Origin of the sequence: Streptomyces sp. NPDC005576, from assembly GCF_042871745.1 — a bacterium.
In the GTDB taxonomy this organism is placed as follows: domain Bacteria; phylum Actinomycetota; class Actinomycetes; order Streptomycetales; family Streptomycetaceae; genus Streptomyces.
In genome coordinates this window covers 169,444-283,943 of the sequence record NZ_JBIAJC010000001.1, presented here as the reverse complement: position 1 = coordinate 283,943, position 114,500 = coordinate 169,444, and the positions used below count along the sequence as shown (strand labels likewise).

Genomic DNA, 114,500 nt, shown 5'->3' with positions numbered 1-114,500 from the left:
CTACGACGGCGTGCCGAAGGTGACGTACTGCCACCCCGAGGTCGCCTCCGTCGGCATCTCCGAGGCGAAGGCCAAGGAGATCTACGGTGCGGACAAGGTCGTCGCCCTCAAGTACAACCTGGCGGGCAACGGCAAGAGCAAGATCCTGAAGACCGCGGGCGAGATCAAGCTCGTCCAGGTCAAGGACGGTGCCGTGGTCGGCGTCCACATGGTCGGCGACCGCATGGGCGAGCAGGTCGGCGAAGCACAGCTGATCTACAACTGGGAGGCGCTGCCGGCCGAGGTCGCGCAGCTCATCCACGCCCACCCGACCCAGAACGAGGCCATGGGCGAGGCCCACCTCGCACTGGCCGGCAAGCCGCTCCACTCCCACGACTGATCCAGTCCCGGGCGACGACCGACCACTTCCGCAATTCGTAAGGAGCAACCGAAACCATGTCGGTTTCCGTAACCCTTCCGGCGCTCGGCGAGAGCGTCACCGAGGGCACTGTCACCCGCTGGCTGAAGGCCGAGGGCGAGCGCGTCGAGGCTGACGAGCCGTTGCTGGAGGTCTCGACCGACAAGGTCGACACCGAGATCCCGGCCCCCGTCTCCGGCATCCTGGCCTCCATCAAGGTCGCCGAGGACGAGTCCGTCGAGGTCGGCGCCGAGCTGGCCATCATCGACGACGGCTCCGGCGCCCCCGCGCCCGCCGCCGCCCCGGCGGAGGCCGCGGCTCCGGCCGCCGAGCCCGCCACCGAGGCCCCCACCGCCCCGTCGACCGAGACCGAGGCTCCCGCCCCGGCCCCGACCGCCGAGGACACCGCCGGCGCCTCCTCCGCCGAGGGCACCGACGTCACCCTTCCGGCGCTCGGCGAGAGCGTCACCGAGGGCACCGTCACCCGCTGGCTGAAGGAGGTCGGCGAGGAGGTCACGGAGGACGAGCCCCTGCTCGAGGTCTCCACGGACAAGGTCGACACCGAGATCCCGGCCCCGGTCTCCGGCGTGCTGCTGGAGATCGTCGTCGCCGAGGACGAGACCGCCGAGGTCGGCGCGAAGCTCGCCGTCATCGGTGCCAAGGGTGCCGCCCCGGCCGCCGCCCCGGCGCCCGCCGCCGCTGCTCCGGCTCCGGCTCCGGCAGCTGCCCCGGCTCCGGCTCCGGCTGCTCCCGCCCCGGCTCCGGCCGCCGCCCCGGCCCCCGCGCCCGCCGCTCCGGCTCCGGCAGCTGCCCCGGCTCCGGTGGCGCCCGCCGCTCCGGCTCCGGCCGCCGCTCCGGCCGCTGCCCCGGCCCCGGCTCCGGTCGCCGCTCCGGCTCCGGTCACCCCCGCCGCGACCTCCGGTGACGACGGCGCGTACGTCACGCCGCTGGTCCGCAAGCTGGCTTCGGAGAACAGCGTCGACCTGGGCGCGGTGAAGGGCACCGGCGTCGGTGGCCGTATCCGCAAGCAGGACGTCATCGCCGCCGCGGAGGCCGCCAAGGCCGCCGCCGCTCCGGCCCCCGCCGCCGCCGCTCCGGCCGCCGCCAAGGCGCCGAAGCTGGAGGCGTCGCCGCTGCGCGGTCAGACCGTCAAGATGACCCGCATGCGCAAGGTCATCGGCGAGAACATGATGAAGGCGCTGCACTCGCAGGCCCAGCTGACCTCGGTCGTCGAGGTCGACATCACCAAGCTGATGAAGCTGCGCAACCAGGCGAAGGACGCGTTCGCCGCCCGTGAGGGCGTCAAGCTCTCCCCGATGCCGTTCTTCGTGAAGGCGGCGGCCCAGGCGCTGAAGGCCCACCCGGTCATCAACGCCCGGATCAACGAGGGCGAAGGCACCATCACGTACTTCGACTCGGAGAACATCGGCATCGCCGTCGACGCCGAGAAGGGTCTGATGACCCCGGTCATCAAGGGCGCGGGCGACCTGAACATCGCCGGCATCTCGAAGAAGACCGCCGAGCTGGCCGGCAAGGCCCGCGGTGGCGGCCTCACTCCGGACGACATGTCGGGTGCCACCTTCACCATCAGCAACACCGGTTCGCGCGGTGCGCTCTTCGACACCGTCATCGTGCCGCCGAACCAGGCCGCCATCCTGGGCATCGGTGCCACGGTGAAGCGTCCGGCCGTCATCGAGACCGCCGAGGGAACCGTCATCGGCATCCGTGACATGACGTACCTCTCGCTCTCCTACGACCACCGTCTGGTGGACGGCGCGGACGCCGCCCGTTACCTGACCGCGGTCAAGGCGATCCTGGAGGCCGGTGAGTTCGAGGTCGAGCTCGGCCTCTGAACGATCCTGCTGTAACGAGCCTCACCAGCGGCGCCCCCGTCCGGACCACCTCCCGGACGGGGGCGCCGCCGTATTGTCTAGTCACCACGGCGCTCGGCGGCCGTGGCCGGTCGCAGTCGGCACCGGTTCGCCCGAAGGAGCACCTCATGACCCCGCCCGTCGTCCACTCGCTGCGCGAACAGATCCGCGAGCACATCGTGGACGGGATCGTCAGCGGGCGCTGGAAGCCGGGCGAGCGGATCGTGGAGCGGCGGATCGCCACGGAGCTGGAGGTCAGCCAGACGCCGGTGCGCGAGGCGCTGCGCGAACTGGAGACGCTGCGGCTGATCGAGTCGGCGCCGAACAAGGGCGTCCGGGTCCGCAATCTCACCGCCGCGGACCTGGAGGAGAGCTACCCCGTGCGCGCGGGTCTGGAGCAGATCGCGGCGGAGCTGGCGGCCCCCGCCCTCGGCGGCGACTGCTCGGCCCTCCAGCCGCACGTGACGGCCCTCTACGAGGCCGACCGGACCGCCGACGGGGAGGCGCAGGTGCGGCACACCGTCGGCTTCCACCGGGAGCTGGTGCGGGCGGCCGGCAACGCCGTGCTGCTGCACACCTGGGAAGGGCTGGGCATCGAGGTGTTCACGGCCCTGTCGATCCGGTGGCTGGGCACGGTGCAGAAGTCCTACGCGGAGGAGCACGAGGCGCTCATCGACGCGTTCACCCGACAGGATCCGCAGATCGGCCCGCTGGTCAAGGCGCACGTGCTGGGCTGCGCGCCGCGCGCCTGAGGACCGCTCGCGCGGAGTTCGGGTACCGCTCGCCCCGGTGCGCGGCGGACGACCCGGACTTGGTCTTTCGCATGCATACATGACCGCTAGGTTTCACATCTGTCACTTTCATCGCTCTTTCGAGCGCACAGTGACCCTTTTTCCCCGATTTGTTCCGTCACTCCGTGCCCCATTTGGCGGCACCCCATGCCATTTTCTTCATATCGAGAAGTTTTTCCCTTCAACCCTTTGATCGATCATCGATCAGGGATTTACAGTTCTCCGCGGGCCCACCGGCCCGTCGCCCTGTCCTGCCAGCCAGGGATTTCTCCACCCCCTCCCACTCCGGAAGGCGGCGATCATGACCGACCCCGTAGGAAAGCGTCCGAGCGAACTCGACCAGTTCCCGGACCGCGACCCCGAAGAGACCGCCGAATGGGCGGCCTCTCTGGACGCCGTGACCAAGGCCGCGGGGCCGCATCGCGCCGCGTACCTGATGAGGCGTTCGCTCGAACACGCCGAAGGCGCCGGTCTCGCGCTGCCCAAGCTGCTGGAGACCGACTACGTCAACTCCATCCCGACCGCCGCCGAGCCCGAGTTCGACGGCGACCTGGAGATGGAATCCCGCATCACCGCGTGGAACCGCTGGAACGCGGCGGCCATGGTGACCCGCGGGGCGAAGCACGGCGTCGGCGGCCACATCGCCACGTTCGCCTCGGCGGCCTGGCTCTACGAGACGGGCTTCAACCACTTCTTCCGCGGCAAGGAGGGGGACGGCTCCGGTGACCAGCTCTACATCCAGGGTCACGCCTCCCCCGGCATCTACGCCCGCGCCTTCCTCGACGGCCGGCTGAGCGAGCAGCAGCTCGACCACTTCCGTCAGGAGGCCGGCGGCGAGGGCCTGCCGTCCTACCCGCACCCGCGGCGACTGCCCTGGCTGTGGGAGTTCCCCACCGTGTCGATGGGCCTCGGCCCGCTGTCGGCCATCTACCAGGCGCGTTTCAACCGCTACCTGGCCAACCGCAACATCAAGGACACGTCGAACAGCCACGTCTGGGCCTTCCTGGGCGACGGCGAGATGGACGAGCCCGAGTCGACGGCCGCCCTGGCGCTCGCCGCCCGTGAGGGTCTCGACAACCTGACCTTCGTCATCAACTGCAACCTGCAGCGCCTCGACGGCCCGGTCCGCGCGAACTTCCGCGTGGTCCAGGAGCTGGAAGGCGCCTTCCGCGGGGCCGGCTGGAACGTCGTCAAGACGCTCTGGGGCAACGCGTGGGACGAGCTGTTCCAGCTCGACACCACCGGTGCGCTCGTCCGCCGCCTCCGCGAGGTCCCGGACGCGCAGTTCCAGACGTACGCCACCCGTGACGTCGCGTACATCCGCGAGCACTTCTTCGGCGCCGAGCCCGCCCTCGTCGAACTGGCGAAGCTGCTCACCGACGCGAAGATCGCCGAATGTTTCTACACTTCGCGCGGCGGCCACGAGGCCCGCAAGGTCTACGCGGCGTACAAGGCGGCCCTGGAGCACAAGGGCGGCCCGACCGTGATCCTCGCCCAGACGGTGAAGGGCTTCACGCTCGGCAAGGGCTTCGAGTCCAAGAACGCCAACCACCAGATGAAGAAGCTGTCCCTGGACGAGTTCAAGGACATGCGCGAGCTGCTCGGCCTCCCGATCCCGGACAGCGCCTTCGAGAGCGGTGTGGTGCCCTACGGTCACCCCGGCGCCGACTCCCCCGAGGTCCGCTACCTCCAGGAGCGCCGCGCGGCCCTCGGCGGCCCCGCCCCCGCCCGCCGGGTGCATGCCGCGGCCCTGCCGCAGCCCGGCGAGCGCGCGTTCGCCGCGCTGAAGAAGGGTTCCGGCAAGCAGGAAATGGCCACCACCATGGCCTTCGTCCGGCTCGCCAAGGACCTGATGCGGGAGAAGGAGACCGGCAAGCGCTGGGTCCCGATCGTCCCCGACGAGGCCCGTACCTTCGGTATGGAGTCGCTTTTCCCGTCGGCCGGCATCTACTCGCCGCTGGGCCAGACGTACGAGCCGGTCGACCGCGACCAGCTGATGTACTACAAGGAAGCCAAGGACGGCCAGATCCTCAACGAGGGGATCACCGAGGCCGGCTCGATGGCGGACTTCATCGCCGCGTCCACGTCGTACGCGACGCACGGCGAGACGATGATCCCGTTCTACATCTTCTACTCGATGTTCGGCTGGCAGCGGACCGGCGACCAGATGTGGCAGCTCGCCGACCAGCTCGGCAAGGGCTTCATCGTCGGCGCCACCGCGGGCCGCACGACCCTGACGGGTGAGGGCCTCCAGCACGCGGACGGCCACTCGCACCTGATCGCGGCCACGAACCCGGCGTCGCTCAACTACGACCCGGCCTTCGCGTACGAGATCGCGGTGATCGTCAAGGAGGGTCTGCGCCGGATGTACGGCGAGCCCGTCGTCGGCGAGGACTCCAACGTCTTCTACTACCTGACGGTCTACAACGAGCCGAAGCCCCAGCCCGCGATGCCGGAAGGCGTCGAGGAGGGCATCATCAAGGGCCTCTACCGCTTCAAGGAGGGCACGCCGGCCGGCGCCGACACGCCGCGCCTGCAGCTGCTGGCCTCCGGTACCGCCATCCACTGGGCCCTGGAGGCCCAGGAGCTGCTGGCCGCCGACTGGGGCGTCACCGCCGACGTCTGGTCCGCCACCTCGTGGGGCGAGCTGCGCCGCGACGCGCTGGACGCCGACGCCGCGCTGCTGCGGGGCGAGGAGCGGGTCCCGTACGTGACGCAGGCGCTGGCCGGTGCCCCCGGCCCGGTGCTCGCGGTCAGCGACTGGATGCGGCAGGTGCCCGACCAGATCAGCCAGTGGGTGGAGCAGGACTGGTCCTCGCTCGGTACGGACGGCTTCGGCCTCTCCGACACCCGTGACGCGGCCCGCCGCCACTTCGGTGTCGACGCGCAGTCGGTCGTCGTCGCGGCCCTGGCCCAGCTCGTCAAGCGTGGCGAGATCCCGGCCTCCGCGGTCAAGGAGGCCCGGGAGCGTTACGGACTCTGATCCGTGACCCTCGCGCCCGGTCCCTGACACCCGGCCCCGAACGCCGTGGCCCCTCCGGAACACCGGAGGGGCCACGGCGTTCTCCGTGTGATCCGTGCGGGGCTCCCTCGGCGAGAATGGGCACATGCGCGCCGCCCGACTGATCACCATGGTGCTGCTCCTCCAGTCCCGGCCCGGGATGACCGCCGCCGAGCTGGCGGCGGAGCTGGAGGTGTCGGAGCGGACCGTCGTCCGGGACGCGGCCGCGCTCGGCGAGGCGGGCGTACCGGTGTACGCGGAGCGTGGCCGGACCGGCGGGTACCACCTCGTCGACGGCTACCGCACCCGCCTCACCGGTCTCGCCCGGGGCGAGGCCGAGGCGCTCTTCCTCTCCGGACTGCCCACCGCGCTGCGGGACCTGGGTCTCGGGGACGCCGCGTCCGCCGCCCGGCTCAAGGTGGCCGCGGCCCTGACGCCGTCGCTGCGGGACACCCCGGACACCGTGGCCCGGCGCTTCCACCTGGACGCCCCGGGCTGGTTCCAGGACCCGGTGGCCCCGGCGCTGCTGCCCGTCGTGGCGGCGGCCGTCCGCGACGACCGCACGGTCCGGGCCCGCTACCGCCGGGGCGACGCCGAGGCGGACCGGTCGCTGCTGCCGTACGGGCTCGTGCTGAAGGCGGGCGTCTGGTACCTCTGCGCGCGGGTCGCGGACCCCGCAGCCCCCGCGGAGCCCACCGGGGGCGCGCCGGACGGCTTCCGGGTGTACCGGGTCGACCGGTTCGTCCGGGTCGAGCCGGACGGCGGGCGGTTCGAGCGGGACACGGGGTTCGACCTGGCCGGGTTCTGGGCCGAGCGGTCCGCGCGGTTCGCCCGCTCCCCTGCTCCGTACCGAGGTGACCGTACGGGTCTCCGGGGCGGGCGCGCGGCGGCTGCCGCATCTGGTGGACCGGGGTGCCGCCGAGGAGGCGCTGACCGCCGCCGGACCGCCGGACGGCGACGGATGGCGCACGGTCACCCTGCCGGTGGAGTCGCCCGAGGTGGCGTACGAGCAGCTGCTGGCGCTGGGCGCGGAGGCGGAGGTGCTGGCGCCGGCCGCACTGCGTGCCCGTTTCCGGGACGCCGCGGCGCGGATGCACGGCCGCTACCGGTAGGTGCCCGGCGGATCAGGGCCGGGCAGGGCGCGGCGGCCGGACCGGGCCGGTGGGCGGACCCGGGGCGCCCAACAGACGGAAGCCCGGCGGCTCCGCGTGCGTCGGGCACCGCCGGGGCCGATGCTGTACCCGTGATGGACGAGACGGAGTTCTGGGAGCTCATCGACAGCACTCGCGAGGCCGCCGACGGCGACCCCGAGGACCACGCCGAGCTGCTCGTGGAGCGGCTGGTGGGGCTCGATCCCGAGTCCGTGCTCGACTTCGCCCGGCACTTCGAGGCCCGCTACCACCGCGCGTACCGGTGGGACCTGTGGGGCGCCGCCGCCCTGCTGCTCGGCGGCGCGAGCGAAGACGCCTTCGACTACTTCCGGTGCTGGTTGATCGGCCAGGGCCGGGAGGTGTTCGAGGGCGCGCTGCAGGACCCCGACGAGCTCGCCGAACTCCTGGACGACTTCGACGAGGAGGTCGACGGGGACGGCGAGGAACTGGGCTACGCCGCCGACGAGGCGTACGAACAGCTCACCGGGGTCGTCTCGCCGGACCTGGGACTGCCCCCGCAGGCCCGCGAACCGGCCGGTGTGCCCTTCTCTTTCGAGAACGACGAGGTGCTCGCGGCCCGCTTGCCCGCGTTGTGGGAGCGGTTCGGCGGAGGCTGAGGTGCACGGGGCGGGGGCCTCAGAGTGCGCGCCCCATCAGCACGTCGTCGACGTACCCGCCGTTCAGGAAGAACTCCCCGGGCAGCACGCCCTCCACGGCGAAGCCCTCGGCGGCGTAGAGCGCGCGGGCCGGTGTGTTGTGGCCGAGGACGCGCAGGGTGATCCGGTTGGCTCCCTGGCGCCGCGCCTCGGTGCACGCGGCCCGCAGCAGCGCCCGCGCGATGCCGAGGCCACGCGCCGGGGCGGCGACGGCGAGGCCCTGGATCTGGCGGACGTGCTGGTTGCACGCGAGCGGGGTGGGCGCGACCAGGCGGATGTACCCGGCGAGGCGCGGCGCCCCCGCGATGTCCTCTCCCGTGTGCACGCCGTCCGGCACATCGGCCCGCACATCGGCCCGCATTCCGGTCCGCGCGCCGTCCGGCACCGTCTCGGCGACGAGGAAGTCGCGGGGCACGTGGCGCTCGTCGAAGAACGGCGGGTAGGGCGGCTGCGGGCGGGGCTGCACGGCGTGCAGGGTGGACCAGGTCTCCCGGTCGAGAGCAGCGAGCGCGGTCCCGTCGGAGGGGAGCGCCGGGCGTATCGAGTGGAGGCGGAGCTCGGACATGGGCGCCACTGTGCCATGCCGGTCACCGGGGTGATCCATGGGGCAGGATGGGCCCATGGATCACTCCCGTATCGCCGTCACCGGATCGACCGGACTCATCGGAGCGGAGCTGGTGCGCTCGCTGCGGGCGGACGGGCACGAGGTGTGCCGGCTGGTGCGCCGGCCCGCCAAGGCGGGTGACGAGGTCGAATGGGATCCGCACCGGGGATATGTCGACGTATCCGGGCTGGTCGGCTGTGACGCGGTCGTGCACATGGCGGGTGCCGGGGTCGGCGACCACCGGTGGACCGAGGCGTACAAGAAGGAGATCCGGGACAGCCGGGTGCTGGGCACCTCCGCGATCGCGGAGGCCCTCGCCTCCCTGGACAGCCCGCCGAAGGTCCTGGTCTCGGGTTCCGCGATCGGCTACTACGGCGACACCGGTGACCGGCCGGTCGACGAGGGTGCCCCGCCCGGCGAGGGGTTCCTGCCCTCGGTGTGCGAGGAGTGGGAGGCCGCTGCGGCACCCGCCGAGGAGGCCGGCATCCGGACCGTCCACGCGCGCACCGGGCTGGTCGTCGCCTCGGGCGGTGGCGCCTGGGGCAAGCTCTTCCCGCTCTTCAAGGCCGGGCTGGGCGGCCGGCTCGGCAACGGCCGCCAGTACTGGAGCTTCATCGCGCTCCACGACCACGTCGCCGCTCTGCGCCATCTGCTCGACACGGACACCCTCTCCGGGCCGGTGAACCTCACCGCGCCCGATCCGGTCACCAACGCCGAGGTGACGGCGGCGATGGGGCGGGTGCTGCACCGGCCCACCCTGTTCACGGCTCCGGCCCCGGCGCTCCGCCTCGCGCTGGGCGACTTCGCCGAGGACGTGCTGGGCAGCCAGCGGGTGATCCCGCGCAAGCTGCTCGACTCGGGCTTCGCCTTCGCCTTCCCCGACATCGACAGCGCGGTCCGCGCGGCCCTGGGCTGAGCGGCCCTCCGTCCTCCCGGCGGTGTGGTCGGACGCGGCCCGAGGGGGCGTGTGCGACCCCGTGCACCGGTGTCCGCTTACGGGCCACTGTCCAGGTATCGGCCATCCTCCTAGCCTCTTTGGCGAACTCGGGCATTCCGGGAGGCAGTCGGGGGCATGAGCCTCCCACCGCTCGCACGACTCGGGGAGGGCATGTGCTTAAGCCGGCACACCACGCGGACGTGGTCATCATCGGAGCCGGCACCGCCGGCCTGTCAGCCGCCCACCTTCTCGTACGGGCGGGGGTGAGCGTCAGCGTCCTGGAGGCAACACCGCGCATCGGCGGCAGGCTGGCCACGGACGAGGTGGACGGGTTCCGGCTCGACCGTCTCGGCCCGCTCCTCAGCAGCGTGCCGGAGGAACTCGGGGACATACCGGGGCTGGCGAGCCTCATGCTCCGGGAGTTCGATCCGGCCGTCGTGGTCCACAACGCCGGGCGTCACTATCGCGCCGGTGGCATACGAAGCACCAGGGGCGCGTTCAGGCCGGTACGCGCCCGGTCGGGCGCCCCCGTCGGCGTCGACCGCGCCGCCGCCTCCGGCCGGGGCGGGGCGGTGGGCGAGGCCCTGGACCGGGCCCGGCTCGGCGCTTCGCTGGCGCGGCTCGCCTCCACCTCCACGGCCCGCATCATGGCCAAGCCCGACCGGGCGGCGGAGGCGGCGCTCGCGGCGCGCGGACTGCCGGTCCGTACCGTCGACGGCTTCCTGCGCCCACTGCTCGCCGCCCTCCTCAGCGATCCGGAGCTGCGGGTGTCGAGCCGGGTCGCGGAGCTGGTCCTGCGCGACTGGGCGCGGGGTCGACTCCGGGTGCCGGAGGGGGGGTCGGCGGCGCTGCCGGAGCTGCTGGCGTCCACCCTGCCGCCGGACACCGTGCGGACGAACGTCCAGGTGATGGCCGCCGACACCACCTCCGTGCGCACCAAGGAGCACGGCGAACTGAGCTGCCGGGCGCTGCTGGTGGCGACCGGCGCGGGGGCCGCCGCCGAGCTGCTGCCCGGGTTGCGGGTGCCCGGCTTCCATCCGGTGACGGTGCTTCACCACACCGCTCCCTCCGCTCCCCGGACGGGCGCCTCGCTGGTGCTGGAGGCGGGCGGGGCGGGGCCGGTCGCGTACTCGGCGGTGATGAGCGAGATCGATCCCACCCGCGCGCCGCAGGGCCGCGCGCTCATCACCTCCGCGGTGCTCGGCACCCCGCCGCCCGGACTGGACCGGGCGGTACGCGGCCATCTGGCGGCGCTCTACGGGACGCCCACGGACGACTGGGAGCTGCTGGCCACCCACCACACCTCCGAGGCGGTCCCGGTGATGACCCCGCCGCACGATCCGAGCCGCCCGGTGCGGGTGCTCGCCGGGCTGTACGTGTGCGGCGACCACCGGGACACCAGCACCTTGCGGGGCGCCCTGCACTCGGGGCGGCGCGCGGCGGAGGCGATCCTGGCCGACCTCGGGACGGGCCCGGGGTACGTGCCGGAGCCGGGGGCGACGCTCTCGGGGGCCGCCTGACGGGGGGGCGGCCCGAGAGCGCGCGCGTTCCCGGTCCCTGCGGGGGCTGCGGCGGGCGCGGGTCGCGGCCGTCAGCCGAGGGCCGCGACCTGCTCGCGGTACCCGCGCACCGCCGCCGCGTCGCGGTAGGGCTCCAGCTTGCGCTCGAACTCGCGTACGTACTCCGTCGCCCGGACCGACCGCATCTCCCGGGCCTGCTGGGCCGCCTCGGCGCCCAGCAGGCAGGCCTGGTCGAGCTCGCCGAGACCGAGCCGGGCCGAGGCGAGGACGACCCGGCAGAAGAGCCTGCTCCGGGCGTACACGGGCGCCCGCTGCTGCAGCGAGCGCTCGGCGTGCAGGGCGGCGGCCCGGTACTGCTGGAGGTCCCGGTGGCAGTGTGCCATCTCGTCGGCGAGCTGGGCCTCGTCGAAGGGGCGGGCCCAGTGCGGCGCCTCGTCGCCGGGGCGCGCGGCCTCCAGGGCGCGCTCCGCGCGCGCCAAGGAGACGGCGCACGCCCGCGCGTCCCCGAGCACGCCGTGCCCGCGGGCCTCGACCGCGTGCAGCAGCGCCTGGACGGCCGGGGGCGCGGCGGCACCCACCCCCTGCTGGGCCACCCGGGCGAGCTGGACCGCCTCGCGGCCGTGGCCGAGGTAGACCGCCTGCCGGCTCATCGTGATCAGCACGTAGCTGCCGTAGGCGCGGTCCCCGGCGGCCTGGGCGAGGCGCAGGGCCTGGACGAAGTACCGCTGGGCCAGCCCGTGCGCGGCGATGTCGTACGACGTCCACCCGGCCAGCCGGGTCAGGTCGGCCGCCGCCGCGAAGAGCCGGCGGCCGGTCGTCTCGGTGTAGCTGCCCCGGAGCATGGGCTCCGTCTCGTGTTCCAGGTAGCGGACCAGGGCCTGACGGGCGTGACCGCCGCCGTAGGCGTGGTCGAGCGAGCGGAAGAGTTCGCCGACCGAGCGGAGCGCCGCCACGTCGCCGTTGCCGACGCGCTGGCCGGGACCGCGCTCGGTCTGCCGCTGGCGGGGCACCGCGGGGCGCGGCGTTCCTGGTGGGACCGCGCCCGCGTTCTTGGCCGCGGGGCCGCCCGGCGCGTGGCCGGGGGCGGGCACGGGGGCGGCGGCTCGGCCGGGGGCGGGGGTGGGTTCGGGTGTGGGCGCGGAGCGCTGGCCACCGATCCACGCGCCCGGGGCTCCGGGGCCCGTCGTGCCGGGACCCGTCGTGCCGGGACCCGGGGCGGGTGCCGGGAGGTCGCCCCGGGAGACGGATTCGTCGGCCTGGCCGATCAGCCAGTCCCGGCTCGGCACCACGAGCCCGGCCGGGGTGAAGGCGATCTTGCGCAGGTCCGCCTGGTTGCCCGAGTCCTTGCGCCAGAGTCCGCTGACGATGTCGACGGCCTCGGCCGGGGTCGCCGCGAACTCCAGGCCCGCGTAGACGGGCGCGCACGCATCGAGCCCGAGGTCCTGGGCGGTGAGCCGGCGTCCGAGGCGCCGGGTGAAGACCTCGGCGATCAGGGCGGGGGTCGTCCCGCGGGGTTGCTGGCCGCGCAGCCAGCGGGTCACCGAGGTCTTGTCGTACCGCAGGTCGAGGCCATGCTCCAGTCCCAGCTGGTCCACCCGTCGGGCCAGGCCCGCGTGGGAGAAGCCGGCCTCCGCGATGAGTGCGGCGAGTCTGCGGTTCGGGGGGTGCGGGGTGCGCTGCGGGGGTCGTTCCGACATCTGCGGTGCGGTCTCCTGCCTTGCCTGGGCCGGGCGTGGCAGCCCTTGGGGAACGGCGTGAATTTAGCTGCCTGGGAAGCGGCCCCGGCGGCGTTCGCTCCATGTTCATCCGATCGTGTGAGGAGTGGTGATCACGCTGACGGAAGGGCCTGCCGGACCACCCGGGCCCGGACGGTCGTACAGTGATTCGGGCACGATCAGTGCACGGGGACGACGGTCGGGAGGCACCCTCCGGGCTGCCGTCACCACGAGCAGGGAGGCATCTTTCGTGAGCGAGCTGCGTTTCGTCCGGCTGGGGTTCGGCGCGGAAGCCGTCGAGTACCAGGAGGCCTGGCAGCGGCAGCGCGAGCTGCACGCCGCCCGCTTCGAGGACACCGTCCCCGACACCTGCCTGCTGCTGGAGCACCGGTCCGTCTACACGGCGGGCCGGCGCACCACCGACAGCGAGCGTCCCCTGGACGGCACCCCGGTCATCGACGTGGACCGCGGCGGCAAGATCACCTGGCACGGTCCTGGCCAGCTCGTCGGCTACCCGATCCAGAAGCTGCCGCGCCCGGTCGACGTGGTCGCCCACGTGCGCCGGCTGGAGGAGGCGCTGATCCGCGCCGCCGCCGAGTTCGGTGTGGTGACCAGCCGGGTCAAGGGGCGCAGCGGGGTCTGGGTGCTGGGTGATCCGGTCGAGCAGCGGCCGTCGCTGGGCGGCCTGTCGCTGGACTTCGACCCCCGGCTGACGGACGAGGAGTTCGACCCGCGCCTCAACGGCCCCGAGTACGCCCCCTCGAACGCGGGACAGCGCCGCGAGGACCGCAAGCTGGCGGCCATCGGCATCCGCGTCGCCAAGGGCGTCACGATGCACGGTTTCGCGCTGAACGTGAACCCCGACAACACCTCCTTCGACCGGATCGTGCCGTGCGGCATCCGCGACGCGGGCGTCACCTCGCTCGCGTACGAGCTGGGGCGCGACCTCAAAATCGCTGAGGTGCTCCCGGTCGTGGAGAAGCACCTGCGCGACGTCCTGGAGAAGGCCGAGCTCGCGCCCCGCGAGGTGGCAGCCGCTCCGGCGACCGCCTGACCGCCGGCGGTCCCGGAGGTGCTGTACGGCCCCTCGCCGGGAACCTCGGCCCGGCATGTGCGGCCGAACGGGGAATAGCCCCCGTCCGCCCCAGGTTGGCCGGACGTAAGGCCGTGCGAATGACGGGCGTACCCTGGTGTTCGCCGAAGAATCCAATGCAGTGAAAGCAAAGGGGAGTGCCGGAGTGTCCGCTGTCGCACCCGACGGGCGCAAGATGCTGCGCCTGGAGGTCCGGAACAGCCAGACCCCCATCGAGCGCAAGCCCGAGTGGATCAAGACCCGGGCGAAGATGGGCCCCGAGTACAACCAGTTGCAGAAGCTCGTCAAGAGCGAGGGGCTGCACACGGTCTGCCAGGAGGCGGGCTGTCCCAACATCTTCGAATGCTGGGAGGACCGCGAGGCGACTTTCCTCATCGGCGGTGACCAGTGCACCCGGCGTTGTGACTTCTGCCAGATCGACACCGGCAAACCGCAGGCGCTGGACCTCGACGAGCCCCGCCGGGTCGGCGAGTCCGTCGTCACGATGGACCTGAACTACGCCACGATCACCGGCGTCGCGCGCGACGACCTGGAGGACGGCGGCGCCTGGCTGTACGCGGAGACCGTCCGCCAGATCCACGCGCTGACGGATGCACGCGAGGCCGGCCGCACCAAGGTCGAGCTGCTGATCCCCGACTTCAACGCCGAGCCCGCCCAACTGGCCGAGGTCTTCTCCTCGCGCCCCGAGGTGCTGGCGCACAACGTCGAGACGGTCCCCCGCATCTTCAAGCGCATCCGCCCGGGTTTCCGGTACGAGCGTTCCCTGGAGGTCATCACGCGGGCCCGCGAGGCCGGTCTGGTGACCAAGTCGAACCTGATCCTCGGCATGGGCGAGACCCGTGAAGAGGTCAGCGAGGCGCTCCAGGACCTGCACGACGCCGGCTGCGAGCTGATCACGATCACCCAGTACCTGCGCCCCTCCGTGCGTCACCACCCCGTCGAGCGCTGGGTGAAGCCGCAGGAGTTCGTGGAGCTGAAGGACGAGGCCGACGCGATCGGGTACTCCGGCGTGATGTCGGGGCCGCTGGTGCGCTCTTCGTACCGCGCCGGACGCCTCTTCCAGCAGGCGATGGAGGCCCGCGACGCGGCCGCCTCCAGGACGGCCACGCCCGCCGCGGCCGTGTGAATCCGAGCACAGGGTATTACCGGCGGTAAGAGCCCGCACGAGGCGGCCCGCACGCTCCCCGCAGGTGGGGGACGCGGATGGGCCGCTTCGGCGTGCGCACGGCCCGCATCAAGGTTTCATTGGTGTTTGACCGACCGGTCACGCCCTGGTAACACCAGAGGGTGACCCTGGTCCCGGAGCAGTGACCCAGGTCCCGCTCCGGAGCAGTGACCCCGGTTCCACGGGCCTCAGTGGCCGAACCCGCTGTCGCCCTTCGATTCCCGCACCCCCGTTCCGCGCCGCGCGCGGACCGCCCCGAGAGGGAACACCGCCATGCAGGCCGCGCCGGTACGTGCCCACGCCCTTCCGACCGTCACCCACGCCCTCCGCGCCGTCGAGTCGCTGCTGCTGAGCGGCGGCCAGCGGACCGCCCGCCGCAACGCCTGGACCGCGGTCCTGGAGGACCGCCGCCGCGCCAAGGACCGGGTCGAGGCCCAGTACGTACTGGAGGCCGTTGCGGAGCACCGTTCCTCGGCCACGTAAACTTCTTCACATGGCGAGGAAGGCAAACACTGAAGGCGCGGACAGCGCCGAGAACGCGGGGCGGCTCAAGCAGATCGCCCTGACCTACAAGATGACCCGGCGGTCGGACCCGAAGATCCCGCTCGTGCTCGCGGGACTGGGGATCGTCGTCTTCGGCGTGCTGCTCGCGATCGGCTTCGCGATCGGTCACCCGCTCTACCTGGGCATCCTGGGCTTCGTACTGGCCGTCCTCGCGATGCTGATCGTCTTCGGACGGCGCGCGGAGGCCGCGGCCTTCGGCCAGATGGAGGGCCAGCCCGGTGCCGCGGCAGCGGTGCTGGACCGTGTCGGACGCGGCTGGACCACCACTCCGGCGGTCGCGATGAACCGCAGCCAGGACGTCGTCCACCGCGCGGTCGGCAAGGCCGGCATCGTGCTGGTGGCCGAGGGCAACCCGAACCGGGTGAAGAGTCTGCTGGCCGCCGAGAAGAGGCGGATGGCGCGCATCGTCGTCGACGTCCCGGTGCACGACATCATCGTGGGCGACGGCGAGGGCCAGGTGCCGCTGAAGAAGGTGCGCACCAAGATGCTGAAGTACCCGCGCGTCCTCAGCGGCCCGCAGGTCACGGCGGCCAACGACCGGCTGCGGGCGATGGGCGACCTGATGAGCAATATGCCCTTGCCGAAGGGGCCCATGCCGAAGGGCATGCGCATGCCGCGCGGCGGAAAGACGCGCTGACCGGTACGTCGCAGCGCCCCCGCTCCACCTCTCTCGCCGCGCGGGCACGGCACACGGTCTCCCCCGGTTCCCGGTGGTTCCTCGTGGATCCCGTGCTCCGCGCCCCGACGTCATGCCTCACACGTCATGCGTCAGCTTCACCGCTCACCCACTCACACGCTCACACCAGAGGGGCGGCCCGGACCGGGAGGTCGGGGCCGCCCCTCGTCGCGTGTCCGGGTGGTACGGACGGGGCGCGGTGAGGAAAGCGGGAGGGGCGGCCCGGCGCGGCCCGGCGCGGCCCGGCGCGGTTCGGGGGTGGCCCCACGGAGGGCCCGGCGGGCGCGTACGGGGCGCGACGGGCCCGTACGGCCACTTCGGTCCACATGGTGAACGACCCGGGTCACGGTACGGATGCGGTTGTCCGAATGGCGGAACGCCCCCGAACCTTTGCGGAGGGCCGGAGTGACCCTCGCCACCCGCCCGCGGAGAAACGGCCGACGGACTGCCGGGCGCCCGGGTCCGGGGACCCTTCGGCAGGGTCAGAGACGGACCTGGACGGAGCGGGAGAGCCGGTCGTGCAGCCCGCGTCCGTCGCGGTCCCAGATGAGAGCCGGGATCACCACGACCAACAGCACGGTCCGCACGAGGACGCGCCCCAGACCGAGCCGCCCGCCACCCTCGGAGACGACGCGCAGACGCAGCAGGCGCTTGCCGGGAGTGAAGCCGAGGGTGCCCACGGTGAGGAAGCTCATGACCAGGAAGACGAGCAACGCCCAGTTACCGGCGGCCTGTTGGTCACCGCGAGCGATGAGCCCGTATGCGATCACCAGGCACAGCACCCAGTCGATGAAGATCGCGCCGAACCGGCGGCCGAGCGGGGCCACCGAGCCCGGGCCCTCCTCGGGGAGCCCGAGGCGCTTGCCCCGGTAGCCGAAGTCGACGCCCATGTCCTCGGCCGCCGCCTGGGGGCCGGACAGCCACGATCCGATTGCTTGCCTGTTGTCCACCCGACCACGGTACTGCGACCGGGTTTGCCCGTGGCCCGTCGGGGCACGGGATGAGGCGTTGGGGTGTCCCCCACCGCGCGCCCGGTTAACTTGGGCGAAACAAATGGGTCATGCTGGGGAAATCCCGTCTGCCTAAGGTCGCCCTCAACGTGCGCCACCGCACTGGCGACACACACGAGCTACAACCCCAGCCCCTCCGGGCCGGGAGTAGGAGGAGTTGGATGTTCCAGAACGCCGACGAAGTGCAGAAGTACGTCGCGGACAACGACGTGAAGTTCATCGACGTCCGTTTCTGCGACCTGCCCGGTGTGATGCAGCACTTCACCATTCCGGCAGCGAGCTTCGACCCGGCCGAGGAACTCGCCTTCGACGGTTCGTCGATCCGCGGCTTCCAGGCCATCCACGAGTCCGACATGGCGCTCCGCGCCGACCTGTCGACCGCCCGGGTGGACCCCTTCCGCCGCGACAAGACGGTCAACATCAACTTCTTCATCCACGACCCGATCACCGGCGAGCAGTACAGCCGTGACCCGCGGAACGTGGCCAAGAAGGCCGAGGCGTACCTCGCCTCCACCGGCTTCGCCGACACGGCGTACTTCGGCCCCGAGGCCGAGTTCTACGTCTTCGACAACGTCCGCTTCCAGACGTCGGCGAACGAGAGCTTCTACCACATCGACTCCGAGGCCGGCGCCTGGAACACCGGTGCGGTCGAGAACAACCGCGGGTACAAGGTCCGTTACAAGGGCGGCTACTTCCCGACCCCGCCGGTCGACCACTTCGCGGACCTGCGGGCCGAGATCTCCCTGGAGCTGGACAAGAACGGCCTCCAGGTCGAGCGCCAGCACCACGAGGTCGGCACCGCCGGCCAGGCCGAGATCAACTACAAGTTCAACACGCTGCTCGCCGCGGCCGACGACCTGATGCTCTTCAAGTACATCGTGAAGAACGTCGCCTGGCGCAACGGCAAGACCGCGACCTTCATGCCGAAGCCGATCTTCGGCGACAACGGCTCGGGCATGCACGTGCACCAGTCGCTGTGGCAGGGCGGCGTGCCGCTCTTCTACGACGAGCAGGGTTACGCCGGCCTGTCGGACATGGCCCGCTACTACATCGGCGGCATCCTCAAGCACGCCCCGTCGCTGCTGGCCTTCACCAACCCGACGGTGAACTCGTACCACCGCCTGGTCCCGGGCTTCGAGGCCCCGGTCAACATGGTGTACTCGCAGCGCAACCGCTCCGCCGCGATGCGCATCCCGATCACCGGCTCGAACCCGAAGGCCAAGCGCGTCGAGTTCCGCGCGCCGGACCCGTCCTCGAACCCGTACCTCGCGTTCGCGGCGCTGCTGATGGCCGGCCTCGACGGCGTGAAGAACAAGATCGAGCCGGCCGAGCCGATCGACAAGGACCTGTACGAGCTGGCTCCCGAGGAGCACGCCAACGTCCAGCAGGTCCCGACCTCGCTGCCGGCCGTCCTCGAGGCGCTGGAGCAGGACAACGAGTACCTCCAGGCCGGCGGTGTCTTCACCACCGACCTGATCGAGACGTGGATCGACTACAAGCGCACCCACGAGATCGCCCCGATCCAGCTGCGCCCGCACCCGCACGAGTTCGAGCTGTACTTCGATCTCTAGGACTGCCGCAGGTCAGAGGGTTTCTCCTCTCACCTGGGCCGTCTGTGGCCGTCGGTCGTATCCCTCCGGGGGTACGGCCGACGGCCTTTTTGCTCCCGTCACACCACGACGGGCACTGCTCCGTCGTCGCCGTCGTCCTCGGCGGCCGGGCCGAACACCGCGTCGATGGCCCCTTGCGCGCCCGGTCCAGGCTGTTGGGCATCAGGTGGGCGTAACAACGGCTAACACGATGAGTTGATCTGTCGGCGGCTGACCATTTAGCAGGAAACGGGAACCGAATCGACCTGCGCATTAATCGAACACTCACCAATAAGCTGGGCCTGGTCAATGGGCACGAGCACGGAGCAGGGGGGATCATGGGCAGCAGTGAGACAGGTAGATATCTGTACTGGTCAGAGCGCCGTGTCGCAGAGATCGCTGCGGACAACGGCATCCGTCTAGCCGACCGGTTGAGCTGGACCGTCAGGGCTGCTCCACAAGGTATCGGTGCTGAGCTAGCCAGCAAGGGCACGGAAAAGCTGTCACGTCGGGAGATAGCCCTAAGAATCGAGAAGGCCATCGGTGCCCAGGCTGTCTCCCTATTCGAGTCACCGCACCCTGCGCGTTTCGCAAAAGGGATAGGTCGAGTCGAAATTGCCAGGTTCATCGGTGGTCCTGCACGTGACAAGGGGGCCATGTTCCATGTCCGTACGACCAACAGCCGGGGTCAGCGGGTCGATCTGGTGCTCTTCGGCAGTATGGACAACTTTCCCGGACGGCTCTTGGGTCCGTCCGATGCTCCAGAAGACGGCTGGTACTCGTCCGCCTGGCACGCCATCGCAGAGCTTGTGGAGAGCTGCGGGACGAGAGCCACTTCCCCATGGGACGACCCTGAGGCGCTCTCAGTGGAAGTCTTGAACCTCGCCCTGCATCAGGGGAGCACGGGGGCGGAAGAAGAGCATCAAGGACGCCCCTGGACGCGCGGCTACACGCTTGGACATGCGGACGACAGTGAGTGGTTCGCCCAGATCTATACCGACGTTGCATTGACTGACGGGCGTTGGAACCTCCCGGGGGAGATGAGCGACGCGCAGCGCATCTTGGTGGGAGCTCCAGTCTGGTTGCGGACTGCATCGCAGGACTCGATCGTTCGCTACGCGGAGATGCGGCGTAGGGCCGCAACACCTCGGCGCCGACGTATCCCGTTCATGAGGTGACTAGTGCCGCGCGTCAAAAGAAGCGGGAGGTGATGGACCGGGCCGTCCCTGGGCCGTCAGGGGTGCCCACGGGGTCGCCGTCGTCCTCACGTCCCTGCCGACCACGCAGCGGGAAGGAGTATCGGCCGTGACCACCCACACCGGTGCCATCTTCAACAACGGAATCGTCGCGAGATTCGTCGATCTCCTGGCGTCCGCACGCGAACGCGGGGAGAGCGCGCCGTTCGCGGACGAGATCGCGCGCGTCAACCGGGTCCTGGACGGCGCGGCCACCACGAGATGGGCCATGCCGGACGCGAGCCTCGCCGCCCTCCTGGACCTCGTTTCCGAGGAGCTGACCGCCTCCCCGGGCAGGGACCTGCCGCCCGGCTTCCGCGAGCGGCTCGGCGCGGCCGCCGGGGAGCTGGCCCCCGCCGAATTCCTGACGCGGGCCGCCTCGTGGGTGCGTACCTCCCGACGCGCGGGGACCGTCCGTCCCGACGTGCTCCCGATGGCGTCCTGGGAAGCGGAGTTGGTCTTCGCCCACCCGCGGGACTTCTCCTACTGGGTCGAGTCGGACGAACACGAGAGCTTCGAGGAGGGGGTGCTCGCCGGAGTGACCAGTGAGCACCCGGACGGCTGCGCGCACGCGCTCCCTCCACTGATCGCCGAGTCGCACGCCGCTCTGCTGCTCGAAAAGGACCATCGGTCCTTCGCGGGCCTCCGGTCGGTGGTCTCCTGGGCCGACCCGTCGATCCTGCGGGAAGTCCTGCGACTCGCTTCCGCCCACCTTCTCGAAGCACATTGAGGCCCACCGTGTCCGGACTCGACCGTTCCGCCACCTATCCCGGCCGGGAGACCGCCCAGTGGGCCACCCAGGAGGTCATCACCGCCGGCGAACAGCTCATCCATCGCTGGCTCGCCCAGTCAACGCGCCGACGCCTGACCCTTGAGGCGTCGTGGCCGTCCCGGCCCGACCCGGTGGGCCGGGTCCTGATCCGGGCGATGATGCTCGCGGGCCACGACCCGGTCGATGTACGAGCCGCCCGTGTGATCCCCGAGCGGGACGCCGCGAGCCCGCACGGCTTCACCGTGCACGCCACATTTCCGGTCCATCTGTAGAGGCCACCGCCCATGCCCATGAATCCCCTCGAGCACGATCGCCGGTACGGCGAACTGGACCAGGTCATGCGCGCCTACACCGGGCAGCCCGCCGACGACACGGCCGACGTACCGGGCGCCGCCCTCACCGCTTACCTGCGGCACACCTGGCATACCCGGCCCTGGGCCCTGGGCACCGCCGAAGCGCAGGTGCGGGAGTACGCGCGCAACCCCCGGGAAGTCTGCGGCTGCGCCTCGGCGAGTTCTACCCGGTGCCCGACGTCGGCCTGCCCGCATCCGACCTCCGGGGCTGGCTGCTGATCATCGCCGACCACATCCGGCGGAGCGTGGAGGAGGGCAGGACGCCGCCCCCGTCGACGCCCGTCACCCGCTGGGAATGGCACGCCCGTTTCCCGGAAGCGGGGCAGTTCCTCGGCGGATGGTTCTCGCCGGACACGCCGGACGAGTTCGGCGGGCAGGAGGACCCCCACGGTGCGGCCGTCGCCGACTACGCCTCCACCACGGATCCACGGATCGTCGCGCGTCTGGCGGGCGAACTGAGGGAGTTGCTCGCCCTGGACCTCGAAGAGCCGGAGTACGCCGTCGCCGTGGCGGAACTCGGCATGGAGGTCGATCCACCGGCACCGTTTTCGCCGAGCGGGTGGCTGGCTTCGGTGGCCGATCGGCTGGGAACTCCCTGGCCGGCGTACGGGCCGGGCCCGGCCCACTCCTGAGGGCTGCCCCGCGGACCGGGTGCCGCCGCCCGGCAGACGCGGCAGCACGCGCCACCGACAGCCGGGCGGCGGCCCGGACGACCGCGCCCCGCGCCCCCGGAGAACCGGGCACGCGGGGCGCGGGCTTCGCGCGGAGCGGGAACCGTCCGGCCGGGGTCAGCGCCCGTAGCGGATCAGGGTGCGGACCATGCGGCAGGTGAGGTCGGACGGCGGGTGGATGCCGAGGCGCTCGGCGGCGCGGCGTATGCGGCGGTTGCTGGCGCTGGAGGGCTGGTAGACGCCGGAGTCGAGCAGGGCGATCGTCAGCCGCATGGCCTTCAGCCGGCGGTTGTGGGCGACGTACCACTCACGGGGGCGGCCCGCCGGGAGCCGCTTCCTGGGGTGGGGCGCGGCGAACGGCTGCATCGGTAGGAACGGGGCGTGGAGCGTCGGGTCGAGCGGCTTGGTCGTGACTGCGGCGACGGCCATCGGCAACCTCCTGGCGCGGTGGTGGAACCCTCACGAACTGCCTTCATTTTACCGCCTCCCACTGACAATCGCCCCTGGCCAGAGGGGATTTCGGCCGCCCGCCCCACCCTCCTCCGCCGTATCCTCGACCCCATGGAGATCTGGATCAATCCGCAGTGCTCGAAGTGCCAAAGCGCCGTTTCGCTGCTGGACGCCGAGGGGGCGTCGTACACCGTGCGCAGGTATCTGGATGACGTGCCGACGACGGAGGAGATCCGGGCGGTGCTGGACCGGCTCGGGCTGGAGCCGTGGGACATCACCCGGACCGGGGAGGCCGTCGCGAAGGAGCTGGGGATCGGGGGATGGCCCCGGGAGGCGGCGGAGCGCGACCGCTGGATCGCGGCGCTCTCCGCCGAACCGGCGCTGATCCAGCGGCCGATCATCACCGCCGAGGACGGCACCGCCGTGGTGGCGCGCACGGAGGACGCCGTACGGGACGCACTGGGGCGCCGCTGACGGCAGGGCGGGTCGAGGCCGCCAGGACGGACATCCCGCGTGGGGGCCCGGGGTGTCCCTGGGGCCCCACCCGCCCCCGGTAGTGGTCGTCAGTGCCTTTCCGGGCCGCCCCGGCCCGCGAGCATCCGGCGGCGGGGCCGCCAGGTCCCGTGCGCCAGCGCGAGGGCGAGGCCGCCGATCGCCGTCAGGCCGGCGGCAGCGCCGAGGTACGCGGAGCTGCCCGCACCGCTCGCGGCCAGTTCGGGGGCCGTGCCGCCCACGGCCGCGGAGCCGCTTCCGGCACCCCCGGTGCCGGTGCCAGTGCCGGTGGTGGTGGAGCCGCTGGTCGTACCGGACGTCGTGGACCCGGTGCTCGCGGAGGTGCCGCCGTCGGTGGCTCCGGTGGAGCCGTCATCGGACGGGTTGACCACGATCTTCGCGGTGTTGTTGCCCGGCTCGGGGTCGAACGGCAGGGTGCCCGACCGGTTCTCGCCCGCGACGAACCGGGCCCTGCCCGTGGCGTTCGGGACGACGTCGTCGACGCGCAGCGTGAACTCCCGCACCAGGGTGGTGTCCTCGTCGACGTAGTCGTACGGGGTGGTGCACCGGTACGTGTCGGCCGCCGTCTTCCCGGCCGGTTTCCCGTCCGGGCCGACCGGTGTGCAGAAGTCGGGCGCGTCGGTGACCGTGGTGCCCGGCGGCACGCCGACGTCGAAGACGCCGATGGGCGATCCCGCGTCGTTGTCGACCCAGGCCGGACCGTGGTTGGCGAAGGTCACCGCCGCTGTGACGGTGTCGCCCTTCCCGCCGGTGACCTCCGACCCGGTGAGGGAGAAGTCGGCGGTGTTCGCCGCGGTGATGTGGGTGAAGGGGAGCGCGTCGAGGTACTCGACCCCGGCGGGCGGGGTCTCCTGCGCGACGAGCCGCAGCTCCTCACCGGGGCCGTCGGGCGAACCGCCGGGGAAGGCCGGCGACTCCGCATCGATGGTCAGGGTGTACCAGTCGTACAGCGCGCGCGGCTGCAGCGTCAGGGCGACCGGTACCTCGGGGGCGTAGACGACTCCCGGCTCCAGGACCTGTTCGATGTCGCAGATCGCTTCCACCTGCGCCGGTCCCTCGTCCTGCGCGGGGATCTCGTCCTGTACGCAGTTGGAGTACTTCTCCGCGAACGCCGTGCCGGTCGATCCGCCGATGTAGAGCGTCGCGCGGTCGACCGGTCCGTCGCCGGCGTTCTTCACCAGGATCTGCAGCGGCACGGTGTCCCCCGGCCGCACGCCGGTGACGGGAGAGGGCTTGCCGAACTGCAGCAGCGGGGTGCCGTCCGTCCGTGCGGCCACCGGGCTCCCCCCGTCGCTCTCCCCGGCCATGACGACCGCGACGGCCGGCCCCGCCGACATCCAGGCCGCTGCCGCCACTCCGGCGATCAGCCCCATCGCTCGCGCTCGCGTCCTGCCCACGGATCCCATCGCCCCTCCGGAGGGATGCGCACGAGGCGCGTCCTCGCGGCCGCACGCACCCGGTTGATGTCTGAAAGACCCACCCGAGTCCCGAACGGTTGTACGCGATACGGGAACCGTCACGCTCCGCCGGACACCTCCTGGCTTTCCGGTCCGAGCTGCCCTTCTGCCTGGGCCAGCAGTTCGGTCAGGCGCGCCCCGAAACGTACGTCGCAAGGGTGCGGTTCTCCGGTGCGGACGGCTTCCGCCAGCGCGTCGACGGCTCCGGCGAAGGCATCCAGGGCGCCGCCCCAACGGGGCAGGGTCGCGACGCCGTGTTCGCCGCGGAGTTCGACGTCGGTGCCGACGGCACCGAGCGGGGCGGCGAGGCCCAGGGTCGCGGTGCTGGAGGCGCCGGAGGTGTGGCGGAGCACCAAGTGCACGGTGTCGGACGGGCCCCGGACGGCGGTCAGTTCCGTCACGTCGCCGAGGACCGGGAGGAGCACGGAGAGGACGTGCGGGCCCACGTCCCAGAGGCCGCCCTTGTCGCGGCGCCACGGGGAGGCGGCGTACTCGCTGGTGGCGCCGGGGGCCCAGAGCGCGCCGAGCCACTGGGCGCGCGCGGTGAACCACCCGTCCAGCGCGGCCTGTTCGGTGATCCACGCTGCTGTCTCGGGGGCGAAGCGCAGGGTACAGAAGACGACGGAGGCGACGCCGGACCGGGCGGCTGCCGCCGCGACCTCGTGGGCGCCCGCCGCGGTGGTGGCGACCGGCTTGTCCAGGAGGAGGTGGCAGCCGGCGGCGGCCGCCCGGGCCGCGATCGGGGCCTGCACGTCCGGCGGCAGTGCGACGGCGACGGCGTCACTGGCGGCGAGCAGCGCGTCGAGGCCGTCGTCGCCGGCGAAGGCCCGGGCTCCGTGGGCGCCGGCCAGGGCGGTCGCCGCTTCGGGGCGGCGGCCCCACACCCCGCTCAGTTCGGCGCCGGGGTGGGCGGCGAGGGCGGGGGCGTGGGTGTTGCGGGCCCACGGTCCGGTGCCGAGGAGGCCGATGCGCAGGGGGGTCGCGGAAGTCGTCATGGGTACCAGTGTGCGGGCCGGGGCCCGCCCGTCCCAGGAGCGCGGCCCCGTATACGACGTCGCAGGAAGGCGTCTCCCGGCCGTCGCTGCCGGGAGGACCGGAGCGCCGCCACGGGCTCGTACCCGTACGGCCGGGGCGCGGGCGGAGCGAGCGGCAGGCGGGTGTGACGCGCTTCACGCGCTGAAAACGTTGGTAACACGGGGTTCACATTTGGGCAACGGACGGGAAATCGCACCTTGCGAAGCTGCGCCCATAGACCTCGCAGCACCCGCAAAGGATGGCTTCCCGTGACGTTCAAGGCTGAGTACATCTGGATAGACGGCACCGAGCCGACCGCCAAGCTGCGTTCCAAGACGCGGATCCTGGCCGACGGTGCGGAGCTGCCCATCTGGGGCTTCGACGGGTCGAGCACCAACCAGGCCGAGGGCCACGCCTCCGACCGGGTCCTGAAGCCGGTCTTCACCTGTCCGGACCCGATCCGCGGCGGCGACGACGTCCTCGTCCTGTGCGAGGTCTTCAACATCGACATGACGCCGCACGAGACCAACACCCGTGCCGCGCTGCGTCCGGTGGCCGAGCGCTTCGCCGGCCAGGAGCCGATCTTCGGCATCGAGCAGGAGTACACCTTCTTCGCGGGCCACCGCCCGCTCGGCTTCCCCGAGGGTGGCTTCCCGGCCGCGCAGGGCGGCTACTACTGCGGTGTCGGCTCCGACGAGATCTTCGGCCGCGACATCGTCGAGAAGCATCTCGACAACTGCCTCAAGGCCGGTCTCGGCATCTCCGGCATCAACGCCGAGGTCATGCCCGGTCAGTGGGAGTTCCAGGTCGGCCCGCTGGCGCCGCTGGAGGTCTCCGACCAGCTGTGGATCGCCCGTTGGCTGCTCTACCGCACCGCCGAGGACTTCAACGTCTCCGCGACCCTCGACCCGAAGCCGGTCAAGGGCGACTGGAACGGCGCCGGCGCCCACACCAACTTCTCCACCAAGGCGATGCGCGAGGGTTACGACGCGATCATCACCGCGTGCGAGTCGCTGGGCGAGGGCTCGAAGCCGCTCGACCACGTCAAGAACTACGGTGCCGGCATCGACGAGCGTCTGACCGGTCTGCACGAGACCGCCCCGTGGAACGAGTACAGCTACGGCGTCTCCAACCGCGGCGCGTCGGTCCGCATCCCCTGGCAGGTCGAGCAGGACCAGAAGGGCTACATCGAGGACCGCCGCCCGAACGCCAACGTCGACCCCTACGTCGTCACGCGGCTGATCGTCGACACCTGCTGCACCGCGCTGGAGAAGGCCGACCAGGGCTGATCCCCCGCACCTGCCCGTACGACGAAGTGGACGCCCGCCGGTTGACGGTGGGCGTCCACTTCGTCGTACGGGGTCGGGGTCGAGCCGGGGTCGGTCCTGCTCACGCCGGGCAGGAACGCCGTCCGGGGGCGGGTAGCGGGGTGCGGAGGACACCACCCAAGGCAAAGGGTCCGTATCGACGGGTGGATGGAGGCTGCTGCCGTACCGCATTCTCTGCTTCAATGGGCCCATGGCCGGCTTCCAGTACACCTCATCGGGTCGCAGCGACCTTGAGCCGTTCTGGCCTTCCCGTCAGCATCACGACTTCGACCGGGTGTGTTGCCGCGCGAGGAACGCGCAGGCCCTCTAAAGCCGCTCACCCCGGTCTTCGGCCCGCGCTCACGACGTACGTCCCTCGACGAACTCCTCGCGCGAAAGAGCTGACCCTCATGGCGAACGCCCGTACCCTCTCCGCCTCCGCCGCCACCGCGGCATCGGCGGCCCCCGCTGCGGCCACCACCACCGCCCGCACCCTCACCCCCAACCGCCGGCTCCGTGCGGTCGACCGTGACGACGTCGTCCGGCTCACCGACATGGCCGACCTGCTGCCGCCGGGAGCCACCTGGCTGCCCGCGCCCCAGCACTCCCTGCCCACTCTTCCGGGACGGCCGCCGATGATCGGCTACCTCGTCCTCGTGCCCGCCGACCAACAGGCCGCTCTCGCGGGCGCGTTCACGGACGCCCTGCCCTTCTCCCCCGGACCGGTCCCGCAGGGCGTGCTCGCCCCGCAGGCCGTGGTGCGCGAGGCTTCCGCCGCTCCCGCGCCGGAGGGTCCGGTGCTCATCGACTCCACCCGGCGCATCGCGACCGTGGACGGCGTGGCGCTCGACCTCACCTACCTGGAGTTCGAACTCCTCGCCCACCTGGTCGCGCACCCCCACCGGGTGCACACCCGCGACCAGTTGGTGACGACCGTCTGGGGTTACGGTCACGTCGGCGACGGCCGCACCGTGGACGTGCACGTGGCCCGGCTGCGCCGCAAGCTCGGTGCCCAGCACCGCCATTCGATCCAGACCGTCCGGCGGGTGGGGTACAAGTACACGCCCTGACGGCACTGTTGGGCAGAAACGGGCCTCGGGCCCCGCGGTCACGTTCCGTGGGACCCGGGGCACCGCGCTCTCCGCTCCGGACCGGGCGCCGCCGCCACCCGGGGTGGTGCCAGGTACACCCCGGGCGGGGTGCGTACCGGCTGCCGCACACCCCGCTCCCCGGGCGAGACTTGCTCCCGTACGGGGCGGCTCGCCCCGTACGGCCGGCCGGGCGCACCACGCGGCGACCGGCCGACGGGCGTGGGACGGGGAGGACGAAGGCGATGAGCGGGACGATCAGCCGGTTCAGGGAAGCGACGACGGCGGCGAAACGCGGGTCGGTACTGGCGGTGGCGGGTCTGGGCGGGTCGCTCGCCCTCTTCGTCGCGACGGTCCTCTCGCTCGCGTTCGTCCTGCTCGGGGTCGGGTTCTTCACCACGCCGTACGTGCTGGAGCAGGTCCGCCGGCATGCGAACCGGCGCAGGGCTCTCGCGGCGAGCTGGTCGGACGTGCGGATTCCCGTCCCGTACCGTCCCCTGCCCAAGGATCCGCGCGCCGGTTTCGCGGGGCGGGTGGAGCTCACCCTCCTGATGCTGAAGGACCCGGCGACCTGGCGGGACATCCAGTGGCTGTTCACCGACATGACCGCGGGCTTCGTGCTGGCGATCGTCCCGGCGGTGCTGATGGTCTACTGGGTGGAGGGTGCCGTCCTGGCGGGGGGCCTGTGGCACGTCTACCGCGACCACAGGTACTGGTACGGCTTCGTGCCGGTGGACAGCCAGGCGACCGCGTTCGCCGCGCTCGCCCTCGGGGTCGCCGTCTTCCACCTCGGGCTGTGGGTGAGCAAGCCGTTGCTGCGGCTGAACTTCGCACTGGCGCGCGCCGTCCTCTCCCCCACGCCGGCGGAGCTGGCCCGGCGCATCGACCGGCTGACCGAGACGCGGCACGAGGCCGTGGACTCCGCCGCCTCCGAACTCCGGCGCATCGAGCGGGACCTACACGACGGGGCGCAGGCGCGTCTGGTCGCCATGGGGATGAGCCTCGGCACGATCGAGGCGCTGATCGAGAAGGACCCTGAGCAGGCGAAGCGGATGCTGGCGGCGGCCCGTACGTCCTCGGCCGAGGCCCTCACCGAGCTGCGCGACCTGGTCCGGGGCATCCATCCGCCGGTGCTCGCCGAGCGGGGCCTCGGGGACGCGGTGCGGGCCCTGGCCCTGCGGATGCCCTTCGAGTCCGAGGTGTCGGTGGATCTGCCGGGGCGGCCGGACGCGCCGGTGGAGTCGGCCGCGTACTTCGCGGTGAGCGAGGCGCTGACGAACGCGGCGAAGCACTCGGGCGCGGACCGCGTCTGGGTGGACGTGCACCACGCGGACGGGATGCTCCGGGTGTCGGTGACGGACAGCGGCCGTGGCGGGGCGGTGATCGGCGGCCGGGTGGCGGCCGGCGAGGGATCGGGGCTGAGCGGGATCGAACGGCGGCTCGGTACATTCGACGGCGTCCTGGCCGTCAGCAGTCCCGTGGGCGGTCCCACCCTGGTGACCCTGGAGATCCCTTGCGCGTTGTCGTAGCCGAAGACCTCTTCCTCCTCCGCGACGGGCTGGTCCGGCTGTTGGAGGCGTACGGCTTCGAGGTCGTGGCCGCCGTGGAGACCGGCCCCGAACTGACCCGGGCCTTCGCGGAGGCGGAGCCGGACGTCGCGGTCGTCGACGTCCGGCTGCCGCCGTCCCTCACCGACGAGGGACTCCAGTGCGCGCTGGCCGCCCGCCGGGCGCGCCCGGGACTGCCGGTGCTCGTCCTCTCCCAGCACGTGGAGCAGTTGTACGCAAGGGAGTTGCTCGCGGACGGTACCGGGGGCATCGGCTACCTGCTGAAGGACCGGGTCTTCGACGCCGACCAGTTCGTCGACGCGGTGCGCCGGGTCGCGGGCGGCGGCACGGCGATGGACCCGCAGGTGATCCAGCAGCTGCTGTCGCGGCGTTCCCGGGACGAGCCGATGGGCGGGCTGACCCCGCGCGAACGGGAGGTCATCGAGCTGATGGCGCAGGGCCGTTCGAACGCGGCCATCGCCGCGCAGCTGGTGATCACCGAGCGGGCCATCGCCAAGCACACCTCGAACATCTTCGGGAAGCTGGGGCTGGCCCCCTCGGACGACGACAACCGCCGCGTGCTCGCGGTGCTCGCCTATCTGGACCGGGGGGACAGAGGAGACACGGCCGACCGGCCGCAGCGGTGACCGGGCGGAGGAAGGTCGCGCACGCCTCTGTTCCTGGGCCGTACCCATCAGTACATTGACAGCATGTCCAACAAGCAGCCGATGGCGGTCACTTCGGGACACACCTCGCTCAAGCCCCGCAACGTCTCGTTCGACTGGGAGCACACCCCGCTGCACTGGGTGCCCGGCGACCCGTTCGCCGCCCATACGATCAACGTCCTCCATCTGCTGCTTCCGGCCGGGGAGCGTTGGTTCGTCCACGTGTACCGGCAGGTGCTGCCGTACATACGCGACGAGCGGCTCCGCGAGGACGTCATCGGGTTCATCGGCCAGGAGGCCGTGCACGCGCAGGCCCACGACGACGTCCTGCCGCACCTGAGGAAGCTGGGGCTCGATCCGACGCCGTACACCGCGCAGGTGGACTGGTTCTTCGAGAAGCTGCTCGGCGACCGGACCCTGCCGCCCGGGCGGGCGCGGGAGTGGTGGCTGATGGAGCGGGTGGCGACGATAGCCGCGATCGAGCACTACACGGCGTTCCTCGGTGACTGGATACTCAACGCCGACGCCCTGGACCGGCTGGGCGCCGACCCCACGATGCTGGACCTGCTGCGCTGGCACGGCGCCGAGGAGGTCGAGCACCGTTCGGTCGCCTTCGAAGTGTTCTGCCACGTGGACGGCGGCTACCGGCGCCGGGTGCGGACCTGGGCCACGGCCCTCTCCGCGCTGGTCTTCCTCTGGCAGCGCGGGGTCCGCTTCTTCGTGCGGAACGACCCCGGCCTCACCGACGGCCACGCGTCGTTCCGGGAGTTCCACGCTGGCGGCAGGCGAGGCACGCTGCCCGCGACCGGGGACCTCCTGCGGTCGGTCCCGGACTATCTGAGCCGCCGCTACCACCCCTCACGAACCGGCAGCACCGCGCAGGCCGTCGGCTATCTCGCCCGCTCGCCCGCGGCTCTCGCCGCCGAGGCCCGTACGACGGGAACCCTCTGACCCATGCCGCCGCCCATGCCCCTCCCCCGGCCCCGTCCGCGCACCGTGCTGCTGGTCGCAGGCGCCGGTGCCGCCCTGCTCGCCCGGCGCGCGCTGCGGGGGCGGGTCGCCGCGTCTCCGCTCTGGCCGATGCCCGCCCTGGAGGAGCCCACCTCCGGGCGGTCGGGGCGCGGTGCCACCACCACCCGCCGGCTGCTGGTCACCGAGCGGAGCTCGCCCGCCGAGGGGGTCGTCCAGCTCCGGCTGGAGGGTCCCGGCCTGCCCCCCTGGGAGCCGGGGGCCCACCTCGACCTGGTGCTGCCCTCCGGATCGGTCCGGCAGTACAGCCTCTGCGGCGATCCGGCGGATTCGGGGACGTACACGGTGGCGGTCCGGCTCGCCGAAGACGGCCGGGGCGGCTCCCGGGAGGCGCACGCCCAGCTGCACGAGGGCGAGGAGGTCGGCGTCCGGGGCCCCCGCAACCGCTTCCCGCTGGTCGAAGCGGACGGTTACCTCTTCGTCGCGGGCGGCATCGGCATCACCCCGGTCCTGCCCATGCTGCGGGCGGTCGCCGCGTCGGGGGCCCCGTGGCGGCTGCTGTACGGCGGGCGGTCGCGGGCCACCATGCCCTTCCTCGACGAGATCGAGAAGCTCGGCGCGGACGGGGACCGGGTGACGGTCGTCCCGCAGGACACCGCGGGGCACCCGGACGTGGCCGCGGCACTCGTGGCGCTCGCGCCCGGGACGGCCGTCTACGTGTGCGGCCCGGGCCCCCTGATCGACACGGTCGCCGCCGCCGTGCCGGAGGGGTGCACCCTGCATCTGGAGCGGTTCTCGTCCGGGGCTCCCGGCGGCGGCGCGGATTCCGGCGCCTTCGAGGTGGAACTGCGGCGCTCGGGACGGACGGTGTCCGTGGCGGCCGGCCAGTCGGTGCTGGCGGCCGTGCGGGAGGAGCTGCCCGATGTCTCGTACTCCTGTGAGCAGGGCTTCTGCGGCACCTGCCAACAACGTGTGGTGGAGGGCGATATCGACCACCGGGACGAGTTGCTGACGGACGCGGAGCGGGCCGACTCGATGCTGATCTGCGTGTCGCGGTGCCGTGGCGGGCGATTGGTCCTCGATCTGTAGGCGGGCCGCGGGGACGCCGTCCGCCGGGCCGCGGTCAAGGGCTGCCCCGCAATTCCTGGCGGGTGCGCGACGACAGCTACGGCACCTCGCCGCGTTGTCGGAACGTCCACATACATCCAGTATGCGGACGTCCCTCCGCCTTGCGATGCACCGCATCTGACGCCGCGCACTATCCACCACGAAGTGCGGGACAGCCCGTAGGCTGTCCGCATGACCACCGGGGTGCGGCGCAGAATGGGTGTCGACGAGCGCAGACAACAGTTGATCGGCGTCGCACTGGAGTTGTTCAGCAGCCGTCCCCCCGACGAGGTGTCGATCGACGAGATCGCCGCCGCGGCGGGCATCTCCCGCCCGCTGGTCTACCACTACTTCCCCGGCAAACAGAACTTGTACGAGGCCGCGTTGCGGCGGGCCGCCGACGAACTGGCGGAGCGCTTCAAGGAGCCGCACGAAGGCCCCCTGGGTACCCGCCTGTTGCGGGTGATGAGCCGGTTCTTCGACTTCGTGGAGGACCACGGACCCGGTTTCTCCGCGCTCATGCGGGGCGGCCCGGCGGCCGGTTCGTCCACCACCAACGCCATGATCGACGGGGTGCGCCAGGCCGCGTACGAGCAGATACTCAGCCACCTCGGGATCGAGGTCCCGTCCGCCCGGCTGGAGTTGGTGGTGCGCACCTGGGTGTCGCTCGCCGAGGCGACCGCGCTGCTCTGGCTGGACGGGAAGCGCGTCCCCCGCACCGAGCTGGAGCGCCAGCTGGTGCACGACTTCGCCGCGCTGGCCGCCGTGAGTGCCGCGTACGACGAGGAATTGGCCGGTATCGTGCTGCGCGCCCTCGAACAGGAGCCTCCGGACGGGCCGTTCGGCGAACTGCTCACCCGCCTCGCGATGCTGACCGCCGGGCCGTCCGCCGTCCCCCCGCAGCGGCAGCCGTGACCGGCGGCCGCGCGGAGTGGCGGGCCGGCGCGGTCACCTCTTGCGGTACGAGCGGTCCAGATCGCGGGTCTCCGCGGAGATCTGTACCTGGAGGCCGTCGACCGGCTTGAGGTGCTCCGCCAGCAGAGCCACCATGGACTGGCTGAGCAGTGCCCGGACCTCCGGGGTGCGACCGGCCTGCATCGCGACGACGATGTGGACGACCGCGCCGGAGGCGGAGCCGTCCCCCGTCACGGTCTCATCGACCCGTCGGAACCTCGTCTTGCAGTTCCCGACGGCCGTGCTGATCGTCCGGGCGACGAGCGGATGCAGCTCCCCGGCGAACCCGCGGCGGTCGAAGGCGTCGTCGAGCTCGGCGGAGTAGTCGACGGTGATCTGGGGCATCAGGCGCTCCGATGGGGCTGGGGCGGGCAGTGTCGGGGCCCAGCCTGACCGGGGGCACCGGGTCCGCACAAGCGGGCCGGTTGCACCCGTGCCTACTTTCCGAGGTCGGCGGGGCTCAGATCCGGGACTCGTCCCAGAGCGCCGCCGCGAGGCCCGCCTCGGCGCTGTCGGTCCGGCCGCTCTCGAACGCGCGCTGGTAGGCGAGGTCGCCGACGTCCTCTCGCGCCTGCCGCTCCCACGTCTCGCGCACCGGGGTGACGTCGGGGGTGCCGCGCTGCGGGTGTCCCACCATCCGCCAGTACACCTGCCCCGTGCCGTAGACCCGCGCGGCGCGGGCCCCTTGGCCCTGGGCGGCGATGGCGGAGGCGAGGATGTCGAGGCCGAGGGCGATGCCGAAGCTGTCGCGCAGCCGGTGCTTGCCCTGGAGCATGGTGCGGGCATGTGCGGCCGAGACGTCCGGCCGGCCCTGGAGCAGGGCGATCAGGGCGAGTTGGTAGTCGGCGTACGAACGGGTCCAGTGTTCGTCGTGTTCCTCGCAGGCGGCCCTGAGCACGGCGGCGGCCTCGGCCGCCTCGTCGAGCCGGCCCAGCCCGCTGAGGGCGAAGACCGTGATGAGCCGGCAGCGCAGGCGGTAGGCCGACTCGACGGGTCTCGCCCCGGTCAGGCGCAGCGCGCGTTCGGCCGCTCCGAGAGCGGTCCCCGGTTCGCCCTTCATGATGTGGGTGAGCCCGGCCAGGTAGGTCGAGTTGAGGATTCCCTCGTCGTCGCCGACGGTCTCCGCGTAGGCCGCGCATTCGGCGCCGAGCCGCTCGGCGGCGTCGAAGTCGCCCTGGAGCAGGGCGGCGACGCCCATCACCCAGAGCAGCCGGGTGCGGTCGGGGCCGTCGAGCGGGCCGCCCCGCAGGGCGCGCCGGGCGTAACTCCGGGCGGCGGTCAGGTGGCCGCAGCAGCTCCAGAAGAAGCCGACGCGTCCGGCCATCTCCTGCGCGGCGCGGATGTCGTGGACCAGCAGGTGGTCGAGGGCGGCGCAGAGGTCGAGGTGACTGTCGGAGACCTTGTGGTACCAGGCGACCTGGTCGCGGCCGGTCCATCCGGAGTGGGCCCGGCGGGCGAGGTCCAGGAAGCGGGCGGCGTGCCTGCGGGCGGCGCCGGCCACTTCCTCCTCACCGAGTTCGACGAGCCACATCCGGCCGTACTCGCGCAGGGTGTCGAGCATGTGGTGGCGTTCGCCGTCGCGTGTGACGACGGACTTGGCGACGAGGCCGCGCAGCGCCTCGGTCACCGCGTCGGGGCCGAGGGGCCCGCCGGTGCAGACCTCCCGGGCGGCCTCTTCGTCGAAGTCTCCGCGCAGCGGGGTGAGCCGGGCCCAGAGGAGGCGTTCCAGGGGGGTGCAGAGCTCGTGGCTCCAGCCGATGGTGGTGAGGAGGGCGCGGTGGCGGCGGGGGCGCTGGGAGTCGTCGCTGAGGACGTCCAGGCGGGAGCCGAGCCGGTCGGCGATCTGGCGGAGGGTGTGGCGGCGGGCGGCGGCGGCGGCCAGTTCCAGGGCGAGCGGGAGTCCTTCGAGGCGGTGGCAGATCTCGTCGGCGGCCTTGGTGTCGGCCGGGCGCCGGAAGGTGATGCCGGGGGCCGCGACGCGTACCCGGTCGCGGAAGAGGGTGAGTGCGTCGCTCTCGCCGTCGTGGGGCAGCGGTGGGACCTCGACGACGTTCTCGCCGCGGACGCCGAGGGGCTGTCTGCTGGTGGCGACCACGGTCAGGCCGGGGGCGATGGTGAGGAGTTCGCCGAGGAGGTGGGCGGTGGGGGCGCGCAGGTGTTCACAGGAGTCGAGGACGAGCAGCATGTTCTTGTCCGCGAGCCATTCACAGAGAGCGTCCACGGGCATCCGCAACGCGTGGTCGGCGAGACCGACCGCGTCGGAGACGGTGGGCAGCAGCAGCTCGTCACCGTAGAGGGGGGAGAGGTCGGCCCAGCGGACGCCGTCCTGGTAGCGGTGGCCGACGAGGTGGGTGGCGCGGCGCGCGAGGCGGGACTTGCCGACGCCGCCGGGGCCGACGAGCGTGGTCATACGGTGCGGGGTGAGCCGGTGGCCAACGAGGTAATACGGCGTCAGGGCGCTTTCGAGACGCAGGAGTTCGACTCCACGGCCGATGAAACTGGTCGTCTCCTCGGGCAGGTTTCCCACGATCTTCATCATCACCGTCCGGCGTGCTCGGGCCTGGTGCGCCGACCGGCCGGCCCCGGCACCTCTCCCGTGCGGGGAGGGCGCCGTGACCGGCCGGTTGTGGCGGAGTTGCGGTGCTCGGCGCCGGGCCGCTGCGGCTCCGTCGCCGACGCGTGCGGTCACACCGTAGCCCGTCGGCGTCAGCGACGTGAAAACACCGCGACGGTCCGTCCGGGGACGGTGAAGCTGCCGGATTCCGCTTCGTACCGCGACTGCTTGACGGTAAGGTCCGCGCCCGCCGCCTGCACCGGGTGCAGGGCGTACTTCAGGCCCTGGGCCGAGTCCACCTTCTGGGTGGTGGTGGACGGGGTGGCGTTGATGACGACGACCAGGTCACCCAGGGTCATGGTGATCACGCCGGGGGTCTCGTCCTTGCCCGAGAGCGGGAAGGCGAGGGTGGAGCGGACCTGGGCGGCGGTGGTGAGGGCGAACGCCTTCTCGGTGCTCCGGATCGTCAGCAGGTCCTGGTAGGCGGCCGACGCGCCGGTGATCTGCGCGCAGCCGGGGGTGAGACGGGGGTTGGTCAGCAGCGGTGTGGCGTAGGGCCACTTGTCCTTGTTGTCCGCGGCCGGCGGCAGGCCCCGGCCGAAGCCGTTGCCGTCCTGGCAGTTCCAGTGGATGGCGTTGTACCAGTCGCCGCTGTCGAAGGAGTTGCGGTCCAGGGACTTGGAGCGCAGCAGGTCGGTGCCCGCCTGGGAGAGCGAGGGCCCCTGGGAGAGGGTGGGGATGCCCATGGCGACGACCTGCATCCTGGCCCGGTCCGCGGCGGAGGTACCCGCGGGGAGCTTGAACGCGAGGGCGTCGTAGAGGCTTTCGTTGTCGTGGGCGTCGGAGTAGGCGAGGGCGTCGCCGGGGGCGGCGGCGTAGCCGGCGGGCTGGCCGTTGTAGTCGACGCCGGCGCCGGTGACCCGGGCGCCGGAGGTGTCGGTGAAGGTGTAGTCGGCGAGGCTGCCGGTGAGGCCGACCTTGATCAGGTCCTGGTAGTGCAGGAGGCGGGCCTTCTGCTCGGCCTCGGTGCCGTTGGCGGTGGAGGTGTTGGGGTCGGTGTAGAGGCCGGAGGCGAAGCCCTGGACACCGGGGTCGGTGTCGAAGGGGCCGCCGCCGCGCACCGCGTCGCGGGCGCGGTCGGAGAAGGTGGCGATTCCGGTGCCGGCCATGTTCTTCTGGGTGGCCTGGACGAAGCGGGCGTCGTCGGCGACCTCGCCGAAGTTCCATCCCTCGCCGTAGAGGATGATCTTCTTTCCGTCGACGCCGTCCTTGGCGGGCGTCAGGCCGTCGAGCGCCTTGCGGACCGCGAGGATGTTCGCCTTGGGGTGGTGGCCCATCAGGTCGAAGCGGAAGCCGTCGACCTTGTACTGCTTGGCCCAGGTGAGAAGCGAGTCCACGACGAGCTTGCCCATCATGGCGTTCTCGGGCGCGGTGTTGGCGCAGCAGCTGGAGGTGGCGACGGAGCCGTCGTCCATGAGCCGCTGGTAGTAGCCGGGCACGATCCGGTCGAGGACGGACTTGCCGTCCTGGCCGGAGGCGACGGTGTGGTTGTAGACGACGTCCATGACGGTGCGCAGCCCGGCGTCGTTGAGGCCCTGGACCATCCGCCGGAACTCGACGGTGCGCTTGGTTCCGTCGGGGTCGGAGGCGTAGGAGCCCTCCGGGACGGTGTAGTGCAGCGGGTCGTAGCCCCAGTTGAAGCCGTCCTTGGCGGCGGCGGCCGTGACGCAGGACTGCTGCTCCTCGGAGTCGGGGGCGTAGACCTCGAGGTCACAGGCGGGCTGCTGCCGGTCGGACTTCTTCTCGGGGATGGTGCCGACGTCGAAGGCGGGCAGCAGGTGCACGTAGGAGGTGCCGGAGTCGGCGAGTTCCTTGAGGTGCTTCATGCCGTCGGAGCCGGTGTCGGTGAAGGCGAGGTATTCGCCGGGGTGCTTCGAGGTGGGGTCCGCGATGGAGAAGTCGCGGATCTGGAGTTCCTGGATCTGCGCGCCGCCGATCGGGGCGGCGGCGGGCTTCTTCTGGGTGGACCAGCCGGCGGGCGCGAGCTTCGGGTCGGCGAGGTCGACGACGAGGCTGCGGGCGGAGTCGGTGGTCAGCGCGGTGGAGTAGGGGTCGGTGACCCTGTTGGTGACGATCTTCTGGACGGTGGGCGCCCAGACCTTCACGACGTACCGGTAGGGCTTGCCGCTCCAGGACTTCGCTCCCTTGACGGACCAGACACCGGTGGTGTCGTCGCGCCGCATGGGGACGGTCCGGCCGTCGAGTTCGAGCTGGACCGTACGGGCGGTGGGGGCCCAGACGGAGAGCGTCGGCGTGCCCTTGTCGAAGACGGGCCCGAGGGCGGCGCCGGTGGCCTTCGCCCCGTACAGCGTGTCGAGCACGCCGGCGGTCTGTACGCCGGTGGCGGCGAGGAGGGCGCCGTTGGCGGCGCGCTGGGTGGCGATCAGCTGGCCGCGCAGGGCTTCCCGGACCCGGTCGCGGTCGCGGACGTCGACCTGGAAGGCCGGGTACTCCTTGAGGTGCGGGAACTTCGCCTTCTGCGCGTCGGTCAGTGTGGTCGCGTTCAACCGCAGCCACTGGCCCTCGTCGGAGAGGGCGCCGTCGACGACGGAGATCCCGCCGTTCGGGGCGTGGACGAGCTGCTGGCTGGTGGCGGCGGTGGCCTTGACCTTCCAGACGACGGTGTCCGCGTCGATCCACTGCGCCTCGGCCTTGGTCAGGTCGGGGGCGGGGACTCCGGCGGCGGCCGGGAGGAGGTAGGTGGCGGTGCCGCCGAGCATCCAGACCTCGTGGCCCTTGCCGGCGAAGTCGAGGGACTGGTCGCTCGGGAGGTCCTTCTCGTCCCCCTTGTGGAGGATGTAGCTGAGCGAGGTGGCGCCGTCGGCGAGCGGGACCTCGAAGGTGACCCCGTAGGCGTCCTCCGTCACCGGCTGGAGCGGCTTGGCCCAGTCGGTCGGGTTCTTGGCGCCGGTCCAGGTGTGCAGGCCCCAGCCGTCGTACTTCCCGTCCTCGCGGTGGTAGTGCAGGACCGCCTTGGTGGTGTCGGTGGAGGGGCCGGCGCCGTCGGGGACTTCGGTGACCTGGCCGCCGTCGCCCTGGGCGACCCAGACCTGGCCGGTGGTGGCGAGGTCCACGGTGCGTTGCGGGCCGTCCGCGGTGCCGTCCTTCTCGATGGTGTACGGAACGGAGGAGGTGCCCTCGGCGAGCTTCAGCCAGGCGAACGCGCCGTACGCGTCACGGCCGGTGAACTCGGCCGTGGCGCCCCCGGACTTCAGCTGCCAGCCGTCGTAGTCGCCGTCCGCGCGCCGGTAGTGCACCACCGCGTAGTCACGCTCGACGGCCACCGGCTTCGCGGCGGGCGGCGCCTGACCGGCGGTGGTGGCGGCGAGCGCACTGGAGGTGCGGCCGGTCCGGTCCACGACGACGGCCTTGTACCGCAGGGGCGTACCGGCGGCGACCGACCCGTCCACGACCTGGGTGACCTTGTACGGGGCGTGGTCGGCGGTGCCGAGGGTGCGCCACTTCCCGCTGCCGGTCTGGGCGGCGAAGACCACGCGGTCGAGCTGGCCGCCGGTGACGCCGGCCGAGATCTCGACGGTGCCTCTCGCGCCGGCCGCCGGGACCTTCAGGGTGAGGGCCGGCGTGGTGGCGGGGGCTGCGAGGGTCCGGTCGGCGCGGAGCACGATGCTGGAGAGGGCGGGCACGGTGACCGTGGCCTTCCGGTCCGAGCCGCTGCGTACGGTGGCGGAACCGCCGTAGATGGTACGGAAGTTCATCCGGGCGGACTCGGTGGTGAGCTCGACGGTCCGGGCCTCGGTGCCGTTGTTGACGGCGACGAGGTACTCGTTGCTCCGCTCGGCGTCGATGCGGGAGTACGCGTAGACGGAACCCTCGGCGTAGCGCTCGGTCTGGACGCCGTCCCTGAGGGCCGGGTTGGCCTTGGTGAGCCTGGAGAGCGCGGCGATCGACGTGTAGAGCGGGTGCGTGGTGTCGTACGCGTCGGATGCGTGGGTGCGGTCGGTGCCGAGCTGGTCGTCGTCGAGGTAGTCGGCGATCTTCGTGGCGAAGAGCGGCTGGCGGGCGTCCTTGTCGCCGCCCGCGCCGGTGTAACCCTGTTCGTCACCGGAGTAGACGACGGGGTTGCCGCGGCCGAGGAACATCAGCTCGTTGGCGAGCCGGTCGCGCTGGACCAGTTCGGCGTCGGAGGCGTTCGGGTTGTCCTGCTTCAGGAAGGTCCCGATGCGGCCCATGTCGTGGTTGCCGAGGAAGGTGACCTGCTCGTAGGCGTTCGCCTTGTCGGTGGTGTACCGGTAGTCGTCGGCGTAGAGCGCGGCGAGTTTGGAGGCGGGGGCGCCCTGGGAGGCGTACTGGCGGGCCGCTTCCTGGAAGGGGAAGTCCAGCGTCGCGTCCAGCCGGCCCTGGGTCACGTACGGCGAGGTGATCGCGGTGTCGGCGGAGTAGACCTCGCCGAACATGAAGAAGTCGTCGCGACCGCGCTTGGCGGCGTACGCGTCGAGGGCGGTCGCCCACTGGGTCCAGAAGTCCAGGTCGACGTGTTTGACGGTGTCGATGCGGAAGCCGTCGATGTCGAAGTCGCGGACCCACTTCTCGTAGATCTTCTCCATGCCGGAGACGACCTCGGGGCGCTCGGTCCACAGGTCGTCGAGACCGGAGAAGTCGCCGTGGTCGGTGGACTCGCCGGCGTAGGTGGAGTCGCCCCGGTTGTGGTACATCGTCGGGTCGTTGAGCCAGGACGGCACCTTGCCGCCGGTCGTGACCGGGGTGTACGGGAAGGAGTCCGCGTCCACCTTCGGCACGCCGTCGCCGTCGTCGAAGGGGCGGCCCTCGGTGTCGAGGTAGGGGTAAGCGCCCTCGGGGCGGTAGCCGTACTCCTTCTCGGCGTAGTCGACCGTGTCGGCCGTGTGGTTGGTGATGACGTCGAAGAAGACCTTCATGCCCTTGCCGTGGGCCTTGTCGATCAGCTTCTCCAGATCGGCGTTGGTGCCGAAGTGGGGGTCGACCTGCGTGAAGTCGGTGATCCAGTAACCGTGGTAACCGGCCGAGGCGTTGGCCCCGGTGCCCTGCACGGGGCGGTTCTTGAAGATCGGCGCGAGCCAGATCGCGGTGGTGCCGAGGCCCTTGATGTAGTCGAGCCGGTTGGTCAGGCCCTTGAGGTCGCCGCCCTGGTAGAAGCCCTTGTCCGTGGGGTCGTACCCGGTCTCCGTCCGGGAGCCGGTCAGGCCGCCCCGGTCGTTGGAGGTGTCGCCGTTGGCGAACCGGTCGGGCATGACGAAGTAGAACTGCTCGCGGGTGAGGTCCTTGCGGGACGACTCCTTGGCGAGGGACGTGTCCGAGGGCGGGGACGGTGGTCTGGTCGCGGCGGACGCGGTCGCCGCAGGTACGACGGGCAGCAGCGCGGCGCACAGCGCGGCGACGGCTCCCCGTCGGAGAGTGGTTCGGGACACGGAGGGTTCTCCTCGGACTGTGGGTGGGGCGGTACGGCTGCCCGGCGGGGGCGGTACGGGAGAGGGGCGGGCCGGGAGGCGTGCGCTCCCCCGGCCCGCCCCTGGCGGGTCAGCTGCGCCAGACGTCGCTGGTCAGCGTGGTCTTTCCGGTGGCGGGCACGGTGGCGGTGCGGTTGGCACCGCTCTCCCAGGTGACGTTCCCGGCGGCGTCCTTGCGGAGGTACTTGTACTGGAAGGAGGTCCCGGCGGGCAGGGCCACGTCGAGCTTCCAGACGGGGTACGCGGCCGGGTCGAGCTTCAGGGCGCTGTTGGGGTCCCAGTTGCCGAGGGCCGGCTGGTTGCCGGTGACGTAGATGTTCTGGCCGAGCGTGGTGGTGGCGTTGACGCCGAAGGTGGCTCCGGAGACGGTGGTGCCCGTGCCGGGGTCCGTGCCGGTCCCGGTGCCCGTGCCGGTGCAGGTACGGGCGCCCACGTGCAGGGCGAGCGCGGTGTCGGCGGCGAGGGTGGCGGTGAACTGGCCGGAGGAGCTGACCGTCACGGCGTTGCCGGTCTGCACGTCGCAGTAGGCGCCGGCGGGCAGTCCGGTCTGGAACGTCCGGGTCAGCGAGGAGCTCTCGTGGTTGATCGCGACGTACGCCTTGGCGCCCCGGCCGAAGGCGATCTGGTCGGCGCCGTTGTCCCACCAGTTGGTGACGGCCTCACCACGGGCGGTGTTGCGGAAGGCGACCATCGAGGAGATCTGCGGCCACGCGTGCTGGCACTTCCAGCCGTCGGTGTAACAGGCGTTCACCTGACCGCCGTTGGGCGGGCCGGCGTCGTTGTTGCTGAACTCGTAGCCGGAGTGGACGTCCGGCGATCCGTACGGGTAGGCCAGCATGAAGACGTTGGCCAGCGTGTAGGAGGCGCCCGCCTTGTAGTTGAGGGTGTCGCCGCCGCGCTCGGTGTCGTGGTTGTCGACGAAGACCGCCGACTGCCCCGACGCCATGAAGCCCCAGCCCTCGCCGTAGTTCTTGAGGTTGGCGAGGTTCTCGTTGAGGAAGGTCTGCTTGAGGCCACGGGCGTAGCGGAACTCCTGGACGTCGCCGGTGCCGGTGTACTCGGAGGGCTGGACGGCCTCCCCGGCGCCGTAGATCGCCTCCTGCTTCCAGTACACCCCCGGGTTGCTCAGCCGAGACTTGATGTTGGCGAGGTCGGCGGCCGGCGTGTGCTTGGCCGCGTCGATCCGGAAGCCGTCGACGCCGAGGGAGAGCAGGTCGTTCAGGTACCCGGCGATCTTGCCGCGTACGTACTCCTCGCCGGTGTCCAGGTCGGCGAGGCCGACGAGTTCGCAGTTCTGGACGTTGGCGCGGTCGCCGTAGTTGCTGATCTGCGCCTGGCAGTCGTTCATGTCGTTGACCGAGTAGAGGCCCGGGTAGTCGTACTTGCTGTACGAGGACCCGCCGGTGCCGGTGCCCGACCCCGCCGACATGTGGTTGATGACGGTGTCGGCGACGACCTTCACCCCGGCGTTGTGGCAGGTGGCGACCATGTTCGCGAAGGCGGTGCGGTCACCGAGCCGTCCGGCGATCTTGTAGCTGACCGGCTGGTACGAGGTCCACCACTGGCTGCCCTGGATGTGCTCCATGGGCGGGGAGACCTGGACGAAGCCGTAGCCCGCCGGGCCGAGGGTGCTGGTGCACGCCTGGGCCACGGAGGCGAACTTCCACTCGAACAGGACGGCGGTGACGTCCTTGGTACCGGGGGCGGCGGCCTGGGCGGTACCGGCTCCGACGCCTGCGGGGACGACCAGCGCGGCGGCTCCGGCCGCGAGGGCGAGAGCGGCGGACAGCGGTCTGCGTGCCATGTCTTTCCTCCTGCTGTGGGGGAAACGCGGGTGACCGATCAGCCTCACGTGACAACGCGCCGTGCCCTGAAGCTCTTTGAATGTTCTTGCAGCAAGAGTGGAAACCCGGCTGCGGTGCAGACCGTACGAGCCCGCCAGGCCGGGGTCAATACTTTGGACATGACCCGCTCACATCCACGAAACGCCGCATTTTTCTGCCTGCAAGGACTTACGCAAGATATTGCGCGCCTGTTACGTTCTTGGTGACTCCGGTCCGGCCGGCCGGGGGGCCGCGCTCCGGCGCCGGACCCCACGCGCCCGGCCGGCCGGGCCGGTCCACGCCGATGAGAGGCACCGGGAGTCACACTCCCCGCCGGTCCAATCCTGGGCCGACTTCCGGCGCCTCTCCTCCGCGTGCGCGGCGCCTCTCCCCCGCGTGCCTGCCTCCGCGTGCACGGGCCCGTAACCCCGCCGGGTACGCGGGCGGCGCGCGACCCCCCTCCGGCCGCGCGCCGCCCGTTCCGTGCCCCCGTTCCGTGCCCCCGCTCGGCCCCGGTTCAGTTCCCCCGTGCCGTCCGGAGCGCCGCCGCGGTCGAGCCGCGTACCACCAGCTCCGGCTGGAAGACGTACTCCGTGCGCTGTACGGGACTTCCGGCGATCTCCTCCAGCAGCGCCCCCACCGCGGCGGCGGCCATCGCCTGCACCGGCTGGCGCACGGTGGTCAGCGGCGGGTCGGTGAAGGCGATCAGCTGCGAGTCGTCGAAGCCGACCACGGAGACGTCGCGCGGGACCTCCAGGCCCCTCCCCCTGGCCGCCCGCACCACGCCGAGCGCCATCAGGTCGCTGCCGCAGACGATGCCGGTGCAGCCCCGGTCGAGGAGCGAACCGGCCGCCACCTGACCTCCCTCCACACCGAACAGCGTGGAGCAGACGAGGAGTTCGGCCTCCTCGCGGGACATCCCCAGCGTGCGGACCGCCGCGTCGAGGAACCCGTCCCGCTTGCGGCGGGAGGGCACGTAACGCTGCGGCCCGATCGCCAGGCCGATCCGGCGGTGGCCCAGGGCGGCGAGGTGGTCGACGGCCATCCGTACCGCGGCGGCGTCGTCCGGCGAGACGAACGGAGCGCTGATGCGCTCGTTGTACCCGTTGATCAGGACGAACGGCACGCCGCGTTCCGCGAGTTCGGCGTACCTCGTCGGGTCGGCCGACAGGTCGGCGTGCAGCCCGGACAGGAACACGATGCCGCCGACGCCCCGCTCGACGAGCTGTTCGACCAACTCGTCCTCGGTGGCACCGCCCGGCAGCTGGGTGCAGAGCACGGGGGTGTAGCCGTGCCCCGCGAGGACCTGCTCGACCGACTGCGCGAACGCCGGGAAGATCGGGTTGACGAGTTCGGGCGTCACCAGCCCGATCAGCCCGGCGCTGCGCCGGCGCAGCCGCACGGGACGCTCGTAGCCGAGGATGTCCAGCGCCGCCAGCACCCGCTGCCGGGTGCTGTCGGCGACACCCGGTTTGCCGTTGAGCACCCGGCTGACGGTGGCCTCGCTGACCGCGGCCTGCCCGGCGATGTCGGAGAGCCGCAACGCCGAACCCGTCCGGGGTGCGGGGACGGTCACACCGTCCACCACACCGTGGTGTCGGCGGGAAGCCCGGCCGTACCGTCCTCGACCGTGACCGGGGCGCTGGAGACCAGCACCGTCCCGGGCGCGGGAACCCGGACCGGGGCGCCGGTCGTGTTGACGGTGCAGACGAAACCGGGGCGGGCGAGGACGAGGACGCCCTCGGGGCCGTCCAGCCACTCCACGTCGCTGCCGGCGCCGAGGCCCGGCAGCTCGCGGCGGGCCGCGATGGCGGTGCGGTACAGCTCCAGCGTGGAGCCCTCCACGCCGGTCTGCGCCTCGATGGACAGCTCGCCCCAGCCCTCGGGCTGCGGGAGCCAGCTGCCGCCGTCGCCGAAGCCGTAGCTGCTGCCCCCGCGGGTCCACGGGATGGGGACGCGGCAGCCGTCGCGGAAGCCGTCCTGGCCCTCGGCGCGGAAGAACGACGGGTCCTGGCGCGCCTCGTCGGGCAGGTCGGTGACGTCCGGCAGGCCGAGCTCCTCGCCCTGGTAGACGTAGGCGGAGCCGGGCAGCGCCAGCATCAGCAGGGTCGCGGCGCGGGCGCGGCGCAGCCCCATCGCGCGGTCGCCGGCGGTACGGATCTGGGTGCCCAGGCCCGGCTCGTTGGCGAAGCGGGTGGCGTGCCGGGTGACGTCGTGGTTGGAGAGCACCCAAGTGGTGGGGGCGCCGACCGGACGCATCGCGGCGAGCGAGGAGTCGATGACGGCACGCAGCGCGGCGGCGTCCCAGTCGGTCGACAGGTACTGGAAGTTGAACGCCTGGTGCATCTCGTCGGGGCGCACGTAGTTGGCGGTGCGCTCGACGGTCGGCGTCCACGCCTCGGCGACGGCGATGCGCTCGCCCGGGTACTCGTCGAGGATGGTGCGCCAGCTGCGGTAGATGGCGTGCACGCCGTCCTGGTCGAAGAACGGCATGACGTCGTTGCCGAGCAGCTTGAGCTGGTCGTGCGAGCCGAGGTCGGGCAGACCCTCCGCCTTGACCAGGCCGTGCGCGACGTCGACGCGGAAGCCGTCGACGCCCATGTCGAGCCAGAAGCGCAGGATCGACCGGAACTCGTCGGCGACGGCCGGGTGCTCCCAGTTGAAGTCGGGCTGCTCGGGCGCGAAGAGGTGGAGGTACCACTCGCCGGGAGTGCCGTCCGCGTCGGTGGTCCGGGTCCACGCCGGGCCACCGAAGATGGACTCCCAGTCGTTGGGCGGGAGTTCGCCGTTCTCGCCCTTGCCGGCGCGGAAGTGGTAGCGCTCGCGCAGGGCGGAACCGGGGCCCTCGGCCAGCGCGCGCTTGAACCACTCGTGCTGGTCGGAGGAGTGGTTGGGGACCAGGTCGACGATGATGCGCAGACCCAGGGCGTGGGCCTCACGGATGAGGGCGTCGGCGTCGAGGAGCGAGCCGAACATCGGGTCGATGGCCCGGTAGTCGGCGACGTCGTAACCGGCGTCGGCCTGCGGGGAAGCGTAGAAGGGGCTCAGCCAGACGGCGTCGACACCGAGGTCCCGGAGGTAGGGGAGCCGTGCGGTGACGCCCGCGAGATCGCCCATGCCGTCGCCGTTGCCGTCGGCGAAGCTCCGTGGATAGACCTGGTAGATCACCGCATCCTGCCACCAGCCGGTGCGGTTGTCCGGGGCGTCGTCGGACGTGCCGGTGGAGGGGGCAGCGAGGTGCTGGGTCATGTCGTCCCTGGGGTGTCTGGGTGGGGAGCGGCGCCGGAGTCCCGGTCGGGGGGGGCCGGCGCCGCCGTGACGAGTGCGGTGACGTGCGGGGGTGGGGGTGACGGCCGGGTGGTGTCCGGCGGACCGGGGCCGGGCCGCGACCCGGGCCCTCTCCGCCGTACAGCGCCCGGGTCAGCCCTTGACCGCTCCGGCCGACATCCCGGTGACCAGGTGCTTCTGCGCGAACAGGAAGACCAGGGCGGCCGGGATGGCGATGAGGACCGACGCGGCGGTCATGGGGCCCCACTGGGCTCCGTACTGGTTGACGAACTTCTGCAGTCCGCCGGCGAGCGTGAGGTTCTCGTCACCGACCATGAACGCGGAGGCGTACGCGACCTCGCCCCAGGCGGTGATGAAGGAGTAGAACGCGGTGACCGCGAGGCCCGGCTTGGCCAGCGGCAGGATGAGCCGCCAGAACGTGCCGAACGGGGTGAGGCCGTCGACCTGTCCGGACTCGTCGATCTCGCGCGGGATGGTGTCGAAGAAGCCCTTCATCATCCAGGCGCAGAACGGCACCGAGATGGTGAGGTAGGTGATGACCAGGCCGGCGGGCTGGTTGAGCAGTCCGAGGCTCGCCATGATGTTGTAGATCGGCACGATCAGGACGGCGACCGGGAACATCTGCGTGATGAGCAGGGTCCACATCAGTCCGCGCTTGCCGGGGAAGCGGAAGCGGCTGACGGCGTATCCGGTGGTGGCGGAGACGAAGACGCCGAGGACCGTGGAGAGCCCGGCGACGAGCACCGAGTTGCCGAACCAGGTCAGGAAGTCGGTGTCCTTGATCAGGTTGGTGTAGTTGACGAACGTCGTCTCCTTGAAGAAGTCCGACGTGGTCGCGTACTTGGCCGGCTTCAGCGAGGTCAGCAGGACCCAGAGCACCGGGAAGACCGCGATCACCGAGGTGACGATCAGCGTGACGTGCAGCGCCACGGAGGCGAGGGGCGAGCGCTGTCCGCGCGGGCGCGGCGGGCGCGCCGCCCGGCGGCCGTGGGTGGGGGTGAGGGTGGTGGTCACCAGACATCTCCCTGCTTGCGGAGCACTCGCCGGTAGACCAGGGCGAAGAGCATGAGGAGGACGAGGATCAGCACGCCCCACGTGGAGGACTGCGCGTAGTCGCGCGGGCTGATCTCGAAGGAGAACTTGTACGCCTGGGTGACGAGGATCTGGGTCGACTCACCGGGTCCGCCCCGCGTGAGCAGGAAGATCACGGGGAACATGTTGAAGGTCCAGATGGTGGAGAGCAGGACCACCGTCGTGGAGACCGGGGCGAGCCCGGGGACGGTGATGTGCCGGAAGCGCTGCCAGGCGGTGGCGCCGTCCATCTCGGCGGCCTCGTACTGCTCCGCGGGGATGGACTGCAGACCGCCGAGGAGGGCGACCATCATGAAGGGGACGCCGAGCCAGACGTTGACGGCGATCACGGAGAACTTCGCCCAGCTGGGGTCGTTCAGCCACGGGATGCCGTCGATGCCGATGCCGCCGAGCATCGCGTTGAGGATGCCGCGGTCCTCGTTGTAGAGGAAGCGCCAGGCGAAGACGGAGACGAAGCCCGGCACGGCCCACGGGAGGATCAGGGCCATGCGGTAGGCGGAGCGGCCGGCGATGCGCCGGTTCAGGATGTTGGCGAGCGCCATGCCGAGGCAGAACGTGATGCTCACGCAGGCGATCGTCCACACCAGGGTCCAGCCGAGCGTGGAGAGGAACTCGCCGCCGGTGAGCGCGTCCTTGTAGTTGTCCAGGCCGATGAACTTGTAGGTCGCGGGAATGTCGTTGACGCCGATGGAACGCGCCACGTTGCGCTCATTGGCATCGGTCAGCGACAGCCAGACGCCGCGGACCAGCGGGTAGCCGATGATCACGCCGATGACGAGCACCACCGGGGCCACCATGACCCAGGCGTACCAGTGCGTGGACAGGGAACGCCGGAGCTTGCCCGGTGTCGGGGTGCCAGTAGCGCGGCTCCGGCCGCGGGCGACGTCGTCGCCCGCGGCCTTTGCCACCGACTGGCTGGTGTGGACAGCCATCAGTCGGCCAACCTTCCTGTTACTTCCAGCCCTTGAGGAGCTTGCGGTACGCGTCGCCGCTGTCCTTCGCGGCCTTCTCCGGCGTGGTCTGGCCGGTGAGGACCTCGGTGTACTGGGTGACCAGCGGGGCGAAGAGGCTGCCGCCCTCGGGGATCCACGGGCGCTCGACGGAGGTCTCGACGACCGGCTTGAAGAAGTTCACGATCTCGCTGTCGACGGCTTCCTTGCGGGCGTACGCCGAGGTGCGGGTCGGGAGCAGGTTCAGCTCGCCGGCGGCCGTGGCCTGGGCGTCGACCGAGGTCATGTAGTCGACGAAGGCGTAGGAGGCGTCGAGGTTCTTCGAGCCCGCGTAGACGGCGAGGTTGTGGCCGCCCTGCGGGGCGCCCTGGGCGACGGAGCCCGCCGGGACATTGGTGATGCCGAGGTTGGAGGCGTCCTTGAACTGGTCGCCGGTCAGCGTGTCGGCCACGGCCCACGGGCCGTTGATCATCATGGCGACGTCACCGCTCTTGAACGACTGCATCATGTTCTCCCAGCCGTCCGTGGCGTCCGTCTTGGCGGCACCGGAGTCGACCAGGTCCTTGACGACCTTGAACGCCTTGACAGCCTCGGGGCTGTCGATCTTGACGGTCTTGGTGTCGGCGTCGACCAGGTCGCCACCCTCGCCGTACAGGAAGGAGAGGAAGTAGTACGCGTCGTCGCCACGGAGGTAGAGGCCGGTCTTGCCGGTCTTCTTCTTGATGGCGGCGGAGGCGGTCTTCAGCTCGGCGACCGTGGTCGGGACCTTGACCCCGGCCTTGGCGAACATGGCCTTGTTGTAGAAGATGCCCATGGAGTCGATGACCTGCGGCACGGCGTACGTCTTGCCGTTGTACTTGGTCGACGCGACGGCCTGCTTGAGGAAGTCGTCCTGGTCCTTGAGGGCCGGGGTTCCGTCGAGCGGGGCGAGGTAGCCGAGGTTCGCGAAGTCCGGGGTCCAGGCGACCTCGGAGCGGATCACGTCGGGGGCACCGGCGCCGGCCTGGGCCGCGTTCTTGAACTTGTTCTGCGCGTCACCGAAAGGCACGTTGACGTACTTGACGTCGACCTTGGGGTGCAGCTTCTCAAAGCCCTCGGCGATCTTCTTGAAGACCTTGTCCTCACTGCCGACGCTGGAGGTGTCCCACCAGGTGACCGTGCCGGAGAGCTCGCCCGAGCTCTTGCTGCCGCTGCTGGACTTGTCGTCGCTCCCGCACGCGGTCGCCGCGAGCGCCAGGCCCACGACCAGGGCGGTGGCCGTTATGCCACGTCGCATGTGAACTCCTTCAACTGCCGTACCGCTCCGTCGCGGCGCCGGGTCGACCAGGAACGTAACAAGGATGAAAGAAGTCCGAAAGACCTTGCGGAACTTTTCTGCAAGACTCGTCGATCGTTACATGTGCGTGTCCTCAAGGTTGCCGTCGTGATGCTTGACGCGGAGTGCATACCCCTGCTGTAGCAGGTCACACACGGGTTCCGGTTGATGTGACCATCCGACCGCAAGGGCCCCGGAAGGGGCCGCAAGGTCTTGCAAGAAGTTGCCGCGACCACCCCGACGCGACCCCGGGGCCGGTGACGGAAGGGGAGTGAACGGCTGGAACCCGGGCCCTGTGGGAAATCCGGGGGGCGCCCGGTACAGTCCCCTGTCATGACCGCACGGCTTGCCGATATCGCAACTCAGGCGGGGGTCAGCGAAGCGACGGTCAGCCGGGTCCTGAACGGCAAACCCGGTGTAGCGGCGGCCACCCGCGAATCCGTCCTCGCGGCACTCGACGTCCTCGGGTACGAGCGGCCCGTCCGGCTGCGCCGGCGCAGCGCCGGACTGGTCGGCCTGATCACGCCCGAACTGGAGAACCCGATCTTCCCCGCGCTGGCCCAGGTCATCGGCCAGGCGCTGACCCGCCAGGGGTACACCCCCGTGCTGGCGACCCAGACCCCCGGCGGCTCCACCGAGGACGAGCTGACCGAGATGCTGGTCGACCGGGGCGTCTCCGGCATCATCTTCGTCTCCGGGCTGCACGCCGACACCTCGGCGGACATGGGGCGGTACGAGCAGCTACGGGCCCAGGGCGTTCCGTACGTCCTCGTCAACGGCTTCTCCGCCAAGGTCCAGGCGCCGTTCATCTCGCCGGACGACCGGGCGGCGATGCGGCTGGCGGTGACGCACCTGGTATCGCTCGGCCACACCAGGATCGGTCTCGCGGTCGGCCCCAAGCGCTTCGTCCCGGTGCTCCGCAAGATCGAGGGCTTCCACGCGGCGATGGGCGAGCAGCTCGGTCTGGGCGAGGAGCAGGTGGAGGAGCTGATCCAGCACTCCCTGTACACCCTGGAGGGCGGCCAGGCGGCGGCCACGGCGCTGATGGAGCGCGGGTGCACCGCGGTGGTCTGCGCGAGCGACATGATGGCGCTGGGCGCGATCCGGGCGGCCCGCCGCCTCTCGCGGCAGGTGCCGCGCGATCTCTCGGTGGTCGGTTACGACGATTCACCGCTCATAGCGTTCACGGACCCGCCGCTGACCACCATCCGGCAGCCGGTGACCGCCATGGGCCAGGCCGCCGTGCGGACGTTGCTGGAGGAGATCGGCGGTACGCCCGCCCCGCACAGCGAGTTCGTCTTCATGCCCGAACTCGTCGTCCGCGGTTCGACCGCGGCGGGGCCCGGCCCCTCCGGCCCCTCCTAGGTGCACCTGGACCGGTCCCCCGATGGTCCCACCCTCCTCCCTGAGATGCAGGACGTGCGACCAGAACCCGACCGGAGGATGATCGGGCGGTGGGGGACGTATCTGGCAGACTCTGTGCCCATGGGTGATTCTCAGGTGAGTACACAGGAAGGCCCGTCGGTGGCCTGTCCGTCACCCACCAAGGACAAGACGGACAGCACGGGCGATCACGGCAGAAAAGGTCTGACGGCGCGGCTGCGCGGGGCGCGGTCACCGCGCCGGCCACGCCTGTGGTTCGAAGTCCTTCTGATCGGGGTCAGTTACTGGCTCTACTCGCTGGTGCGCAACGCCGTCCCGGAACAGCGGACGGCCGCACTGCGGAACGCCGACCGGGTGTGGTCCTTCGAGAACACTCTCGGTATGGGCTTCGAACACAGCGTCAACCACGCGGTGAACTCGGTGACATGGCTCATCGTGTCGATGAACTACTACTACGCGACACTGCACTTCATCGTCACCATCGGCGTGCTGGTGTGGCTGTTCCGCAGCCACCCGGGCCGCTACGCGGCGACCAGACTGGTCCTCTTCGCGACCACGGGTGTCGCCCTGCTCGGCTACTACCTGGTACCGCTGGCGCCACCCCGGCTCATGAACGGCGGCCACTTCACCGACACCGTGCTGGTGCACCACACCTGGGGCTCGATGGCCTCGGGCAACCTCAAGAACATGTCGAACCAGTACGCGGCGATGCCGTCGATGCACATCGGCTGGTCCCTCTGGTGCGGGCTGACGATCTTCGCGCTCGCCTCGGTGCCATGGGTCCGTGTGCTGGGGCTGCTCTACCCGCTCGCCACCCTCGTGGTGATCGTGGCGACGGCGAACCACTTCTGGCTGGACGCGGTGGGCGGTGTGGTCTGCCTGAGCTTCGGCTTCGCCGTCGCGTACGCCGTGTACCGTACGCTCCCCTACCGCCTGCCCCGGCGGGTCGAGCCACCGCGCGCGCCCTTGCGGGCCCGGCTCGTCGGGCTCGGCACGGCCCGGGGCAGGGTCGCGGCGGAGCCCGCACCGGTCGCGCCCGCGGCGGAGCCCGCAGTCTCCGCGACCGGCACGGCGGCGGCGGAGGCACAGGGAGCGCCGGGAGGGCGCTGACGGGCCGCGCCCCACCCCGGCTCACGCCCCGCTCTCGCGCCCCGTCCTCACGCCCCGTAGAACCGCTCGTCCACGATCGCGCGCGCCCGGCGCGTGATGCGCCGGTAGTCGTCGAGCATGGTCCCCGCGTGGCCCGGTTCGTAGCCGAGGTAGCGGCCGACCGCCGCGAGCTCGCGGGGGCTGGCCGGGAAGGTGTCCCCCGGGCGCCCGCGGACCAGCATCACGGCGTTGCGCACCCGGGTGGCCAGGACCCACGCCTCGTCCAGCACGCTCGCGTCATCGGCCGGGATGAGGCCTGCCTCGCAGGCCGCTGCCAGGGCCTGGCGGGTCCGGGTCGTACGCAGGCCGGGCTCGGCCGAGCCGTGTTGCATCTGCATCAGCTGCACCGTCCACTCGACGTCGCTGAGGCCGCCCCGGCCGAGCTTGGTGTGGAGGGTGGGGTCGGCGCCGCGCGGCAGGCGTTCCGACTCCATCCGGGCCTTGAGGCGGCGGATCTCGCGCACCGCGTCGTCACCGAGCCCTTCCGCCGGGTAGCGGAACGGGTCGATCATCTCGATGAAGGCGCGACCGAGGTCCTCGTCGCCCGCCACCGGTTCGGCGCGCAGCAGGGCCTGGCTCTCCCAGACGAGCGACCAGCGCCGGTAGTACGCCTCGTACGACTTGAGGGAGCGGACCATCGGGCCGCTCTTGCCCTCGGGCCGCAGGTCCGCGTCGATCAGCAGCGGCGGGTCGGCGGTGGGCAGCTGGAGGAGCCTGCGCATCTCGGCGATCACCGTGTTGGCGGCGCGGGCGGCCTCCTCGTCGCTCACCCCCTCGCGCGGGGCGTGCACGAAGAGCACGTCGGCATCGGAGCCGTAACCGAGTTCGTGCCCGCCGAAGCGGCCCATGCCGATGACGGCGAACCGGGTCGGCAGGGTGTCGCCCCACCGGGCGCGGACGGCGGCGCGCAGGGCGCCGCCCAGGGTGGCGGCGTTGAGGTCGGTGACGGCCGAACCGATCCGGTCGACGAGGGCGCCGTGGTCGGGCTCGGCGGGCCTCTCCTCGGTGCCGTAGGAGCCGATGAGGTCCGCCGCCGTCGTGCGGAAGAGCTCGCGCCGGCGTACGCCGCGTACGACGGCCACCGCGGACTCCGCGTCGGGCGCCCGGCCCACGGCGGCCAGCACCTCCTGGTCCAGGTGCTCCCGGCTGCGCGGCGCGAGACCTCCCGGGTCGCCGAGGATGGCGACCGCCTCCGGCGCCCGCATCAGCAGGTCAGGGGCGAGCCGCCCGGCGGACAGCACCCGGGCGAGGTTCTCGGCCGCCGCGCCCTCGTCGCGCAGCAGCCGCAGGTACCACGGGGTGCGGCCGAGCGCGTCGGAGACCTGGCGGAAGCCGAGGAGCCCGGCGTCCGGGTCGGCGGAGTCGGCGAACCAGCCGAGCAGCACCGGCAGCAGCGTCCGCTGGATCGCCGCCTTGCGGGAGACCCCCGACGACAGGGCCTCCAGGTGCCGGAGCGCGGCGGCCGGGTCGGCGTATCCGAGGGCTTCGAGCCGGATGCCCGCCGCTTTGGTGGAGAGCCTGCTCTCACCGGGCGCGAGCTGGGCGACGGCGTCCAGCAGCGGCCGGTAGAAGAGCTTCTCGTGCAGCCTGCGGACGACCGAGGCGTGCCGTTTCCACGCCCGGTTCAGCTCGGTCACCGGGTCGGTGCGCAGCCCGAGCGAGCGGCCGAGCCGCCGCAGATCGGCCTCGGCCTCGGGGACGAGGTGGGTGCGGCGCAGCCGGTAGAGCTGGATGCGGTGCTCCATGAGGCGCAGGAAGCGGTACGCCTCGTCGAGCTGGGCGGCGTCCGCGCGGCCCACGTAACCGCCCTCGGCGAGCGCCTGCAGAGCCTCCAGGGTGGTGCCACTGTGCAGGGAGGCGTCGCTGCGGCCGTGCACCAGCTGGAGCAGCTGGACGGCGAACTCGACGTCGCGCAGTCCGCCGGGGCCGAGCTTCAGCTCACGGTCGACCCGGTCGGCGGGGATGTTGTCGACGACCCTGCGGCGCATCTTCTGCACGTCCGGGACGAAGTTCTCCCGGTCGGCGGCGTGCCACACCAGCGGGGCGACGGCCTCCACGTACGCGGCACCCAGCTCCGGGTCGCCGGCCACCGGGCGGGCCTTGAGCAGCGCCTGGAACTCCCAGGTCTTGGCCCAGCGCTGGTAGTACGCGAGGTGGGAGGAGAGAGTGCGCACCAGCGGGCCGTTGCGGCCCTCGGGGCGGAGGTTGGCGTCGACCGGCCAGATGGTGCCCTCGACGGTGGTGTCGGAGCAGATCCGCATCATGTGGGAGGCCAGTCGGCCGGCCGCGCGCATGGCCGCGTTCTCGTTCTCGGCGTTCAGGGGTTCACCGACGAAGATGACGTCCACGTCGGAGACGTAGTTCAGCTCGTGGCCGCCGCACTTGCCCATCGCGATGACGGCGAGCCGGCAGAGCGCCGCGTCCTCGGGGGCGGCGGTACGCGCGATGGCGAGCGCGGCCCGCAGGGTGGCCGTCGCGAGGTCGGCCAGCTCGGCGGCGGTCTGGGCGAGGTCGGTGGTGCCGCAGACGTCCCTGGCCGCTATGGCCAGCAGGCACCGGCGGTAACCGACGCGCAGCGAGTCGGGGTCGGTGGCCCCGGCGAGGTGGCGTTCGAACTCCGGAACCCCGGGGTGCAGGTCGGCCGCCTCGTACGTGACCAGCTCCTTCCAGTCGTACGGGTGCCGGGCGAGGTGGTCGCCGAGGGCCTCGGAGGCGCCGAGGACGCCCAGCAGCCGGTCCCGGAGCGGTTTCGCGGTCACCAGGGTGTCGAGCAGCAGCCGTTGCTCGTCCGGCGTCTGCGCCTCCACGATCCGTACGAGGCCCCGCAGCGCCAGGTCCGGGTCGGCGGAGGCGCCGAGCGCCTCCCCGAGGACCGGGTCCGACCGCACGGCCGAGAGCGCGGGCAGCTGCAGCAGCCGCTCCGCGCCCGAGGGGTCCGTGAAGCCGTGGCGCAGCAGCCTGCTGAACGTGCTGCTCCTGCGTCCCGGACCCGGTACCGGCACTGTCGTCATACCGTGCTCTCCTGCCCCGTGTACCCCGCGTGTGGTGGAAGTTCGAGCGTAGCCCCGTGCCGGGGGGTTCGTCCCAGGGGCCCGGGCCGGTGCCCGGTCCCTTCACCGGGGTCTGGTGCCGATGACGACGGTGGCCCAGAGTTCGTCGGAGGTCGCCGTCCGGGCGTCGAGACCGCTGTCGCGGACGGTGGCGAGCGCGCGGTCGGCCTGGCGTTCGCTGGTCTCCATGAGGAGGCTGCCGCCGGGCGCGAGCCACCCGGGGGCGGCGGCGACCACCCGGCGCATGACGTCCAGTCCGTCGTCGCCTCCGTCGAGGGCGACGCGCGGTTCGTGGTCGCGGGCCTCGGCCGGCAGCAGGGCCACGTCGCCGGTCGGTACGTACGGCACGTTGGCGAGGAGTACGTCGATCCGGCCGCGCAGGCCGGTCGGCAACGCGGCGAAGAGGTCGCCCGGGTGGACTTGGCCCACGCCGTCGAGGTTGCGCCGGGCGCACCGTACGGCCGCCGGTTCGACGTCGCAGGCGTGCAGCTCCACCCGCCCGAGGACCCGGGCGAGCGCGGCACCGAGGGCGCCGGAGCCGCAGCAGAGGTCGACGACGACGGGCACGCCCGCGGTGTCGCCGCCGGTGGCGGCGTGGGTGACGGTGGCGGCTTGGGCGACGGTGGCGGCGGCCTGGTCGACGAGGAACTCGCTGCGGCGGCGGGGCACGAAGACCCCTGGGTCGACGGCGACCCGCAGACCGTGGAAACCGGCCCAGCCCAGGACGTGTTCGAGGGGCTGTCCCTCGGCGCGGCGCCGGACCATGGCGGTGGCCTCGGCCGGGGAGGCGGCGGTGGAGAGGATCAGTTCCGCTTCGTCCTCGGCGAAGACACAGCCGGCGGTACGGAGCGCGGTGACGATCGTGGAGCGGGAGAGCGAGGGAGGAAGAACCGACATGACGGAGCCTTTCGGGAGCCGATGGGCGCTCCGCGTTCGCTCACGTCCGGTGGACGTCGCGACCGTACGGGGTGAGCACCCAGCCTGACGCAGCGGTAATGGGGCTCACCTCCTCGGTCCGGGTCCCCGTTCGGGGACAGCCCCCTCTGTGGGGGTGCGGTCACACTACAACAGGCCCGGCGGCCTGGACACGCCCGTGCCGGCGCTCGGTCGCGGCGCGGGCACGGGTGGCACTCATCCCTACGTGGAGGGCTCGTCGGGCCGTCAGAGGTCCACGCTGTCACGGAGCTTCGTCGGGGTCAGGAAGGATGCCGCGACGACGCCGACGACGGCGATGCACGCGGCGATGAGGAAGATGTGGCCGGTCGCGTCGCCGTACGCGGCGCGGACCACCTCCTGGATCTGCGGCGGCATGGCCTTGAGGTTGAGCGTGGATCCGCCGGAGGACGAGGCGGCCGGATCGATACCGAGCTTCTTCAGCCCCTCGGTGATCTTCGTGGTGACCTGGCTGGCGAGCACCGCGCCGAGCACCGAGACGCCCATGGTGCCGCCGAGCGAGCGGAAGAAGGTGATGGCACCGCTGGCCGCGCCGAGTTCCCTGAGCGGAACCGTGTTCTGGAGGACCAGCACGAGGTTCTGCATCGACATGCCGACACCGGCGCCGACCGCGAACATGCCCACCCCGACGACGACCAGGTTCGTCCTGTGGTCGATGGTCGACAGCCCGAGGAAGCCGAGGGTGAGCACGACGACGCCGGTGAGGATGAACGGCTTGACTTTGCCGGTGCGCGAGACCAGCCGGCCCGCGACGGTGGAGGAGACCAGCACGCCGAACATCAGCGGGATGGTCAGCAGTCCGGACTGGATCGGCGAGTAGCCGCGGCCGATCTGGAAGTACTGGCCGAGGAAGACGGCCCCGCCGAACATGGCCATGCCGACCGAAAGGCTCGCGACGATGGCGAGCGCGGGGTCCCGGCGGCGGACGACGTGGAGCGGTACGACGGGCTCCTTGACCCGCGCCTCCACGAGGACGGCCGCACCCAGGATCAGCAGGCTTGCGGCGACCATGGCGCCGGACTGCCAGGAGATCCAGTCGAAGTCGTCCCCGACGAAGGTGACCCAGAGCAGCAGGAGGCTGACGCCGGCGGCTATCAGGGAGGCCCCGAGGTAGTCGACCTTGGCGTCGGGACGGCGGTGCTCCACCAGGTGCAGGGTGCGGGCGAGCATCACGAAGGCGACGAGCGTGAAGGGCACCGTGATGAAGAAACACCAGCGCCAGCCGAGCCACGAGGTGTCGGTGATGAATCCGCCGAGCAGCGGGCCGCCCACGGTGGCGACGGCCATGACCCCACCGAGGTAACCGTTGTACCGGCCGCGCTCCTTGGGGCTGATCATCGCGCCGATGATCACTTGGACGAGTACCTGCACCGCACCCATGCCCAGACCCTGGATGACCCGGAAGGCGATCAACTGACCGGTGGACTGAGCGAATCCACAGGCTACCGAGGAAATGACGAAGAGACAGATGGCGGTCTGCAGCAGCAGTTTCTTGCTGAAGAGGTCGGCCAGCTTGCCCCAGATCGGGGTGGACGCCGTGGAGGCCAGCAGGGTGGCGGTGACCACCCAGGTGTACTGGGACTGTGTGCCGTTGAGTGCTCCGATGATCTGCGGGAGCGCCACCGAGACGACCGTGCTGCTGGTCAGGGCGACGAACAGTACGAGAAGCAGACCGCTCAGCGCCCGCAGTATCTCGCGGTGCGTCATCGGTACGGCTTCGGTCGGCGTGGCCGTTTCTGCGCTCACGCGCAACCTCCGGAGTTTCGTAGGGGCACGACGGGTCCGACGGTGCCGCTTCCGGCGCCACGCAGCCATGCAGCCATGCAGCCATGCAGCCATGCAGCCATGCAGCCATGCAGCCATGCAGCATGTAACGCCGTTGTGCGCCAGCGGAGTCGGCGGCGCACGGGGTGAAATATCCGTCGGGGCGAACCCAGTCGGCGGGCGCTGGGACGCGCCTACGCACGCGCGCGCGAGCACGGCCCGGCCGAAGATGACAGGGACACTTCACCATACATCCATCACGGAAAATCTTGCCGTGTGCGCAACGATCAACGGCCAAGGGAGAATGGCCGGATGGAGAACTTTGTGGGATTGCGGGAGCGCAAGAAGGAAGCCACCCGGCAGGCGGTGCACGAGGCCACGCTGCGGCTGACCGTCGAGCACGGCTTCGACCACGTCACGGTGGAAGCGGTCGCGGACGCGGCCGGCATCTCACGCAGAACCTTCTCCAACTACTTCACCAACAAGGAGGACGCCCTCCTCTACGGGGAGGAACGGCAGATCGGTTCACTCGTCCGGCTGGTGCGCGACCGCCCCGCCGACGAACCCGCCTGGACCGCGCTGCGCGGGGCGATGACGGAGTTCATGTCACACGTCCCGCCCCCGGAACGGGAGTGGGCCGTTCGCACCCGCCTCGCGCTGCGCCATCCCTCGCTGCTCGCACGCCAGTTGGCCAATCACGCGGCGATGGAACGGGACCTGGCCGACGCCGTCGCCGACCGCCCCGGCCCCACCGCCCGGCCGGTCCGTCCCCTGGTCCTCGCGGCGGGCTTCCTCGCCTCCCTGCGCATCGCCATGCGCACCTGGATCGAGGAGGCCCCGGACCGCGAGCCGGCCGAGCTGATCACGGAGGTCATGGACGAGATGGGGCAGAGCTTCGGGTAAGGGCGTGCGGCGCAGGAGGGCGGGGCAGGGGGCGGGGCGGCGGGCCGCCCGGTTCAGGCTCCCTGCTCGTCGCGGGCGCGGGCGCGCCGGTCCGCGGTCAGCAGCGCGGTGTTGGCCGCCACCACGACGGTGTACGACAGGGCCGACACGGTCCCGTCGAGGTCGTACAGCGCGGCCACCGCGCACACGAAGATCAGCACCTTCACCCCCACCACCCCCGCGACCGGCAGCGCGTACCGCGCCTTGGGCGAGGCGTACATCCCCCACACGGTCGCCGCGATCCCCGGAAGCGCCACCGCGAGGAGCACCCGCAGCACGGTCGGCTCCACGCTGTGCCACCCCCAGCGGGCGAAGGCGACGATGGCCACGATCTCGACCAGGAACGCCAGTACCTCGTTGGCCGTGCGCAGGGGGGCGGGGAGTCTCATGCGGGGAGTCCTTTCTGAGGATAGTTTTGCCGACGGTACGGAGAGTCTCTGCGGACACGTCTCGGACCATGCGCCGACGGCAGGCAGGGTCAGTGCGATGAAGCGTCCCGCCGGCACCGCCACCGCTGTCATCACGGTGCTGAGACCTGGACCTACTGCACCACCGGGACAGCGGTGGGCTCAGGCGATACGCACTGCTGAAAGCCGCCACCTCTGAGGGGAACCGCTCACCGTCGGGCAGTCTGACGAATGAGACCGAAGATCAGGGCCGCTCCTCATCACGACAGTTCCTGAGTAAGCCCTTCGGTGCGCCCCTTCATCAAGATGTACGGCGGAAGCAGGGGATCGATGAATCGATATCTAAATCGGCGAAGAACTCCACGTTTTACAAGGATTCCACCGCGAGCGCCATCCATCGACGAGAAATCCGTCAGGTGATTCGCAAATGCGGGTATCTCATATCGCCGACCAGTGACTTCACAAAGCTTATCCCTCACATCGGGGGCACTAAATGTTCCAAGCTCATCTTTCTCGGCCATCGTACAAGCCAGAAGAACTTGCCTGTAAAGCGTTTCACGATTACTAAATGTAGCTCTGTGATATTTTTCACGAACGGTCTGAGAGACATTATTAAGCGCCCTTGTAATGGCGAAATCGAAATCGGCTGCACGCACATTTTCACGCCCCTGCTCAACCACATATACACCCGCATTTTGACAGAGAAGATGCGTGTAATGAGGAAGACCTTGAGAGATCTTCACTACCTGTTTGGCGAACAGATCATCCACCCCGAGGTTGGCCGATCTCATTCCTTGCCTAACGATCTCCATCAGCTCCTCGGATGTCATTCGTGGCATCTGAATCTGAACCAGGGCTCGCTGGACCGACGCATGCCCGGCAATCAGTTCATCGATATTATCCGCCACACCCACGAGCACGAGCGTGACCGGAATGGCTTGATCGGAAAGGATTTTTATCGTATCTGCAAAAAGCGAGCGTGCGACAGGGTCGTCGGGGCGGTCAAACTCGTCGATAAAAATTACCGCATTTCCATCGGCCTCGCCCAGCAAATCTAGTATTTTGCGGATTTTATTTGGCGTAGGATCCTCATCTCCCAACATGTCCGCCAGCGTCGTACTAGCCGCCACGACCGAGTCGTTAGAAAATCCCGCCCGCGGACGGGTATCCGTTATCGGAAAATCCGCAAGAACGCTTCGCCAAATTGAGCCAAACGAATCACCACTAGAACAGGTGTAATAACTAGTCCATGCAGTCTCACCGAACATGGATTTCATTACACGCGCAAGCGAGGTCTTACCGACGCCTCGTTCTCCATAAATTACCGCATGCTGCCCACGCTGGAATGCGATAGAAATAAGAGTACTCATCTGCTCTATTCGCCCCGCGAAGAGGGTCTTATCCGCGATGGGCGCGGACGGACTGAACGATCGCATGACCAGAGACCGGCGGGTCAGGGTTTCATCTAGGGAGTTCACGGGGCACAGCTTGCCCCGTTGACAGAAAGTATGCAAGCGTACTACACTGCAAACGTTATAGTTCCTGGTTGAGTGGGTACATGTGAGCTGGAACGTCATTGTCGTCGATGAACTAAGGGACTGGCTGCATGAGCTCCGAGGGGAAGATCGCGAGACTCTGCGATTGATCTCAGCAGCTATCGACATTCTGGCATCACAAGGCCCCACACTGGGCCGGCCACTTGTGGACAGCATCACTCGGTCGGAGATCAAAAACTTGAAAGAGCTGCGCCCCGGCTCATCAGGGAACTCCGAGGTCCGGATTCTGTTCGCCTTCGACCCTATCCGGCAGGCAGTTCTGCTGGTTGGCGGCGACAAGGCAGGCAACTGGCAAGGTTGGTACGACGAGGCAATTCCGGTTGCCGAGGAGCGTTTCCGTGCTCACGTCGAGGGGCAGAAATGAAATTTTGGGGCGCTGGGGGCGCGAGGGAGACACGATGAGCACCAACTGGCAGGATCTCAGGACCGAGTTGATCGACCCGGAGGATGAGGATGCCATTGACACTCATCGCGGTCGCATGCTCGCCGAAGTACGAGCGCATCGTCTGGCAGATGCGCGCAAGCGTCGGCAAATGACTCAGCAATCCATGGCGAGCGCCATGGGGATCACCCAGTCACGTGTCAGTGCTATCGAGCGGGGTGCGCTCAGCCGCTCCGAGCTAAGTACTCTGGAGTCTTACGTGGCAGCGCTGGGTGGAAGGCTGGAAATTGTAGCAGATTTCGGTGACGAAAGAATCATCCTCGGCTAAGGCCGGCCCGCAATACATGGGCAAGGTGTAGGAGCGGTTCGCATACTGCTTGTATGCGGACCGCTCCGACGACGCGGCGAAGTGTCGGAGGCGACACCGCCCACCTGCCAGGAACTGGCGGAACAATCTGCCTTCGACCTTCAGCCCATTCTCTCCGATCTCCAATCGGAAGGATGGGCTTTCCTCACGTAACAGCTGCATACGCAGGAAAGACAGCGACGGATGCGATCCGCCCGTTACCAAGGCTAAATTTCCACTGCCAAGATACTGGTGACATCGGCCCCGTCTCCGTCAGCAGACCGGGGAGAGCTGACTCCGGGCCGGAGGCTAGTGCCTCCGGCCCGGATTTAATAGAACCATCAGACGGCTTTCTTGAGATTACAGCACCGGCAGCAGCGCCTTCCGCTCGAAGGCGGTGACCTCGCTGCGGTACTCCTCCCACTCGCGCTTCTTGTTGCGGAGGAAGAAGTCGAAGACGTGCTCGCCGAGGGTCTCCGCGACGAGTTCGCTCTTCTCCATCAGGGAGATGGCCTCGCCGAGGTTCTGCGGGAGGGGCTCGATGCCCATTGCGCGGCGCTCGGAGTCGGAGAGGGCCCAGACGTCGTCGTCGGCGCCGGCCGGAAGTTCGTATCCCTCTTCGATGCCCTTGAGGCCCGCCGCGAGCAGCACCGCGTAGGTGAGGTACGGGTTGGCGCCGGAGTCGATGGAGCGGACCTCGACGCGCGCGGAGCCGTTCTTGCCGGGCTTGTACATCGGGACCCGGATGAGCGCGGAGCGGTTGTTGTGGCCCCAGCAGATGTACGAGGGGGCTTCGCCACCGGCACCGGCGCTGCGGGCGGAGCCGCCCCAGATGCGCTTGTAGGAGTTGACCCACTGGTTGGTGACGGCGGAGATCTCGGCGGCGTGGCGGAGGAGACCGGCGATGAAGGAGCGGCCGACCTTGGAGAGCTGGTACTCGGCGCCGGACTCGTAGAAGGCGTTGCGGTCGCCCTCGAAGAGGGAGAGGTGGGTGTGCATGCCCGAGCCCGGGTACTCCGAGAACGGCTTCGGCATGAAGGTGGCCTGTACGCCCTGCTCCAGCGCGACCTGCTTCATGACGAGGCGGAACGTCATGATGTTGTCGGCCGTGGAGAGCGCGTCCGCGTACCGGAGGTCGATCTCCTGCTGGCCGGGGGCGCCCTCGTGGTGGCTGAACTCGACGGAGATGCCCATCGATTCGAGCATGGTGATCGCCTGGCGGCGGAAGTCCATGCCGACGTTCTGCGGGGTGTGGTCGAAGTAGCCGGAGCTGTCGGCCGGGGTGGGCCGGGTGCCGTCGACCGGCTTGTCCTTCAGCAGGAAGAACTCGATCTCGGGGTGGGTGTAGAAGGTGAAGCCGAGGTCGGACGTCTTGGCGAGGATGCGCTTGAGGACGAAGCGGGGGTCCGCGAAGGAGGGCGATCCGTCCGGCATCAGGATGTCGCAGAACATGCGGGCGGTGCCGGGGGCCTCCGCGCGCCAGGGCAGGATCTGGAAGGTACCCGGGTCCGGCTTGGCGATCATGTCCGATTCGTATACACGGGCGAAGCCCTCGATCGCCGAACCGTCGAAGCCGATGCCCTCGTCGAAGGCCTGTTCCAGCTCGGCGGGAGCTACGGCCACGGACTTGAGGAACCCGAGGACATCGGTGAACCACAGTCGTACGAACCGGATGTCGCGTTCCTCAAGAGTCCTGAGGACGAATTCCTGCTGCTTGTCCATAGCCACATCCTTGCAGTTCAGACGGTCCGCGCACCACCGCCCGGGGTAGGGGGAGTCACTCCAGTATCACGAGCCGGGATTTCACCCAGATTACGCACACGGTGTGAGAGAGAGCACGCGGCCACCCACTACGATCAGCGGCCCCGATGTGCTGGGGGACGGCCGCATGCGTGACCGACTCTCGCACAGGGGTTCTTCCGACTCGTTCACTCCCTCCCGGCTCCTCCCAGAAGGACTCGATCTCATGAGCCTCCCCCCGCAGCCTCCGCAGGTCCAGACGCACCCGGCTCCGCTCCCCCAGCGGCGCCGCGCGGGGCGCGGACGGCTCGTGGCCATAGCGGTCGGCGTGGCCGTCGTCGCAGGTCTGGTGGGGTTCGGCGGCTCCACGCTGCTGGCCGGTCCGGGGTCGCGGGCCGGCCTCATGGCCGCCGCGGCCGCGGACTCCAAGCCCGGCGGGACCGATCCCGCGCGGGCGGGAGGTACGGCGTCGGGCCAGGCGATCGAGGGCGAGAAGTCCTGGGACGCCCGCAAGCTCACCCGCAACCACGTGACCCGTGCGGTCCATTACCCGATGACGCCTCCGGTGGGCGGGGACCACAACCCGACGTGGATGAACTGCGACGGCGACGTATACAAAACCCCGCTCGCCGATGTGAACGCCGTGCACTCCCTGGAGCACGGCGCGGTGTGGATCACGTACAACGGCAGCGCGTCGAAAGCCGCGGTGCGCAAGCTGGCCGGCCGAGTGGGGGCGACCCCGTTCACCCTGCTCAGCCCCTATCCCGGCCAGTCGGGCGCCATCACGCTCAGCGCCTGGGGAAAGCAGCTCACGGTGGACGGTCCCGACGACGAGCGGGTGGGCAGGTTCCTCGCCGCGCACGTCCAGGGCCCGCAGACCCCGGAGCCCGGCGCGCCCTGCACCGGTGGACTGGCGGCTCCCCGATGAGCGGCGGCACGGCACGGCGGACGCGCCCGCGCTGGGTGGCGGCAGGTGCACTGGCGATCGCGGCGCTGGTCGGAGGCGGTACGGCGGCGGTCGTGACCGCCCGCTCCGGCGGTGCGGAGCACGGCCAGGAGCAGGCGCAGGGGTACGGGCAGGGTTCGGCGCCGGGGCAGGGGCTGCCGGCGGTGGATTCGGCGGACGCCGGGTTCGCGCAGGACATGGCCGTCCACCATCAGCAGGCGGTGGAGATGTCCTTCGTGGTGCGTGACGGTACGCGCGACGAGGATGTGCGCCGCCTGGCGTACGACATCGCCCACACCCAGGCCGGCCAGCGCGGGATGCTGCTGGGCTGGCTCGATCTGTGGGGACTGCCGAAGATCGCCGCGACCGGCCGGCCCATGGCGTGGATGGATGCGGAGGACACGACGGACCTCATGGAGGGAACGGAGGGGATGGAGGGAATGGGTCACGGTGCGGCCCACCCGGACGCCGCCGGACCGATGACCGGCATGGCCACCAAAGCCGAGCTGAAGCGGCTCGGCGCCGCGCGGGGACGGGACGCCGAGGTGCTCTACCTCCAGCTGATGACCGACCACCACAAGGGCGGCATCGCCATGGCCCAAAGCTGCGCGGAACGGTGCGCGGTCCCGGCCGAGCGGCGGCTCGCCCAGGGCATGGTGGACGCCCAGGGGGCCGAGCTGAAGCTGATGGCGGACCTGCTGGCCGAGCGGGGAGCCCGTCCCCGCGCCTGAAGCCACCCCCGCAGACGCCCCGCACCAGCCCTTCACTCGCCCGTACGGCCCTGCGCCCACGGACGGGTGAGGGGCGGCTCACTTTCCGCACTCACTCGAATGGGTGATATCGATCGGCACCGGAGCGTGCCTCCGAGGACGATGGAGGGTGGACTCGGGGACGTGCGGCACGTGCTCAGGCACGGATTGCTCAGGCACGGATTGCTCAGGCACGGACCACCAAGGCACGGACCACCAAGGTTCGGGCCACTCAGGTTCGGGCCACCCAGGTTCGGGCCACTAAGACACCGATCACCCTGCGGGAGGAACATCATGACCACGGCGAAGGACATCATGCATCCCGGCGCCACCTGGATTCCGGCACACGAGACGCTCGACCGGGCCGCCCAGCTGATGCGCGACCACCACGTGGGCTCGCTGCCCGTCTCGGCGGAGGGCGCCGAGGACCGGATGGTCGGGATCATCACCGACCGGGACATCGTGGTCGGCTGCGTGGCGAGCGGCCACGACCCGTCGCAGGTGACGGCGGGCGACCTCTGCCACGGGACACCGCGCTGGATCGACTCCGGGGCCGGAGTGGACGCGGTGCTGGAGGAGATGCAGGCGCACCGCATCCGGCGGCTCCCGGTGGTCGAGAACAAGAAGCTGATCGGCATGATCAGTGAGGCGGACCTGGCGCAGCACCTCAGTGAGGCGCAGCTGGCCGACTGGGTGGGCCGGGTGTACGCGCGGGCCTGACCGGCGCGACCGGCTCCGGGAACGGCCGCCTGCGGGAACCGCCGTCCGCGGGGACGCCCGCCCGCACACCGCCAACAGTCCCCCGTGGAAACGGAATCGGGCCCCTCCGGGACATCGCGTCAGAAAGACGATTACACTGCGGGCGTGCCTCAACTACGCCTCGCCCTCAATCAGATCGACTCGACGGTCGGCGACCTCACCGGCAACGCCGAGGCGATCGTCCGCTGGACCCGGCACGCGGCCGAGCTGGGCGCCCACCTCGTCGCCTTCCCCGAGATGGTGCTGACCGGCTATCCGGTGGAGGACCTGGCCCTGCGCTCGTCCTTCGTCGAAGCCTCGCGTTCCGCGCTGCGCGCGCTCGCCGCCCGGCTCGACGCGGAGGGCTTCGGCGAACTGCCGGTGATCGTCGGCCACCTCGACCGTTCCGCGCACGCCGCTCCCCGGTACGGGCAGCCGGCGGGTTCGCCGCGCAATGCGGCGGCGGTGCTGCACCGGGGGCGGATCGCGCTGAACTTCGCCAAGCACCATCTGCCCAACTACGGGGTGTTCGACGAGTTCCGGTACTTCGTCCCGGGCGATTCGATGCCGGTCGTGCGGGTGCGCGGCATCGATGTGGCGCTCGCCATCTGCGAGGACCTCTGGCAGGACGGCGGCCGAGTGCCGGCGGCCCGCGCGGCGGGCGCGGGACTGCTGCTGTCGATCAACGCCTTTCCCTATGAGCGGGACAAGGACGACACCCGTCTCGAACTGGTCAGCAGGCGGGCGCGGGAAGCCGGTTGCACCACCGCGTACCTGGCGATGACGGGCGGCCAGGACGAGTTGGTCTTCGACGGCGATTCGATCGTGGTGGACGCGGAGGGCGAAGTCATCGCCCGCGCACCGCAGTTCGCCGAGGGGAGCGTGATCCTCGATCTCGAACTGCCGGCCGCCTCGGCCGAACCGCCGTCCGGCGAGGTGAACGACGGACTCCGGATCGACCACGTCGTCCTCTCCGGGGAGCCGCTCCCGCCGTACGCCCCCGAACTGGCCGGGGGGTACGCCGAGCGGCTAGACGACGACGAGGAGCTGTACTCCGCGCTGGTCGTGGGGCTGCGCGCCTACGCCACGAAGAATGGTTTCAGCAGCGTGCTGGTCGGGCTCTCCGGAGGTATCGACTCGGCGCTCGTCGCGGCCCTCGCCTGCGACGCGCTGGGCCCCGCGCACGTGTACGGCGTCTCCATGCCGTCGAAGTACTCCTCGGACCATTCCAGGGACGACGCGGCCGAGTTGGCGCGGCGTACGGGGCTGAACTACCGCACCGTATCCATCGCGCCGATGTTCGACGCGTACATGGGGTCGCTGGAGCTCACCGGACTCGCCGAGGAGAACCTCCAGTCACGGCTGCGCGGCACGGTGCTGATGGCGATCTCCAACCAGGAGGGGCAGATCGTGCTCGCGCCGGGCAACAAGTCCGAGCTGGCGGTGGGTTACTCGACGCTCTACGGGGATTCGGTCGGGGCGTACGGGCCGATCAAGGACGTGTACAAGACGTCGGTCTTCCGGCTGGCGAAGTGGCGCAACCGGGCCGCCGAGGAGCGCGGGCAGACCCCGCCGATCCCCGAGGCGTCGATCACCAAGCCGCCCAGCGCCGAACTGCGGCCCGGGCAGGTGGACACCGATTCACTGCCCGACTACGAGGTGCTGGACCGGATCCTGGAGCTGTACGTCGACCGCGACCAGGGCCGGGAGGCGATCGTCGCGGCGGGTTTCGACGAGGAGCTGGTGGTGCGGACGCTGCGGCTGGTCGACGCCGCCGAGTACAAGAGGCGGCAGTACCCGCCGGGCACGAAGATCTCCCCGAAGGGGTTCGGCAAGGACCGGCGGCTGCCGGTCACGAACCACTGGCGCGAGGCGCCCGGGAAGCGCCTTCCGTAGGCGGGAGGGCGCCGGCCCGTCCGGCGCGGCGACGGGCGGGGCGCCGTGGCGCGCTCCCGGCCTCACTCCCCCGGCGCGCTCCGTACGGTCTCCCGGCTGGTCGTCGGCAGGTCCGAGCCGCCCGCGACGACCCGGGACGGTGTGGCGCGGTCGCGGTCCAGGACGGTCGCGGTGACCGCGATACCGAGGCCGGCGAGGGCGAGCGCGGCACCGACCGGTGCGGGCGAGGTCCACCCCCAGCCCGCCGAGATGGCCGCACCGCCGAGCCAGGCGCCGCCCGCGTTGGCGAGGTTGAAGGCGGAGTGGTTGGAGGCGGAGGCCAGCGTGGGGGCGTCCTTCGCCTTGCGCATCACCAGCATCTGGAGCGGGGTCGTCGTCATGAAGCCGACCGCTCCGAGCAGGACCACCATCACCAGCGCCAGCCACTTCACGTGCACCGTGAGCGGGAAGAGCAGCAGGACGACGGTGAGCGCCGCCAGCGAGCCGAAGAGCGTCGGCCGCAGCGCGCGGTCGGTGAGCGGTCCGGCGGCGAGGGCGCCGACGGTCATGCCGATGCCGAACAGGGCCAGCACGAGGGTGACCGAGGACTCACCGAAGCCCATCGCCTCGGTGGTCATGGACGAGAGGTACGAGTACACGGCGAAGACGCCCGCGAAGCCGAAGACGGCGGTGAGCAGCCCGAGGATCACCTGCCGGTTGCGGAGCGCGCGCAGTTCGTGGCGTACGTCCTGGTGCTCGGCGACCGGGATCTGCGGGATCAGCCGGGCCAGGGCGGCCAGGGCGACCAGTCCGATCACGGCCACCACGACGAACGTCGCCCGCCAGCCGAGGTGCTGGCCGAGCAGGGTCGCGGCCGGCACACCCACGATGTTGGCCACGGTCAGACCGAGGAACATGGTGGCGACGGCCCGCGCCTGACGGCCCTCCGGGACCAGGCGGGCGGCGACGACCGCGCCGACGCCGAAGAAGGCGCCGTGCGGCAGGCCCGCGATCAGGCGGCCCGCGACGAGCCAGCCGAAGCCGGGGGCGAAGGCGGAGGCGGCGTTGCCGAGGATGAAGAGCGACATCAGCAGCAGGAGCATCCGCTTGCGCGGGAGGCGGGAGCCGAGAGCGGTGAGCAGCGGGGCACCGAGCACGACGCCGATCGCATAGGCGGAGACGAGGTAACCGGCGGTGGGTACGGAGGTACCCAGGTCGTCCGCGACGTTGGGCAGCAGCCCCATCATCACGAACTCGGTGGTGCCTATGCCGAAGGCGCTCACAGCCAGGGCGAGCAAGGCCAGAGGCATGGGGAAAAAACCTTTCAGCAGGAGGGCGCGCGCCTGCGTCCCACGTGGACGTGGTGACCGTGCGGGGACGTGGCGGAGCGGTCGGCCGCGCGGACGTGCACGCGGACCGGGCGGGGAGAAGGGCGGACGGAGTCGGAGAGACGGACCCGCGATGCTCCGGCGGCTCTGCCGGGCATGCTCAGTCAGCAGCCTGAACAAAGTGTGGCAGACGATCTGTTCCTGGAGGTGAACGGGTCGTTTCCGCGGAGTGGGGTCCGGGCGTCGGCCGGACCCGCCCCGGCCCGCGTGCGGCCCCCCTGGCCAGCGCGCCGCACGCGGTCAAAGCCGACCGCGGTCAGAGCCGACCGCGCTCGGAGCCCACCACGCTCAGGCCAGGAGGCGCGCACGGGCGGACGCGCTCAGAGCTGGACGCGGGCGGCGACCGGCAGATGGTCGCTGGCGGTCGCGGCGAGCGTCCACGAGGACATCGGCTCCACGCCCCTGACCATGATCTGGTCGATCCGGGCCATCGGGAACGAGGCGGGCCAGCTGAAGCCGAAGCCGTCGCCCGCGGCGCCCTGGGTGGACCGCATCTGCGAGGTGACGGCCTTCAGGGAGCGGTCGTTCATGGTGCCGTTGAGGTCGCCGAGCAGGACGACCCGGCTCAGCGGCTCGTCGGAGATGGCCTCGCCGAGGGCGTCGGCGCTGTTGTCGCGCTGGTTGGCGGTGAACCCGGCGTGCAGTTTGACGCGGACGGACGGCAGGTGGGCGACGTACACGGCGACCTTGCCGCCGGGGGCGGTGACGGTGGAGCGCATGGCCCGGACCCAGCCCATCTTTATGTCGACGGGCCGGGTACTGCTGAGCGGGTACTTGCTCCAGAGGCCGACCGTGCCCTGGACCGAGTGGTACGGGTAGTGACCGTCGAGCGCCTTCTCGTACGCGGCGACCTGACCGCTCGGCAGTTCCTGGAGCGCCACCACGTCCGCGCCGGAGCCGGCCACCTGCTCGGCGGTCCCGGCGGGATCGGGGTTGCCCGCGTTCACGTTGTGCGTGGCGACGGTGAGGTTGCCGCCGGGGCCGGACTTGTCGTCGAGCAGCAGGCCGCCGAAGAGATTGAGCCACACCACCAGGGGCAGGAGCAGGGCGACGAGTGCGGTCGCCGAGCGCCGTACGACGCCGAGCAGCAGCAGGACGGGGAGGACGACGCCGATCCACGGCAGGAAGGTCTCGGTCAGGCTGCCCAGGTTGCCGAGCCGGTTCGGGATCTCGGCGTGGAAGACCATCACCAGCGTCACCAGGACCGAGCAGACCGCGAGCAGGATGCCGCGCCGCCAGATACCCCGGTCCGCCTTCAAGCGGTCCAGCCGGGCCCGGAAGCGGGAGCCGGCGCGCGGCGGCTCCGCGTTGTCGTTGCCGGTGTCCGCTCCGTACGCCTGCACCATCGCGCTTCCTCACTGCGTTGCCCTGCATGTCGCCGCGCCCCCGACCCTAGGGGATCGGCGGCCGTTTTCCCTCCGCCCGTGTCGGCGGCACGGAGAGAAGGACGACCGGAACGGGACCATGGGTTCCGCTTTGTGCCGAGCCGTCCGGGCCTGTGACGGACCCCTCATTTCCGGCCGTCCGGTCCGGCGCGTCCGCTGCCGCACCCGCCGGGACGGGTGGCGGCGGGGCCGGGAGGGTCAGCGGTCGCCGGAGGGACCGGACGCGCCGGAGGGGCCCGGCCCCGCGGGGCCGCCCTGCGCGGTCGGGCCCAGGCCCTGCATCAGGGCGTCCATGACCCGGTCGACCAGGTCCTCGGGCAGCGGCGCGTCGCGGCGGTGCAGCGTCCGTACGAGCATCGCGCCGATGAAGAGGTCGTTCATCAGCTCCACATCGAGGTCGGCCCGCAGCTCGCCCGCGTCGACGGCCCGGCGGACCGCGTCGAGCATCGCGACCCGGCGCGGCGCGACGACGGTCTCCTGGTACTCGGTCCAGAGCCGGGGGTGGCTCTTCATCTGCACGAACACGTTGTGCAGCAGGACCGAGGAGCGCTGCGCCAGCCCCCGGGTGCGCTGGGACTCCATGAGTACGCGCAGGTCGGCGAGGCCCGCGGTGCCGGAGACGACGGGGTCCGGCGGTTCCATGTCACGCAGTACGTCGAGGAAGAGCTCTTCCTTGCCGTTCCAGCGGCGGTAGATGGTGGCCTTGCCGACCTTGGCGGTACGGGCGATGCGTTCGATGGAGAGGCCGGCGAGCGGTTCGCCGGCCTCCAGGAGGGAGATGACGGCGTCCAGGATGGCCCGTTCGGCGGCGGCGCTGCGGGGGCGCCCCGGGCCACCCGGGCCACGGTCGTGCTCGTGGGCCCGCGCGTGCTCCGGGTCCTGGGCCGCACGCTGCTCAGGGCCCTGCGGCGGACCTGGTGGTGAGCCCTGCTCCGGGTCCTGCTCGGGCCCCTGCTCCGGGCCACGCCCGTGCTGCTGATGCCGCACCTGATTCCGCCTCTCCTCGCCCGTTCGACCGCTGCGCCAATTCTCGCCGACCGGACCCCCTCCTTCCCCTCGGGCCCCGGCGCGGCTCCGGCCGCCCGGGGACCGCGAAGGCCCGGGCCCCCGGGCATAACGCCGGCGGGGACCCGGGCCGGTCCTCGGGGTCAGCCCTTCCGGCCCTGTTCGGCCGGTACGGGCGCGGACTGCTCGGGGGCCTGCGGCCGGGGCCCGGCGGCGGGCTTGCCGGGCAGGAACAGCGCGACGACCACGGCGCCGGCCAGCGCGATGGCGGCGGAGCCGAGGGCGGCGACGTGCATGGCGCTGATGAAGGCGTCGGCGGCCGCCGCGGCGAGCGGCTTGCCGGCCGGGCCGAGCTTCGCGGCGACGCCGAGCGTGGCCTCGATCGACTCTCCGGCGACGTCCCGGGCGCCGGCCGGTACGGCCGAGAGGTGTCCCTCGATGTCGCCCCGGTAGACGGTGGAGAGCACCGAGCCGAGCACCGCGATGCCGAGTGCCCCGCCGACCTGGCGGAAGGTGTTGTTGATGGCGGAGCCCGCGCCCGCCTTCTCGCGGGGCAGCGTCTGCATGATGGCGACGGTGACCGGCGGCATGATGTGCGCCATCCCGGTGCCCTGCACGAAGAAGACCACGCACAGCACCCAGACGGGCGTGTCGGCGTCGAAGGTCGCGAAGGCGGCGAGGCCCGCGCCGACCAGGATCATGCCGACGGTGCAGACCGCACGGACGCCGAAGCGCTGGACGACGATCCGGGCGCGCGGCGAGAAGATCATCTGTGCGGCGGCGAGCGGCAGGACCAGCAGTCCGGACTGGAGCGCGGAGTAACCGCGCACGCTCTGGAGGTAGAACGCCGAGAAGAAGGTGACGCCCATCAGCGCGAAGAAGACCAGCGCGATGGCGGCGACGGCGGCGGAGAACGCCGGCTTCTTGAAGTGGGAGACGTCGAGCGCGGGGTGTGCGGTGCGCTTCTCGTAGAGGACGAAGGCGGTCAGGACGACCACGCCGCCGAGGACCGGGGCGAGCACCGTGAGGTCGGTGAAGTCGGCGAGTTCGCCGCCCCGGATGATGCCGTAGACGAGCAGGACGAGGCCCACGATGGACAGGACGACGCCGACCGGGTCGAGCTTGCCGGGCTTCGGGTCGCGCGAGTCCGGTACGAGGATCACCATCGCGATCAGGGCGACCACGCCCACCGGCACGTTGACGAGGAAGATCGAGCCCCACCAGAAGTGCTCCAGCAGGAGTCCGCCGGTGATCGGGCCGATGGCGATGCCCAGGCCGACGCCGCCGGCCCAGATACCGATGGCGCGGGGCTGCTCGTCGGGCTCGAAGACGTTCATCAGGATGGCGAGGGTGGCCGGCATCACGAAGGCCGCGCCGAGGCCCATCACCGCGCGCCAGGAGATGAGCTGGCCCGGCGAGTCGGAGAAGGCGGCGAGCGCGGAGCCCACCACGAAGACGGAGATGCCGAAGAGCAGCACCCGCTTGCGGCCGAGCCGGTCGCCGAGCAGCCCCGAGGTGAAGAGCAGGCCGGCGAAGACGAGCGTGTAGGAGTTGATCGCCCACTCCAGCTCGCTCTGGGTGGCGCCGATTCCGTCCGGCGCGGGACTGGCGATCGTCTTGACCGCGACGTTCAGGATCGAGTTGTCCAGCACTACGATGAGCAGGCTGAACATGAGCACGGCGAGAATGGCCCAACGGCGGCGGTGGACCGCCTCCGGGACACGGGACACGGCGCCAGGCGCGCCGGACGGTATGGACATGGGAAGAGCGTAGCGGCATTTCGATACGAGACCGTCTCGTATTGTAAAGTCTTTACTCTTCTCCTCCGCGCAACCAGGCCACTGGGGGGACCGGTGCGCCCCCGGCCACCGGCGCGGACCGGCCTCCCGGACGGGGTCCGGCGGAAGGCGCCCCGTGGGCCCACTTCCCGCGCACCACCGGAGGATGCAACCATGGGAGGGATCCGGGGACGCCGTCAGGGTGCCTCGAGATGACGAAGGAGCCGTTGGCCATGTCGCTCAACGCTGCGCAGAATCAGTCCGCCCAGCCCACCGGGCCCTCCCCCTCCGACAGCAGCAAGGCGCTGTACGGAGGCAAGAGCACCCGCCGCATCACCGTCCACGACATCGCGGCCGCCACCGCACGCGGTGAGAAGTGGCCCATGCTGACCGCCTACGACGCGATGACCGCCTCCGTCTTCGACGAGGCCGGCATCCCGGTCCTGCTCGTCGGCGATTCCATGGGGAACTGCCACCTCGGCTACGAGACCACCGTGCCCGTCACGATGGACGAGATCACCATGCTGTCGGCCGCCGTCGTACGGGGCACCAAGCGCGCCCTGGTCGTCGGCGACCTGCCCTTCGGTTCGTACCAGGAGGGTGCCGTCCAGGCGCTGCGCAACGCCACCCGGCTGGTCAAGGAGGCCGGGGTCGGTGCCGTGAAGCTGGAGGGCGGCGAGCGCAGCTACGAGCAGATCCGGCTGCTGGTCGAGTCCGGCATCCCGGTCATGGCCCACATCGGCCTCACTCCGCAGTCGGTCAACGCCATGGGCTACCGGGTGCAGGGACGCGGCGATGAGTCCGCGCACCGGCTGCTGCGCGACGCCAAGGCCGTGCAGGACGCGGGGGCGTTCGCCGTCGTCCTGGAGCTGGTGCCGGCCGAGCTGGCCGCCGAGGTCACCAGCACCCTGCACATCCCGACCGTCGGCATCGGCGCCGGCGCCGGGACGGACGCCCAGGTGCTCGTCTACACCGACATGGTGGGCCTGACGGGCGGCAAGGTGCCGCGCTTCACCAAGCAGTACGCGAACCTGCGCCAGATCATGGGTGACGCGGCGAAGGAGTTCGCGGGCGAGGTCGTCGGCGGCACGTTCCCGGCGCCGGAGCACACCTTCCACTGACGGCGCGGGCGGTCTCCGCCCCCGCCGCCCGACCGGTGCGCCGAGCCCCACCCGCCGCACCGGTCGCACAGCCACCTCCGGCACCACCGTCAGCCCGCCGACATCCCCCATCGGCGGGCTGACGCATGCCTGTCGGCGATATATCGGTGAACTGTCGGCCGCCTCTGGTCCCATGGTGGACATGACACGAAACGACATGAACCCCGGGCGCGGAATCGCCATCGAAGTACGGGGGCTGGTGAAGCACTACGGCACCACCAAGGCACTGGACGGTGTCGACCTCGACGTGCGCGAGGGCACCGTGCTCGGGGTTCTCGGCCCGAACGGCGCGGGCAAGACGACGCTCGTACGCGTTCTCTCCACGCTGATCGTGCCCGACGCGGGCCACGCGACGGTCGCCGGGTACGACGTGCTCAAGCAGCCCCGGCAGCTGCGCCGCACCATCGGCCTGACCGGCCAGTACGCCTCCGTCGACGAGAAGCTCTCCGGCTGGGAGAACCTCTACATGATCGGCCGGCTGCTGGACCTGTCCCGCAAGGAGGCCCGCAGCCGCTCGGACGAGCTGCTGGAGCGGTTCTCGCTCACCGAGGCGGCCCGCCGCCCCGCGATGGACTACTCCGGCGGTATGCGGCGCCGGCTCGACCTGGCCGCCTCCATGATCGGCCGCCCCGCGGTCCTCTATCTGGACGAGCCGACGACGGGCCTCGACCCGCGTACCCGCAACGAGGTCTGGGACGAGGTGCAGCGGATGGTGGCCGAGGGGTCGACCGTGCTGCTCACCACCCAGTACATGGAAGAGGCCGAGCAGCTCGCGAGCGAACTGACGGTGATCGACAAGGGCCGCATCATCGCCCGCGGCGGCGTCGACGAGCTGAAGGCGAAGGTCGGCGGCCGGACCCTCCAGATCCGCCCCTCCGACCCGGCCGATCTCCCGTCGATGGCGCGGGCCCTCCACGAGACCGGTCTCGACGGTGTCTCCGGGGCGCAGGCGGTCCCGGACGAGGGCCTGCTGTACGTACCGATCCTGAGCGACGGGCAACTGACCGCCGTCATCGGCCTGCTGGGCACCCGCGGTTTCCCGCTCGCCCACGTCGCCACCGCACTGCCCAGCCTGGACGAGGTGTTCCTCGCCATCACCGGCGGCAGGTCCACGTCCGCCGCCGCTCCGACCGACGAGGAGGTCGCCGCATGAGTACGACGACGCTGACGAAGTCCCCCACCGGCCAGGTGCCGGTACGGCCCGTGAACGACGAGGGGAAGATCGGGCTGCGCGCCAATCTGCGCCACATCGGGGCGCTGACGCGGCGCAACCTGCTCCAGATCAAAAAAGACCCCGAGTCGATGTTCGACGCGCTCCTGATGCCGGTCATCTTCACGCTGCTGTTCACGTACGTCTTCGGCGGTTCGGTCGGCGGCTCCCTCGGCGGCGGCCGCGAGGAGTACCTCAACTACCTGATCCCCGGTCTGATGGCCATGATGGGAATGAACATCGCCTCCGCGGTGGGCACCGGTGTCAACGACGACTTCCGCAAGGGCGTCATGGACCGGTTCCGCACGATGCCGATCGCCCGGTCCTCGGTGCTGATCGCGAAGATCGTGGTGGAGTTGGGGCGGATGATGGTCGCCACCATCATCCTGCTGGCGATGGGCTTCGCGCTCGGCATGGAGATCCAGACCTCGTTCCTCGGTCTGCTCGAAGCGGTCGCGCTCTCGGCGGTGTTCGGTGCCGCCATCATGTGGATCTTCATCCTGCTCGGGCTGGCCATGAAGACGGCCCAGGCGGTCCAGGCGACGGGAATGCTGGTGCTGATGCCCCTGCAGTTCGGATCCTCCATCTTCGCGCCGACCCGGACCATGCCGGGCTGGCTCCAGACGTTCACCGAGTACAACCCGCTGTCGAACCTCGCCGACGCGGCGCGCGGCCTGATGATGGGCGGCCCGATCGCCCACTCGGTCTGGGTGACCCTCGCCTGGGCCGGCATCATCACCGTCGTGATGGCGCCGCTCGCCGTCGCCAAGTTCCGCAAGGCGAGCTGACGGCCGGGAGCGAACACCGGACGAGCACGCGACACCCCTGAGGTTCCCCGTCCCGGACAGCCGCCACGGCTCCGGGGAGGGGAACCTGCTCGTTCTACGCCTCCCTGCCGTGGACCGCCTCGCCGTGGGCCGCATCGCTGTGGACCGCCTCGCTGTGGACCGCCCCGCCGTGGACCGCCTCGCCGTGGACCGCCTCGCTGTGGGCCGTCGCCAGGGCGGTGGCCTCTTCGAGGGTGAGGCCGGCGCCCTCCGCGTACGCCGCCTCGTAGGCCGCGTCCCCGATCACCGTGCGCGCCGCTTCCTCGGCCCGCGCGAGGTTCTGCCGCTCCACCGTGGTGGGCACGTGCAGGTGGGAGAGGTGGGCGGCCTGCGCGCCGAGCAGCCGGGCCGCGTCCCGGGCGCGTTCCGCCCCGCCGAGCCCTGCCAGTGCCCAGGCCGCCGAGACGAGGTGGATGGGGGTCATCTGGGGTGCGACCATCTGCGCCAGCCGGTCGTTCGCCCGGGACACGGCCTCGATCGCGTTCTCCAGGCCCCGCGCGTAGAACCCTTCGAGGTTGTCCAGCCAGGCCACCACGCCCAGTACGAAGCCCTCGAAGATGGCGAGCGTCTGGGAGTGGAACTCCGCCGCCAGCAGCGCCATCTGTTCGCGCGCCTCCGCGACCCGCCCCGTGCGGCCGAGGAGCATGCCCAGGTGCATGCGGGCGAAGGGCGACGCCTCGTGCCCGGCGCCCGTGGGGCCAAGGCCGATGATCTCGCGGAAGATGACCTCCGCCTCCTCGGTCCGGCCGGTCTCCGAGAGGACGTTGGCGTACCGGGTGTGCAGCACCGAGACCTGCGACTGCGCGCCGAGCTGTTCGGCGTACTCCACGGCGGCGAGGTAGTCGTCGGCCGCCGCCCGGTACTCGCCCGCCTGCTCGTTGGCCTCGCCGCGCGAGGCGAGCGCCTCGGCGGAACCCCAGGCGTCCTGGAGCCGGGTGAAGATCTCCAGGCTCTCGTCCGCGTCGGCCCGGGCCGCCGACGTCGATTCGGCCCGGTTGGCGAGCAGGTTGGCCCGGGTCTGGAGCGCCGCCCCGAGCTCCCACTCGTAGCCGTGCTCACGGCAGGCGCGCACGGTCTCGTCCATCACTCCGCTCAGTTCCTCGGTCTCCCCGGTGAGGATGACCGCGAAGATCCAGAGCGAGCCGGGCGAACGGCAGGTCTGCGGCTGACCGGGCCGGTAGGTCCGGGCGATGATCCGCAGCCGCTCCATGCCCTCCTCGGTCATCCACAGGTCCATCTCGTGGTCCATGTTGGCGATCTGGATGAGCCGCGCCCCGCGTCGCGCCTCCTGGAGCTGTTCGGGCTCCATGGGCGGGGGCTTGTCGGTGCACCGCTCGTGCAGGGAGGGCGCGGGCGAACCGGGCGGCGCGAACGGATCGGGGCCCATCGCCGCCACCGTGTCGGCCCACTGGCGGGCGTCGTCGCGCAGGTCGCGCAGCATCCAGTACCAGCCGAGGGAGAGCACGATGCAGAGACACTCGTGCTCGTCCTCCACGGCCGCCGCGTGCCGGAAGGCGGTGCGCAGGTTCTCGTACTCGCGCCGGAACAGCTCCAGGGTGGCGGGCTGGTCGGCGCCGCGCAGCCGGGGGCCCCCGGTACGCGCCAGCTCCCGGTAGAACACGAGGTGGCAGCGGTCGACGGCGGTCCGTTCACCCGCCTCGTCGAGGCGCTCGGAGGCGTACTCCCCCACGGTCTCCAGCAGCCGGTAGCGCATCTCGCCGTCACCCGACTCCTCCGCGACGACGAGGGACTTGTCGACGAGCGAGCCGAGGAGCACGGCGACGTCGCGGAAGTCCACCTCTTCCTCGTGTCCGGTGATCCCGGCGTGCGTGCCGCCGGTGTCGCCCGCGCTCAGGGAGCAGACGGCCTCGGCCGCCGCGAGGGAGCAGCCGCCCGCGAAGACGGACATCCGCCGCAGCACGGCGCGTTCGGCGGTGTCCAGCAGGTCCCAGGACCAGTCCACGACCGCCCGGAGGGTCTGCTGGCGGGGCAGTAGGGTGCGGCTGCCGCTGGAGAGCAGCCGGAAGCGGTCGTCCAGCCGGTCGGCAATCTGCCGGGGGCTGAGCATCCGCAGCCGTGCGGCGGCGAGTTCGATGGCGAGGGGCAGGCCGTCGAGGCGGCGGCAGATCTCGGCGCCGGCCGCGGCGGTCGCCGGGTCCGCGTCGCTCCGGAAGCCCGGCCGGGCGGCGTTGCCGCGCTCCTCGAAGAGGCGCAGCGCCATGGGATCGGGCAGCGGTTCGACCGGACGGACGAACTCGCCGGGTACTCCCAGGGGTTCGCGGCTCGTCGCGAGGACGGTGAGCTGGGGGCAGTGGGCGAGGAGGTGGTCGGCGAGCGCGGCGGCGGCGCCGACGACGTGCTCGCAGTTGTCGAGCAGCAGGAGCATGCGGCGGCGGGAACAGTATTCGGTGAGGCGCACGAGAGGGGTCGCCGTGCTTCCTTCGGCGACGCGCATCTCCTCCGCACCGGCGCCTCGCAGCACGGTCTCGCGGGCGTCGAGCGCGGAGAGCACCGCCTCGGGTACGGCCTCCGGGCTGTCCACGGGGGCGAGTTCGGCCATCCAGACGCCGTCCGGCCAGGCGTCGGCGATCACCTCGGCGGCCTCCTGCGAGAGCCGGGTCTTGCCCGCGCCACCGGGGCCGAGGAGCGTCACCAGCCGGGACCGGCCCAGGTCCTCGCGCAGCGCGGCGATGTCCGACTCCCGGCCGACGAAGCTGGTGAGCCGGGCCCGGAGGTTGCCGGGGGCGGGGCGGGCCGGCGCCCCGGCCGACGGGGCGCCGGGCCGGGCGGACGCGGTAGGGACCTCCGGGACGCCGCTCGCAGGCGTCCGGACGTCGGGTCCGAGCGGTCGGGACGGGAACGCGTGCCCCTCGCCGGCACGGGCCGGGCGGACCGGGCGGATCGGCGGAGCGCTGCCGTGGTGCAGCAACTCCACGTGCAGCGCGCGCAGTTCGGCGCCCGGATCGGTACCGAGCCGGGCGGCGAGCAGCGTGCGCACCTCCTCGTACGCGGCGAGGGCCTGCGCGGTGCGGCCGACCTGGTGCAGGGCGCGGATGCGCAGCGCCTGGAGCGGTTCGTCCAGCGGGTGGTCGGCGCAGAGGGCGACCAGTTCGGGCAGCGCCTCCTCGGCGCGGCCGAGCACGAGGTACGCGCTTCCCCGGGCGCGCCGCGCGGCGAGCCGCCGGGCCTCCCAGCGGGCGGTGACGGCGGTGCGGTCCGGCAGATCGGCGAAGGCGGGGCCGCGCCAGAGCGCGAGGGCCGCGTCGAGGTCGTCGAGCGCCTTCGCGCCGTCCCCGGCCTCCAGGGCCCGGCTCCCCTCCCCCGTCAACCGCTCGAACCGGTGCAGATCCACCGCGTCGGGTCCGGCGGCGAGGCGGTAACCGTTCTCGTCGGAGGCGATGGCGTCCCGGCCGAGCGCCCTGCGCAGGCGGCCCACGAGTGCCTGGACGGCGCCCGGCGCGTCCGCGGGCGGCTCACCGTCCCAGACCTCGTCCACGAGAACCGCCACCGGCACCGCCCGGCCGGGGCTCAGGGCGAGGACGGTGAGCAGGGCACGCAGCCGTGCCCCGCCGAGGGCGACGGTCGTGCCGTCGTCGCGGAGTACCTGGGTCGTACCGAGGATGCAGTAGCGCACGGGGCCATTGTCCGTGAAGGGGATCGGAGCTCGCACAGCCACCCGATATATTCCGATAGCTCGCGCGGCGTCCGACGACTGGGGACCAGACGACCGGGGCCCCTCAGACCCGCAGGGTGTGCGGCTCCGCCGCGCGTCAGGCGGAGGGGAACCGGGTCGCCGGACGCGCGGCGATGACCGGTACGCCGAGGAGCCCCGAGCGGGCACGACGATGCCGGTGGGCCGGGGCGGAGGCCGATCGGGAGGTGCCCGGTGCGCCAGGACCCGGTGCGCCTACTCTCGTCGCATGACCACTGGGATCAGCCGCCACGACCGGCGCATCAGCCCGGTCTTCCTCGGGATCGCCGCCGTCACGGCCGCCGCCGGCGCGGCCGTGTGGACGGGGTTCGCCGAGCAGACCGGGTTCGCCGTCTTCCTGTTCGTCACGGGCGCCTGGATCGTCTCGCTCTGCCTCCACGAGTACGCGCACGCCCGCACCGCGCTGCACAGCGGGGACATCTCGATCGGGGAGAAGGGCTATCTGACCCTCAACCCGTTGAAGTACACGCACGCGCTGCTCAGCGTCGTGCTGCCGGTGCTCTTCGTGATCATGGGCGGCATCGGGCTGCCCGGCGGTGCCGTCTACATCGAGCGGGGCCGCATCCGGGGCCGCTGGAAGCACAGCCTGATCTCGGCGGCGGGCCCGCTGACCAACGTCCTGTTCGCCGTCGTCTGCACGGCGCCGTTCTGGCTGGGCGGCCTGGACGGGGTGCCGCTCGGGTTCCGGTTCGCGCTGGCGTTCCTGGCGATGCTCCAGGTCACGGCCGCGATCCTCAACTTCGTACCGGTGCCGGGGCTGGACGGGTACGGGGTGATCGAGCCCTGGCTGTCGTACCGGGTGCGCCGCCAGGTGGAGCCCTTCGCACCGTTCGGGCTGATCGCGGTGTTCGCGCTGCTGTGGGTGCCGGAGGTGAACGGCGTCTTCTTCGACGCCGTCGACGGGCTGCTGCGGGGGCTCGGGGTCAGCGACTTCGAGACGTACTGCGGGCAGGACCTCTACCGCTTCTGGCGCGCGTTCACCGACCAGCAGGACCCCCGCTGCACGGCCCTGGCAGGACTGTCCGGGTAACGGCCCGCACCGTCGGGCCCGGCGCCCGGCCGTCAGCCGGCCGCGCGGTGACGGCGCAGGTAGAACCAGGCCATGTTGGAGGAGAGCCCCGCCACCAGCACCCAGAGGATGCCCAGCAGGCTGCCCTGCGCGAAGGAGACCACCGCCGCGACGACGGCGAGGGCGCAGACGACGAGGGAGTAGAGGGCGATGCGGGGCATGGGGGAGGCTCCTGTCCGGGGTGGTGCGCGGTCCCGTCCAGTGTCCCTCATGCCCCGTTCCGTTCCGCCCCGGGTGCGGCCCCGGGGCGGAACGGAACGGGGCAGCCGCGTACGGATCACACGTCGTGGCGGATCACACGTCGTGGCGGATCACACGTCGTGGCGGATCACACGTCGGTGGCGCGCAGTCCCGCGTGTGCCTTGTACCGGCGGTTGACCGAGATCAGGTTGGCGACCAGCGATTCGACCTGGTGGGCGTTGCGCAGCCGTCCGGCGAAGACGCCGCGCATGCCCGCGATCCGTCCGGCGAGGGCCTGCACGATGTCGGTGTCGGCACGGGCCTCGCCCAGCACCATCACGTCGGTGTCGATCTCGTCGATCGCGGGGTCCTGGAGCAGCACCGCCGAGAGGTGGTGGAAAGCGGCGGTGACGCGGGAGTCCGGCAGCAGGGCGGCGGCCTGCTCGGCGGCGCTGCCCTCCTCCGGCTTGAGCGCGTAGGCGCCCTTCTTGTCGAAGCCGAGCGGGTTGACGCAGTCGACGACGAGCTTGCCCGCGAGTTCCGCACGCAGCGACTCGAGCGTCTTGGCGTGGCCCTCCCACGGCACGGCGACGATCACGATGTCGCTGCGGAGCGCGCAGGCGGCGTTGTCGGCGCCCTCGATGCCGAGGCCGAGTTCGGCGGCGGCTTCCGCGGCGCGGGCGGCGTCGCGGGAGCCGATGGTCACGCGCTGCCCGGCGCGGGCGAGGCGGTAGGCGAGTCCGCGGCCCTGCGGCCCGGTGCCGCCGAGCACGCCGACGGTGAGTCCGGAGACGTCGGGCAGGTCCCAGGGATCCTTGGCAGGCGCCTTGGGCGCACCGGCACTGTCGTGGGTAGTCATGGCCCCGACACTACTGCGGAGTGCCGGGACTCCGGCCGGATGGTCGGGACCGGGCCGGGGTCGTCCCGTACGGGTGCACCTTCCGTGTCCGGCTGCGGAACGGCTCCGGGCTGCTGCATGATGCCGGGCCATGGATGCCGTGCGCGTGGCGCTGTTGCGTGAGGTGCTCGCCGGGACCGAGTGGCCGGACGCGGCCCGCCGGTTCGCCGGGGCCCTTCGTTCGTCCGTGGTCCCGCAGGGCGGCGGACTGCTGCTGGTCGGGACGGAGACGTACGAGCCCTGGCACCTGGCGGCGCATCTGGTCGACGAGGCGGCGTGGTCGGGGCTGTCCGAGCTGAGTCCCACGCTGGTACGCCACCGGGTGCGGCCGGCCGATCCGGCGCATCTTGCGGTGGGGCTGGGCCGGATCGAGGCGGCCGGTCGGGGCGAGACGCTGCTGCTGGTGGCACCGGAGCGCCCGGACGGCGGACTGCTGGAACGCGTGTGGGACGCCCGGCGCTCGGGGGCGACCGTCCTCACGCTGGGTGGCGGCGATCCCGAGGTGCGGGGGCTCGGCCACGAGGCTCTGGTGGTGACCGACGAGGACGACGTGGACCTGGACGCCGTGCAGCATCTGGTGAGCGCGGCGGCCGGCGAGACCGGCCGGCCGGCCGCGCACGGGCGGCGCTCCTTCCGGGACCGGCTCTCACGGCTGGCGGACCGGCTCACGGCGCCGCCGCCCGCCCGCTGGTAGGTCCCGGCCGTCACGGTGCCCGCGTCCGCGAACCGTGCGGCGGCGTTCGCTGGTGGGGCGGGCCTGCGGGATCGAAACGGGCTTCTTCGGGAGCGTCCGGCCGGTGCCGGTCCGCCTGGGCATCGCGGGTGCGGGTGACATGCTGAGCGGACTGGGCCGTTCCGTCATCTGGAACCAGACCATCCCGGATCCCGACACTGCTGCGGTACGACTCCGCCACCGACGAGAACGCCGTACGCCGCCGGGAGACCGCCCGGGAGGGCCACCGCCGTCACGACGGGCGCCGGCACCCCGGACGCACCGCACCGCCCGGACGCGCCCGCCGCCCCGGGGGTGCCGGGGGCCCGAGGCCGCGGGCGGTCCGGACCGGCCCCGCGCTCCCGGCGGTCAGGAGGCCCCGGGGCCGGGAGGCCGGGGGTCAGGAGGCCGGGGGCCGGTTGCGGTCGTGCCACTTGGGGTCGGTGTCCCACTCCAGGTTCCGCTCCTGCGCGGTGTCCATGGCGTGCTGCGCCGCCTCGCGCGAGGCGTACGGGCCGAAGCGGTCCTTCGCCGGACACTCGGGACCCTCCTCGACCACTTTGTGCTCCAGGCAGTAGTACCACTCGCCCGGTTTGCCGGCCGTGCGCTTCTTGAACAGGGCCATCGGGGCTCCTTTCCTCTGTGCCAGCTTGCCCCAGAGGCGCTGGTTAGACTCGCTGACATGTCTGGTCAGTCGCTGCTCGCACCCGGGGAGATCTCTCCCGTCCGTTCCGTACCCGGAAATGTCCGGCGCCCCGAGTACGTGGGCAAGCCGGGTCCGACGCCGTACACCGGCCCGGAGATTCAGGACTCCGACACCGTCGAGCGGATGCGCGTCGCCGGCCGTATCGCCGCACAGGCGATGGAGGAGGCCGCCAAACGCATCGCCCCGGGCGTCACCACCGACGAACTCGACCGCGTGGCCCACGAGTTCATGATCGACCACGGGGCTTACCCGTCGACGCTCGGCTACCGCGGCTTCCCCAAGTCCCTCTGCACTTCGGTCAACGAGGTCATCTGCCACGGCATCCCCGACTCGACGGTGCTGCGCGACGGCGACATCGTGAACCTCGACGTGACGGCGTACATCAACGGTGTGCACGGCGACAACAACGCGACCTACCTCTGCGGCGACGTGGACGAGGAGTCGCGGCTGCTGGTGGAGCGCACCAGGGAGTCGCTGAACCGGGCCATCAAGGCGGTCCGTCCCGGCCGCCAGATCAACGTGATCGGCCGTGTCATCGAGTCGTACGCCAAGCGCTTCGGCTACGGCGTGGTCCGGGACTTCACCGGACACGGCATCAACACCTCGTTCCACTCCGGTCTGATCGTGCCGCACTACGACAGCCCGCACGCCACCACCGTGATGAAGCCCGGGATGACGTTCACCATCGAGCCGATGCTGACGCTGGGCACCCACGAATACGACATGTGGGACGACGGCTGGACCGTCCTCACCAAGGACCGCAAGCGGACCGCCCAGTTCGAGCACACCCTCGTGGTGACGGAGACCGGGGCGGACATTCTCACCCTGCCGTAGGGGGTACGGGGGGAGCGCGCCGGGCCGCCACCGGCCCGGGTCCCGGCACGCACGCTTACCGACAGGGAGTCGGGAACCTGTTGACTCGGGCATGCCCGAGCAAGAGGATCAGGGAGGTCCGGGGCGGAGACAGCGAACGCGCCGGCGCGCCCCACCTTCCGCCCCTCTCCTGGTTTTCCCGCCCCTCTCGCCCCCCGGAGGCCCGCCTTGGACATAGCCGTCGGCACCGTCACCCCCTTCTCCACGGTCATCCGCACCGCGTCCCACGAGCAGCACACGGAGGCGGAGAATTCGACCTTCATGGGCGACATGCTCGGCGGACGCCTGGGAGTGGACGCGTACACGCGCTACACCGAACAGCTCTGGTTCGTGTACCGCGCGTTGGAGCAGGGTGCCGGACGGCTGCGGGTGGACCCGGTCGCCGGGCCTTTCATCCAGAGGCCGCTGATGCGGCTCACCCGGTTGGAGCGCGATCTGGCGCATCTGCGGGGACCGGAGTGGCGCGAGGGCCTGGAGCCGCTGCCCGCCACGGCCGCGTACGCCGAGCGGGTCGCCGTCTGCGCGCGGGAGTGGCCCGCCGGTTATGTCGCCCACCACTACACCCGCTACCTCGGCGACCTCTCCGGCGGACAGTTCATCCGCGACCGGGCCGAGAAGACCTGGGGCTTCGCGCACAAGGGCGACGGCGTACGGTTCTACGTCTTCGAGGAAATAGCGAACCCGGCCGCCTTCAAGCGGAGTTACCGTGAGCTGCTGGACGCGCTCGACGCCGACGATCTGGAGCGGCGCCGCGTCGTGGACGAGTGCAAGCGTGCCTTCGCGCTCAACACGGCCGTCTTCCGCGAGCTGGGAGAGGCCTTCCCGCTCGGCGCGCGTGAGGCGAAGGCGTAAGGCACGGGCCGGGTAGGACGGTTGCCCCACCCGGGCCCCACCCGGGTCCGTCGCTGCCGGCTCGCTCAGCCCCGGTGGTCGAGCACGACCCGGCCGCCGATCTCCACCGTGCCGTCCGGCGCGGGTGCGGTGAGGATCTGGGAGCCGCGCCCCTGGGTGATGTTGAGGGCCCGGCCGAGCAGCGCGGTGAGCAGCAGGGCGGCGGCTCCGGTCGCCTCGTCCTCCGCGATGCCGTCGTCGCGGCGCGGGAACGCCCGCGCCCGTACGCGCCCGGCCGCCTCGTCCTCCCAGGCCCACACGTACAGCCAGCCCTCCCCCGGCGGGGGTCCGGTCAGCGCCTCGACCTCGGCGGCGGAGTCGTAGCGCACCAGCTCCCGGGGCGGCGCCCACTCCGGGCGGGCGGTGATCCAGGTGAACTCGCCGTCCTGGCGGGCGAACACCTCTCCCACTTCCAGCTCCAGGATCTCCAGATCGAGGAGCCACGCGCTGCCGACCAGCGGATGCCCGGCGAACGGCAGCCGGAGCCCGGGGGTGCGGATGTCCACCCGGCCGCGTTCCGGATCGTCCACGAACACCGTCTCGCTGAAGCCGAGTTCGGCGGCGAGTGCCTGGCGGGAGGTCTCGTCGGGGTAGTCGCACCCGTCCCGGACGACACCGAGGGCGTTCCCGTGCCGGCCGTCGGGGGCGCAGAACACCCGCAGGACGTCGATGCCGTCGGGTACGTCGAATTCGCTCATACCGGCATTCAAGCACCTGTTCGGAACCGCCCGGCGGCCTCATGACCCCGTCGGGCGGCCAGGCGGTGCGGCCGTCCGATATCGACTCCTCGCCGTCGCACGCTTCTTCGCCCCGGTAGGGTTCGGACGGTCAGTGCGGACGGCGGATCAGAAGGCGCAGAAGGCAACGGATGAGAAGGCTGGGTCGGTCGGCGGCGGGGCTCGCGGTGGCGACGGTACTGGGCGTGACGGCGAGCGGCTGCGTGACGGTGCACGGGGAGCTGGAGCAGGTGCCCGCGGCGACGAGGTCCGAGGCGGACCAGGCTCTCGACGACTTCCTCACGGCGTACAACGCGGCGGACGCGGCGCTCGATCCCGCTCTGGACGCCGAGCGGGTGACGGGCGCGCTCGGGGCGATCAACCAGGCAGGGCTGAAGGCCCGGTCGACCTACACCAAGAACCCCGCGGCGGCCCACCGCCCCCTGGAACTGTCGGACGCGCACTACGTCATACCGAAGAAGGCGGGGTGGCCGCGCTTCTTCTTCGCGGACACCGACTCCAACCGTGACGTGGACGAGGGCGACCAGGACACCCGCTGGCTGCTCGTCTTCGAACGGACCGGTCCGGACGCGCGGTGGAGGGTGCCCTATCTCGGGGTCGTGGCGCCCTCGCGGGTACCGGAGTTCGCGTTGGACGCGGACGGGCTGGCGAGGCCCGCCGAGAGCGTGGGTAGCGAACTCGCCGTGCGGCCGCAGGACTTGAGCACCTCGTACACCGGTTACCTGTCCGCCGGGGCGCCGGACGTGTTCGCGGCGGGCGGGACCACGTCGGGCTGGCGGGCCGCCCGCGCGGCGACGAAGAAGCCGGGATTCTCGTACCAGTACATCGACCACCCGCTCGACGGCGCGTTCGGCCCGTTCGGGCTCGCGACGGAGGACGGCGGGGCGCTGGTCTTCTTCAGCAGCAAGCACTACGAACGCCAGACGGCCGCCCAGGGGTTGAAGCCCGAGGTGAACAGGGACACCCGGGCGCTGCTCTCGGGCGAGGTGAAGAGCTCCCTCACCAAGGAGCGCGTCTCCAGCCAGCTGGTGTACGTGCCCGCGCGGGGCGCGGCCGGCGGCGCGAAGGTGACCGTGCTGAACCGGCTGCCGGGACTGGTCGCGGCGACCGGCGAGTGAGCCGGGCGGCCGGGAGGCCGTACGCGCGCTCAGCGGCTCGGCGCCCAGGACCTCAGCCGGCCAGGGGCCTCAGCCGCCCGGTTTCTCAGCGACCGGGTGCAGAGCCAGGACCTCAGCGGCCGAGGGGCCAGGCCACCGCGGCCGGGTCCAGGCCGGTCGCCTCGTCGCTGTCCACGTACACGGCGCAGGCGTCGGTCAGCGCCTCCAGCAGGGTCAGCGGGTCCGGCAGCGGGTGCTCGGGGCCGCGGACCCAGCGCACGTCCAGTTCACCGGGGAGACGGGCGGGCGGGAGCAGGACGTAGCTGCCGCGGCAGTGCCAGCGCAGCCCGGGGTGCTCGTCCATGGTCTCGGGGTGCGAGTCCAGCTCGCAGGGCCACCACTCGTCCTCGTCCTCGGGGGTGCCGCGGGTGGCGGTGAAGAAGAGCATCCGGTCGTCGCCGGAGCGGGCGACGGGTCCGACGTCGATCCCGCGCTCGATCAGCCGCTCCAGCGCACTGACGCCGGCCGAGAGCGGTACGTCCAGCACGTCGTGGACCATTCCGGTGGCGGTGATGAAGTTCGCCAGCGGCTGGCCGTCCGCCCAGCGTTCGATCTGGGCCCGGTCGGTGGTCGACTGGGTCTGCCAGGCGAACGACACGGGGTGACGGGCGGGGGTGGGGCATCCGATGCGCTCGCACGAACATCGGAATCCGAGCGGGTGGGCGGCGGGCGAGATCGGCATCCCCGCTTCGGCGACGGCCAGGAGCATGCCCAGCCGGGCGGAGCCGTCGGCATCGTCCTGCTGCTTGGGTCGTCGCCGCAGCCACTGGGAAATCTTGCCCTCTGTGCCGCGGTTACGGCCGGAATCGGCGCCCATCTATCCCCTCACCTCAGCGTTACCCGTCCATGGTCCCACCATCCTGCGCTTCGGGTGGCCAGAGTCCACCAGCGGGGTGGGAGACCACCACCTTGAGTGAGGGACATCACGTGGGATAGCCCGGCATTGCCGGACATTCCCTCCCATCGGAGAGCGGTCCGCACGGAGGCCGGGGCCCTCCCCGGAGCCCTCCGTCGGGCCCGGACCCGCACCCGTCGGCACCGGGTGAGGGTCACCCGATCGGCGCACTGCGGACGGGGGCCCGCGCGGCGCACCATGGGCTCACGCGCAGACCGCGCCGACCCCGCCTCGCCGCAGCCGGGACTGCCGTTCGTGAGGAGCCCCCGTGCACCGTGACGCCACCCCTCGTCGCTATCTGATGTGCGCCCCGACACATTTCCGGGTCACCTACTCCATCAACCCGTGGATGGACCCGTCCAAGCCCGTCGACCTGCCGCTGGCGCAGACGCAGTGGGAGGACCTCCGGGAGCGCTACCGCGCGCTCGGCCACACCGTGGAGGAGCTGACGCCGCTGCCGGGTCTGCCGGACATGGTCTTCGCCGCCAACGGCGCGACCGTGATCGACGGGCGGGTGCTCGGCGCGAGGTTCGCGCACCCGGAACGGCACGGCGAGGCCGAGGCGCACCGGGAGTGGTTCCGGCTCCACGGTTACGAGGAGTTCCACGAGCCGGAGCACGTGAACGAGGGCGAGGGCGATTTCGCCGTCACCGCTTCCTTCGTGCTGGCCGGCACGGGCTTCCGGTCCAGTCCGCTCGCGCACGACGAGGCGCAGGAGTTCTTCGGGCGGCCGGTGATCGGCCTGGATCTGGTGGATCCGCGCTACTACCACCTGGACACGGCGCTCTGCGTGCTCGACGACGCGGCGGACGAGATCATGTACTACCCCGGCGCGTTCTCCCCCGGCAGCCGTTCCGTGCTGGCCCGGCTCTTCCCCGACGCCCTGACCGCTCGGGAACCGGATGCCGCCGGGCTCGGTCTGAACGCGGTCAGCGACGGTCTGCACGTGCTGCTGCCGCAGGCCGCGACGGGGCTGTGCGATCAGCTGCGGGACCGGGGCTTCGAGCCGGTCCCGATGGATCTGAGCGAACTGCTGAAGGGCGGCGGCAGCGTGAAGTGCTGCACCCAGGAGCTCCGGGACCGGTAGGCGTACCGGGCCCCCGGAGCTTCCGGGTGGTCACTCCTCCTCGGGCGGCGGCGGCCAGGCGTCGCCCCAGTCGGTGTCCCTGGCCGCCCGGTAGAGCGCGCCGTGGCGTTTGGTGACCGTCTCGCGCCGCAGGGCCTCGTCCCGGGTGCAGAGTTCCAGCAGCACCTGGCCCTTGCGGATCTGCGGCCGGCGGGTGACCCGGGCGGCCACCGGCTCGACGGGGAAGCGGGTCGCCACGACGTAGCTGAACTTCTCGTCCTCGTGGCTCAGCGTCCCGCCCTTGACCTGCCGGTGCAGCGAGGAGCGGCTGACCCGGGCGGAGAAGTGGCACCAGTCGGTGCCCGGCTCGATGGGGCAGGCGGCGCTGTGCGGGCAGGGCGCCGCGACGCTCAGCCCGGCGGCGATCAGCCGGTCGCGGGCCTCGATCACCCTGGCGTACCCGTCGGGGGTGCCGGGCTCCACGATGACGACGGCCTGCGCGGCGCCGGCCGCCGCGTCGACCAGCTCGGTCCTGGCGGCGGGGGTCAGCTCCTTGAGCACGTACGAGACGGTCACCAGGTCCGTGGGGGCCAGCTCCAGGGCCGCACCGATCCGGGCGCGCTGCCAGCGGGCGGCCCGCAGCGCGGGGGGCCCGCCGGCCTCGGCCAGCTCACGGCCGAGCGCGAGGGCCGGTTCTGCCCAGTCCAGGACGGTGGTCTCCGGCCCGTCCCACGCTCCGGCGACCGCCCAGCTCGCCGCGCCGGTGCCGCCGCCGACGTCGGTGTGGGTGGCCGGCTCCCACTCCGGCGCGGCCTCGCGGAGCGCGTCGAGGGCGGCCCGTACGGCCTCGAAGGTCGCGGGCATCCGGTACGCGGCGTAGGCGACGACGTCCGCCCGGTCCCGCAGCACCGGCGCGTCGGTCGGGGTCGTCCCGCGGTAGCTGGCGATCAGCCGGTCGACTGCCTGCGTCGCCTGCTTGGGCGGCAGTCCGTCGAGCAGTCCGGCGAGGGCCGTGCGCAGGGCTTCGGCGGTGGGGAGGGTGACGTTCACCGAGGAATTCTAGTGCCGCGCCCGGCAGTGTTTGCTCCATGAGGAGCGGTGGTCGGTGCGTGCGATCGCCAGGCGGCCGGAAGTCCTGGTAGCGGAGCTACCAGGGCTTCCGGTCAACGCCGCGAGTGCGCGTGCCGACCACCGCGACGGGGCAGAGCTTGCCGGGCGCGGCACTAGGCCGCGCCCGGCATGGTCCGCCCCGTGAGGAGCGGTGGTCGCCGGGCTGCGCGGGGCGTGCGGCGTCGGGTGCGTGGTCACGGCGTCCGTCCGGTCACGGGCGCGCGACAGGGACCCGCGTAACTCCGCTCGCCCATGTGGCAGTTGCTACGCTGACCGCCGCGAGACCCGCGACGGCCCAACGGGGGGACCCATGAGACAGAGGATCGTTCGACTGACTCTGGTCGGCGGGGTGGTCTTCCTGGCGCTTCTCCTGCTGCTGGCGACCTGCGGCAAGGGCTCCTCGGACGAGGACGGCACGGACGGCAGGAGCGCGGGCGCGACGACTCCGCCGGCCTCCGCCTCCGCCGCGGCGAAACCCGCGCCCTCCGGGGCGGGGACGCGGACGGTGCTCGACGTGCCGCCGCAGTACACGACGGCGAGCGGCTGGGAGATCGTCGGCGCCTCGCCGGACATCGCCTTCTCCTGGCCGACGGGCACCCTGGCCTATCTGGAGCGTTCCGCGGACCGGCGCTACCGGCTGCGCACCCTCGACACCGCCACCGGGAAGCTGGGGTGGCGGAGCGAGGCGCGCCAGACGCTGGACCCGGAGAGCTATCCCAGGCTGCTGACCGTCTCCCGCGAGGACCGGCAGTTCTTCGTCACCTGGTCGTACGGGAAGGCGGGCGACGGGCTCGCCCCCTCGGAGACGTTCATCTCGATCGACGTGTACGCGGCGGCCAACGGCGACCGTCACCATGTGGAGCTGCCGTGGAACGGCGCTCCGGCGGTCTCCGCGAACGGCCCGGACATCGTGATCTCCGACGCGGACGCGAACGTGGCGCTCATCGACCCGGTGACCGGTGAGACGTCGAAGATCGCCGCCTCGGAGCTGAAGTACCCCAAGGGCTGTACCGCCTGCCGGAAGCTGACCGACGTGGTCGGCCAGACCGGGCAGGGGCTGCTGGTGAGCGGGGCGCGGGAGTTCTGGGTGCCCGGCGGCTGGTACAGCCGGAAGGTCGCGCCGAAGGGGGCCGACCCCGCCACCGGGGTGCCGACGTCCGTGGCGGCGGGGCTGGTGCTGGCGAAGTGGCAGCCGGAGAAGTCCTCCGAGCGGGCGGCGACCCACGAACTGTGGACGGTGCACGACGCGGCGAGCGGCAAGGCGCTGGTGTCGGTCGAGTGCCACCGCCCGGCCATACAGCCGGGCCGCTACCCGCAGGCGGTCGTCCCCCCGTCGGGCGACTATCTGGTCGCCGGGAACCTGGCGTTCGACCTGGTGGCCAAGAAGGGCTACTGCCTGGAGGACGAGGACGGCTCGTCCCACGTGACGCTGGCCTCGGTGACGGACGACGGGATCGCCTACGGCGCCCGGAGCGTGCGGGACGCCGAGGAGGCGCTGGCCGGGGGCGGGGTACCGGTGGTGATGCACTTCGTCGACGGGTCGGACGAGCCGCTCGCCCGCGACGTACGGCTGCCGGTCGCCGAGACGACCGGCATCGGGATCTTCCGCACCACGGACCGTGAGGGCCGGGCACATCTGATCGGCTACCCGCGCGCCGGCTGAGCGGGCTCCCGCGGCGGAGTGCCGTGGGAGCCCGGTCAGCCGGTACAGGGCCGTTTCCGTACCGAGGGAGGGCCGGGGAGGTCCGTGGGGGGCGGGGAGCCGGGGTGGCCTGGCGGCCTGCGGGCTACAGCCCGCCCGCCACCCGCCCCTGCCGCTGCCAGGGGCGGCACATCAGCAGGAAGACGGCCATGGCGGCGGCGGCGCAGACGGTCTGGACGAGGGCCATCGGGACGGCCGTGTCCTCCCCTGCGATGCCCACCAGCGGCGAGGCGATCGCACCGATGAGGAACGAGGTGGTGCCGAGCAGCGCGGAGGCGGAGCCAGCGGCGTGCTTGGAGCGCATCAGCGCCTGCGAGTTGGTGTTGGGCAGCGCCAGACTCATCGCGGACATCAGGACGAAGAGCGTGCCGGCGACGGGAACGAGCCCCACCTCGCCGAAGACCCCGCTGGTCATCAGCAGCAGTGCGACGGCGGCGAGCAGGATCACGGAGAGCCCGACGAGCAGGACCCGGTCGAGGCTGACCCGGCCGACGAGCAGTTTGCCGTTGACCTGGCCGACGGCGATCAGGCCGATCGAGTTGAGGCCGAAGAGCAGGCTGAAGGTCTGCGGCGAGGCGCCGTAGATCTCCTGGATGACGAAGGGTGAGGCGCTGACGTAGGCGAAGAGAGCCGCGAAGGCGAGCCCGCCCGCGATCGTGTAGCCGATGAAGACCCGGTCACCGAAGAGGCCGCGCATGGTGCGCAGGGCCTCGGCGACGCCGCCGGTGTGGCGTTCCTCAGGCGGCAGGGTCTCGTGCAGGCTCTTCCACACGACCAGGGTCAGCAGCAGACCGACGACGGTGAGGACGACGAAGACGCCCCGCCAGTCCGTGATCCGCAGCACCTGTCCGCCGATCAGCGGGGCGACGATCGGGGCTACGCCCGAGATCAGCATCAGGGTGGAGAAGAACCTGGCCATGTCGATGCCGTCGTAGAGGTCGCGCACGACGGCCCGGGAGATCACGATTCCGGCGGAACCCGCGAGGCCCTGGAGCAGGCGGAAGCCGATGAGCATCTCGGCGTTGGGGGCGATGGCGCAGATCGCCGTGGCGGCGACGTAGACGACCATGCCGGTCAGGAGCGGTCCGCGGCGGCCCCACCGGTCGCTCATGGGTCCGACGACGAGCTGTCCGAGGGCCATGCCGAGGAGGCAGGCGGTCAGCGTGAGCTGGACGGTGGCGGCCGGGGCGTGCAGCGCGTCGGTGACGTCGGGCAGCGCCGGCAGGTACATGTCCATGGACAGGGCCGGCAGCGCGGTGAGGCCGCCGAGCACCAGGGTCACCAGGAACGCGGTCCGCCGGGCGGCGGTCACCGCCGGGGCCCCCGGAAGGCCGGTGAGGCCGGGAAGGGCCGGGCCCTCGGGGCCCGGCGCGGGATCGGGAACGGCGGGCCCGGCGATCAGTTGACCGGTTCCCGCCGTAGGTATGTGCTCTTGCTCTCGCTGGGCCCGGCTTCCGCCGCTGTCCGGCATGCTTCATCTCCACATCGTTGACATACGCATCTATGCTCTCAGCTCAGGCGTTGTGGTCGTACCAGATTTAAGGGCGGGGCATGAGCGGGACTGTGCGTTGGGGCATATTGGCGACGGGCGGCATAGCCGCGACCTTCACCAAGGATCTGCTGGGACTGCCGGAAGCCGAGGTGGTCGCGGTGGCCTCGCGCACCGGGACGTCGGCCCGCGCGTTCGCGGAGAGGTTCGGGATCGAGCGGGCCTACGGAAGCTGGGCCGAGCTGGTCGCGGACGACGACATCGACGTGGTGTACGTCGCGACCCCGCACTCCGCGCACTACGAGGCGACCGCGCTGGCGCTGCGCGCGGGCAAGAACGTGCTCTGCGAGAAGGCGTTCACGCTGGACGCCGGGCAGGCCGCCGAACTGGTCGCGCTCGCCCGGGAGCGCGGGCTCTTCCTGATGGAGGCCATGTGGACGTACGCGAACCCGGTGATCCGCCGCATGACGGAGCTGGTGCACGAGGGCGCGATCGGTGAGATCCGCACCGTCCAGGCCGACTTCGGGTTCGCGGGCGACGTGGGTCCTGAGCACCGGCTGCGCAACCCCGCGCTGGGCGGCGGCGCGCTGCTGGACCTGGGGGTCTACCCGGTGTCCTTCGCGCACCTGCTGCTGGGCGAGCCGGACCGGATGCAGGCGGACGCACTGCTCTCCCCCGAGGGCGTGGACCTGAACACCGGAATACTGCTGGGCTGGGAGTCGGGCGCGACCGCGCTGCTCTCCTGCTCGATCGTGGGCCACCACGCCACGGCGGCGACCGTCGTCGGCACGAAGGGCCGCATCGACCTCCCGCGCGACTTCTTCCACCCCGACCACCTGCTCCTGCACCGTGCGGGCTCCTCGGACCCGGCACCGGAGAAGATCGTGACCGGTCCGGGCCCGCAGGGCCTGTCCGGCATGCAGTACGAAGCGGCCGAGGTGATGCGCGCGCTGCGGGCGGGTGAGACCGAGTCCCCGCTGGTGCCGCTGGAGGGTTCGCTGGCGGTGATGCGGACGCTCGACGCGGTTCGGGACCGCATCGGCGTCCGCTACCCCTCCGACTCCCGCACGGAGAGCGACGCCTGACCGACCGTCAGATCAAGGGCCCGTATGGGGTTGCCGCGTGGAAGAAAGAGCGGGGCTGGGTGCGTGCGACCGCGGGGCGCCGGAGCGCCCTGGTAGCCCCCGACGCCGCGAGCCAACCCCATACCGGCCCTGAGGCTCAGGCCGGCGTCAGCCCCGGGTTGCCCGCCTCCGTCACGAAGGAACCGGCCGTCGTGACGGGGGCGCCGGGCGTGGTGACGGCGTCCACCGCACGGAAGTCGGCGCGGGCGTGGTCGTCTTCGAGGGTGACGAGCGCGTAGCCGCGGCGGCCGTCGTAGAACTTGAGGTGCGCATTGGCCGCCATCTGGTTGTTCCAGTTGGCGGGCTTCACCGAGCCGTCCTTGCCGCTGGTGATCGAGGTGGTGACGATCTCCGTGCCGACGGTACGGGACGAGGGGTCGTCGAAGTCCTTCTTCAGGTCGAAACCGTAGGCGACGTGCACGTCGCCGGTGAGGACCAGCAGATTGTCGACGCCCGCCGACTCGGCGCCGTCCAGCACCCGCTGCCGGGAGGCCGGGTAGCCGTCCCACGAGTCCATCGAGAGCTTGTAGGCGGCGGTGGGCACGTCGCGCCGCTGGGCGAAGGTGACCTGCTGGGGCAGGACGTTCCAGGTGGCGCGCGAGGTGCGCCAGCCGTCGATCAGCCACCGCTCCTGGGTGGCGCCGGTCAGGGTGCGGGCGGGGTCCTCGGACTCCGGTCCGGGGACCTTCCAGCCGTCGCCGTACGCCTGGTCGCTGCGGTACTGGCGGGTGTCCAGGATGTCGAACTGCGCGAGGCGGCCGAACCGGAGCCGCCGGTAGAGACGCATGTCGGGGCCGGTGGGGCGCTGCGGGGTGCGCAGCGGCTGGTTCTCCCAGTACGCGCGGTAGGCGGCGGCCCGGCGGAGCAGGAACTCCTCCGGGGGCACGTTGTTCTCGGGTACGTCGTCGGCGTAGTTGTTCTCGGTCTCGTGGTCGTCCCAGGTGACGACGAAGGGGTGCGCGGCGTGCGCGGCGCGCAGGTCGGGGTCGGACTTGTAGAGGGCGTACCGCAGCCGGTAGTCCTCCAGGGTCAGCGTCTCCCGGTTGAAGACCTCGGGGAGCACCCGGTCGGTGTAGGCGCGGGCGCCGCCGGTGGGGGTGACGGCGTACTCGTAGAGGTAGTCGCCGAGGTGGAAGACGGCGTCGACGTCCTCGGCCGCGAGGTGGCGGTAGGCGGTGAAGTACCCGTCGTGGTAGGCCTGGCAGGAGACGGCGGCGAGCCTGACCGCGTGGTTGCGGGCGTGCGGGTCGGGGGCGGTGCGGGTGCGGCCGGTCTCGCTGGTCCAACCGCCGGTGCGGAAGCGGTAGTAGAAGGTGCGGCCGGCTTCGAGGCCGCGGACCTCGGTACGGACGCTGTGCGCGAACTCCGGGTGGGCGGTGGCGGTTCCGCGCCGGACCACCCGGCGGAAGCGCTCGTCGTGGGCGAGTTCCCAGCCGACCTGGACGCGGGCGGCGGGCAGCCCGCCGTCCGCCTCGTACGGAAGCGGGGCGAGGCGTGTCCAGAGCAGGAGGGAGTCGGGCAGCGGGTCGCCGGAGGCCACTCCGAGGGTGAACGGGTTCTCGGTGATCCTGCGGGGGTCGAGTTCGGCGGCGCTCGCCGTACCGGCGGCCGGCAGGTGGACGGCGAAGGCGAGGGCGGCGGCGGCGCCGGTGGTGGTGAGGAAGCGGCGGCGGCCCACGCCCTGACTGTGGCGGCGGGCCGCGGCGCGGAACCCGGCCGGGTGGTCCGGGTGTCCGGTGTCCGTGGCGGTCGGTGCGGGCGTCATGGTCTCTCCCCTGGCAGGTGGGTGTCGAGGGGTGCCCGGCCTCGGCCCGCCGGACGCCCTCTGGGCATTGGAGTGCGGAACGGCGTCCTTCGGTTGTCGGGTACACAACGTCCGGGTGGCGGGGTGATGAGCACCGCGTGCGGAGGCGGCGGACGTGACCTCCCGCGTTCCCGGAGGTGACAAATGACTGTCCGGAAGGACGCCGTGCTGTGATCATGGGTGGGGAACCGACGCCGTCTCCGGGAGGACCGCCCGACGTGCCCGTACCCGCCGACCCGACCGTGCTCCATCCGATGCCCGGACAGCCCCGGGTGGTGCTGCTCCGCCCCCTGGTGACGTCACCGCTGATCGACGTCGGGGAGTACACCTACTACGACGACCCGGACGACGCGACGGAGTTCGAGACGCGGAACGTGCTCTACCACTACGGGCCGGAGAAGCTGGTCATCGGCAGGTTCTGCGCGCTGGGCACGGGGGTGCGGTTCCTCATGAACGGCGCCAACCACCGCATGGACGGCCCTTCCACGTTCCCCTTCCCCACCATGGGCGGCTCCTGGTCCGCGCACGTGGACCTGCTCTCGGGCCTGCCGGAGCGGGGGGACACCGTCGTCGGCAACGACGTCTGGTTCGGCTACGGCTCGACGGTGCTGCCGGGGGTACGGATCGGGCACGGGGCGATCATCGGCGCCGGCTCGGTGGTCACCTCGGACGTGCCCGACTACGGCGTCGTCGGCGGCAATCCGGCCCGCCTCCTGCGCACCCGCTTCGGCGAGGAGGACATCGCCCGGCTGCTGGCGGTGGCCTGGTGGGACTGGCCCGCCGAACACCTCACCGCGCACATCCGGACGGTCATGTCGGGGAGCGTCGCCGACCTGGAAGCCGCCGCGCCGGACTCGCCCGGCGCATGACGACCGCAGATACCCCACAGCTCCGGAAGGCGTGATCCTGGATGTCCCCCCGCCGCGCGCACATCGCCATGATCGGCATTCCCGCCGTCAGCCACGTCCTGCCGGGCCTGGAGATCATCCGCGAACTGGTCTCCCGGGGCCACCGGGTGACGTACGCCAACGATCCCGCCGTCGCCGGCCTGATCGCCCCCACCGGCGCGGAGCCGGTGCCCTGCGCCTCGACGCTCCCGGTCGCCGAGAACAACTGGCCGGACGACCCCATCGGCGCGATGGAGCTCTTCCTGGACGACGCCGTCCAGGCCCTCCCCCGCCTGCGCGCCTTCTACGACGACGATCCCGCCGACCTCTACCTCTACGACATCGGCGCCTACGCGGGCCGTGCCCTCGCCGAGTCCCAGGGGCGTCCCGTCCTGCAGCTCTCCCCCACCCTGGTGGCGTGGGAGGGGTACGAGGAGGAGGTGGCGGCTCAGCTGTGGAAGCTGCCGGGCGCGGACGCCTACCGGGGCAAGTTCACCCGTTGGCTGGCGGAGTGCGGCGCGGCCACCACCGACATGGACGTCTTCTCCGGCCGCCCCGGCCGGGCCCTGGCCCTGATCCCCCGGGCGATGCAGCCGCACGCCGACCGGGTGGACACCGACGCGGTGACCTTCGTCGGTGCGTGCGTGCCCCCGCACGAGAACGGGGACGGCCCGGGCGGGGACGGCCCGGGCACAGGCGCCGGCTGGACGCGCCCCGCCGGTGCCGAGCGCGTCCTGCTGGTCTCCCTCGGGTCGGCGTACACCCGCCGGCCGGAGTTCTACCGCCAGTGCCTGGCGGCCTTCGGCGGCCGGCCCGATCTGCACCTGGTGCTCCAGATCGGGAAGTACACGGACGCGGCGGAGCTGGGCGACATCCCGCCCCACGTGGAGGTGCACTCCTGGGTGCCCCAGCGGGCGATCCTGGAGCAGGCGGACGCCTTCGTCACCCACGCGGGGATGGGCGGCTGCGGCGAGGGCCTGCGGGCGGGCGTCCCCATGATCGCCGTCCCGCAGGGCGCCGAGCAGTTCATGAACGCCGACCGCCTGGTCGAACTGGGCGTGGCCCGCCGCATCGACACCGAGGACGCCACGGCGGAGGCGCTGCGGACCGCCCTGGACGAGCTCCTGGCCGACCCCGACGTGGCCCGCCGCTCGGCACACCTGCGGGCGGAGTCCCGTGCCGAGGGCGGCACCCTGCGGGCCGCCGACCTGGTGGAGGGGATGCTGGGCTGAGCGGGGGTGCCTGGGGACGGCCGGGAATACGTTCTCCTTACCCACCGGTTGAGCTGGTACATGAGCGCCGACGAACCCGCCGAAATCCTCCACTACACCGCCTTCTCCACCGACCCGGAGGGCGGCAACCGCGCCGGTGTCGTGCTGGACGCCTCGGCCCTCGACGAGGCCGGGATGCTGGCCGTCGCCGCCGAACTCGGCTACAGCGAGTCCGCGTTCCTGACGGTGGCCCCCGGGGAGCGGACCTACACCGTCCGCTATTTCAGCCCGAAGGCGGAGGTGCCGTTCTGCGGGCACGCGACGGTCGCCGCCGCGCTCGCGCTGGCGGACCGCGACGGACCCGGTGACCTGGAGTTCCTGACGAAGGCCGGCACGGTCCCGGTCGTGGTGGCGTCACGGGACGGCGCTCTGCGGGCCACCTTGACCAGCGTGGAGCCGCACGTGACGGAGATCGCCCCGGCCGATCTGGCGGAGGCACTGGCCGCGCTCGACTGGCCGGCCGGTGATCTCGACCCGGCGCTGCCGCCGCGCGTCGCGTTCGCCGGAGCCCGCCATCTGGTGGTGGCCGCCGCGACGCGCGAACGCCTCGCGGACCTGAGTTACGACTTCTCCCGGCTCGAATCCCTCATGCGACGACTGGACCTGACGACCCTTCAGCTGGTGTGGCGGGAGTCGGAGCGGGTCTTCCACGCCCGCGACCCGTTCCCGGTGGGTGGGGTGGTGGAGGACCCCGCGACGGGGGCCGCCGCCGCCGCCTTCGGTGCGTACGCGCGTGAGCTGGGCCTCGTCCCGGACGACGCGGTGCTCACGCTCCACCAGGGCATGGACATGGGACGGCCCGGCACCCTCACCGTGGAGCTGCGCCGGGGCGACGCGCGGGTCCGGGTGAGCGGCGCGGGGACCCGTATCGGCTGACCGGCGACGTCCGTCCCCGGCGGCGCGCGTCCCGCGGCCGGGCCCCCGGCCTCCCGTCCGGATCACGCCGGGCCCGCGCGCCCCGGCGCCGCGCCTCGTGGTGTTGCCGTCGGTCGTCGGCACCCACCGGCCCGGCCTCGCCCGATCGGTAGGCGCCCGGTGAACACTTCTCGGCTTCCGTACGACGGTTCGGCGTCGGGCGGCGGAAATCTTGGGCGTACGATCGCGGACACCGAAGCCGAGCACGGGAGTACCGATCTTGTCCGCAACCGCAGCCCTCGCACCACGCATCGGTGTCTCCATCGTCACCATGGGTGACCGCCCGCAGGCGGTGGAGGCCCTCCTCGCATCGGTGGCCATGCAGGACGTACGGCCCACCCGGCTCGTCGTCATCGGCAACGGTACGAAGCTCCCGGACTTCACCGCCTTTCCCGGCCTGGAGGATCTGGAGGGCGGGGTGACCCTGATCGAGAACGAGGAGAACCTCGGCTGCCCCGGCGGCCGGAACGTCGGCCTCGCCCGCCTCGCCGAGCTCGGCGACGTGGACGTGGTGATCGAGCTGGACGACGACGGCCTGCTGGTCGAGAAGAACGTGTTCAGCACGGTGCAGGACCTGTTCACCGCCGACCCCGGCCTCGGCATCGTCGGTTTCCGGATCGCCGACGAGCACGGCGAGACGCAGCGCCGGCACATCCCGCGGTTGCGCGCCTCGGACCCTATGCGGCGCGGGCACGTCACGGCCTTCCTCGGGGGCGCGCACGCCTTCTCGATGAAGATGCTGGCGGGCACGGGTCTCTGGCCGGCCGAATTCTTCTTCACCCACGAGGAGACCGACCTCTCCTGGCGGGCGCTCGACGGCGGCTGGAACATCCTGTACGAGCCCGATCTGCTGCTCCAGCACCCGAAGACCTCGCCCGCCCGCCACGCGGTCTACTACCGGATGACCGCGCGCAACCGGGTGTGGCTCGCCCGCCGCAACCTCCCCGCGCCGCTGATCCCGCTCTACCTCGGCGTATGGACACTGCTCACGCTCGCCAGGACCCGCTCGGCGAAGGGGCTGAAGGCATGGGCGGGCGGGTTCGCCGAGGGCCTGCGCACCCCGTGCGGACCCCGCAACCCGATGCGGTGGCGCACGGTGTGGCGGATGACCCGGCTCGGCCGGCCGCCGCTCGTCTGACCGGCCACTCGGTCCCGTACCCACCCCGTACCGCATCCCCCTCGCACCGCCCCGGAACTCTTCGTTCCGCCCGATCGCCCGGACGCCTCGCGTTCCGGGCGATCGGTGTTTTCCGGGTACGCCGGGAGGTCACCGGGCGCCTGTGAACCACCGCCACAAGAAGGCTTCTTGACAGTCCCCCATGCCACAGACAATGATTCCATTAGTTGACTAGTGGAATTGAGGCGAGGCGTGGAACACCCGAGCACACCGAGCGAGACGCCCGGGCCGTGGGCCCTGGAGGCCCGCGGCCTGGGCAAGCGCTACCGGCGCGGCTGGGCCCTGCGGGACTGCTCCTTCCGGCTCCCGGCCGGCCGGATCTGCGGTCTCGTCGGGCCCAACGGCGCGGGCAAGAGCACCCTGTTGGGCATCGCGTCCCGGCAGGTCGACCCGACCGAGGGCGGGTTGAAGCTCTTCGGCATCCCGGTCGACGACGCGGCGGCCATGCCGCGATTCGCGTTCCTGGGGCAGGACAAGCCGCTCTTCAAGCGGTTCACGGTGGCCGAGACGCTGCGGATGGGCGCCGAACTCAACCCCGGCTGGGACATGGCGGCGGCGGAGCGGATCATCCGCTCGGGCCGGGTCCCGCTGGACGCCCGCGTCGGCACGCTCTCCGGCGGCCAGCGCACCAGGGTCGCCTTCGCGCTCGCCTTCGGCAAGCGCCCCGACCTGCTGCTGCTCGACGAGCCCATGTCGGACCTCGACCCGCTGGCCCGCGACGAGATGAGCACCCTGCTGATGGCCGAGGCCACCGAGCGCGGCACCACGGTGCTGATGTCCTCCCACATGCTGGGCGAACTGGAGGACATGTGCGACTTCCTGCTGGTGGTGTCCGAGGGCCGGCTCAGGATGGCCGGTGACACCGACACGCTCGTCCCCGCCCACTCCCTGGTGACCGGGCTGACTGAGGGTGGCGGGCTGCCGCAGGAGCTGACCCGCCACACCGTGATCGAGTCCCGCGTGCAGGGCCGCCAGTTCCAGGCGCTCGTACGCCCCGACGGGCCGCTCACCGGCGACTGGCAGATCATCGAACCGAGTCTGGAGGAAGTGCTGTTGGCCCACCTCCGCTCGCCGGACGCGCCCGCGCTCCTCACTCCGGGCGCCCGCGTCGACGCCGAAGGGATCACCGCATCATGACCACGACCGCCCCGACCGCCCCCACCACGGGGGCGGGAACCGTCCGGCGCGGCCCGCTGCGCGGACTGACCTGGCTCATGGTGCGTCAGCACCGGGCCACGCTGTACTCCGTGCTGGCCCTGGTGGTCCTCGGCTCGGCCGCGATCCTGTACCTGCGCGCGGGGATGATCGACAAGCTGGACGCGGCCGGCTGGCCCGAGAAGGATCTGCCGGCATCGCTCCAGCTCGGGCAGCGCTACACCTACCTCATGATGGCCCTCGGCTTCCTGCCGGTGCTCCTGGGCGTCTTCGTCGGTGCCCCGCTGATCGCATCCGACCAGGAGCAGGGCACGGCGCAGCTCGTCACCACCCAGTCGGTGGCCCGCCGCCGCTGGCTGATCGCCAAGCTGACGCTGGGGTACACCCTCGCCCTCGTCGCCGGTCTCGTGCTCTCCGCGCTCTTCACCTGGTGGTGGAAGCCGTACCGCTCGGTCTTCCCGGCCACCTGGCTGGAGGCGTCGGTCTTCGACAACACCGGCCCGGTGCTGCCCGCGTTCTGTCTCTTCCTGACGGCGGTCGGCATCACGATCGGTGTCCTGCTGCGCCGGGTGATGCTCTCCATGTCGGTGACGCTCGCCTTCTCGGTGGTCGCCAACGTGGTCTGGGGCCGGTTCCGCAACAGCTTCGGCACCAGCCATCTGCTCACGTACCCGCTGAACGGAGACCTCCCCGCCCGCTACCAGGACGTCCAGCAGCTCGACAACTGGGTCGGCACCGCGGACGGCACGCTCTACGGCTGGGGCACCTGCGCCAAGGCCACCGAGGCGGCGCAGAACGCCTGCATCAAGGAGAAGGGCATCGTCAACAACGTCGTCGAGTACCTCGAATACGACCAGATGAACGCCATGCAGTGGACCGGCGCCGGCATTCTGCTCGCCGCCACGGCCCTGCTGACCGTGTTCGTCGTATGGCGTGTCTCCCGGCGCCCGCTGTGACGGCACGCCCCCCATGTCCGTAAAGTCTCCTCAGTCGAGCGGAAGGTGAAGAGCAGTGGTCGTTTTCCGCATCGACCGGCGCAGCGGCATCGCCACGTACGTGCAGATCGTGCACCAGGTCGAGCAGGCCCTGCGGATGGGCGCCCTCCAGGAGGGGGACAGGCTGCCCACGGCCGCCCAGGTGGCCGCCACCACCAAGGTCAACCCCAACACGACCCTCAAGGCGTACCGGGAACTGGAGCGCCTGGGCTTCGCCGAGGTGCGTCAGGGCGCGGGCACCTTCATCACGCGTAACCTCGCTCAGCCCCAGTCGGGTCCCGACTCGCCGCTCCGCACCTCTCTGGACGCGTGGCTGGTCCAGGCGCGTACCGAGGGGCTGTCGGGGCACGACGTGAAGGCGCTGTTCAGCGCGGCGTACGAGACGGCGTACCCGCAGGAGAGCTGAGGCCGGGCACGGCACCGTCCGGGAAGTGGGGGAGGTGGGGGTAGACCGGCAGGTCGATGTCGCCCGCTTTGGCGAACTGGGCTGCCAGCACCTGCCGCATGGGCCAGCGGTTCATCGACCGCATCGAGGCGGCGCGCATCCGGATGGCGAGCGCGCCGTTCGGTGCGTACCCCGAGACACCGCCGGGTGGGAGTTGCTGCGCCCGGGTGACGTAGGGACGCATGATCCGGTCGTAGTTCCGGAAAGCGTCGAGGTGGCCGGCTCCGGGTGTGGACATCTCGCCCGCGAGCACGTACGCGCCGACGAGGGCGAGGCTCGTCCCCATGCCGGTGAGGGGCGAGGGGGAGTGCCCGGCGTCACCGAGCAGCACCGTCCGTCCGCGCGACGAGCTGTCGAGGCGCACCTGCGCGAGGGAGTCGAAGAAGAAGTCCTCCGAGGTGCGCATCGCCACCAGCAGGCGCGGGACTTCCCACCCCGCACCTTCGAACCGGCGCGCTATCAGCTCTTGTTGGGCGCGGACGTCGTAACGGTCGTACGCGAAGGGCTGCGCGCGGAAGCTGAGCCCGGCCTTGATCTCGCCGGGGAGCCGGCCGGGGCGCGCGGACGCGACGAGCCCGCCGGGTGCGTTGTACATCCGGAACCAGCCGCCGAGGTCCCACTCCTCCCGGGCCGTGAACCAGGCGGTCCAGCAGTTCAGCGGGCGGACGAAGTCGGCCTCAGGGCCGAAGGCGAGCTCCCTGACGGTGGAGTGCGGTCCGTCGGCACCCACGACGACCCCGAAGCGACGCCGGCCGGCCTTCTCGAAGGTGACGGTGACGCCTTCGTCGTCCTGGGCGAGAGCGGTGATGGTGTCGTCGAAGAGGTACTCCGTGCCGCCGGGGACGGTCTCCGTGCCGCCGGGGACGGGCGCGGTGGCGGTGGTGGGCGAGGTGGCGTCGTGGAGGAGGCGGGCGAGGTCGCCACGGAGGATCTCGATCTCGGAGACGATCCCCTCCCCGTCGAAGGCGCCGGTCGGCATCTCTGCGGTGACCCGGTCCCGGGCGTCCACCATGGCGAGGCCGCGCTGGTCGACGGCGGCCGCCCGCGCCCGGTCCATGAGTCCCATGCGGCTGATCACCTCGCGGCCCGCACCCCGCAGATCCACGGTCTGCCCGCCCGGCCGGAGAGCCGGCGCCCGCTCCACGACCGTGACGTCGAGGCCTGCCGAGCGTAGCCAGTACGCGAGGGCCGGACCGGCGATACCGGCTCCGGAGATGAGTACGTCGTTTCTTCTCATGCCCGTGAATGTACGGCGTACGCAGCATTACACGCAACCTCGAAATCGCCCTGAAAGAGTAGCGATCACCATTCCGCGCACTAGTGCACACTGCCCGAGCGCACTACGGTCCGAGGCGTTCTCCCGGAGACCGGCACCGCGCGTCGCAGCGTGGCTGTACAGTGCGAGCCACAGAGGTGCACTAGTACGGAGGCGTCATGGACCGGCAGGTGGAATCGCGGGGAGAACCGCGCGGAGAACCGCGGCGGGCGCTGCCGCAGGACCCGCCGTACCGCCGGATCGCTGCGGTACTGCGGCGACGGATCGAGTCGGGGGAACTCGGCGCGGGTGACCGCATTCCCTCCACCCGGGAGATCGCCCGGCAGTGGGGAGTCGCCATGGCCACCGCGACCAAGGTCATCGCCGAGCTGCGGCACGAGGGGCTGGTACGGCCGGTGCCCGGCGTGGGCACCGTGGTCGAGAGCGCCACCCGGACGCTCCGCCCGGCCCCCGCCGTGGCTGCGGCCGCTCCGCCGGCCCCGAGTACCGCCCGGTCCGCCCCGCGGCCCCCGGTCGTGCGCGGGGGCGCGGGCGCCGGCGCGGCTCCGGACGGGCCCGCCGTCACGCTCGCCCGGGAGCGGATCATCGCCACGGCCATCGCCGTCGCCGACGCGGAGGGGCTGGGCGCGGTCTCGATGCGGCGGGTCGCCCACGAGCTGGGGGCGGCGACCATGTCGCTCTACCGGCACGTGGCCGACAAGGAGGATCTGCTGACGCAGATGATGGACGCCGCCAGCTCCGCATGGCACCCACCCGCCGATCCCCCGGCGGGCTGGCGCGAGCTGCTGGAGCTCGCCGCCCGCCTGCTCTGGGAGAACTTCCGCCGCCATCCGTGGCTCGCTCCGGCGCTGTCGGTGACCCGGCCGCAACTACTGGCCGGAGCCATGCCTTTCACCGAATGGGTGCTTCAGGCGCTGGACGGCCACGGACTGGACGGCCAGACCCACTTCACGATCCACATCACCTTGTTCAATTACGTCCGGGGAACGGCGATCAATATCGAGCCGGAGGCCGTCGCCGAGGAATTCACCGGCCTGACGAGCGACGAGTGGATGGACACGCAGGAAGCGCATCTCCGGGAGGCATTCTCGGCCGGTGCATTCCCTGTGCTGGAGCGCATTGCCGGAGCCGGTTACGACTTCGATCTCGACATGCTTTTCGAGTTCGGCCTGCAACGCCTCCTGGACGGATTCGCCACCCTGGTCGACGGAGCACCCCGCCGCCCCTGATCCACGACCCGGCCGGGCCGGCCGGCGATTCCGGCCCCCGCCCGGCCGCCTCCGCCGATGAGGCCCCCGTCCGCCGCAGCCCGTCCGCCGCCGTCAGTCCGCCGCCGTCAGTCCGCCCGCGCCTCGGGCTCCGGACAGCGGTGGCCTTCACCACGGGCCCGCCCCCTCCGCGTACCGCGCCGGGGCGCCACCGCTCCCGGATAGTCGGGGTCGTCCTCGGCGGTCGGCAGCGCACGGTGCCCCTCCGAGTGGTCGTTGACCCATCCGCAGCCCGCACAGGCGTAGCGCCCGTCCAGGCCGGCGATGAGCGTGCCGCACCGGCGGCACTCGGTGTAGGTGACCTCGGGCGCGGCCATGGGGCCGTCGACGGGCCGGGCTGCGGGCCGCGGGCCCGGCACGACCGTGTCCGTGTCCGTACCGGACGGGGTCTCGGCGGAAGCATCCATGCCGGAAGGCTACGCCGCGCCCGCGCACGCCGGGCCACCTCCACGGGCCGTACCCGGCGGGACCGTATCCGTCGGCCACACATCCACAGGCCCGCCTCCCCCGGACCACATCCGGCGCCCCGGACGGGAGCACAAAAAATACCCCGGACCGAATTGGCGTCCGAGGCACACTCTGCTTAAACTTATCGTTTCCCGCGATTCCGCTGCATCGCAGGAGAAATTCACTGGGCTCAGTCTATATTTTATGGAGTCACATTGTCAAGCGAGGAAATGGTTCGCGAGCAGGAATTCGTCACCCTGCTCCACGAGCGACTCGACGCCCTGCGGGAGGGAGCCGAGGGAGCCGTTCGGGGTTCGCTGGGGCAGCCCGTGCACAGCCGCCAGGCCCGGCTGGAGCGGGACGTCACGGTCACCGAGCAGTCGGACCGCCTCGCCGCGCTGAACGCCGTGGAGGACGGGCTCTGCTTCGGACGCATCGACCTCCGCGACGGCGCGCACCACCACATCGGGCGGCTCGGCATCCGCGACCGGGACGAGGCTCGCACCCCGCTGCTCATCGACTGGCGCGCCCCGGTGGCCCGCCCGTTCTACCTGGCGACCGGGCACACTCCCCTGGGGCTCCGGCGCCGCAGACACCTGACCACGCGCGAACGCCGGGTCACCGCCCTGCACGACGAGATCCTGGATCTGGACGAGACCGCACCCGCGCACCGCACCGGTTTCGAGGACCCCAACGGCGACGCCGTCCTGCTGGCCGCCGTGAACGCCACCCGCACCGGCCGCATGACCGACATCGTGCGGACCATCCAGGCCGAGCAGGACCGCATCATCCGCGCCCCGCACCGGGGCGTCCTCGTGGTGGAAGGGGGGCCCGGCACCGGGAAGACGGCGGTCGCCCTGCACCGTGCCGCGTACCTCCTCTACGCGTACCGCGAGCAGTTGGCCCGTCGTGCGGTGCTGATCGTCGGCCCCAACCCCGCCTTCCTGGGCTACATCGGCAATGTGCTCCCGTCCCTGGGCGAGACCGGCGTGCTGCTCGCGACCCCTGACGAGCTCTTCCCCGGGGTACGGGCCACCGGCACGGACACCCCCCGGGCGGCGACCGTCAAGGGCGACGCCCGGATGGCCGGGGTCCTGCGCGAGGCGGTCGCCGACCGGCAGCGGCTGCCCGCCGGCCCGGTCGGGATCGCCCACGAGCGGGACACCCTGTTCCTCGGCCCCGACACGGTCCGTCGCGTCAGGGCGGAGGCCAGGAACACCGGACTGCCGCACAACCTCGCCCGCCGCCCGTTCACCGCCGGGATCATCGACGCGCTGACCCGGCAGCTCGCCGACAGCATCGGGGCCGATCCGTTCGGCGGCCCCCATCTGCTCGACCCCTCCGACGTCGAGCAGTTGCGCGAGGAGGTGGCGGCCAACCCGGAGGTGCGCGCGGCGATCGACGGCCTCTGGCCCCGCCTGACCCCCGAGCAGTTCCTCGCCGAGTACCTCGCGGCGCCCACCGGCCTCCCGGTCGTCGACGCGGAGTCGATCCGCCGCGACGACACGGACCCCACCGGTCTGACGGACCGCACGGAGTGGACCACCGCCGACATTCCCCTGCTCGACGAGGCCGCCGAGCTTCTCGGCGAGGACGACAGCGCCCTGCGGGCGGCCGAGGAGGCGGAGCGCCGGCAGCGGATCGCGTACGCCCAGGGGGTCCTGGACCTCTCCGTCGGCTCCCGCTCCACCGATTTCGAGGACGAGGACGACGCGGAGATCCTCTCCGCGCACGACATCATCGACGCCGAACGCTTCGCCGAGCGGCAGGAGGAGGCGGATCACCGCAGTGCCGCCGAGCGCGCCGCCGCGGACCGGACCTGGGCCTTCGGGCACATCATCGTCGACGAGGCGCAGGAACTCTCCGCCATGTCCTGGAGGTTGCTGATGCGACGCTCTCCGACCCGCTCCATGACGCTGGTCGGGGATCCGGCGCAGACGGGTTCGCCGGCCGGGGCCGACTCCTGGGCCGGCATCCTCGGCCCGTACGTGGGCGACCGTTGGGAGCACACCCGCCTGGACGTCAACTACCGTACGCCGAAGGAGATCATGGAGGCGGCCGCCGAGGTGCGGCGGGAGACCGATCCCTCCTTCGAGCCGCCCCGCTCGGTGCGCTCCACCGGTGTCGCGCCGTGGACCCTGGCGGTGGAACCGGAGAAGCTGGTACGCGTGGCGGCCGAGGCCGTCGCCCGCGAGGCCCTGGGCGGGGGGAAACTCGCGGTGATCGCGCCGCCGGAACTCCACGCCGAGCTGGCCGAGGCGCTGCCCGCCGCGTCGTGGGGTGCCGACCCGGACCTGTCGGCGCCGGTGGTGATCCTGGACGCGCGGCAGTCCAAGGGCCTGGAGTTCGACTCGGTGGTCGTCGTGGCGCCGGAACGGATCAGGACCGGCTCTCCGCGCGGGGTCAACGACCTGTACGTGGCGCTGACGCGCGCGACCCAGCGGCTCGGGCTGATCGGATTCGCCCCCGTGCTCCCGGACGAGGCGGCGTGACCGCGGTCCGGGTCCCGGCTCAGATGCCTCCCACGATGCTGGGCGGCACGACCAGGTGACGGGCCCGGTGCTCCAGGACGAGCGCCCGGGGCATCGTCGTGGAGACCGCGTCCGAGGCGCACCGCCCGCACGACGGGACCGTGGCGGGTACGTGCGCGGTGTGCTGGTTGGCGATGTGCTGGGAGAGCCGGATCTGGGTGGTGATCACCTGGTCGAAGGGGTCGCAGTCGATGCCTGGGCCCACCTCCTCCCGGGCCGCCGCCGCGAGTTCGGGCGCTTCTCTCATCCGCCGGTACAGGGTCACGCAGTCTCCGCAGTCCCACATCCAGGGAGGCGGGAGGGGCCATTTGTCGGCTTCGTCGGCGTCCAGGTCGTCCACGGCGACCACGCTAGCGCCCACCGGCCGCGAGCGGTGCGCAATGAGTCATTTACCCACCGCAAGGAGTGCCGGGGTGCCGACACCGTCCGCAGGCGGGACCACCGGCGTCTCAGAGCACCAGCCCGGGGTCCGCGGTGATCTCCACGATGCTCCATGGTTCGTAGGGCAGGGTGGCGAGCCCGTCGCGCAGGGCGCGCCGCACCCGGTCCTCGCCCGCGACGTCCCAACTGTCCGGCGGCACCACGAAGTCGACCTCGACGTAGAGCTTCTGGCCCACTTTGCTGGCGCGCAGGACCGGTTCCGGGAGCCCTTCGGCGGCGCGTACCCGCTCCACCACCTCATGGATGCGCCGCTGCACGGCCGGTTCCGGGGCGGATTCCAGCAGCTCGGACATGGCCTGCCGGAGCATGCGTACGGGCAGGCCGCCGAGGAGTCCGCAGCTCAGCAGGACCAGCACCGAGTCGGCGTACGCTTTCGCCCCGTGCCACACCGTCGTGCCCAGCAGCAACGCCACCGCGCCGCCCACCGCGATGAGGAGGCTGGTCACGGCTCCGGCGAGCCAGACCGTCGCCTCCGTACGGATGAGGTCGGACCGCGGGCCCCGCCGCACCAGGTACCCGTACGCCGCGAGGCATGCCAGCCCGCTCACCACTCCGTACGCGGCCAGGCCCGCCGCCGCCACCTCGGACCCGCCGTCCAGAATGACCCGTACCGCCTCCACCGCGGCGTAGATGAGCGTCCCGAGCAGCGCGAGGCCCTGTACCCCGACGACCACCGGTACGAGCGACTCCCGCCCGAACGGGAAGCGCGGCGTCGGACCGGCCGCGGCGAGGCGTGAGGCGCGGAGGGCGAGCCAGGTCAGGCCGAGACCGAGGGCGGTGTAGACACCGTCGAGCAGGACCACCTGCGACCCCGCGACGAGCCCCCACGCCACTCCCGCGACCGCGAGCGCGACCGAGACCGCCATCGAGACACGCAACGCGCGCTGCTCGTGCCGCGCCGCCGTCCGGGACGGCCCTCCGTCTTCCACCCCCTCATGGTCATGGGGGCCCGGTGGCGCGGCAACCGGACCTCCGGCCGCCGCGGGGGAGGCTTCGCCACCGCTCACCGCTCGGAGAACCCCTGGTCATGGGGGAGCCACCGGCGTGCGTAAGCCCAGGATCGGTGGGCATATGGGGCGACAGAGATGTTGCAGCAGATCGGCAGTGGAGGCAGCGTGAGCGAAGAGCTTGCCAGTGTTCTCGTTACTGGCGCCGCCCTCCCCACGAGCGCGGCTGCCGCCCGCGAGCAGGTCGAGGCCCTGCTCCGCGAGCAGTTCGTCCCCGGCGACGACGGAATCCGGGACGACATCGTGTGCGCCGATGCCCTCTTGGTGACCTCCGAGCTGGTCACCAACGCATACCGGCACGGCGGAGGGCTCACCGATTTCTCCGCACGGATCGAGGGCGACGAATTGCTCTTGTCGGTCGCCGATGGAAGCACCGAGCTTCCCGTCGCCCGCTCGCACACCCCTGGCCAGTACGCCCTGGGTGGTTACGGTTGGCCCATGGCCATTCGCCTGACGAAGAGCCTGTCGGCGATCCCGACCGCCTCCGGCAAAACCATCGAAGCCGTCATTTCCCTCGCCTGAGGCATTCGGCTGCGCATCCGTGCGCCCGGCGTATCTGTGCGGTTGTGCATCCGCGTACCTGTGCGGTCCGGAGCGTTGCCGACCGTGATCCGTCCTTTTCCGGGACGTCAGGCGTTCAGCGGCCGGCGCGCACGGTGTCCGCGCCGGAGCAGTTCCATGACGGCGCCCGGGAATCGCCCCCAGCGAGAAACCGACCGGTGGTTTCCGTGGCGTCGAGGAGACGGACCACGGCCAAGGACGGTGCGGCGACGACGACTCGCCTGTCGGGAGAGCCGTTGCTGAGCAGCGCACGCAGAAAGGCGATGTCCGCGAAGGTCACGGCGGAACAATCGACCACGATGCGGGGGACTCGCACCCGGTCGATCGCCTGGACGAGGACGCCGGTGGTGGCCGCGTCGAACGCTCCTTGCGCGTACAGCACGCACTGGCCGTTCCGCACGTCCTGATACGCCGTGACCTCCGCCCGCCCGCTGCTGTGCCGGGCGGTATGAGCTGTAAGCACTGCAGACCTCTCTCGGTACGTGGACGACACGATCGGCCCTGCTGCGGGGGAGGGCCGCTCGACTCGACGGATGCCCTCCCCCTCCGCCTGCACACCCGGCTACCCGCACTTCGGCGTCGACGTTTCGCGGCAGAGGCTACGGCGCTTCGTTTTCTGACTCATCAGGCCACCGCGGCCCACAGGACCGACACTCCGGAGCGCTGCCCTCCGGGTCACCACCACTCCCCCACGGTGCCCGTGAGCCGTCCGCGACGGCGTCGTACGCTAGTGCCGCGCCCGGCAACGTTTGCCCCATGAGGAGCGGAGGGGAGCGTGCCGGGAGAGAGGTACTGGGGCGGGAATGTCGCGGCGATGCGCGCATGGAGAGGCACGTGTGGAGACCGAGCGTTTCGACAGCAGAAGCCTGGAGGCCACGGAGGAGTTCCTGTCGCGGGCGTACACGCCGATGCGTATCGGTGGCCGGCCCAACGACACGCGGACGCGCATCGTACGGACCGCGGCCGAAGGCCTGGTCGTCGACCGCCTCACCTTCGGGTACACCATGTCCTACACCGCCAACCCGCTGGGCCAGGTCTGCTTGATCACCGTGCACAGCGGCACCATGGTGGACACCACCGACGGCCGCCACGAGGTCTACGGCCCGGGCGAAACCTTCCTCATCGCCCCTCCCGACCTCCCCTACACCGGTGCACTGCACTCCGCGCGCTACACCATCACCATGTTCGACCCGGCGGTGCTCGACACGGTGGCCGCCACCGGCGCTCAGACCGGCCCGGGACCGGTCCGGCTCACCGGTCAGCGCGCACTCGACGCCGGCGCCAACCGTCGGCTGGGCAGCACCGTGGCTTTCCTTCGCGACCAGGTCCTGACTGGCCCCACCGCCCCGGACCCCCTCGTCGTCGCCACCGCGACCCAGCATCTGGCCGCTGTCGCCCTGGCCGCGCTCCCCAGCACCACACAGGGGGAGGAGGTCCACCGCATCGACAGCCGTGACGCCCACACCGACACCCTGCGCCGGGCCAGAACCTTCATCGAGGAGAACGCCCACCGCGCCATCGGTCTGTCCGACATCGCCGCCGCCGCATTCGTCACCCCCCGCGCCGTGCAGTACGCCTTCAGCCGCCACACCGACACGAGCCCACTCGGTTATCTGCGCCAGGTGCGCCTCACCCGTGCGCACCAGGAACTGAGGGCGGCGGACCCCAGCACCTCCAGCGTGACGCAGATCGCCGCCCGTTGGGGATTCCCCCATGTCGGCCGCTTCGCAGCCGCGTATCGCCGGCTCTACGGCACGACCCCCGCCGCCACCCTCCGCACCCGCGGCTGACACCGGCGCCGGGCGAAGAGGCAGGTGCCCGCCGGTCGACCTTCCCGAGGCAGCGGTACGGCCAACTCGTCGTCGGAGCCGGGGGCGCCCGGAGCCCCGAGCGGACCAAGGTAACATTTGCCCGATGACAACACTTGGCGGTTCCGTGGGCGGAAGACCTCTGCCGGTGATCGCACCTCACGGAGAAATCGACGAGGACACGCTCGACCCCCTGGCAAGGGACATCGAGGCCGCCCTCGCCTCCCATGGCGGCCTCGTCCTCGACGCCGGCAACATCACCTTCGGGGACTCGACCTTCCTCCAGCTGATGCTCCTCACCCACCAGCGGGGCCATCTGCGCATCGCCGCGCCGTCCAGGGCTCTGCGCCGGCTCTTCAGCATCACGGGCGCCGACACGGTGCTCCACCTGCACCCCGACCTCGATGACGCCCTCGCGGCCTCCGCGGAGACCGGACCCGCCCCCGTGGCGTAGAACCGTCACCCACCACTGGACTTCTGAGAGCCTCTGCGGACTCCTGAGGGGCTTTTCGCCATCCGAAGCGAAGTGGCAAGCGCCTGAAAGACCGGAAAGGGCCTCCGACGCAGGTCGGAGGCCCTTTCCGGACAAAACAGCAGGTGGCGGCAGACGAGTCGGGCTGTACGCCGGGTTCTGTCGCCCGGTCGCCTCGCGGCGGCCGGGGAGACGGCCATCCATCTAGGACCGGCATTGCTGCCGGCCTCCTGCGGTCTACCCGCGAACTCGGGCGGGCCGCCCTCGAACGTTCGCGCAGGGCCGTCTTGCGACGGTCCTTCTTGACCTTGCTCCGGGTGGGGTTTACCTAGCCGCCTGAGTCACCTCAGGCGCTGGTGGTCTCTTACACCACCGTTTCACCCTTACCCGGGACCTGGGTCCCGGGCGGTCTGTTTTCTGTGGCACTGTCCCGCGAGTCACCTCGGGTGGCCATTAGCCACCACCCTGCCCTGTGGAGCCCGGACGTTCCTCGGGGAGATCCGGGGATCTCCACGCGGCCGTCCGCCCGGCTCGTCTGCCGTGCCGCCATCGTACCCGGCACGGAGGGGCTCCCGCCTGCGGCTCCGTACCGGACGCGCATGCCCACCCCGCCCCGGTCCCGGCCCGGGCCGCGCGTCAGCGGGTGAAGGCGGCGATGCCCGCGTTCCACGCCTCGGCGAGGTCGGCCTCGGGCGGGAAGCGTCCGTCCAGTTCGAGGACGACCATGCCGTGCGCGAACGCCCAGGCGGCCCTGGCCCGGCCCGTGTCGCCGGCGACGGCCCGGTAGAGGGGGGCGGCGGCCTGTCGGCGGGCGGGGGCGAGGGCGGGGAGGTCCGGGCGGCAGCCGGTTGCCAGCAGGTAGAGGTGCGGGTGGGCCAGCGCGTAGGTGCGGTAGGCCGTTGCCAGGACGGGGAACGAACCGGGCGCGGATGCCTCGGCGGCGGTCAGCACGGCGGCCGTCTCGCGGTACATCTCGGCCGCAAGAGCCGCCACCACGGAGGACTTGTCGGGGAAGTGCTTGTACAGGGACGAGGCCCGCAACCCGACCCGTTCGGCCAGCCGCCGCATGGTGAGGGCCTCCGGCCCCTCCTCCTCCAGCAGTGCCCGTGCGGCGTCGACGATCTGCCGGGGGCGGCCGGTGGCGGGGCCGCCCGTGGCGGCGCGGACGGCGAGGTCGGTCACGCGGATACCTTCCTGGCCCCGGAACGTCCGTGGCCGAACTCGCGATGCTACGAGATCCGGCCACTCTGGCCGAAAGGAGCCCCCCTCGGGGGCCGGACGGCCCGCGAGGACACCGGCTCGCCCGCCTCCCCCGGGCCCGTAACCTGTTACTTCCGCCCCGTCGCCCGTACGAAGGAGTACCGCTGTGCTCGTGCTGTTGCCGCCCTCCGAGGGCAAGGCCGCCCCGGCGCGCGGAACGCCCCTGAAGCCCGAGTCACTGTCGCTGCCGGGGCTCGCCCCGGCGCGGGCGGCCGTGCTGGACGAGCTGGTGGAGCTGTGCCTGGCCGACGAGGAGAAGGCCCGCGGCGTGCTCGGGCTCACCGAGGGGCTGCGCGGGGAGGTCGCCAAGAACACGGAACTGCGTGCGGCTCCGACCCGGCCGGCCGGCGAGATCTA

At 71.5% G+C, this 114,500-nt stretch carries 95 protein-coding genes, 1 other RNA gene and 2 pseudogenes (2 of these 98 only partly in view); 57 read left to right on the top strand and 41 right to left on the bottom strand.

From position 1 onward, the window contains the following. The 6 genes and pseudogenes from lpdA to ACFYPN_RS01245 form a co-directional block, all read left to right on the top strand. On the top strand, positions 1–379 hold the 3' portion of the coding sequence (lpdA, locus tag ACFYPN_RS01270) for a dihydrolipoyl dehydrogenase (protein ID WP_389296387.1). 1,010 nt of this gene lie to the left of the window's left edge; the window shows 379 of its 1,389 coding nt (coding positions 1,011–1,389); its start codon lies off the left edge, out of view; it ends in the stop codon at positions 377–379. Positions 380–435: 56 nt separating this feature from the next. After that, positions 436–2,250, top strand: coding sequence for a 2-oxoglutarate dehydrogenase, E2 component, dihydrolipoamide succinyltransferase (gene sucB / locus ACFYPN_RS01265; protein ID WP_389296386.1), 1,815 nt, complete (start codon positions 436–438; stop codon positions 2,248–2,250). Positions 2,251–2,396: 146 nt separating this feature from the next. Further along, the gene (locus tag ACFYPN_RS01260) at positions 2,397–3,020 is read left to right on the top strand and encodes a GntR family transcriptional regulator (RefSeq protein WP_358757987.1); all 624 of its coding nucleotides are present in this window, start codon (positions 2,397–2,399) and stop codon (positions 3,018–3,020) included. A 340-nt stretch (positions 3,021–3,360) separates the two neighbouring features. Next, on the top strand, positions 3,361–6,042 hold the full coding sequence (gene aceE, locus ACFYPN_RS01255; protein WP_389296385.1) for a pyruvate dehydrogenase (acetyl-transferring), homodimeric type: 2,682 nt from the start codon (positions 3,361–3,363) through the stop codon (positions 6,040–6,042). Positions 6,043–6,166: 124 nt separating this feature from the next. After that, positions 6,167–7,172 (top strand): annotated as a pseudogene (locus tag ACFYPN_RS01250) (helix-turn-helix transcriptional regulator). 134 nt (positions 7,173–7,306) lie between these two features. Next, positions 7,307–7,828 carry a DUF4240 domain-containing protein gene (locus ACFYPN_RS01245; protein WP_389296576.1) on the top strand — a complete coding sequence of 174 codons (522 nt, stop codon included), beginning with the start codon at positions 7,307–7,309 and terminating at the stop codon, positions 7,826–7,828. A 19-nt stretch (positions 7,829–7,847) separates the two neighbouring features. On the opposite strand, the gene ACFYPN_RS01240 is transcribed toward ACFYPN_RS01245, so the two are convergent. Beyond that, on the bottom strand, positions 7,848–8,432 hold the full coding sequence (locus tag ACFYPN_RS01240) for a GNAT family N-acetyltransferase (protein WP_358757981.1): 585 nt from the start codon (positions 8,430–8,432) through the stop codon (positions 7,848–7,850). 55 nt (positions 8,433–8,487) lie between these two features. On the opposite strand from ACFYPN_RS01240, the gene ACFYPN_RS01235 reads away from it, so the two are divergent. Both ACFYPN_RS01235 and ACFYPN_RS01230 read left to right on the top strand, forming a co-directional pair. After that, positions 8,488–9,387 carry a TIGR01777 family oxidoreductase gene (locus tag ACFYPN_RS01235; RefSeq protein ID WP_358757979.1) on the top strand — a complete coding sequence of 300 codons (900 nt, stop codon included), beginning with the start codon at positions 8,488–8,490 and terminating at the stop codon, positions 9,385–9,387. A gap of 194 nt (positions 9,388–9,581) precedes the next feature. Continuing rightward, positions 9,582–10,928 (top strand): NAD(P)/FAD-dependent oxidoreductase, encoded by a 1,347-nt coding sequence (locus ACFYPN_RS01230; protein WP_358757977.1) that lies wholly within the window; start codon positions 9,582–9,584, stop codon positions 10,926–10,928. Between the two features lie 71 nt (positions 10,929–10,999). On the opposite strand, the gene ACFYPN_RS01225 is transcribed toward ACFYPN_RS01230, so the two are convergent. Further along, positions 11,000–12,625: a regulator gene (locus ACFYPN_RS01225; protein WP_389296384.1), complete on the bottom strand. Its 1,626-nt coding sequence runs from the start codon at positions 12,623–12,625 to the stop codon at positions 11,000–11,002. Positions 12,626–12,893: 268 nt separating this feature from the next. Here ACFYPN_RS01225 and lipB point away from each other — a divergent pair, with 268 nt between their 5' ends. The 4 genes from lipB to ACFYPN_RS01205 all read left to right on the top strand — a co-directional run bounded on the left by lipB (position 12,894) and on the right by ACFYPN_RS01205 (position 16,102). Continuing rightward, a complete protein-coding gene (gene lipB, locus ACFYPN_RS01220; protein ID WP_389296383.1) occupies positions 12,894–13,697 on the top strand; it encodes a lipoyl(octanoyl) transferase LipB in 804 nt (267 codons plus the stop codon). 184 nt (positions 13,698–13,881) lie between these two features. Next, positions 13,882–14,862 carry a lipoyl synthase gene (gene lipA / locus ACFYPN_RS01215; RefSeq protein ID WP_358757972.1) on the top strand — a complete coding sequence of 327 codons (981 nt, stop codon included), beginning with the start codon at positions 13,882–13,884 and terminating at the stop codon, positions 14,860–14,862. A 312-nt stretch (positions 14,863–15,174) separates the two neighbouring features. Continuing rightward, positions 15,175–15,384 carry a hypothetical protein gene (locus ACFYPN_RS01210; protein ID WP_358757970.1) on the top strand — a complete coding sequence of 70 codons (210 nt, stop codon included), beginning with the start codon at positions 15,175–15,177 and terminating at the stop codon, positions 15,382–15,384. A 10-nt stretch (positions 15,385–15,394) separates the two neighbouring features. Next, a complete protein-coding gene (locus ACFYPN_RS01205) occupies positions 15,395–16,102 on the top strand; it encodes a DUF4191 domain-containing protein (RefSeq protein ID WP_358757969.1) in 708 nt (235 codons plus the stop codon). A 521-nt stretch (positions 16,103–16,623) separates the two neighbouring features. Here ACFYPN_RS01205 and ACFYPN_RS01200 read toward each other — a convergent pair. Beyond that, the gene (locus ACFYPN_RS01200; RefSeq protein WP_358757967.1) at positions 16,624–17,091 is read right to left on the bottom strand and encodes an RDD family protein; all 468 of its coding nucleotides are present in this window, start codon (positions 17,089–17,091) and stop codon (positions 16,624–16,626) included. Positions 17,092–17,312: 221 nt separating this feature from the next. Between ACFYPN_RS01200 and glnA (ACFYPN_RS01195) the strand changes: the two genes are divergently transcribed. From glnA (ACFYPN_RS01195) to ACFYPN_RS01180, 4 genes and pseudogenes are all read left to right on the top strand, one after another. Then, positions 17,313–18,722 (top strand): type I glutamate--ammonia ligase, encoded by a 1,410-nt coding sequence (gene glnA / locus ACFYPN_RS01195; RefSeq protein WP_275494565.1) that lies wholly within the window; start codon positions 17,313–17,315, stop codon positions 18,720–18,722. Positions 18,723–20,045: 1,323 nt separating this feature from the next. Then, on the top strand, positions 20,046–20,705 hold the full coding sequence (locus ACFYPN_RS01190) for a hypothetical protein (protein WP_389296382.1): 660 nt from the start codon (positions 20,046–20,048) through the stop codon (positions 20,703–20,705). 8 nt (positions 20,706–20,713) lie between these two features. Beyond that, the gene (locus tag ACFYPN_RS01185) at positions 20,714–21,019 is read left to right on the top strand and encodes an RNase A-like domain-containing protein (protein ID WP_389296381.1); all 306 of its coding nucleotides are present in this window, start codon (positions 20,714–20,716) and stop codon (positions 21,017–21,019) included. Positions 21,020–21,031: 12 nt separating this feature from the next. Continuing rightward, positions 21,032–21,732, top strand: a pseudogene (locus ACFYPN_RS01180) (contact-dependent growth inhibition system immunity protein). 156 nt (positions 21,733–21,888) lie between these two features. Here the strand turns inward: ACFYPN_RS01180 and ACFYPN_RS01175 are convergent. Beyond that, complete coding sequence (locus tag ACFYPN_RS01175; RefSeq protein WP_389296380.1) at positions 21,889–22,200, bottom strand: hypothetical protein; 312 nt, start codon at positions 22,198–22,200, stop codon at positions 21,889–21,891. A gap of 132 nt (positions 22,201–22,332) precedes the next feature. Between ACFYPN_RS01175 and ACFYPN_RS01170 the strand changes: the two genes are divergently transcribed. Then, positions 22,333–22,695, top strand: coding sequence for an ArsC/Spx/MgsR family protein (locus tag ACFYPN_RS01170; protein WP_389296379.1), 363 nt, complete (start codon positions 22,333–22,335; stop codon positions 22,693–22,695). A gap of 89 nt (positions 22,696–22,784) precedes the next feature. Here the strand turns inward: ACFYPN_RS01170 and ACFYPN_RS01165 are convergent, their stop codons facing one another. Both ACFYPN_RS01165 and ACFYPN_RS01160 read right to left on the bottom strand, forming a co-directional pair. Then, positions 22,785–24,131: a hypothetical protein gene (locus tag ACFYPN_RS01165; RefSeq protein ID WP_389296378.1), complete on the bottom strand. Its 1,347-nt coding sequence runs from the start codon at positions 24,129–24,131 to the stop codon at positions 22,785–22,787. A 119-nt stretch (positions 24,132–24,250) separates the two neighbouring features. Continuing rightward, positions 24,251–25,186 carry a Gfo/Idh/MocA family protein gene (locus tag ACFYPN_RS01160; RefSeq protein ID WP_389296377.1) on the bottom strand — a complete coding sequence of 312 codons (936 nt, stop codon included), beginning with the start codon at positions 25,184–25,186 and terminating at the stop codon, positions 24,251–24,253. A 288-nt stretch (positions 25,187–25,474) separates the two neighbouring features. On the opposite strand from ACFYPN_RS01160, the gene glnII reads away from it, so the two are divergent. The 7 genes from glnII (at position 25,475) to ACFYPN_RS01125 (ending at position 32,803) form a co-directional block, all read left to right on the top strand. Next, on the top strand, positions 25,475–26,494 hold the full coding sequence (gene glnII, locus ACFYPN_RS01155) for a glutamine synthetase (RefSeq protein ID WP_358757953.1): 1,020 nt from the start codon (positions 25,475–25,477) through the stop codon (positions 26,492–26,494). 428 nt (positions 26,495–26,922) lie between these two features. After that, positions 26,923–27,582, top strand: coding sequence for a winged helix-turn-helix domain-containing protein (locus tag ACFYPN_RS01150; protein WP_389296376.1), 660 nt, complete (start codon positions 26,923–26,925; stop codon positions 27,580–27,582). A 263-nt stretch (positions 27,583–27,845) separates the two neighbouring features. Beyond that, a complete protein-coding gene (locus ACFYPN_RS01145) occupies positions 27,846–29,129 on the top strand; it encodes a sensor histidine kinase (RefSeq protein WP_358757950.1) in 1,284 nt (427 codons plus the stop codon). Next, on the top strand, positions 29,114–29,794 hold the full coding sequence (locus ACFYPN_RS01140) for a LuxR C-terminal-related transcriptional regulator (protein WP_389296375.1): 681 nt from the start codon (positions 29,114–29,116) through the stop codon (positions 29,792–29,794). Before ACFYPN_RS01145 ends, ACFYPN_RS01140 begins: the two co-directional genes overlap by 16 nt. 63 nt (positions 29,795–29,857) lie before the next feature. Next, positions 29,858–30,763 (top strand): metal-dependent hydrolase, encoded by a 906-nt coding sequence (locus ACFYPN_RS01135; RefSeq protein ID WP_389296374.1) that lies wholly within the window; start codon positions 29,858–29,860, stop codon positions 30,761–30,763. A gap of 3 nt (positions 30,764–30,766) precedes the next feature. Further along, positions 30,767–31,870, top strand: a complete 1,104-nt coding sequence (locus ACFYPN_RS01130; protein ID WP_389296373.1) for a PDR/VanB family oxidoreductase — start codon at positions 30,767–30,769, stop codon at positions 31,868–31,870. A 210-nt stretch (positions 31,871–32,080) separates the two neighbouring features. After that, positions 32,081–32,803, top strand: a complete 723-nt coding sequence (locus ACFYPN_RS01125; RefSeq protein ID WP_358757943.1) for a TetR/AcrR family transcriptional regulator — start codon at positions 32,081–32,083, stop codon at positions 32,801–32,803. A 33-nt stretch (positions 32,804–32,836) separates the two neighbouring features. Here ACFYPN_RS01125 and ACFYPN_RS01120 read toward each other — a convergent pair whose 3' ends face one another. From ACFYPN_RS01120 to ACFYPN_RS01080, 9 genes are all read right to left on the bottom strand, one after another. Continuing rightward, positions 32,837–33,187: a 5-carboxymethyl-2-hydroxymuconate Delta-isomerase gene (locus tag ACFYPN_RS01120; RefSeq protein ID WP_389296372.1), complete on the bottom strand. Its 351-nt coding sequence runs from the start codon at positions 33,185–33,187 to the stop codon at positions 32,837–32,839. 115 nt (positions 33,188–33,302) lie between these two features. Next, the gene (locus tag ACFYPN_RS01115; protein ID WP_389296575.1) at positions 33,303–35,378 is read right to left on the bottom strand and encodes an ATP-binding protein; all 2,076 of its coding nucleotides are present in this window, start codon (positions 35,376–35,378) and stop codon (positions 33,303–33,305) included. Positions 35,379–35,548: 170 nt separating this feature from the next. Continuing rightward, positions 35,549–40,861, bottom strand: a complete 5,313-nt coding sequence (pulA, locus tag ACFYPN_RS01110; protein WP_389296371.1) for a pullulanase-type alpha-1,6-glucosidase — start codon at positions 40,859–40,861, stop codon at positions 35,549–35,551. Between the two features lie 109 nt (positions 40,862–40,970). Then, a complete protein-coding gene (locus tag ACFYPN_RS01105; RefSeq protein ID WP_389296370.1) occupies positions 40,971–42,704 on the bottom strand; it encodes a carbohydrate-binding module family 20 domain-containing protein in 1,734 nt (577 codons plus the stop codon). A 536-nt stretch (positions 42,705–43,240) separates the two neighbouring features. Continuing rightward, the gene (locus ACFYPN_RS01100; RefSeq protein WP_358757935.1) at positions 43,241–44,311 is read right to left on the bottom strand and encodes a LacI family DNA-binding transcriptional regulator; all 1,071 of its coding nucleotides are present in this window, start codon (positions 44,309–44,311) and stop codon (positions 43,241–43,243) included. Further along, a complete protein-coding gene (locus ACFYPN_RS01095) occupies positions 44,296–45,972 on the bottom strand; it encodes a glycoside hydrolase family 13 protein (protein ID WP_358757933.1) in 1,677 nt (558 codons plus the stop codon). The genes ACFYPN_RS01100 and ACFYPN_RS01095 overlap by 16 nt, the downstream gene beginning before the upstream one ends. A gap of 171 nt (positions 45,973–46,143) precedes the next feature. Further along, complete coding sequence (locus ACFYPN_RS01090) at positions 46,144–47,025, bottom strand: carbohydrate ABC transporter permease (RefSeq protein WP_358757931.1); 882 nt, start codon at positions 47,023–47,025, stop codon at positions 46,144–46,146. Continuing rightward, positions 47,022–48,035, bottom strand: coding sequence for a carbohydrate ABC transporter permease (locus tag ACFYPN_RS01085; RefSeq protein ID WP_389296369.1), 1,014 nt, complete (start codon positions 48,033–48,035; stop codon positions 47,022–47,024). The genes ACFYPN_RS01090 and ACFYPN_RS01085 overlap by 4 nt, the downstream gene beginning before the upstream one ends. 19 nt (positions 48,036–48,054) lie before the next feature. Next, positions 48,055–49,329, bottom strand: a complete 1,275-nt coding sequence (locus ACFYPN_RS01080) for an extracellular solute-binding protein (RefSeq protein ID WP_389296368.1) — start codon at positions 49,327–49,329, stop codon at positions 48,055–48,057. 372 nt (positions 49,330–49,701) lie between these two features. On the opposite strand from ACFYPN_RS01080, the gene ACFYPN_RS01075 reads away from it, so the two are divergent. Both ACFYPN_RS01075 and ACFYPN_RS01070 read left to right on the top strand, forming a co-directional pair. Then, a complete protein-coding gene (locus tag ACFYPN_RS01075) occupies positions 49,702–50,733 on the top strand; it encodes a LacI family DNA-binding transcriptional regulator (protein ID WP_358757925.1) in 1,032 nt (343 codons plus the stop codon). 120 nt (positions 50,734–50,853) lie between these two features. Continuing rightward, entirely contained in the window at positions 50,854–51,861 is a 1,008-nt protein-coding gene (locus ACFYPN_RS01070) for a phosphatase PAP2 family protein (protein WP_358757923.1), read from the top strand. A gap of 47 nt (positions 51,862–51,908) precedes the next feature. On the opposite strand, the gene ACFYPN_RS01065 is transcribed toward ACFYPN_RS01070, so the two are convergent. The 3 genes from ACFYPN_RS01065 to ACFYPN_RS01055 all read right to left on the bottom strand — a co-directional run bounded on the left by ACFYPN_RS01065 (position 51,909) and on the right by ACFYPN_RS01055 (position 57,611). Beyond that, positions 51,909–54,911 carry a bifunctional [glutamine synthetase] adenylyltransferase/[glutamine synthetase]-adenylyl-L-tyrosine phosphorylase gene (locus ACFYPN_RS01065; RefSeq protein WP_358757921.1) on the bottom strand — a complete coding sequence of 1,001 codons (3,003 nt, stop codon included), beginning with the start codon at positions 54,909–54,911 and terminating at the stop codon, positions 51,909–51,911. Positions 54,912–55,013: 102 nt separating this feature from the next. Beyond that, positions 55,014–55,847: a putative protein N(5)-glutamine methyltransferase gene (locus ACFYPN_RS01060; protein WP_389296367.1), complete on the bottom strand. Its 834-nt coding sequence runs from the start codon at positions 55,845–55,847 to the stop codon at positions 55,014–55,016. A 264-nt stretch (positions 55,848–56,111) separates the two neighbouring features. Further along, a complete protein-coding gene (locus tag ACFYPN_RS01055) occupies positions 56,112–57,611 on the bottom strand; it encodes an MDR family MFS transporter (RefSeq protein ID WP_389296574.1) in 1,500 nt (499 codons plus the stop codon). A gap of 369 nt (positions 57,612–57,980) precedes the next feature. On the opposite strand from ACFYPN_RS01055, the gene ACFYPN_RS01050 reads away from it, so the two are divergent. Then, on the top strand, positions 57,981–58,571 hold the full coding sequence (locus ACFYPN_RS01050; protein ID WP_389296366.1) for a TetR family transcriptional regulator: 591 nt from the start codon (positions 57,981–57,983) through the stop codon (positions 58,569–58,571). Positions 58,572–58,624: 53 nt separating this feature from the next. On the opposite strand, the gene ACFYPN_RS01045 is transcribed toward ACFYPN_RS01050, so the two are convergent. Together ACFYPN_RS01045 and ACFYPN_RS01040 are read right to left on the bottom strand one after the other, a co-directional pair. Next, on the bottom strand, positions 58,625–58,999 hold the full coding sequence (locus ACFYPN_RS01045) for a YrdB family protein (protein WP_358757915.1): 375 nt from the start codon (positions 58,997–58,999) through the stop codon (positions 58,625–58,627). 278 nt (positions 59,000–59,277) lie between these two features. Then, on the bottom strand, positions 59,278–60,495 hold the full coding sequence (locus ACFYPN_RS01040; protein WP_389296365.1) for an AAA family ATPase: 1,218 nt from the start codon (positions 60,493–60,495) through the stop codon (positions 59,278–59,280). 82 nt (positions 60,496–60,577) lie between these two features. Here ACFYPN_RS01040 and ACFYPN_RS01035 point away from each other — a divergent pair, with 82 nt between their 5' ends. Together ACFYPN_RS01035 and ACFYPN_RS01030 are read left to right on the top strand one after the other, a co-directional pair. Next, positions 60,578–60,937 (top strand): type II toxin-antitoxin system RelE/ParE family toxin, encoded by a 360-nt coding sequence (locus ACFYPN_RS01035; RefSeq protein ID WP_358757909.1) that lies wholly within the window; start codon positions 60,578–60,580, stop codon positions 60,935–60,937. A 34-nt stretch (positions 60,938–60,971) separates the two neighbouring features. Next, positions 60,972–61,283 carry an XRE family transcriptional regulator gene (locus tag ACFYPN_RS01030; protein ID WP_358757907.1) on the top strand — a complete coding sequence of 104 codons (312 nt, stop codon included), beginning with the start codon at positions 60,972–60,974 and terminating at the stop codon, positions 61,281–61,283. Positions 61,284–61,661: 378 nt separating this feature from the next. Here ACFYPN_RS01030 and glnA (ACFYPN_RS01025) read toward each other — a convergent pair whose 3' ends face one another. Beyond that, positions 61,662–63,023: a type I glutamate--ammonia ligase gene (glnA, locus tag ACFYPN_RS01025; RefSeq protein ID WP_266703648.1), complete on the bottom strand. Its 1,362-nt coding sequence runs from the start codon at positions 63,021–63,023 to the stop codon at positions 61,662–61,664. Positions 63,024–63,267: 244 nt separating this feature from the next. Here glnA (ACFYPN_RS01025) and ACFYPN_RS01020 point away from each other — a divergent pair, with 244 nt between their 5' ends. From ACFYPN_RS01020 to ACFYPN_RS01005, 4 genes are all read left to right on the top strand, one after another. Further along, positions 63,268–63,969 carry a DUF3105 domain-containing protein gene (locus ACFYPN_RS01020; protein ID WP_358757905.1) on the top strand — a complete coding sequence of 234 codons (702 nt, stop codon included), beginning with the start codon at positions 63,268–63,270 and terminating at the stop codon, positions 63,967–63,969. Then, entirely contained in the window at positions 63,966–64,718 is a 753-nt protein-coding gene (locus tag ACFYPN_RS01015) for a DUF305 domain-containing protein (protein ID WP_358757903.1), read from the top strand. The genes ACFYPN_RS01020 and ACFYPN_RS01015 overlap by 4 nt, the downstream gene beginning before the upstream one ends. A gap of 312 nt (positions 64,719–65,030) precedes the next feature. Then, positions 65,031–65,456, top strand: a complete 426-nt coding sequence (locus tag ACFYPN_RS01010) for a CBS domain-containing protein (RefSeq protein WP_358757902.1) — start codon at positions 65,031–65,033, stop codon at positions 65,454–65,456. Positions 65,457–65,600: 144 nt separating this feature from the next. Further along, on the top strand, positions 65,601–67,370 hold the full coding sequence (locus ACFYPN_RS01005; protein WP_389296364.1) for an NAD+ synthase: 1,770 nt from the start codon (positions 65,601–65,603) through the stop codon (positions 67,368–67,370). Positions 67,371–67,432: 62 nt separating this feature from the next. On the opposite strand, the gene ACFYPN_RS01000 is transcribed toward ACFYPN_RS01005, so the two are convergent. The 4 genes from ACFYPN_RS01000 to ACFYPN_RS00985 form a co-directional block, all read right to left on the bottom strand. Next, on the bottom strand, positions 67,433–68,659 hold the full coding sequence (locus tag ACFYPN_RS01000) for an MFS transporter (protein WP_358757898.1): 1,227 nt from the start codon (positions 68,657–68,659) through the stop codon (positions 67,433–67,435). 398 nt (positions 68,660–69,057) lie between these two features. After that, positions 69,058–70,083 carry an endonuclease/exonuclease/phosphatase family protein gene (locus ACFYPN_RS00995; RefSeq protein ID WP_389296363.1) on the bottom strand — a complete coding sequence of 342 codons (1,026 nt, stop codon included), beginning with the start codon at positions 70,081–70,083 and terminating at the stop codon, positions 69,058–69,060. Between the two features lie 237 nt (positions 70,084–70,320). After that, positions 70,321–71,109 carry a TetR/AcrR family transcriptional regulator gene (locus ACFYPN_RS00990; RefSeq protein ID WP_389296362.1) on the bottom strand — a complete coding sequence of 263 codons (789 nt, stop codon included), beginning with the start codon at positions 71,107–71,109 and terminating at the stop codon, positions 70,321–70,323. Between the two features lie 161 nt (positions 71,110–71,270). Next, complete coding sequence (locus ACFYPN_RS00985; RefSeq protein WP_389296361.1) at positions 71,271–72,887, bottom strand: MFS transporter; 1,617 nt, start codon at positions 72,885–72,887, stop codon at positions 71,271–71,273. A gap of 251 nt (positions 72,888–73,138) precedes the next feature. Here ACFYPN_RS00985 and panB point away from each other — a divergent pair, with 251 nt between their 5' ends. From panB to ACFYPN_RS00970, 3 genes are all read left to right on the top strand, one after another. Continuing rightward, positions 73,139–74,026: a 3-methyl-2-oxobutanoate hydroxymethyltransferase gene (panB, locus tag ACFYPN_RS00980; protein ID WP_358765674.1), complete on the top strand. Its 888-nt coding sequence runs from the start codon at positions 73,139–73,141 to the stop codon at positions 74,024–74,026. Positions 74,027–74,198: 172 nt separating this feature from the next. Further along, positions 74,199–75,218, top strand: coding sequence for an ATP-binding cassette domain-containing protein (locus tag ACFYPN_RS00975; RefSeq protein WP_358765672.1), 1,020 nt, complete (start codon positions 74,199–74,201; stop codon positions 75,216–75,218). Continuing rightward, on the top strand, positions 75,215–76,063 hold the full coding sequence (locus ACFYPN_RS00970; RefSeq protein ID WP_358765670.1) for an ABC transporter permease: 849 nt from the start codon (positions 75,215–75,217) through the stop codon (positions 76,061–76,063). Before ACFYPN_RS00975 ends, ACFYPN_RS00970 begins: the two co-directional genes overlap by 4 nt. Before the next feature lie 94 nt (positions 76,064–76,157). Here the strand turns inward: ACFYPN_RS00970 and ACFYPN_RS00965 are convergent, their stop codons facing one another. After that, a complete protein-coding gene (locus tag ACFYPN_RS00965; RefSeq protein ID WP_389296360.1) occupies positions 76,158–79,736 on the bottom strand; it encodes a BTAD domain-containing putative transcriptional regulator in 3,579 nt (1,192 codons plus the stop codon). A 286-nt stretch (positions 79,737–80,022) separates the two neighbouring features. Between ACFYPN_RS00965 and ACFYPN_RS00960 the strand changes: the two genes are divergently transcribed. After that, the gene (locus ACFYPN_RS00960; protein ID WP_389296359.1) at positions 80,023–80,844 is read left to right on the top strand and encodes a site-2 protease family protein; all 822 of its coding nucleotides are present in this window, start codon (positions 80,023–80,025) and stop codon (positions 80,842–80,844) included. A gap of 32 nt (positions 80,845–80,876) precedes the next feature. On the opposite strand, the gene ACFYPN_RS00955 is transcribed toward ACFYPN_RS00960, so the two are convergent. After that, positions 80,877–81,044 carry a hypothetical protein gene (locus tag ACFYPN_RS00955; protein WP_358765664.1) on the bottom strand — a complete coding sequence of 56 codons (168 nt, stop codon included), beginning with the start codon at positions 81,042–81,044 and terminating at the stop codon, positions 80,877–80,879. A gap of 167 nt (positions 81,045–81,211) precedes the next feature. Then, positions 81,212–81,922, bottom strand: coding sequence for an NADPH-dependent F420 reductase (npdG, locus tag ACFYPN_RS00950; RefSeq protein ID WP_358765662.1), 711 nt, complete (start codon positions 81,920–81,922; stop codon positions 81,212–81,214). 130 nt (positions 81,923–82,052) lie between these two features. Here npdG and ACFYPN_RS00945 point away from each other — a divergent pair, with 130 nt between their 5' ends. Continuing rightward, positions 82,053–82,655 (top strand): hypothetical protein, encoded by a 603-nt coding sequence (locus ACFYPN_RS00945; protein WP_358765661.1) that lies wholly within the window; start codon positions 82,053–82,055, stop codon positions 82,653–82,655. A 418-nt stretch (positions 82,656–83,073) separates the two neighbouring features. Here the strand turns inward: ACFYPN_RS00945 and ACFYPN_RS00940 are convergent, their stop codons facing one another. Beyond that, positions 83,074–83,298 (bottom strand): hypothetical protein, encoded by a 225-nt coding sequence (locus ACFYPN_RS00940; protein ID WP_358765659.1) that lies wholly within the window; start codon positions 83,296–83,298, stop codon positions 83,074–83,076. Positions 83,299–83,355: 57 nt separating this feature from the next. On the opposite strand from ACFYPN_RS00940, the gene map reads away from it, so the two are divergent. Together map and ACFYPN_RS00930 are read left to right on the top strand one after the other, a co-directional pair. Further along, complete coding sequence (map, locus tag ACFYPN_RS00935) at positions 83,356–84,213, top strand: type I methionyl aminopeptidase (protein ID WP_358765657.1); 858 nt, start codon at positions 83,356–83,358, stop codon at positions 84,211–84,213. 213 nt (positions 84,214–84,426) lie between these two features. Continuing rightward, the gene (locus ACFYPN_RS00930; RefSeq protein WP_389296573.1) at positions 84,427–85,104 is read left to right on the top strand and encodes a heme oxygenase (biliverdin-producing); all 678 of its coding nucleotides are present in this window, start codon (positions 84,427–84,429) and stop codon (positions 85,102–85,104) included. A gap of 65 nt (positions 85,105–85,169) precedes the next feature. On the opposite strand, the gene ACFYPN_RS00925 is transcribed toward ACFYPN_RS00930, so the two are convergent. After that, entirely contained in the window at positions 85,170–85,841 is a 672-nt protein-coding gene (locus tag ACFYPN_RS00925; protein WP_358765653.1) for a PhzF family phenazine biosynthesis protein, read from the bottom strand. A gap of 170 nt (positions 85,842–86,011) precedes the next feature. Here ACFYPN_RS00925 and ACFYPN_RS00920 point away from each other — a divergent pair, with 170 nt between their 5' ends. After that, positions 86,012–86,998 (top strand): hypothetical protein, encoded by a 987-nt coding sequence (locus ACFYPN_RS00920; RefSeq protein WP_389296358.1) that lies wholly within the window; start codon positions 86,012–86,014, stop codon positions 86,996–86,998. A 112-nt stretch (positions 86,999–87,110) separates the two neighbouring features. Here ACFYPN_RS00920 and ACFYPN_RS00915 read toward each other — a convergent pair whose 3' ends face one another. Further along, a complete protein-coding gene (locus tag ACFYPN_RS00915) occupies positions 87,111–87,854 on the bottom strand; it encodes a bifunctional DNA primase/polymerase (protein ID WP_358765649.1) in 744 nt (247 codons plus the stop codon). Between the two features lie 346 nt (positions 87,855–88,200). Between ACFYPN_RS00915 and ddaH the strand changes: the two genes are divergently transcribed. Then, positions 88,201–89,019 carry a dimethylargininase gene (gene ddaH, locus ACFYPN_RS00910; protein ID WP_358765647.1) on the top strand — a complete coding sequence of 273 codons (819 nt, stop codon included), beginning with the start codon at positions 88,201–88,203 and terminating at the stop codon, positions 89,017–89,019. Between the two features lie 30 nt (positions 89,020–89,049). On the opposite strand, the gene ACFYPN_RS00905 is transcribed toward ddaH, so the two are convergent. Further along, positions 89,050–90,048 (bottom strand): small ribosomal subunit Rsm22 family protein, encoded by a 999-nt coding sequence (locus ACFYPN_RS00905; protein WP_389296357.1) that lies wholly within the window; start codon positions 90,046–90,048, stop codon positions 89,050–89,052. 370 nt (positions 90,049–90,418) lie between these two features. Between ACFYPN_RS00905 and ACFYPN_RS00900 the strand changes: the two genes are divergently transcribed. After that, positions 90,419–91,771 (top strand): hypothetical protein, encoded by a 1,353-nt coding sequence (locus tag ACFYPN_RS00900; protein ID WP_389296356.1) that lies wholly within the window; start codon positions 90,419–90,421, stop codon positions 91,769–91,771. A 124-nt stretch (positions 91,772–91,895) separates the two neighbouring features. Here ACFYPN_RS00900 and ACFYPN_RS00895 read toward each other — a convergent pair whose 3' ends face one another. Beyond that, positions 91,896–93,281 (bottom strand): Bcr/CflA family efflux MFS transporter, encoded by a 1,386-nt coding sequence (locus tag ACFYPN_RS00895; protein ID WP_389296355.1) that lies wholly within the window; start codon positions 93,279–93,281, stop codon positions 91,896–91,898. 80 nt (positions 93,282–93,361) lie between these two features. On the opposite strand from ACFYPN_RS00895, the gene ACFYPN_RS00890 reads away from it, so the two are divergent. Continuing rightward, entirely contained in the window at positions 93,362–94,384 is a 1,023-nt protein-coding gene (locus tag ACFYPN_RS00890; protein ID WP_389296354.1) for a Gfo/Idh/MocA family protein, read from the top strand. Positions 94,385–94,520: 136 nt separating this feature from the next. Here the strand turns inward: ACFYPN_RS00890 and ACFYPN_RS00885 are convergent, their stop codons facing one another. After that, on the bottom strand, positions 94,521–96,188 hold the full coding sequence (locus tag ACFYPN_RS00885; protein WP_389296353.1) for an alkaline phosphatase D family protein: 1,668 nt from the start codon (positions 96,186–96,188) through the stop codon (positions 94,521–94,523). Positions 96,189–96,445: 257 nt separating this feature from the next. On the opposite strand from ACFYPN_RS00885, the gene ACFYPN_RS00880 reads away from it, so the two are divergent. The 7 genes from ACFYPN_RS00880 to ACFYPN_RS00850 all read left to right on the top strand — a co-directional run bounded on the left by ACFYPN_RS00880 (position 96,446) and on the right by ACFYPN_RS00850 (position 103,033). Next, on the top strand, positions 96,446–97,096 hold the full coding sequence (locus ACFYPN_RS00880; protein ID WP_389296352.1) for a CatB-related O-acetyltransferase: 651 nt from the start codon (positions 96,446–96,448) through the stop codon (positions 97,094–97,096). Positions 97,097–97,137: 41 nt separating this feature from the next. Then, positions 97,138–98,346: a macrolide family glycosyltransferase gene (locus tag ACFYPN_RS00875; RefSeq protein ID WP_389296351.1), complete on the top strand. Its 1,209-nt coding sequence runs from the start codon at positions 97,138–97,140 to the stop codon at positions 98,344–98,346. A gap of 60 nt (positions 98,347–98,406) precedes the next feature. Continuing rightward, positions 98,407–99,261 (top strand): PhzF family phenazine biosynthesis isomerase, encoded by an 855-nt coding sequence (locus ACFYPN_RS00870; RefSeq protein ID WP_389296350.1) that lies wholly within the window; start codon positions 98,407–98,409, stop codon positions 99,259–99,261. Positions 99,262–99,520: 259 nt separating this feature from the next. Next, a complete protein-coding gene (locus ACFYPN_RS00865; RefSeq protein ID WP_389296349.1) occupies positions 99,521–100,438 on the top strand; it encodes a glycosyltransferase family 2 protein in 918 nt (305 codons plus the stop codon). A 231-nt stretch (positions 100,439–100,669) separates the two neighbouring features. Beyond that, on the top strand, positions 100,670–101,614 hold the full coding sequence (locus ACFYPN_RS00860) for an ABC transporter ATP-binding protein (protein WP_389296348.1): 945 nt from the start codon (positions 100,670–100,672) through the stop codon (positions 101,612–101,614). After that, on the top strand, positions 101,611–102,588 hold the full coding sequence (locus ACFYPN_RS00855) for an ABC transporter permease subunit (RefSeq protein WP_389296347.1): 978 nt from the start codon (positions 101,611–101,613) through the stop codon (positions 102,586–102,588). The genes ACFYPN_RS00860 and ACFYPN_RS00855 overlap by 4 nt, the downstream gene beginning before the upstream one ends. 55 nt (positions 102,589–102,643) lie before the next feature. Continuing rightward, the gene (locus ACFYPN_RS00850; RefSeq protein WP_389296346.1) at positions 102,644–103,033 is read left to right on the top strand and encodes a GntR family transcriptional regulator; all 390 of its coding nucleotides are present in this window, start codon (positions 102,644–102,646) and stop codon (positions 103,031–103,033) included. Here ACFYPN_RS00850 and ACFYPN_RS00845 read toward each other — a convergent pair. Further along, positions 102,993–104,309: an FAD-dependent monooxygenase gene (locus ACFYPN_RS00845; RefSeq protein ID WP_389296345.1), complete on the bottom strand. Its 1,317-nt coding sequence runs from the start codon at positions 104,307–104,309 to the stop codon at positions 102,993–102,995. The two genes, ACFYPN_RS00850 and ACFYPN_RS00845, sit on opposite strands and share 41 nt — an antisense overlap. 197 nt (positions 104,310–104,506) lie before the next feature. On the opposite strand from ACFYPN_RS00845, the gene ACFYPN_RS00840 reads away from it, so the two are divergent. Next, the gene (locus tag ACFYPN_RS00840) at positions 104,507–105,577 is read left to right on the top strand and encodes a TetR/AcrR family transcriptional regulator C-terminal domain-containing protein (RefSeq protein WP_389296344.1); all 1,071 of its coding nucleotides are present in this window, start codon (positions 104,507–104,509) and stop codon (positions 105,575–105,577) included. Positions 105,578–105,684: 107 nt separating this feature from the next. Here ACFYPN_RS00840 and ACFYPN_RS00835 read toward each other — a convergent pair whose 3' ends face one another. Next, entirely contained in the window at positions 105,685–106,023 is a 339-nt protein-coding gene (locus tag ACFYPN_RS00835; protein ID WP_389296343.1) for a hypothetical protein, read from the bottom strand. Between the two features lie 270 nt (positions 106,024–106,293). Here ACFYPN_RS00835 and ACFYPN_RS00830 point away from each other — a divergent pair, with 270 nt between their 5' ends. Further along, positions 106,294–108,555, top strand: coding sequence for a HelD family protein (locus tag ACFYPN_RS00830; RefSeq protein WP_389296572.1), 2,262 nt, complete (start codon positions 106,294–106,296; stop codon positions 108,553–108,555). Positions 108,556–108,574: 19 nt separating this feature from the next. Here the strand turns inward: ACFYPN_RS00830 and ACFYPN_RS00825 are convergent, their stop codons facing one another. After that, positions 108,575–108,934, bottom strand: a complete 360-nt coding sequence (locus tag ACFYPN_RS00825; RefSeq protein ID WP_358758716.1) for a hypothetical protein — start codon at positions 108,932–108,934, stop codon at positions 108,575–108,577. Between the two features lie 109 nt (positions 108,935–109,043). Then, a complete protein-coding gene (locus ACFYPN_RS00820) occupies positions 109,044–109,964 on the bottom strand; it encodes a cation transporter (protein WP_358758715.1) in 921 nt (306 codons plus the stop codon). Between the two features lie 156 nt (positions 109,965–110,120). Between ACFYPN_RS00820 and ACFYPN_RS00815 the strand changes: the two genes are divergently transcribed. Further along, positions 110,121–110,564 carry an ATP-binding protein gene (locus tag ACFYPN_RS00815; RefSeq protein WP_389296342.1) on the top strand — a complete coding sequence of 148 codons (444 nt, stop codon included), beginning with the start codon at positions 110,121–110,123 and terminating at the stop codon, positions 110,562–110,564. A gap of 115 nt (positions 110,565–110,679) precedes the next feature. On the opposite strand, the gene ACFYPN_RS00810 is transcribed toward ACFYPN_RS00815, so the two are convergent. Beyond that, entirely contained in the window at positions 110,680–111,066 is a 387-nt protein-coding gene (locus tag ACFYPN_RS00810; RefSeq protein WP_358758711.1) for an STAS domain-containing protein, read from the bottom strand. 373 nt (positions 111,067–111,439) lie between these two features. Between ACFYPN_RS00810 and ACFYPN_RS00805 the strand changes: the two genes are divergently transcribed. Then, entirely contained in the window at positions 111,440–112,393 is a 954-nt protein-coding gene (locus ACFYPN_RS00805; RefSeq protein WP_358758709.1) for a helix-turn-helix transcriptional regulator, read from the top strand. A gap of 124 nt (positions 112,394–112,517) precedes the next feature. Further along, positions 112,518–112,865: an STAS domain-containing protein gene (locus ACFYPN_RS00800; RefSeq protein WP_358758707.1), complete on the top strand. Its 348-nt coding sequence runs from the start codon at positions 112,518–112,520 to the stop codon at positions 112,863–112,865. A gap of 150 nt (positions 112,866–113,015) precedes the next feature. Here ACFYPN_RS00800 and rnpB read toward each other — a convergent pair. Together rnpB and ACFYPN_RS00790 are read right to left on the bottom strand one after the other, a co-directional pair. Continuing rightward, positions 113,016–113,417, bottom strand: an RNA gene (gene rnpB / locus ACFYPN_RS00795) — RNase P RNA component class A. 102 nt (positions 113,418–113,519) lie between these two features. Further along, entirely contained in the window at positions 113,520–114,065 is a 546-nt protein-coding gene (locus ACFYPN_RS00790; RefSeq protein WP_358758685.1) for a TetR/AcrR family transcriptional regulator, read from the bottom strand. A gap of 184 nt (positions 114,066–114,249) precedes the next feature. On the opposite strand from ACFYPN_RS00790, the gene yaaA reads away from it, so the two are divergent. Further along, a protein-coding gene (gene yaaA / locus ACFYPN_RS00785) for a peroxide stress protein YaaA (protein ID WP_389296341.1) crosses the window boundary here: on the top strand, positions 114,250–114,500 show its 5' end (the start). Its footprint extends 550 nt past the window's final position; the window shows 251 of its 801 coding nt (coding positions 1–251); it begins with the start codon at positions 114,250–114,252; the stop codon falls past the right edge of the window.

Bases quoted from the DNA above. Each gene is read 5' to 3' on its own strand.
- sucB (WP_389296386.1), top strand. From the start codon at position 436: ATGTCGGTTTCCGTAACCCTTCCGGCGCTCGGCGAGAGCGTCACCGAG.
- ACFYPN_RS01260 (WP_358757987.1), top strand. From the start codon at position 2,397: ATGACCCCGCCCGTCGTCCACTCGCTGCGCGAACAGATCCGCGAGCAC.
- aceE (WP_389296385.1), top strand. From the start codon at position 3,361: ATGACCGACCCCGTAGGAAAGCGTCCGAGCGAACTCGACCAGTTCCCG.
- ACFYPN_RS01245 (WP_389296576.1), top strand. From the start codon at position 7,307: ATGGACGAGACGGAGTTCTGGGAGCTCATCGACAGCACTCGCGAGGCC.
- ACFYPN_RS01240 (WP_358757981.1), bottom strand. From the start codon at position 8,432: ATGTCCGAGCTCCGCCTCCACTCGATACGCCCGGCGCTCCCCTCCGAC.
- ACFYPN_RS01235 (WP_358757979.1), top strand. From the start codon at position 8,488: ATGGATCACTCCCGTATCGCCGTCACCGGATCGACCGGACTCATCGGA.
- ACFYPN_RS01225 (WP_389296384.1), bottom strand. From the start codon at position 12,625: ATGTCGGAACGACCCCCGCAGCGCACCCCGCACCCCCCGAACCGCAGA.
- ACFYPN_RS01210 (WP_358757970.1), top strand. From the start codon at position 15,175: ATGCAGGCCGCGCCGGTACGTGCCCACGCCCTTCCGACCGTCACCCAC.
- ACFYPN_RS01205 (WP_358757969.1), top strand. From the start codon at position 15,395: ATGGCGAGGAAGGCAAACACTGAAGGCGCGGACAGCGCCGAGAACGCG.
- glnA (WP_275494565.1), top strand. From the start codon at position 17,313: ATGTTCCAGAACGCCGACGAAGTGCAGAAGTACGTCGCGGACAACGAC.
- ACFYPN_RS01175 (WP_389296380.1), bottom strand. From the start codon at position 22,200: ATGGCCGTCGCCGCAGTCACGACCAAGCCGCTCGACCCGACGCTCCAC.
- ACFYPN_RS01170 (WP_389296379.1), top strand. From the start codon at position 22,333: ATGGAGATCTGGATCAATCCGCAGTGCTCGAAGTGCCAAAGCGCCGTT.
- ACFYPN_RS01160 (WP_389296377.1), bottom strand. From the start codon at position 25,186: ATGACGACTTCCGCGACCCCCCTGCGCATCGGCCTCCTCGGCACCGGA.
- ACFYPN_RS01150 (WP_389296376.1), top strand. From the start codon at position 26,923: ATGGCGAACGCCCGTACCCTCTCCGCCTCCGCCGCCACCGCGGCATCG.
- ACFYPN_RS01145 (WP_358757950.1), top strand. From the start codon at position 27,846: ATGAGCGGGACGATCAGCCGGTTCAGGGAAGCGACGACGGCGGCGAAA.
- ACFYPN_RS01135 (WP_389296374.1), top strand. From the start codon at position 29,858: ATGTCCAACAAGCAGCCGATGGCGGTCACTTCGGGACACACCTCGCTC.
- ACFYPN_RS01130 (WP_389296373.1), top strand. From the start codon at position 30,767: ATGCCGCCGCCCATGCCCCTCCCCCGGCCCCGTCCGCGCACCGTGCTG.
- ACFYPN_RS01125 (WP_358757943.1), top strand. From the start codon at position 32,081: ATGACCACCGGGGTGCGGCGCAGAATGGGTGTCGACGAGCGCAGACAA.
- ACFYPN_RS01120 (WP_389296372.1), bottom strand. From the start codon at position 33,187: ATGCCCCAGATCACCGTCGACTACTCCGCCGAGCTCGACGACGCCTTC.
- ACFYPN_RS01115 (WP_389296575.1), bottom strand. From the start codon at position 35,378: ATGAAGATCGTGGGAAACCTGCCCGAGGAGACGACCAGTTTCATCGGC.
- ACFYPN_RS01105 (WP_389296370.1), bottom strand. From the start codon at position 42,704: ATGGCACGCAGACCGCTGTCCGCCGCTCTCGCCCTCGCGGCCGGAGCC.
- ACFYPN_RS01095 (WP_358757933.1), bottom strand. From the start codon at position 45,972: ATGACCCAGCACCTCGCTGCCCCCTCCACCGGCACGTCCGACGACGCC.
- ACFYPN_RS01085 (WP_389296369.1), bottom strand. From the start codon at position 48,035: ATGGCTGTCCACACCAGCCAGTCGGTGGCAAAGGCCGCGGGCGACGAC.
- ACFYPN_RS01080 (WP_389296368.1), bottom strand. From the start codon at position 49,329: ATGCGACGTGGCATAACGGCCACCGCCCTGGTCGTGGGCCTGGCGCTC.
- ACFYPN_RS01075 (WP_358757925.1), top strand. From the start codon at position 49,702: ATGACCGCACGGCTTGCCGATATCGCAACTCAGGCGGGGGTCAGCGAA.
- ACFYPN_RS01070 (WP_358757923.1), top strand. From the start codon at position 50,854: ATGGGTGATTCTCAGGTGAGTACACAGGAAGGCCCGTCGGTGGCCTGT.
- ACFYPN_RS01065 (WP_358757921.1), bottom strand. From the start codon at position 54,911: ATGACGACAGTGCCGGTACCGGGTCCGGGACGCAGGAGCAGCACGTTC.
- ACFYPN_RS01060 (WP_389296367.1), bottom strand. From the start codon at position 55,847: ATGTCGGTTCTTCCTCCCTCGCTCTCCCGCTCCACGATCGTCACCGCG.
- ACFYPN_RS01055 (WP_389296574.1), bottom strand. From the start codon at position 57,611: ATGACGCACCGCGAGATACTGCGGGCGCTGAGCGGTCTGCTTCTCGTA.
- ACFYPN_RS01050 (WP_389296366.1), top strand. From the start codon at position 57,981: ATGGAGAACTTTGTGGGATTGCGGGAGCGCAAGAAGGAAGCCACCCGG.
- ACFYPN_RS01045 (WP_358757915.1), bottom strand. From the start codon at position 58,999: ATGAGACTCCCCGCCCCCCTGCGCACGGCCAACGAGGTACTGGCGTTC.
- ACFYPN_RS01030 (WP_358757907.1), top strand. From the start codon at position 60,972: ATGAGCACCAACTGGCAGGATCTCAGGACCGAGTTGATCGACCCGGAG.
- glnA (WP_266703648.1), bottom strand. From the start codon at position 63,023: ATGGACAAGCAGCAGGAATTCGTCCTCAGGACTCTTGAGGAACGCGAC.
- ACFYPN_RS01020 (WP_358757905.1), top strand. From the start codon at position 63,268: ATGAGCCTCCCCCCGCAGCCTCCGCAGGTCCAGACGCACCCGGCTCCG.
- ACFYPN_RS01015 (WP_358757903.1), top strand. From the start codon at position 63,966: ATGAGCGGCGGCACGGCACGGCGGACGCGCCCGCGCTGGGTGGCGGCA.
- ACFYPN_RS01010 (WP_358757902.1), top strand. From the start codon at position 65,031: ATGACCACGGCGAAGGACATCATGCATCCCGGCGCCACCTGGATTCCG.
- ACFYPN_RS01000 (WP_358757898.1), bottom strand. From the start codon at position 68,659: ATGCCTCTGGCCTTGCTCGCCCTGGCTGTGAGCGCCTTCGGCATAGGC.
- ACFYPN_RS00995 (WP_389296363.1), bottom strand. From the start codon at position 70,083: ATGGTGCAGGCGTACGGAGCGGACACCGGCAACGACAACGCGGAGCCG.
- ACFYPN_RS00985 (WP_389296361.1), bottom strand. From the start codon at position 72,887: ATGTCCATACCGTCCGGCGCGCCTGGCGCCGTGTCCCGTGTCCCGGAG.
- panB (WP_358765674.1), top strand. From the start codon at position 73,139: ATGTCGCTCAACGCTGCGCAGAATCAGTCCGCCCAGCCCACCGGGCCC.
- ACFYPN_RS00975 (WP_358765672.1), top strand. From the start codon at position 74,199: ATGGTGGACATGACACGAAACGACATGAACCCCGGGCGCGGAATCGCC.
- ACFYPN_RS00970 (WP_358765670.1), top strand. From the start codon at position 75,215: ATGAGTACGACGACGCTGACGAAGTCCCCCACCGGCCAGGTGCCGGTA.
- ACFYPN_RS00960 (WP_389296359.1), top strand. From the start codon at position 80,023: ATGACCACTGGGATCAGCCGCCACGACCGGCGCATCAGCCCGGTCTTC.
- ACFYPN_RS00955 (WP_358765664.1), bottom strand. From the start codon at position 81,044: ATGCCCCGCATCGCCCTCTACTCCCTCGTCGTCTGCGCCCTCGCCGTC.
- npdG (WP_358765662.1), bottom strand. From the start codon at position 81,922: ATGACTACCCACGACAGTGCCGGTGCGCCCAAGGCGCCTGCCAAGGAT.
- ACFYPN_RS00945 (WP_358765661.1), top strand. From the start codon at position 82,053: ATGGATGCCGTGCGCGTGGCGCTGTTGCGTGAGGTGCTCGCCGGGACC.
- ACFYPN_RS00940 (WP_358765659.1), bottom strand. From the start codon at position 83,298: ATGGCCCTGTTCAAGAAGCGCACGGCCGGCAAACCGGGCGAGTGGTAC.
- map (WP_358765657.1), top strand. From the start codon at position 83,356: ATGTCTGGTCAGTCGCTGCTCGCACCCGGGGAGATCTCTCCCGTCCGT.
- ACFYPN_RS00925 (WP_358765653.1), bottom strand. From the start codon at position 85,841: ATGAGCGAATTCGACGTACCCGACGGCATCGACGTCCTGCGGGTGTTC.
- ACFYPN_RS00920 (WP_389296358.1), top strand. From the start codon at position 86,012: ATGAGAAGGCTGGGTCGGTCGGCGGCGGGGCTCGCGGTGGCGACGGTA.
- ACFYPN_RS00915 (WP_358765649.1), bottom strand. From the start codon at position 87,854: ATGGGCGCCGATTCCGGCCGTAACCGCGGCACAGAGGGCAAGATTTCC.
- ACFYPN_RS00900 (WP_389296356.1), top strand. From the start codon at position 90,419: ATGAGACAGAGGATCGTTCGACTGACTCTGGTCGGCGGGGTGGTCTTC.
- ACFYPN_RS00895 (WP_389296355.1), bottom strand. From the start codon at position 93,281: ATGCCGGACAGCGGCGGAAGCCGGGCCCAGCGAGAGCAAGAGCACATA.
- ACFYPN_RS00890 (WP_389296354.1), top strand. From the start codon at position 93,362: ATGAGCGGGACTGTGCGTTGGGGCATATTGGCGACGGGCGGCATAGCC.
- ACFYPN_RS00885 (WP_389296353.1), bottom strand. From the start codon at position 96,188: ATGACGCCCGCACCGACCGCCACGGACACCGGACACCCGGACCACCCG.
- ACFYPN_RS00875 (WP_389296351.1), top strand. From the start codon at position 97,138: ATGTCCCCCCGCCGCGCGCACATCGCCATGATCGGCATTCCCGCCGTC.
- ACFYPN_RS00870 (WP_389296350.1), top strand. From the start codon at position 98,407: ATGAGCGCCGACGAACCCGCCGAAATCCTCCACTACACCGCCTTCTCC.
- ACFYPN_RS00855 (WP_389296347.1), top strand. From the start codon at position 101,611: ATGACCACGACCGCCCCGACCGCCCCCACCACGGGGGCGGGAACCGTC.
- ACFYPN_RS00845 (WP_389296345.1), bottom strand. From the start codon at position 104,309: ATGAGAAGAAACGACGTACTCATCTCCGGAGCCGGTATCGCCGGTCCG.
- ACFYPN_RS00840 (WP_389296344.1), top strand. From the start codon at position 104,507: ATGGACCGGCAGGTGGAATCGCGGGGAGAACCGCGCGGAGAACCGCGG.
- ACFYPN_RS00835 (WP_389296343.1), bottom strand. From the start codon at position 106,023: ATGGATGCTTCCGCCGAGACCCCGTCCGGTACGGACACGGACACGGTC.
- ACFYPN_RS00830 (WP_389296572.1), top strand. From the start codon at position 106,294: ATGGTTCGCGAGCAGGAATTCGTCACCCTGCTCCACGAGCGACTCGAC.
- ACFYPN_RS00815 (WP_389296342.1), top strand. From the start codon at position 110,121: ATGTTGCAGCAGATCGGCAGTGGAGGCAGCGTGAGCGAAGAGCTTGCC.
- ACFYPN_RS00800 (WP_358758707.1), top strand. From the start codon at position 112,518: ATGACAACACTTGGCGGTTCCGTGGGCGGAAGACCTCTGCCGGTGATC.